Annotated in this window: 95 protein-coding genes, 1 tRNA gene and 5 pseudogenes (1 of these 101 cut by a window edge); 47 read left to right on the top strand and 54 right to left on the bottom strand. The window is 63.7% G+C overall.

What is annotated here, in order from left to right; genetic code table 11:
- Positions 1 to 26: 26 nt before the first annotated feature.
- Together MB84_RS20225 and MB84_RS20220 are read left to right on the top strand one after the other, a co-directional pair.
- On the top strand, positions 27 to 476 hold the full coding sequence (locus MB84_RS20225; RefSeq protein ID WP_211279322.1) for a hypothetical protein: 450 nt from the start codon (positions 27 to 29) through the stop codon (positions 474 to 476).
- Positions 477 to 813: 337 nt separating this feature from the next.
- On the top strand, positions 814 to 8,577 hold the full coding sequence (locus MB84_RS20220; RefSeq protein ID WP_052652610.1) for a type I polyketide synthase: 7,764 nt from the start codon (positions 814 to 816) through the stop codon (positions 8,575 to 8,577).
- Positions 8,578 to 8,709: 132 nt separating this feature from the next.
- Here MB84_RS20220 and MB84_RS20215 read toward each other — a convergent pair whose 3' ends face one another.
- Entirely contained in the window at positions 8,710 to 9,198 is a 489-nt protein-coding gene (locus MB84_RS20215) for a lipocalin-like domain-containing protein (protein ID WP_157122920.1), read from the bottom strand.
- 196 nt (positions 9,199 to 9,394) lie between these two features.
- Between MB84_RS20215 and MB84_RS20210 the strand changes: the two genes are divergently transcribed.
- A complete protein-coding gene (locus tag MB84_RS20210) occupies positions 9,395 to 10,270 on the top strand; it encodes a LysR substrate-binding domain-containing protein (protein WP_046293059.1) in 876 nt (291 codons plus the stop codon).
- Positions 10,271 to 10,500: 230 nt separating this feature from the next.
- On the opposite strand, the gene MB84_RS20205 is transcribed toward MB84_RS20210, so the two are convergent.
- Together MB84_RS20205 and MB84_RS20200 are read right to left on the bottom strand one after the other, a co-directional pair.
- Positions 10,501 to 11,190 carry a GNAT family N-acetyltransferase gene (locus MB84_RS20205; RefSeq protein ID WP_046293058.1) on the bottom strand — a complete coding sequence of 230 codons (690 nt, stop codon included), beginning with the start codon at positions 11,188 to 11,190 and terminating at the stop codon, positions 10,501 to 10,503.
- Positions 11,191 to 11,223: 33 nt separating this feature from the next.
- Complete coding sequence (locus MB84_RS20200; RefSeq protein ID WP_084009894.1) at positions 11,224 to 11,649, bottom strand: MAPEG family protein; 426 nt, start codon at positions 11,647 to 11,649, stop codon at positions 11,224 to 11,226.
- Positions 11,650 to 11,749: 100 nt separating this feature from the next.
- Here MB84_RS20200 and MB84_RS20195 point away from each other — a divergent pair, with 100 nt between their 5' ends.
- Together MB84_RS20195 and MB84_RS20190 are read left to right on the top strand one after the other, a co-directional pair.
- Positions 11,750 to 12,718 (top strand): GlxA family transcriptional regulator, encoded by a 969-nt coding sequence (locus MB84_RS20195; RefSeq protein WP_046293057.1) that lies wholly within the window; start codon positions 11,750 to 11,752, stop codon positions 12,716 to 12,718.
- A 129-nt stretch (positions 12,719 to 12,847) separates the two neighbouring features.
- A complete protein-coding gene (locus MB84_RS20190; RefSeq protein WP_046293056.1) occupies positions 12,848 to 13,180 on the top strand; it encodes an antibiotic biosynthesis monooxygenase family protein in 333 nt (110 codons plus the stop codon).
- 22 nt (positions 13,181 to 13,202) lie between these two features.
- Here the strand turns inward: MB84_RS20190 and MB84_RS20185 are convergent, their stop codons facing one another.
- On the bottom strand, positions 13,203 to 14,159 hold the full coding sequence (locus MB84_RS20185; protein ID WP_245725420.1) for an alpha/beta hydrolase family protein: 957 nt from the start codon (positions 14,157 to 14,159) through the stop codon (positions 13,203 to 13,205).
- Positions 14,160 to 14,238: 79 nt separating this feature from the next.
- Between MB84_RS20185 and MB84_RS30565 the strand changes: the two genes are divergently transcribed.
- Positions 14,239 to 14,382, top strand: a complete 144-nt coding sequence (locus tag MB84_RS30565; protein ID WP_169835031.1) for a hypothetical protein — start codon at positions 14,239 to 14,241, stop codon at positions 14,380 to 14,382.
- 31 nt (positions 14,383 to 14,413) lie between these two features.
- On the opposite strand, the gene MB84_RS20180 is transcribed toward MB84_RS30565, so the two are convergent.
- From MB84_RS20180 to MB84_RS20170, 3 genes and pseudogenes are all read right to left on the bottom strand, one after another.
- Positions 14,414 to 15,160, bottom strand: coding sequence for a FadR/GntR family transcriptional regulator (locus MB84_RS20180; protein WP_039404139.1), 747 nt, complete (start codon positions 15,158 to 15,160; stop codon positions 14,414 to 14,416).
- Positions 15,161 to 15,415: 255 nt separating this feature from the next.
- Entirely contained in the window at positions 15,416 to 16,588 is a 1,173-nt protein-coding gene (locus MB84_RS20175; protein ID WP_046293055.1) for a porin, read from the bottom strand.
- 122 nt (positions 16,589 to 16,710) lie between these two features.
- Positions 16,711 to 17,984 (bottom strand): annotated as a pseudogene (locus MB84_RS20170) (glucarate dehydratase family protein).
- Between the two features lie 307 nt (positions 17,985 to 18,291).
- Between MB84_RS20170 and MB84_RS20165 the strand changes: the two are divergent.
- The 7 genes from MB84_RS20165 (at position 18,292) to MB84_RS20135 (ending at position 24,987) form a co-directional block, all read left to right on the top strand.
- On the top strand, positions 18,292 to 19,467 hold the full coding sequence (locus MB84_RS20165) for an extracellular solute-binding protein (protein WP_046293054.1): 1,176 nt from the start codon (positions 18,292 to 18,294) through the stop codon (positions 19,465 to 19,467).
- Between the two features lie 10 nt (positions 19,468 to 19,477).
- The gene (locus MB84_RS20160; protein WP_046293053.1) at positions 19,478 to 20,572 is read left to right on the top strand and encodes an ABC transporter ATP-binding protein; all 1,095 of its coding nucleotides are present in this window, start codon (positions 19,478 to 19,480) and stop codon (positions 20,570 to 20,572) included.
- Positions 20,569 to 21,453 carry an ABC transporter permease gene (locus tag MB84_RS20155; protein ID WP_157122795.1) on the top strand — a complete coding sequence of 295 codons (885 nt, stop codon included), beginning with the start codon at positions 20,569 to 20,571 and terminating at the stop codon, positions 21,451 to 21,453. The genes MB84_RS20160 and MB84_RS20155 overlap by 4 nt, the downstream gene beginning before the upstream one ends.
- Before the next feature lie 53 nt (positions 21,454 to 21,506).
- Positions 21,507 to 22,406 (top strand): ABC transporter permease, encoded by a 900-nt coding sequence (locus MB84_RS20150; protein ID WP_425415920.1) that lies wholly within the window; start codon positions 21,507 to 21,509, stop codon positions 22,404 to 22,406.
- Between the two features lie 428 nt (positions 22,407 to 22,834).
- Complete coding sequence (locus MB84_RS20145) at positions 22,835 to 23,227, top strand: COG4315 family predicted lipoprotein (RefSeq protein WP_084009893.1); 393 nt, start codon at positions 22,835 to 22,837, stop codon at positions 23,225 to 23,227.
- Between the two features lie 186 nt (positions 23,228 to 23,413).
- On the top strand, positions 23,414 to 23,986 hold the full coding sequence (locus MB84_RS20140; RefSeq protein ID WP_046293050.1) for an RNA polymerase sigma factor: 573 nt from the start codon (positions 23,414 to 23,416) through the stop codon (positions 23,984 to 23,986).
- On the top strand, positions 23,986 to 24,987 hold the full coding sequence (locus MB84_RS20135) for an anti-sigma factor family protein (protein ID WP_046293049.1): 1,002 nt from the start codon (positions 23,986 to 23,988) through the stop codon (positions 24,985 to 24,987). Before MB84_RS20140 ends, MB84_RS20135 begins: the two co-directional genes overlap by 1 nt.
- A gap of 83 nt (positions 24,988 to 25,070) precedes the next feature.
- On the opposite strand, the gene MB84_RS20130 is transcribed toward MB84_RS20135, so the two are convergent.
- Entirely contained in the window at positions 25,071 to 26,645 is a 1,575-nt protein-coding gene (locus MB84_RS20130) for an aldehyde dehydrogenase (NADP(+)) (RefSeq protein ID WP_046293048.1), read from the bottom strand.
- A gap of 10 nt (positions 26,646 to 26,655) precedes the next feature.
- Positions 26,656 to 27,567 (bottom strand): 5-dehydro-4-deoxyglucarate dehydratase, encoded by a 912-nt coding sequence (gene kdgD / locus MB84_RS20125; RefSeq protein ID WP_046293047.1) that lies wholly within the window; start codon positions 27,565 to 27,567, stop codon positions 26,656 to 26,658.
- 380 nt (positions 27,568 to 27,947) lie between these two features.
- Between kdgD and garD the strand changes: the two genes are divergently transcribed.
- Positions 27,948 to 29,534 (top strand): galactarate dehydratase, encoded by a 1,587-nt coding sequence (gene garD / locus MB84_RS20120; protein ID WP_046294043.1) that lies wholly within the window; start codon positions 27,948 to 27,950, stop codon positions 29,532 to 29,534.
- 38 nt (positions 29,535 to 29,572) lie between these two features.
- On the opposite strand, the gene MB84_RS20115 is transcribed toward garD, so the two are convergent.
- Positions 29,573 to 30,049, bottom strand: a complete 477-nt coding sequence (locus MB84_RS20115; protein ID WP_046293046.1) for a nitrate reductase associated protein — start codon at positions 30,047 to 30,049, stop codon at positions 29,573 to 29,575.
- Positions 30,050 to 30,862: 813 nt separating this feature from the next.
- On the opposite strand from MB84_RS20115, the gene MB84_RS20105 reads away from it, so the two are divergent.
- Both MB84_RS20105 and MB84_RS20100 read left to right on the top strand, forming a co-directional pair.
- Positions 30,863 to 31,765: a hypothetical protein gene (locus MB84_RS20105; protein ID WP_046293044.1), complete on the top strand. Its 903-nt coding sequence runs from the start codon at positions 30,863 to 30,865 to the stop codon at positions 31,763 to 31,765.
- 126 nt (positions 31,766 to 31,891) lie between these two features.
- Positions 31,892 to 32,785, top strand: a complete 894-nt coding sequence (locus MB84_RS20100) for a DMT family transporter (protein WP_046294042.1) — start codon at positions 31,892 to 31,894, stop codon at positions 32,783 to 32,785.
- Between the two features lie 36 nt (positions 32,786 to 32,821).
- Here MB84_RS20100 and MB84_RS20095 read toward each other — a convergent pair whose 3' ends face one another.
- The 5 genes from MB84_RS20095 to MB84_RS20075 form a co-directional block, all read right to left on the bottom strand.
- Positions 32,822 to 33,649, bottom strand: coding sequence for a DUF4088 family protein (locus MB84_RS20095; protein WP_046293043.1), 828 nt, complete (start codon positions 33,647 to 33,649; stop codon positions 32,822 to 32,824).
- A gap of 349 nt (positions 33,650 to 33,998) precedes the next feature.
- A complete protein-coding gene (gene egtD / locus MB84_RS20090; RefSeq protein ID WP_046293042.1) occupies positions 33,999 to 34,991 on the bottom strand; it encodes an L-histidine N(alpha)-methyltransferase in 993 nt (330 codons plus the stop codon).
- A complete protein-coding gene (gene egtB, locus MB84_RS20085) occupies positions 34,991 to 36,250 on the bottom strand; it encodes an ergothioneine biosynthesis protein EgtB (RefSeq protein WP_046293041.1) in 1,260 nt (419 codons plus the stop codon). Before egtB ends, egtD begins: the two co-directional genes overlap by 1 nt.
- A 286-nt stretch (positions 36,251 to 36,536) precedes the next feature.
- A complete protein-coding gene (locus MB84_RS20080; RefSeq protein WP_084009892.1) occupies positions 36,537 to 37,028 on the bottom strand; it encodes a chromate transporter in 492 nt (163 codons plus the stop codon).
- Complete coding sequence (locus MB84_RS20075) at positions 37,025 to 37,249, bottom strand: hypothetical protein (protein ID WP_046293040.1); 225 nt, start codon at positions 37,247 to 37,249, stop codon at positions 37,025 to 37,027. The genes MB84_RS20080 and MB84_RS20075 overlap by 4 nt, the downstream gene beginning before the upstream one ends.
- Positions 37,250 to 37,341: 92 nt before the next feature.
- Between MB84_RS20075 and MB84_RS20070 the strand changes: the two genes are divergently transcribed.
- Positions 37,342 to 37,426, top strand: a tRNA-Leu gene (locus tag MB84_RS20070).
- A gap of 529 nt (positions 37,427 to 37,955) precedes the next feature.
- Here MB84_RS20070 and MB84_RS20065 read toward each other — a convergent pair.
- Positions 37,956 to 39,323 (bottom strand): DUF1214 domain-containing protein, encoded by a 1,368-nt coding sequence (locus MB84_RS20065; RefSeq protein ID WP_065225810.1) that lies wholly within the window; start codon positions 39,321 to 39,323, stop codon positions 37,956 to 37,958.
- 588 nt (positions 39,324 to 39,911) lie between these two features.
- Between MB84_RS20065 and MB84_RS20060 the strand changes: the two genes are divergently transcribed.
- Positions 39,912 to 40,883, top strand: coding sequence for a phosphatase PAP2 family protein (locus MB84_RS20060; protein ID WP_169835030.1), 972 nt, complete (start codon positions 39,912 to 39,914; stop codon positions 40,881 to 40,883).
- Between the two features lie 267 nt (positions 40,884 to 41,150).
- On the opposite strand, the gene MB84_RS20055 is transcribed toward MB84_RS20060, so the two are convergent.
- Positions 41,151 to 41,804, bottom strand: a complete 654-nt coding sequence (locus MB84_RS20055) for an HAD family hydrolase (protein ID WP_211279321.1) — start codon at positions 41,802 to 41,804, stop codon at positions 41,151 to 41,153.
- Positions 41,805 to 41,952: 148 nt separating this feature from the next.
- A pseudogene (locus MB84_RS20050) lies at positions 41,953 to 42,312 on the bottom strand (SDR family NAD(P)-dependent oxidoreductase); the annotation flags it as partial.
- 60 nt (positions 42,313 to 42,372) lie between these two features.
- Between MB84_RS20050 and MB84_RS20040 the strand changes: the two are divergent.
- Positions 42,373 to 43,460, top strand: a protein-coding gene (locus MB84_RS20040; protein ID WP_157122635.1) for an IS3 family transposase whose coding sequence is annotated in 2 segments (ribosomal slippage) — positions 42,373 to 42,622 and positions 42,622 to 43,460 — 1,089 coding nt in all. Because the reading frame shifts where the segments join, the coding sequence is not laid out codon by codon here.
- A gap of 40 nt (positions 43,461 to 43,500) precedes the next feature.
- Here MB84_RS20040 and MB84_RS20035 read toward each other — a convergent pair.
- Positions 43,501 to 43,914: pseudogene (locus tag MB84_RS20035) on the bottom strand (SDR family NAD(P)-dependent oxidoreductase); the annotation flags it as partial.
- 159 nt (positions 43,915 to 44,073) lie between these two features.
- Between MB84_RS20035 and MB84_RS20030 the strand changes: the two are divergent.
- The 4 genes from MB84_RS20030 to MB84_RS20015 all read left to right on the top strand — a co-directional run bounded on the left by MB84_RS20030 (position 44,074) and on the right by MB84_RS20015 (position 47,195).
- Entirely contained in the window at positions 44,074 to 44,994 is a 921-nt protein-coding gene (locus MB84_RS20030; RefSeq protein WP_046293037.1) for a LysR family transcriptional regulator, read from the top strand.
- Between the two features lie 70 nt (positions 44,995 to 45,064).
- Positions 45,065 to 45,442 carry a cytochrome c gene (locus tag MB84_RS20025; RefSeq protein WP_046293036.1) on the top strand — a complete coding sequence of 126 codons (378 nt, stop codon included), beginning with the start codon at positions 45,065 to 45,067 and terminating at the stop codon, positions 45,440 to 45,442.
- Positions 45,443 to 45,658: 216 nt separating this feature from the next.
- Positions 45,659 to 46,345, top strand: coding sequence for a cation diffusion facilitator family transporter (locus MB84_RS20020; RefSeq protein ID WP_084009890.1), 687 nt, complete (start codon positions 45,659 to 45,661; stop codon positions 46,343 to 46,345).
- Between the two features lie 151 nt (positions 46,346 to 46,496).
- Positions 46,497 to 47,195 (top strand): Lrp/AsnC family transcriptional regulator, encoded by a 699-nt coding sequence (locus MB84_RS20015; protein ID WP_211279320.1) that lies wholly within the window; start codon positions 46,497 to 46,499, stop codon positions 47,193 to 47,195.
- A gap of 16 nt (positions 47,196 to 47,211) precedes the next feature.
- On the opposite strand, the gene MB84_RS20010 is transcribed toward MB84_RS20015, so the two are convergent.
- Positions 47,212 to 48,066 carry an EamA family transporter gene (locus MB84_RS20010; protein ID WP_046293034.1) on the bottom strand — a complete coding sequence of 285 codons (855 nt, stop codon included), beginning with the start codon at positions 48,064 to 48,066 and terminating at the stop codon, positions 47,212 to 47,214.
- Positions 48,067 to 48,754: 688 nt separating this feature from the next.
- Between MB84_RS20010 and MB84_RS20005 the strand changes: the two genes are divergently transcribed.
- Both MB84_RS20005 and MB84_RS20000 read left to right on the top strand, forming a co-directional pair.
- Positions 48,755 to 49,375 (top strand): superoxide dismutase, encoded by a 621-nt coding sequence (locus tag MB84_RS20005; RefSeq protein ID WP_425415919.1) that lies wholly within the window; start codon positions 48,755 to 48,757, stop codon positions 49,373 to 49,375.
- Positions 49,376 to 49,563: 188 nt separating this feature from the next.
- Positions 49,564 to 51,072, top strand: coding sequence for a SulP family inorganic anion transporter (locus tag MB84_RS20000; protein WP_046293032.1), 1,509 nt, complete (start codon positions 49,564 to 49,566; stop codon positions 51,070 to 51,072).
- 20 nt (positions 51,073 to 51,092) lie between these two features.
- Here MB84_RS20000 and MB84_RS19995 read toward each other — a convergent pair whose 3' ends face one another.
- The 5 genes from MB84_RS19995 to MB84_RS19975 form a co-directional block, all read right to left on the bottom strand.
- Positions 51,093 to 51,512: a c-type cytochrome gene (locus MB84_RS19995; RefSeq protein WP_084009889.1), complete on the bottom strand. Its 420-nt coding sequence runs from the start codon at positions 51,510 to 51,512 to the stop codon at positions 51,093 to 51,095.
- A gap of 272 nt (positions 51,513 to 51,784) precedes the next feature.
- Complete coding sequence (locus MB84_RS19990; RefSeq protein WP_046293031.1) at positions 51,785 to 52,582, bottom strand: transporter substrate-binding domain-containing protein; 798 nt, start codon at positions 52,580 to 52,582, stop codon at positions 51,785 to 51,787.
- Between the two features lie 64 nt (positions 52,583 to 52,646).
- On the bottom strand, positions 52,647 to 53,375 hold the full coding sequence (locus MB84_RS19985; RefSeq protein ID WP_046293030.1) for an amino acid ABC transporter ATP-binding protein: 729 nt from the start codon (positions 53,373 to 53,375) through the stop codon (positions 52,647 to 52,649).
- A complete protein-coding gene (locus tag MB84_RS19980; RefSeq protein WP_046293029.1) occupies positions 53,359 to 54,012 on the bottom strand; it encodes an amino acid ABC transporter permease in 654 nt (217 codons plus the stop codon). Before MB84_RS19980 ends, MB84_RS19985 begins: the two co-directional genes overlap by 17 nt.
- Positions 54,009 to 54,812 carry an amino acid ABC transporter permease gene (locus MB84_RS19975; RefSeq protein ID WP_046294036.1) on the bottom strand — a complete coding sequence of 268 codons (804 nt, stop codon included), beginning with the start codon at positions 54,810 to 54,812 and terminating at the stop codon, positions 54,009 to 54,011. Before MB84_RS19975 ends, MB84_RS19980 begins: the two co-directional genes overlap by 4 nt.
- A 546-nt stretch (positions 54,813 to 55,358) precedes the next feature.
- Here MB84_RS19975 and MB84_RS19970 point away from each other — a divergent pair.
- The 6 genes from MB84_RS19970 (at position 55,359) to ubiA (ending at position 60,643) form a co-directional block, all read left to right on the top strand.
- Complete coding sequence (locus tag MB84_RS19970; RefSeq protein ID WP_039401071.1) at positions 55,359 to 55,820, top strand: Lrp/AsnC family transcriptional regulator; 462 nt, start codon at positions 55,359 to 55,361, stop codon at positions 55,818 to 55,820.
- A 309-nt stretch (positions 55,821 to 56,129) separates the two neighbouring features.
- Complete coding sequence (locus MB84_RS19965) at positions 56,130 to 56,753, top strand: iron transporter (protein ID WP_046293028.1); 624 nt, start codon at positions 56,130 to 56,132, stop codon at positions 56,751 to 56,753.
- Between the two features lie 63 nt (positions 56,754 to 56,816).
- Entirely contained in the window at positions 56,817 to 57,173 is a 357-nt protein-coding gene (locus tag MB84_RS19960) for a cupredoxin domain-containing protein (protein ID WP_084009888.1), read from the top strand.
- 66 nt (positions 57,174 to 57,239) lie between these two features.
- Positions 57,240 to 58,079, top strand: a complete 840-nt coding sequence (locus MB84_RS19955) for an FTR1 family iron permease (RefSeq protein WP_046293027.1) — start codon at positions 57,240 to 57,242, stop codon at positions 58,077 to 58,079.
- Positions 58,080 to 58,238: 159 nt separating this feature from the next.
- Complete coding sequence (locus MB84_RS19950; RefSeq protein ID WP_211279319.1) at positions 58,239 to 59,633, top strand: 4Fe-4S binding protein; 1,395 nt, start codon at positions 58,239 to 58,241, stop codon at positions 59,631 to 59,633.
- A gap of 143 nt (positions 59,634 to 59,776) precedes the next feature.
- On the top strand, positions 59,777 to 60,643 hold the full coding sequence (gene ubiA / locus MB84_RS19945) for a 4-hydroxybenzoate octaprenyltransferase (protein WP_046293026.1): 867 nt from the start codon (positions 59,777 to 59,779) through the stop codon (positions 60,641 to 60,643).
- 69 nt (positions 60,644 to 60,712) lie between these two features.
- On the opposite strand, the gene MB84_RS19940 is transcribed toward ubiA, so the two are convergent.
- From MB84_RS19940 to MB84_RS19930, 3 genes are all read right to left on the bottom strand, one after another.
- Entirely contained in the window at positions 60,713 to 61,684 is a 972-nt protein-coding gene (locus tag MB84_RS19940; RefSeq protein ID WP_084009887.1) for an N-acetylmuramoyl-L-alanine amidase, read from the bottom strand.
- A gap of 194 nt (positions 61,685 to 61,878) precedes the next feature.
- Positions 61,879 to 62,691 (bottom strand): pyrroline-5-carboxylate reductase, encoded by an 813-nt coding sequence (gene proC / locus MB84_RS19935; protein WP_046293025.1) that lies wholly within the window; start codon positions 62,689 to 62,691, stop codon positions 61,879 to 61,881.
- Between the two features lie 75 nt (positions 62,692 to 62,766).
- On the bottom strand, positions 62,767 to 63,480 hold the full coding sequence (locus tag MB84_RS19930; RefSeq protein ID WP_046293024.1) for a YggS family pyridoxal phosphate-dependent enzyme: 714 nt from the start codon (positions 63,478 to 63,480) through the stop codon (positions 62,767 to 62,769).
- A 221-nt stretch (positions 63,481 to 63,701) separates the two neighbouring features.
- Between MB84_RS19930 and MB84_RS19925 the strand changes: the two genes are divergently transcribed.
- A complete protein-coding gene (locus MB84_RS19925) occupies positions 63,702 to 64,199 on the top strand; it encodes a glutathione peroxidase (protein ID WP_046293023.1) in 498 nt (165 codons plus the stop codon).
- Positions 64,200 to 64,274: 75 nt separating this feature from the next.
- Here the strand turns inward: MB84_RS19925 and MB84_RS19920 are convergent, their stop codons facing one another.
- Positions 64,275 to 64,637, bottom strand: coding sequence for a hypothetical protein (locus MB84_RS19920; protein WP_046293022.1), 363 nt, complete (start codon positions 64,635 to 64,637; stop codon positions 64,275 to 64,277).
- A gap of 233 nt (positions 64,638 to 64,870) precedes the next feature.
- Between MB84_RS19920 and MB84_RS19915 the strand changes: the two genes are divergently transcribed.
- Positions 64,871 to 66,397: an aminotransferase-like domain-containing protein gene (locus tag MB84_RS19915; protein ID WP_084010069.1), complete on the top strand. Its 1,527-nt coding sequence runs from the start codon at positions 64,871 to 64,873 to the stop codon at positions 66,395 to 66,397.
- Positions 66,398 to 66,419: 22 nt separating this feature from the next.
- On the opposite strand, the gene glcE is transcribed toward MB84_RS19915, so the two are convergent.
- From glcE to MB84_RS19895, 4 genes are read right to left on the bottom strand one after another with little or no spacing between them, the layout of a single operon-like run.
- The gene (glcE, locus tag MB84_RS19910; protein WP_046293021.1) at positions 66,420 to 67,502 is read right to left on the bottom strand and encodes a glycolate oxidase subunit GlcE; all 1,083 of its coding nucleotides are present in this window, start codon (positions 67,500 to 67,502) and stop codon (positions 66,420 to 66,422) included.
- Positions 67,502 to 68,371, bottom strand: coding sequence for an ion transporter (locus tag MB84_RS19905; RefSeq protein WP_046293020.1), 870 nt, complete (start codon positions 68,369 to 68,371; stop codon positions 67,502 to 67,504). The genes glcE and MB84_RS19905 overlap by 1 nt, the downstream gene beginning before the upstream one ends.
- 1 nt (position 68,372) lies before the next feature.
- Positions 68,373 to 69,917 carry an FAD-linked oxidase C-terminal domain-containing protein gene (locus MB84_RS19900; protein WP_046293019.1) on the bottom strand — a complete coding sequence of 515 codons (1,545 nt, stop codon included), beginning with the start codon at positions 69,915 to 69,917 and terminating at the stop codon, positions 68,373 to 68,375.
- Positions 69,918 to 69,924: 7 nt separating this feature from the next.
- The gene (locus tag MB84_RS19895) at positions 69,925 to 71,346 is read right to left on the bottom strand and encodes an FAD-binding oxidoreductase (RefSeq protein ID WP_046293018.1); all 1,422 of its coding nucleotides are present in this window, start codon (positions 71,344 to 71,346) and stop codon (positions 69,925 to 69,927) included.
- 307 nt (positions 71,347 to 71,653) lie between these two features.
- Between MB84_RS19895 and MB84_RS19890 the strand changes: the two genes are divergently transcribed.
- Positions 71,654 to 72,217 carry a cob(I)yrinic acid a,c-diamide adenosyltransferase gene (locus MB84_RS19890; protein WP_046293017.1) on the top strand — a complete coding sequence of 188 codons (564 nt, stop codon included), beginning with the start codon at positions 71,654 to 71,656 and terminating at the stop codon, positions 72,215 to 72,217.
- 104 nt (positions 72,218 to 72,321) lie between these two features.
- On the opposite strand, the gene aroG is transcribed toward MB84_RS19890, so the two are convergent.
- The 4 genes from aroG to MB84_RS19870 form a co-directional block, all read right to left on the bottom strand.
- Positions 72,322 to 73,395 carry a 3-deoxy-7-phosphoheptulonate synthase AroG gene (gene aroG / locus MB84_RS19885; protein ID WP_046293016.1) on the bottom strand — a complete coding sequence of 358 codons (1,074 nt, stop codon included), beginning with the start codon at positions 73,393 to 73,395 and terminating at the stop codon, positions 72,322 to 72,324.
- 432 nt (positions 73,396 to 73,827) lie between these two features.
- Positions 73,828 to 75,288 carry a metalloprotease TldD gene (gene tldD / locus MB84_RS19880; RefSeq protein ID WP_046293015.1) on the bottom strand — a complete coding sequence of 487 codons (1,461 nt, stop codon included), beginning with the start codon at positions 75,286 to 75,288 and terminating at the stop codon, positions 73,828 to 73,830.
- A 99-nt stretch (positions 75,289 to 75,387) separates the two neighbouring features.
- Positions 75,388 to 76,245 (bottom strand): carbon-nitrogen hydrolase family protein, encoded by an 858-nt coding sequence (locus tag MB84_RS19875; protein ID WP_046293014.1) that lies wholly within the window; start codon positions 76,243 to 76,245, stop codon positions 75,388 to 75,390.
- A gap of 74 nt (positions 76,246 to 76,319) precedes the next feature.
- A complete protein-coding gene (locus MB84_RS19870; protein WP_046293013.1) occupies positions 76,320 to 80,816 on the bottom strand; it encodes a YhdP family phospholipid transporter in 4,497 nt (1,498 codons plus the stop codon).
- 219 nt (positions 80,817 to 81,035) lie between these two features.
- Between MB84_RS19870 and glnE the strand changes: the two genes are divergently transcribed.
- Positions 81,036 to 83,843 (top strand): bifunctional [glutamate--ammonia ligase]-adenylyl-L-tyrosine phosphorylase/[glutamate--ammonia-ligase] adenylyltransferase, encoded by a 2,808-nt coding sequence (gene glnE, locus MB84_RS19865; RefSeq protein WP_046293012.1) that lies wholly within the window; start codon positions 81,036 to 81,038, stop codon positions 83,841 to 83,843.
- Positions 83,844 to 83,951: 108 nt separating this feature from the next.
- Here glnE and recN read toward each other — a convergent pair whose 3' ends face one another.
- The gene (recN, locus tag MB84_RS19860) at positions 83,952 to 85,616 is read right to left on the bottom strand and encodes a DNA repair protein RecN (protein WP_046293011.1); all 1,665 of its coding nucleotides are present in this window, start codon (positions 85,614 to 85,616) and stop codon (positions 83,952 to 83,954) included.
- A 23-nt stretch (positions 85,617 to 85,639) separates the two neighbouring features.
- Positions 85,640 to 86,584, bottom strand: a complete 945-nt coding sequence (locus MB84_RS19855; protein WP_052652600.1) for an NAD kinase — start codon at positions 86,582 to 86,584, stop codon at positions 85,640 to 85,642.
- Positions 86,585 to 86,666: 82 nt separating this feature from the next.
- Between MB84_RS19855 and hrcA the strand changes: the two genes are divergently transcribed.
- The 4 genes and pseudogenes from hrcA (at position 86,667) to MB84_RS19835 (ending at position 92,090) form a co-directional block, all read left to right on the top strand.
- Positions 86,667 to 87,695, top strand: a complete 1,029-nt coding sequence (gene hrcA, locus MB84_RS19850; RefSeq protein ID WP_039401029.1) for a heat-inducible transcriptional repressor HrcA — start codon at positions 86,667 to 86,669, stop codon at positions 87,693 to 87,695.
- Positions 87,696 to 87,948: 253 nt separating this feature from the next.
- Entirely contained in the window at positions 87,949 to 90,315 is a 2,367-nt protein-coding gene (locus MB84_RS30555; protein WP_046293010.1) for a DUF6600 domain-containing protein, read from the top strand.
- A gap of 132 nt (positions 90,316 to 90,447) precedes the next feature.
- A pseudogene (gene hemH, locus MB84_RS19840) lies at positions 90,448 to 91,497 on the top strand (ferrochelatase); the annotation flags it as partial.
- A gap of 191 nt (positions 91,498 to 91,688) precedes the next feature.
- Entirely contained in the window at positions 91,689 to 92,090 is a 402-nt protein-coding gene (locus MB84_RS19835; protein ID WP_084009885.1) for an RNA-binding S4 domain-containing protein, read from the top strand.
- Positions 92,091 to 92,282: 192 nt separating this feature from the next.
- Here the strand turns inward: MB84_RS19835 and MB84_RS19830 are convergent, their stop codons facing one another.
- Positions 92,283 to 92,477, bottom strand: coding sequence for a hypothetical protein (locus MB84_RS19830; RefSeq protein WP_425415872.1), 195 nt, complete (start codon positions 92,475 to 92,477; stop codon positions 92,283 to 92,285).
- Positions 92,478 to 92,789: 312 nt separating this feature from the next.
- Between MB84_RS19830 and grpE the strand changes: the two genes are divergently transcribed.
- The 5 genes from grpE (at position 92,790) to MB84_RS19805 (ending at position 99,158) form a co-directional block, all read left to right on the top strand.
- Positions 92,790 to 93,335: a nucleotide exchange factor GrpE gene (grpE, locus tag MB84_RS19825; RefSeq protein WP_046294029.1), complete on the top strand. Its 546-nt coding sequence runs from the start codon at positions 92,790 to 92,792 to the stop codon at positions 93,333 to 93,335.
- 151 nt (positions 93,336 to 93,486) lie between these two features.
- Positions 93,487 to 93,915: a thioredoxin family protein gene (locus MB84_RS19820; protein ID WP_425415871.1), complete on the top strand. Its 429-nt coding sequence runs from the start codon at positions 93,487 to 93,489 to the stop codon at positions 93,913 to 93,915.
- A 96-nt stretch (positions 93,916 to 94,011) separates the two neighbouring features.
- On the top strand, positions 94,012 to 95,937 hold the full coding sequence (gene dnaK, locus MB84_RS19815; protein ID WP_046293008.1) for a molecular chaperone DnaK: 1,926 nt from the start codon (positions 94,012 to 94,014) through the stop codon (positions 95,935 to 95,937).
- A gap of 127 nt (positions 95,938 to 96,064) precedes the next feature.
- Positions 96,065 to 97,207 carry a molecular chaperone DnaJ gene (gene dnaJ, locus MB84_RS19810; RefSeq protein WP_046293007.1) on the top strand — a complete coding sequence of 381 codons (1,143 nt, stop codon included), beginning with the start codon at positions 96,065 to 96,067 and terminating at the stop codon, positions 97,205 to 97,207.
- Between the two features lie 4 nt (positions 97,208 to 97,211).
- On the top strand, positions 97,212 to 99,158 hold the full coding sequence (locus MB84_RS19805) for a chorismate-binding protein (protein ID WP_046293006.1): 1,947 nt from the start codon (positions 97,212 to 97,214) through the stop codon (positions 99,156 to 99,158).
- 11 nt (positions 99,159 to 99,169) lie between these two features.
- On the opposite strand, the pseudogene MB84_RS19800 reads toward MB84_RS19805, so the two are convergent.
- From MB84_RS19800 to MB84_RS19790, 3 genes and pseudogenes are all read right to left on the bottom strand, one after another.
- A pseudogene (locus MB84_RS19800) lies at positions 99,170 to 100,198 on the bottom strand (ABC transporter substrate-binding protein).
- 88 nt (positions 100,199 to 100,286) lie between these two features.
- Positions 100,287 to 101,195: an ABC transporter permease gene (locus MB84_RS19795; RefSeq protein ID WP_046294027.1), complete on the bottom strand. Its 909-nt coding sequence runs from the start codon at positions 101,193 to 101,195 to the stop codon at positions 100,287 to 100,289.
- An 11-nt stretch (positions 101,196 to 101,206) separates the two neighbouring features.
- Positions 101,207 to 102,007: an ABC transporter ATP-binding protein gene (locus MB84_RS19790; RefSeq protein WP_046293005.1), complete on the bottom strand. Its 801-nt coding sequence runs from the start codon at positions 102,005 to 102,007 to the stop codon at positions 101,207 to 101,209.
- A gap of 195 nt (positions 102,008 to 102,202) precedes the next feature.
- Between MB84_RS19790 and MB84_RS19785 the strand changes: the two genes are divergently transcribed.
- Positions 102,203 to 102,865 (top strand): response regulator transcription factor, encoded by a 663-nt coding sequence (locus MB84_RS19785; RefSeq protein WP_046293004.1) that lies wholly within the window; start codon positions 102,203 to 102,205, stop codon positions 102,863 to 102,865.
- On the top strand, positions 102,862 to 104,229 hold the full coding sequence (locus MB84_RS19780) for a sensor histidine kinase (protein ID WP_046293003.1): 1,368 nt from the start codon (positions 102,862 to 102,864) through the stop codon (positions 104,227 to 104,229). Before MB84_RS19785 ends, MB84_RS19780 begins: the two co-directional genes overlap by 4 nt.
- Before the next feature lie 62 nt (positions 104,230 to 104,291).
- Here the strand turns inward: MB84_RS19780 and panB are convergent, their stop codons facing one another.
- The 6 genes from panB to hda all read right to left on the bottom strand — a co-directional run bounded on the left by panB (position 104,292) and on the right by hda (position 109,423).
- Positions 104,292 to 105,110 carry a 3-methyl-2-oxobutanoate hydroxymethyltransferase gene (gene panB, locus MB84_RS19775; protein WP_046293002.1) on the bottom strand — a complete coding sequence of 273 codons (819 nt, stop codon included), beginning with the start codon at positions 105,108 to 105,110 and terminating at the stop codon, positions 104,292 to 104,294.
- Between the two features lie 91 nt (positions 105,111 to 105,201).
- Positions 105,202 to 105,858 carry a deoxynucleoside kinase gene (locus tag MB84_RS19770; RefSeq protein WP_046293001.1) on the bottom strand — a complete coding sequence of 219 codons (657 nt, stop codon included), beginning with the start codon at positions 105,856 to 105,858 and terminating at the stop codon, positions 105,202 to 105,204.
- Positions 105,855 to 106,367 carry a 2-amino-4-hydroxy-6-hydroxymethyldihydropteridine diphosphokinase gene (gene folK, locus MB84_RS19765; protein ID WP_046293000.1) on the bottom strand — a complete coding sequence of 171 codons (513 nt, stop codon included), beginning with the start codon at positions 106,365 to 106,367 and terminating at the stop codon, positions 105,855 to 105,857. The genes MB84_RS19770 and folK overlap by 4 nt, the downstream gene beginning before the upstream one ends.
- Complete coding sequence (pcnB, locus tag MB84_RS19760; protein WP_046292999.1) at positions 106,367 to 107,902, bottom strand: polynucleotide adenylyltransferase PcnB; 1,536 nt, start codon at positions 107,900 to 107,902, stop codon at positions 106,367 to 106,369. The genes folK and pcnB overlap by 1 nt, the downstream gene beginning before the upstream one ends.
- Positions 107,899 to 108,579, bottom strand: a complete 681-nt coding sequence (locus tag MB84_RS19755; protein WP_039400993.1) for a histidinol-phosphatase — start codon at positions 108,577 to 108,579, stop codon at positions 107,899 to 107,901. Before MB84_RS19755 ends, pcnB begins: the two co-directional genes overlap by 4 nt.
- A 133-nt stretch (positions 108,580 to 108,712) precedes the next feature.
- Entirely contained in the window at positions 108,713 to 109,423 is a 711-nt protein-coding gene (gene hda / locus MB84_RS19750) for a DnaA regulatory inactivator Hda (protein WP_046292998.1), read from the bottom strand.
- Between the two features lie 146 nt (positions 109,424 to 109,569).
- On the opposite strand from hda, the gene purM reads away from it, so the two are divergent.
- Positions 109,570 to 110,616 carry a phosphoribosylformylglycinamidine cyclo-ligase gene (gene purM, locus MB84_RS19745; RefSeq protein ID WP_046292997.1) on the top strand — a complete coding sequence of 349 codons (1,047 nt, stop codon included), beginning with the start codon at positions 109,570 to 109,572 and terminating at the stop codon, positions 110,614 to 110,616.
- A 90-nt stretch (positions 110,617 to 110,706) separates the two neighbouring features.
- Here the strand turns inward: purM and MB84_RS19740 are convergent, their stop codons facing one another.
- From MB84_RS19740 to MB84_RS19720, 5 genes are all read right to left on the bottom strand, one after another.
- Entirely contained in the window at positions 110,707 to 111,621 is a 915-nt protein-coding gene (locus MB84_RS19740; protein WP_046292996.1) for a LysR substrate-binding domain-containing protein, read from the bottom strand.
- Positions 111,622 to 111,738: 117 nt separating this feature from the next.
- Positions 111,739 to 112,980 carry a metal-dependent hydrolase family protein gene (locus MB84_RS19735; RefSeq protein WP_046292995.1) on the bottom strand — a complete coding sequence of 414 codons (1,242 nt, stop codon included), beginning with the start codon at positions 112,978 to 112,980 and terminating at the stop codon, positions 111,739 to 111,741.
- A gap of 62 nt (positions 112,981 to 113,042) precedes the next feature.
- On the bottom strand, positions 113,043 to 114,239 hold the full coding sequence (locus MB84_RS19730) for a M24 family metallopeptidase (RefSeq protein WP_046292994.1): 1,197 nt from the start codon (positions 114,237 to 114,239) through the stop codon (positions 113,043 to 113,045).
- 94 nt (positions 114,240 to 114,333) lie between these two features.
- Positions 114,334 to 115,245: an ABC transporter permease gene (locus MB84_RS19725; RefSeq protein ID WP_245725419.1), complete on the bottom strand. Its 912-nt coding sequence runs from the start codon at positions 115,243 to 115,245 to the stop codon at positions 114,334 to 114,336.
- Positions 115,246 to 115,280: 35 nt separating this feature from the next.
- On the bottom strand, positions 115,281 to 115,343 hold the 3' portion of the coding sequence (locus tag MB84_RS19720; protein WP_046292993.1) for an extracellular solute-binding protein. Its footprint extends 1,002 nt past the window's final position; 63 of the gene's 1,065 nt are visible here — the last part of the coding sequence; its start codon lies beyond the right edge, outside the window; the stop codon is at positions 115,281 to 115,283.

Here is a 115,343-nt window from a genome sequence, read left to right as displayed (position 1 = left end):
TCCGACTCACTCCAGTGGAGGTCATCATGATGTCATCCGGTCAGTCCTCGCTTGAGGCTTCTAGCCACCATTCGCTTCATTCGTCCTCCCGCGCTTCGATGCTCGTGCGCGTCCTGCTCGCCGACGCGCTGGTGAGCGGTGCCGTCGGGGTGTTACAGGTACTCGCCGCCGCACCGCTGGCGGGGCTGCTGGACCTGCCCGCCGCAGGACTGCGCATCACGGGCCTTATCCTGCTTGCCTACGCGGCCGCACTCGTCTGGCTGGTGCGGCGCACTGCGCTACCCACGGGGGCCGCATGGACGGTCATCGTCATCAACGTGATCTGGGCACTCGATTGCGCCTTGTTGCTGGCATCGGACTGGATCGCGCCCAACGGGCTGGGCGCGGCCTTCATCGGTATTCAGATCGTCACGGTGCTGGTGTTCGCCGAACTGACGTTCATCGGACTTCGCCGCCGTCGGCAGGTGTCTGTCTGATGGGCGGAGTGCCCCCGCGACGTCACGAATTTACGGTTATAACAGCGGGGGGCGTCAGCCCCGGTTTCCCAAAATTCAAAGCCCTGACCCGTCAGGGCTTTTCCTTATCTCGTCCGAGATTCTTCCTTTGATTTCCGACCCTCGTGCCTCGGCAGGGTGGGTGTGTCGCGTCCTCTTCGACAGACAGCCTCCCGCCGTATCGATTGGGCAATTGCGTGGCCGTTGCGCGATCAAATCTTGCCTAGTATTGCCTATCAGGTAACTTCGAAATAAGCGCTATGCCGAATTTTGTTCCGACAACCTGAAGGGAGTTTATAAATGCTTAGGAGTACAGTTTATGAAGAGGGATCAGTATTCGGATAATCGTTCATCATCGGGGGATCGGATCGCCGTCATTGGTATTTCGTGTCGCTATCCGGGGGCGAACGGCCCCAATGAGCTGTGGGAAAACGTACTCGCCAAACGCCAGCAATTCCGATCCATTCCGCAGTGTCGTGCCCGGCGAGAGGACTATTACAACGAAGACCGCGCCGTGCCGGACCAGACGTATGCGTGGCAAGCCGCCGTCATCGATGGTTACGCGTTCGACTGGCAGGCGCGCCGAATCCCGAAAAGCGCATTCGAGGCGACGGACATCGCGCACTGGCTGGCGCTCGACATGGCCATCGAGATGCTTGTCGATGCAGGCTACATCGGCGAACGGCGTTTGCCGAGACAAACAACGCGGGTGATTGTCGGAAACACGCTCACCGGTGACATGAAGCGGGCGAACGACCTGCGTCTGCGCTGGCCTTACGTACGGTCGTGCCTGCGTGCCGCCGCCGCGTCGGCGCAATGGACGGGCGATGCCACGATGGCGCTTGAGCGTCATATGGAGTCCTTCTACAAGGCCCCCTTCCCGCAGACCAACGAAGATTCGCTGGCCGGCGGTCTGTCGAACACGATCCCGGGACGCATTGCCAATTATCTGGACCTGAACGGCGGCTGCTTTACGATCGACGGCGCTTGCAGTTCGTCCCTCCTGGCGATTCACGCGGGCGCATCGAGTCTTGTCGCCCGTCAATGCGATTTCGTGATCGCGGGCGCGGTCGATATCAGTATCGATCCCTTCGAACTGGTTGGTTTCGCCAAAGTCGGCGCATTGACGCCGACACAAATGCGCGTCTACGACGTGCGTGGCGATGGTTTCATCCCGGGCGAGGGATGTGGCTTTGTCGGTCTGAAGCGTATGGACGACGCGCTTCGGGATCACGACAAGATCTATGCCGTTCTGGATGGCTGGGGCATGTCGTCCGATGGTGCGGGGGGGATCACCGCGCCCAAGGCACAGGGACAGCACCTTTCGCACATGGCGGCCTACCGGTGCGCGGGCGTATCCCCAAAGCGCCTCGACTTCGTAGAGGGACACGGTACCGGAACCGTCGCCGGTGATCGGGCCGAGTTGCGCGCGCTGGGTATGACGCTGTCGGAATCCGAGCGCGATCACAGTTGCGGCGTCACGTCGTTCAAGTCAATCGTCGGCCATACCAAGGCCGCCTCGGGGATGGGGGCCTTCATCAAGAGCGTGATTGCCGTGAATCAGCGCGTGCTGCCCCCTACGGCAGGATGTGAACAACCGCACGAAGCATTTTCGGGTGAAGCGCGCAGCTTGTACCCGTTGATACGTGGTGCGGTACGAAGCGCCGACGAGACGCTGAGATGCGGCGTGTCCGCCATGGGGTTCGGCGGCATCAATGTCCACGTCACGCTGACCTCCCCCGATACCGCACCGCAGGCCACGCTACAGAACAACCGCGACGACAGAAGCGCGATGGCGAGTTGGCAGGACAGTGAGATATTCCCCCTGAGCGCTTGCTCGTTGGACGAACTCAGACGCGTCGTCGGGCTTCTGCGACGCGACGTGACCGGCATCAGTCACGCGGAGCTCTCGGATCTCGCAGCGCGGTGCGCCCACGATCTGGATAACGCAAGGTCGTGGCGAGCGGCGATTACGGCGGATTCTCCGGAGCAGCTCGCAGAGCGACTCGCTTCGCTGGATCGGGCGCTGGCCAATACGCGTTCGGGCGAAACCCTCGTGGACCGTTCGCAAGGTTACGCGTTCGGGAATCCTGCCGAGCCGCCCGAGGTCGGCATGCTATTTCCCGGGCAGGGCGCTCAACAACTGGGGATGGCGCGCGCACTGATCGAGCGTTATCCGTGGGCCCGCGATTTTTCGGAACAGGCGCAACGATGGGTCGCGAAGCACGGCCCCCATGAGTTGCTGAGCGTCGTTTCCCCGGCGCTTGACCGGTTTCCTCACCGTCGCCATCGGGGCGAACTCATTCAGACGTTGCAGAAGACGGAGTGGGCACAGCCGTCGATCGTTTTCGCGTCGTTGCTTTGGTTGCAGATGCTCTCGCGTCTGGGCATTCGACCGACGTGTGTCGCCGGACATAGTCTGGGCGAATTGGTCGCCTTCCATGCGGCAGGGGCGTACGACATGCAATCCGCGGTGGAACTGGCGGCGGTGAGAGGGCAGGCGATGTCAGCCCATCGAGATCGACCCGGTGCCATGCTGGGGCTCGCATGCGGGCATTCCCAGGCGAAGCGCTTCACCGAAGTGACGCAATCCAGCGGCTACGCGATTGTTGCGAACGTCAACAGCGACAGTCAGGTCGTGGTCTCCGGGGAAGCGAATGCCATCGACGCCGTCCAAAGCGCGGCGTCGCAGGCGGGCGTTGCGACGGCCCGTTTGCCCGTGAGTAACGCCTTTCACTCTCGACTTGTGGCATCGGCAGCGGATGCACTGCGTGATCGTTCGCCCGTCGCGCACGAGTGCGGCGTGCTCAACTGTGTGCTGATTTCCAGCACCGACGGACTGGAGGTGCCGCAAGGGGTTGGACTGCGAGATCACTTTGCCGATCAGGTGCTCCGCCCGGTCGATTTCGTCACGACGCTCAAATCCATGGCGAGGCACGTCGACGTCATGCTCGAAGTGGGGCCGGGCAATGTGCTCACGAATCTCGCGGGCGGCACTGCGGCAACTCAGGCGTTGCGATGCCTGCCCGTGGAGTCCAAGGCCGAAACCTGGTCCGATATCAATTGGGCGCTGGCGAACCTGCATGCGTCAGGCACAAGTATCAAGTGGCACGAGTTGCACGCCAGACGTCTCGTTCGTCCGTTTGTCGGCGTCAACGACAGGGCGTTCATCGTCAGCCCGTGTGAGCGCTTGGCACCGCGTATCGGTGACGCGCACACGCGAGACCTGCCTCACCCGCGCAGCGAAATGGCCTCGCAACCCGCAACGCTTTCGCCCGTTGTCGATACTCATGCGGCAGTGGAAGAGGATGCGTTCGGTCGGGCGATGACAACGACCGGAGCAAGCCCACATCCGGCGCCAGTGCCGATGCTCGCGACGGCGCACGAGCCGCAGACGACGACTGCATGGTCCGTGCTCAAACGCTTGTCTTCGACGATCACTGGCTTTTCGGCGTCGGCCATTGAGTCAGGCACCCGTCCGCTGGACGACCTCAATCTCGACTCGATCAAAACGGCCGACATGATTGCGCGCGCGAGTGAAGCGCTCGGTATTGCACCGGGTACGCTCGACGTGACCGCGCTGTCGGTCATGACGTTGGGCGGCATTGCGCAAGCGATGGATGCCGTGACGGGCACAGGTGGCGGATCCGAAGCCGTGCACGACGTCACACGTGACATCCCACCCGACGTCGCACCCGAGGTCACAGCCGACGTCACCGAAGTGCTGTTCGACGAAGTGTCGCGTGTCACCGGTTTTGACAAGGCGCACCTGACACCGACATTACGCCTGCTGGACGACCTCAATCTGGATTCCATCAAGGCGGCCGCGGTACTCGGCGAAGTCATGCGCAGGACCGGAGCGGAGGGAAAGCTCGAGGCCACCGCGCTGGCTTATGCCGCGCTTGGCGATATTGCCGATGCAATCGGCAAAGCGTTGGGAGGGGGCACGGAAGTGCCTCGCGCAGCAGCGTCCGATCTGGTCGCTGGGGCCGATGTCAACCCGACTGATCTCGCCAACGTGATCGCCACGCCGACCCCGGCAGCATGGGTGCGGGCATTCGAGCTGGTCGCCGTGCCGACGGCACCGCAGTCGAATTCGGATGAGGTGTCGGGCAAGCGCTTTCGTATCTGGCCCGTTGAGAAGACGGATACGACTTACCGTGAAATCGCGGAAGTCCTCTCGTCGGCTGGCGCAGACGTCGGCGTCGATTTAGGGGCGCAGGGCGATCATGCGGCGCACTGCGTTGTGGTGTTGCCCCGGCGACCGAGCCTCACGCCAGCGTCGGGGAGGGCGTACATCGCATCGCTCGTCGAGCCGTTGCACAGTGCGGTCGCCGTCGCCACCCGACTCGGTTGCACCAGCATCACATTCGTTCAGTTCGGATTAGGCGAGCTATTTGGCCTACCGTCACGTTCTGCGTCGAGTTCTCCCGAGACGTCTTGTGCGCAGGCATTTGCGGCGAGCTTGCGGATGGAGCGCCCCGACTGGCGCGTTCGGATTCTGGATTTTCCCTCGTCCATCCCGGACGAACTCGTGGCGCGTCGGCTGCTGGAGAGCGTGTCGGACCCTGCGAAATACTTGCAGCGCTTTCATAACGATGTGGGCAAACCGCACTCGCTGGTGCCCCGCGTCGTCGACATCGATGTGCTGCCCGCGCGTCCGATCGAATGGTCCGACGCCGATGTGATCCTGGCGACGGGCGGTGCAAAGGGGATTACGGCGGCGCTGACGCAGGCGTTTGCGAAGCGCACGCGTGCCCGTGTGGCGCTCGTCGGAAGGGCGAGCGCGGACGCCCCCGAAGTTCGCGCCACGCTCGCCGGGTATGCGCGAGAGAACCTCCGCGCCGAGTATTTTTCCTGCGACTTGTGTCGTCCCGGGGCCGTGGCGGAACTGATCAGGGACATCGGCCAACGACTCGGCCCCGTTTCGGGACTCATTCACGGTGCAGGCCACAACGTGCCGAGGCGCATCGAGCAAGTCAGCGTCGAGCAAGCCATCGACGAAGTTGCGCCGAAGCTGCAATCGCTGCTCGCACTCGATCGGGCATTGGGGGCGCATCCGCTAAAACTCGTGGTGGGTTTGGGATCGATCATCGGCGTCACGGGAATGCCGGGTAACGCATGGTATGCGTTTGCGAATCAGGCGATGGACGTTGCGTTGGCTACGCTGGGAGCAAGACGCCGCGATGTTTCGACTTTGACGCTGAAGTACAGCGTCTGGTCCGATATCGGTATGGGGGTCCGTTTGGGGAGCGTCGCGCGATTGTCGGCGCTTGGGATCGCCGCGATTTCGCCGCGTGAGGGCATCGAGCATTTTCTCGGCCTTATGCTGGGGATGCCACCATCGAAGCGAATTGTCGTTGCGGCTAGCCTCGACGGTCTTGAGACGTGGCAGTCGATGATTGCGCCTCCTTCACGGGCGAGCGGCTTCGTGGACAATGTCGTCCGGTATCAGCCCGGCGTCGAAATCGCGTCCCGGACGCAGTTGTTGCCAAGCCGCGACCCGTATCTGACCGATCACGAATACCACGGGGTGCTGCTGTTTCCGACGGTCTTCGGACTCGAGGCGATGGCGGCCTGTGCGCAAGCGGCGGTGGGAAAAGCGTTGCCGATTCGGTTCCGGTTCGAAAATGTCCGCCTCGACCGCCCGGTGATCGTGACGAACAACGGCGCGAATATCGAAGTGCGTGCGTTGGTACGCCCTAGAAAGTCGAGCGCAGAACCGGTTCGGGTCGATACCTCGATCAGTGCCGAACAGTCGGCCTATCGTTCCCCCCACTTCGCGTGTACGGTGGTTTTCGAAGCCGAGGAGCACGTGCATACAGCACTGGCCTGGCCCGCAAGTCCAATCGCGCATCTGGCCCCGGGCGATCTCTACGGGCGACGCTTGTTTCAAGGCCCGCTGTTCCAGAGAATCAGGGAGATCTATGCCCTCGATTCGTCCGGCTCGCTGACCACTGTCGACGCGTCGGATCAAAGTGACGAACCGCGATCCTTTGTTGCCGGAGATCCGTATTTCAGGGATGGTTTATTGCAAACGTCGCTGCTCAGCGCGCGGGGCGAGTTTCTGCCCGCGAACATCGAACGCATCGAATGCTACGCGTCAAGCGCGGGCAAGCATGGGCCGCATCTGGTCAGAAGTCAGGTGATATCGCGCACGGAAGATGCCATCGTATCGGACATCACAGCGATATCGGCCGACCGAAGTATCGTCGAGCGGATTGTCGGGTTTCGAATTCAGCGCGTATCGGTCGATGATCAGGCCCCCGGCCCCGAGGACTGGGTGGACCCCGGTCAACGAGACGAAGCGCTCCTCAGGCGCACCCTTCAGTCGGCGTGCGAAGCGCTTTCCTGTGAGACGCCGCACGTCTCGCTGCGCTATGCCCCCGAACTGTCGGACATGGAGCGTTCTCTTCGACGCGCTCGCGAGACGCCGCAACTGGTGGCGCTCGTCGAATCTACCGTGGCATTCCTTGCGCCGAAACTCGGCGAGACACACATCGATATTGTGTGGGAGGACAGCGGAAAGCCACGTCTTTCCGGAGGGCTTGGCGAGCGAATCGGTGTGTCGCTGGCGCATGACGGGTCGCACTGCACTTACGTGTGCGGCGCGGGGGATCAGGGCTGCGATGTTGAGCCGATTGTCAGTCGGGACGCGCCGGAGTGGCGTCGCTTGTTGTCGAACGAATCGGCGAGCCGACTCGTTGATCTCATGCGCGAAGGCGACACGCTCGACGAAGCGGGCACGCGCTTGTGGTGTGCTTTCGAGGCGGGCGTCAAATCGCTCGGCGAGCGCAGCATCAAGCTGACACCGACGCAGCGTTCGGATGGTGCTGTGCTGATCGTCGCGCGGGCGGAATGCAACCGTCGGGCGGTGACGGTCCTGACGCTGCCATGCGACATGACGCGGCATGCGAGAAAGATGTTCGCGGTGGTCGTGCGAACGGCGGATAGCACGGGGAGCGCGGGGACCGGGGATAAGCCTGTGAGCGCCGGGTCTGCCGACGCGCTGGGCGGCCCTGGCGGATCTTCCTCGCCCGAACCGTCACGATTGCATATGCCGGTAGCACCGTACGTCACAACGACACGATTTCGCGTCGCGTACAAGGACGCGAGCCCACCGGTGCTCACGCTGACGGCGGCCACGCTTGCCCAGTGGATGGGACGGCTGAGAGAGGAGCACACCGTAGATTTCGGCCGCCAGATGCTCGACGAATTCGATACGGGGATTTATGGCATGGCGACCAATCACGCCCGCATCGAATCGCTGGCGAGACCGGATACGACGGATCTCATCGAGGGACGATTCTGGTTCACTCGCCAATATGGCCGAGGTGATTCCTCAATGGATCAGTTGCTTGAATGGCACAGGATCGACGCTGCCGGTCGCCATCAGTTGATTGCGCGGGCGCGCATGGCAACGACATGGACGCGCATCGTGAGTCATGGGGTGATCGCCCCGTCTCCGTTGCCCGCCTTCTATGGCGATTGGTTGAGACCTCGTCTCGACGCGTTTAATCGTGCGAAGGCAGCGGGCGAGTTCGTCGAGTCCGGAGACGAAACATCGCCACTGACGTCACCCGCGCTCTTTACGGCGCCAGCGACGCCCAGGATGACGTCGATACTCTGGCGAAAGACGTTCGAGACCTCGTTGAGCAATGCCAATCTCGTCGGCAACGTCTATTTCGCGAACTACTACCAGTGGCAGGAGGCGACGCTGGAGCACTACATTCAACGTATCTCGCGCGATCTGCCGCATCCTTCTGCGGCAAGAGAAGGGCTGCATTGTCTCTCGGCTTGCGTGAACCATCTTCGCGAGGCCATGCCCTTCGATTCGATCGAAGTCGTGATGGCGCTTCAGTGCCTGCACGCCGAGGGCTTCGAACTTCGTTTCGAGCACTATCGACTCGAACGCAACGACGTGCGAGTCAAGCTCGCGGTCGGATCGACGTGTCACGTCTGGACGGGACGCGGACCCGCCGGGCAGCCCATCCAACCCCGGGCGATGCCCGAGGTCTTGCGAGCTGCGTTGCTCGATGCTTGCCATGCGTTCGAGTCCGCGCCCGCCGAAGAGGCCGGATAAGCGACGGTTCGTCGGGGGGCACGTGTCGGCCCCCTTCGACATCTGTGGCGCCCGCACGCTCCGGAGGGGCGATTCTTCGGTCGACCGCGCAATGTCGGGCGAAGCACTCGGCATGCGCCGAGGGGCGGTCCGTTAGTCCACGCGCCGCCAGACTGAGATCGGCACATCGCCGTTCGGACGCGGCGTTACGCGGTAGCTCAGCTCGCCACCCTTGAGTTCGTAATTGCGCTTCTGCTGTTCCCCCTCCCAGTTGGGGAAAGAGGCGTTCTGAATGTGGAACGTCAGCGTGGCGTCGGCCGGATCGATGCTGATCGTGCCCGTGTGCGTACTGGAGCCCATGACCGCCGCCTTGTACTCTGCGGGCGTCCCCGCGCTCTTGTCGCCCGATGCGAATTTGGGTCGTTCCGCCTTGAAGATCTGCAGGGAGTAGTTTCCCTTCGCGTCGATGACCAGCAGGCCCTTGGGCGCTGCGCCATAGTCGCGCGCGAGAGAGCCGTCCGGATGCCGGACATCGGCCGCGACCAATGTCCATGTGCCAGCGAGTGACGGCGCAACCGATGGCGTCGCGGCGCGTGAGCCCGTCGTCAACAGTGTGCACAACGAGAAGGCCGCGCTGAGCATGCCGCGCTTAAGCATCGTCTGAGCGTTCATAAGGTGATATCTCCGTTGCCGGAAGGAGGTGAGAGGGATGGCCGGGGAGGGCACGCGCAGATCGTGCGAGACACGCGGGCCGACCCGGTACCGTCGTCGATGATAGCCAGATGAACGATGCAGTAAATGCGATAATTCGGCATTGATTCTTCAGAAAAACTGGACGATGACGATCCCGAATCTCGACATGGATGCCCTGCGGACGTTCCTCGCGACCCGGCAACTGGGCAGTCTGAACCGTGCGGCAGATCGCGTTGGACGTTCGCAATCGGCCGTCAGTCAACAGATGCGCAAGCTCGAAGCGCAGGTCGGAGAGCCGCTGTTTCGGCGACAAGGGCGAGGCCTGATGCTCACCGACGCGGGCGAACTGATCCTCTCCTATGCGCACCGCATCCTCGATCTCAACGACGAAGCCGTTCGCGCGGTTCGCGGGGCGTCGGTCGAAGGCGTGGTGCGCTTCGGTCTGCCGGGCGACTTCGCCGAAACGTGGTTACCGGCGGCGCTCGGGCAATTCAAGAAGACGCATCCGGGCGTGCGCGTGGAAGTTGGCGTCGAACGCAACGGCGTGTTGCTCGAAGGGTTGGACCGGGGGGAGTTAGACCTCGTCCTCGTGATGGGAAACGAAAGCCGGTCCGATGCCGAGCCCCTCGCCCTGTTGCCGATGACGTGGATCGGACCTGTCGGTGTCGACGTAGTGCTGACGCCAGGCATTGCGTTGGACCTCGCGCTGTACAACCCGCCGTGCTTCTTTCGTCGCGCAGGCATCGAGGCGCTCGATGCCGCAGGCATTTCGTGGCGGCTGGCCTACACGACGGCGAGTCTGCAGAGTCTTTGGTCGGGGGTGGCCGCAGGACTTGGCATCACATTGAGAACGGCGGCCGGTCTGCCGCCGTCGTTACGACGACTCGGGGCAAAAGAGGGACTGCCGCCGCTGCCGTCGGTAGCCCTCTGCCTGCACGCGGGCCATCGGGACACGTCTCCCGCATTGGCGCAGCTCAAGCGCGTGGTGACGGAATGTGCGGGCGCGAACCTCCCCGCGTGAGTGGACACCATCGCGACGTTCGCACTGCGCACCGCAGTTCGATTTCTGCGTGGTCGCGCCAGTCGTGGAATCGTAGAATGCGCAATTGACCCGAAAGAGCCGTCTGAGCTGTCTGAGCCGTATTGCCGCTTCGCGATGTCCGCAAGCGAATCGACGACGCCACGCGAGAACGCATTTCAAAAGCCGGACAAATGGGCGAATAAGCGAATCGGCCACCGAACGCCTGACGCTCAGGCCAGCGCCACCCGATTCATCATAAACGTCTGACGCGTTTCGAATCCCATACGCTTGTAAAGCGCGATAGCGGTTTCGTTGTCGTCTTTTACGTGAAGGAATGGGGTATCGCCGCGCGCGCGGATTTGCTTGCGCAGGATGTTCATCAGGCGTCCCGCGAGCCATTGGCCGCGATGGCGCTCATCCACACAGACCGCGCTGATTTCCACGTAGCCGTCCAGACGCATGCGCTCGCCCGCCATCGCAATCAACTCGCCGTCGGCACGAATCCCAATGTAGTTGCCCATCTCGATCGTGCGCTTGCCGAACGGCCCGGGACGCGTGCGCTGCGTGAGCGCGATCATCTCCGGGACATCGCTCGCACCGAGTTGCACGACCCCTTCTTCGTTAAGCGCGTCGACATTGCCTGCATCCACCATCTGAATCACGGAAAACACGTGATCGTGATGAATGCCGTCCATCGGCGGCAACGCTTCCAGCGACGGCAGAAACACAAAGCCACCTTGCGCAATGAGCGATGCCAGCGCATGAAACGCCGCCTGGGTCGTATTCGCCACGCCAGCAAACGGCGCCACGTCGGCTTCGTATCGCCGTGCCAATTCAGTCCCTTGCGCGAGAGGGGATTGCTTCGTCACCAGTGCATTCCACGTCGGATTGTCGAGACGGTGATGATTCGGATGTTCCATGAGCGTTTCCCTTGCCGATGCCGTAAGGCTGATTTAAACCGCGTGCCCGAGAATCGCCGTTGCGATCGATACCGTCGCACCGAATCCAACAAGAAAGGCGAGCGTGCGCACGACCGGAATACCGGCGACATAAACGACGTAATGCACGATGCGTGCGATCAGATACAGCTTGGCGGCGAAAACCGTGGCGGGCGTCGAAATTCCGGCCAGTGCGGCAATTAATACGAGCGGCGCAAAGACAGCGAGGTTTTCCACTGCGTTGGCGTGCGCTCGTTTGGCGCGTTGCATCCATGCGGGCGGCGCTGCCTCGGACGTCTGTCCGGCAACTTCCGGCACCGGATTGGCCATCGCGCGCATCGGTTCGCGCAGTACGATCCCGGCCAGAATGTAGGGAATCCACATGGCCGCCGTCAGCAATGCCACGAGGGTGAGGTAATACAGTTCCGCTGTGAGCTTCACGGTGTCCCCTTATTGGAAGTCATTGAATATGAGGCAATTCTAGACATCCGGGGACGACAGGAATATAGTCGCAAATGACAATATTAAAGTCATTTGCGACATGAGGATTTGCGTTTTTGCGCTGGATGGTGCGTTCGATACCGGCCTCACGGCCATCCTCGACACACTCTGCACGGCCAACGAACTCGCCATGCTGCGCGGGGCCGATGTGGCGCCGTTTGACGTGACTGTCGTCGGCACGAAGTCGCGCATCAAGACTGCACAGGGGATGACGATGGCCGTCGAACCGGCGCGCGACGTCGAGCACTCGACGCAATTGCCCGACTGGGTGGTCGTGCCGGCGCTGAACGCCAAGCTGCCGGACGTCCTCGTACCGGCGCTAGCGAGGCGCGACGTGGAAGATGCCAAGTCCTATCTGCGCACTTGGCACGAGCGGGGCATCGGCATCGCGGCAGCCTGTATCGGCACGTTCGTGGTGGCCGACAGCGGCTTGCTCGACGGCGAGGAAGCGACGACGACATGGTCGCTCGCACCGCTGTTTCGCGAGCGATATCCGACGGTGAAGCTGAGCGATTCGCGAATGGTCGTGGAGTCGAACGGGCGGGTGACGGCCGGTGCGGCGATGGGGCACCTCGACCTCGCGCTCTGGTTCGTACGGCAGGCCAGCCCCGAGCTGGCGTCGCACGTCGCGCGATTCCTGCTGATCGACAACCGCTCGTCGCAGGCGCAGTACATCATCCCGGACTTTCTCGCGCACGCCGATCCACTCGTCGAACGCTTCGAGCGATGGGCGCGCGAACATATGTCGCAGGGCTTCTCGCTGGAGAGTGCCGCGCAGGCATTGCATGTGCATGTGCGAACGTTGCAACGTCGTATGGAGCAGGTGCTCGGCAAGTCGCCGCTGGCGTTCTTCCAGGATCTGCGCATTCAGCGAGCGAGACAACTGGTGTCGAACGGTTGCGATCTCGACACCGTCGCGACAGAGGTCGGCTATGCGGATGCCTCCACGCTGCGCAACCTGCTCAGACGCAAGCTCGGTCGCACCGTGAAGGAGCTTCGCAGCGATTGATGTGAGTGCACCTTCGCATGGGGGACTCGGTGCGTTATGGACACTGCGCCGGGAATGCTTGAGAATCACGTCGCCTGAACAACTGCGGCCGCCCCGCCTGCCGGGTACCGCCTCTTACCGCCGCACGCTATGACCTACGCCTCCACGTTTATCTTCGCCGCGAAGTCGTTCGACGACGCGTTTCACCGTCTCGACCAGACCATCGCGCAAGCAGCACGCAGCATTCCGGGCTATCTCGGCGAGGAGGCGTGGGAGAACCCGACCACGGGGCAGGTCTCGAACGTGTACTACTGGGCGTCGCTCGAAGCGCTCGATCAATTGATTCGGCATCCTGCGCATCTGGAAGCCAAGGCGGCGCAGGCGAACTGGCTCAACGGCTATCAGGTCGTCATCTCGCAAGTGCTGCGCACTTATGGCGACGGGAAACTGCCGCACGTGCTTGCCGCACCGGCAACGACGTAACGAAAACCCGTCTGCGCGAAGCTCAGAACCCGATCTGTTTGAGGAATTCGTTCACCGGCTCCGACCACATCTTGCCGCCGTAAGTGAGCAGCATGTGACCGTCGTGCCCGACGACATCCTCCGTGTGGACGAACTTCGCCGGACTGCCCGACGCGGCGAAGGCGTCGAACCATTGTTTCGGCGCGTCCGGTCCCCAGTACTGGTCGTTGTGCGCGTACAGCCAGAGCCCCGGGATTTTCGTCGTCTTGCCGAAGTCGCCGTAGACCGTTTCCATCTGCTCGGGATCGCAGCTGTGTTGCGGTGACAACTCCGGTGAGCCGCCTGCGCCGCCGGAGAAGTTGATGTAACCGACGACGCCCGGCGGATTCGTCGCTGCCGTGGAGACGGTCGTGAAGCCGCCGACCGAGCGGCCCTCCAGCACCACACGATTCGTGTCCGCCCAGGGCTGCGCCTGCACCCACTTCAACGCCGCGAGGTTCGCTTCGGCCGTGACCTTCGCGAGCTTCCCGAAGTCGGGACGTCGCACGCATTGCCCGTTCTTGAACGACGAACCGGAGTTCTCGCGATCCGGCCCGCCCGTCAGACCATACCCGACGCGAATCGGTGCGACGATGGCGAATCCCCGCGCCAGCCAGAACCGCACGTGACCCTTGAGAATCGGCGCATCGAGCTTCGCGCGAACCAGCGGATCCCCCGAACGTCCGTGCTCGAAGATCAGCACGGGGAACGGGCCGTTGCCCGCCGGTTTGTAGACTTCCGTATGCATGGCGATGTCGCCACCGAAGGTACTCGCCCCGGGCACGACGATGCCCACGATTTCGGGCTTGACGTCCGTCTGCGACGCAGTGGCGCTCGTAGGCGATGCGGGGGAGTCGCCCATCGCCGCGAACGACGTCGGCATCGAGACGAGCAGAGCAGTCAGCGCCGTGGCGCAGAGCGAACCGGTGCGCTTGAGCGCGCATGCAGCGAAGCGTGTCATGTGAGGGACGATCGTGAGGACGGTTACGTGGGATGCGCCAGGTGGACTGACAAGCCGACGCTATCGTACTTCGCGCCGTGTGACAGCGACACTCATTCGAACGGCTGAGGATGTCGTACCGTCGATGGGAGATATGAAGGCGGCGCTCACCGGGATGGACCCTGCCCGCGCCAGCGAGATCGATGCGGGGTACTACCGCGCGGTGCGCGGCGACCTCTATTGACGACCGGTGTGCCGGTCCTGCGCAATAGCGCTTAGTTCTGCGTGCCCGCCGACTCTTGCGCGCGGCGCAGACGCTCGCGGCTGTTCGTGAGGTGCGTGCGCATGGCGGCGCGTGCGGCTTCCGGGTCGCGTCGCGAAATCGCGTTGTAGATGTCCTCGTGTTCGCGATTCACGCGATTGAGATACGACACCTGATCGTCGTCGGCAAGCGCTGCCGAGTTCACGCGCGTACGCGGAATGATCGTGTTGCCGAGTTGTTCGAGGATGTCGTGGAAATAGCGGTTGCCGGTCGCGCTCGCCACTTGCAGGTGGAAGGCGACGTCGGCCGTCACGGCGTTGCCGGTGCGCTGGCGCACGTGCATCTCGAAGTCGTCCAGCGCCTGACGCATGGCCTTGAGTTGCGCGTCCGTGCGACGGTTCGCCGCCAGACCTGCCGCTTCCGTCTCGAGCGAGATGCGCAGCTCCAGAATCGCCATCACGTCGAGCATCGTCAGAATGCTGTTCGTGTCGACCTGCAACGCATTCTCACGCGGGGCTTCGAGCACGAAGGTGCCGATGCCGTGACGCGTCTCCACCAGTTGTGCCGCCTGCAGCCGCGAAATCGCTTCGCGCACCACCGTGCGGCTCACCCCCAGACTTTCCATGATCGCCGACTCGGTCGGCAGCTTGTCGCCCGGACGGAACGTACCGGCGCGAATCTGCTCGGACAAGGCACTCACCACCTCCTCCGTGAGGCTGCGAGACTTGCGGCGAGGACGTGCGGGCAACGGGCTGGTCATGGACATGGCGTCGGTTGGAATTGTGGGTGACGATGAATGGCAAAAACGCCCCCAGTTTACCTTATCGACCGTCGCATACATACGACAACCGATAAGAATCGACCGCCAATGCCACAGCCCAGACGCTACCGGGCACTGACGGCCGAAAAGACTGCGTTGTGCGACTTCTCGCGACCACTCTCCAGCACTTGCTGCCCTCCGGACCGGCACGCGCACAGCGTCGGCCCGAACGGCGTTACACCTTAGGAACGCGCATCAGAAATCGACGCGGATGCCGAGCATGCCGACGAACTGCGAACTCGTCGCCGACGGCGTGCTGTTCTGCGAGTCGCCCACGACCGGACCTGCGTTGATGATGCTCACGCCGTTCGCCGAGATCGACTTGCCGTTGGCGTGTTGCCACGCTTCGAGCGCATACAGCGACGTGCGCTTCGAGAGCGAGTACACCTGCGCGAGCGACACCTGATGGTAGGTCGCGGCGTCGGTGATGCCGTTCGCCTTCGACGCGGCGGTGTAGCTGTACGCCGCCGCCAGACGCCACTGCGGTGCGACGATCCACGACGCATGCACGCCCGCCGTGTTGAAGATCGCGCTGTCGTGGAAGAGCGATGCTGCGCCCGGCTTGTACTGCACGTTACTGTAGCTCGCACCCAGCGTCAGGCTGCCGAGCGTGTAAATACCCGCCACTGCAATGTGTTGCAGCGAGTCGGCGGTGACATAGCCCTGATTGACGGCCGACGTGCCCGGCACACCGGTGGACGCGCCGTTCCACGTCGTGCCCCCGCCGATGTTGTTTAGACGCAAGTAGCCCGCCGCCAACGACAGCGGACCGCCGTCGTAACGCAACGCACCGGAGAACGTGTTGCCCTTGCCCATCGCACCGGCCTGACCGCCGAAGCCGTACTGAACGCTGGCCGTCACGCCCCACAGAACCGGCGACGTGTACGTCACCGAGTTGTTGATGCGGATGGTCGTGTCGAGGCCGTCGATATCGCCCGGGTGCGCGCCGGTCGCGCCCGTGACGTACGCGACGGGACCGATCGTGCCGACCATCAGGTAGTACGGTGAGTACTGACGGCCGATGGTGAGCGTGCCGGCCTGCGCGTTCTTCACACCGACGAAGGCCTGACGGTTGAACATCACGCCCGACGAACTGAATGCGCCGTTGTTCACGTCAAAGCCGTTTTCCAGCTGGAAGAGTGCGCTGGTGCCCCCGCCCAGATCTTCCGTGCCGCGCAAGCCCCAGCGGCTACCCGCGAGGTTGCCGTTGCGCAGATAGGTGTTCGACTTGCCGTTCTGGTTGCTGCTGTAGGTCAGTGCATCGTCGACGATCCCGTACAGCGTCACGTTCGACTGTGCGAACGCCGGGATTGCGCTGGCGGCGAGACCGGCCAATACGAGCCCGGCAAACAGTTTCGAATGTCTCACGACTTCTCCTCTTGTGATGTGTTTTCTTGGACTTCGCGTACTTCGTTTTTGTGTGTTGCGGGTGCTGCTTTTGTGGTGCTGCCGTGGTGTTCTGTCGGGTGGACGTGGGCGTGCACAAACGCTTAAAAACGCGGTGCCTTGCCGCTCCAGTCGGGGCGGTATTTGCGCATCTGCACCGCGTCGTTGCGCGTGCGCAGGCCGCAGCGCAGGTATTGCTCGTGGAGCTTCGCCAGTTGGTCCTGATCGATGTCGAGTCCGAGTCCGGGAGCCTTCGTGACGGCGACCGCACCATTACGAATCGCGATCTTGCCGCCGCGCACGACTTCCTCGTCGGCTTCCTGCCACGGGTAGTGCGTATCGCAGGCGTAGGACAGACGCGGCACGCTCGCCGCCAGATGCGTCATCGCCATGAGGCTGATGCCGAGGTGCGAGTTCGAGTGCATCGACAGACCGATGTCGAACGTCTCGCACATGCGCGCGAGCAATTGCGTGTCGCGCAGTCCGCCCCAGTAGTGGTGATCGGAGAGGATGATCTGCGCGCCGTTCAGGCGCACGTTCTCGCGGAACTGCCGCAGGTCGGTGACGACCATGTTCGTGGCGAGCGGCATGCCCGTCGCACGATGCAGTTCCGCCATGCCCTCGAGCGTGGGCGTGGGATCTTCGTAGTATTCGAGATCGCCCGCCAGTTCGCGTCCCATCGCAATGGCGGTCGGGAGCGACCAGTTGCCGTTCGGATCGATGCGCAGCGGCTTGTCCGGGAAGGCGCGCTTGAGGGCCTTCAGGCATTTCACTTCTTCGGCCGGTTCCAGCACCCCGGCCTTGAGCTTTATGCTGCCGAACCCGTACGTGTCGATCATGAAGCGCGCTTGAGCGACGAGTTGCTCGGCGTTCAACGTCTCGCCCCAGCTATCCGGCGCGTACGGCGAATCGATGTGTTGCGCGTACTTGAAGAACAGGTACGCGCTGTACTGCACTTCCTGACGCACCGCACCGCCGAGCAGTTCGACGAGCGGTATCCCCAGATGCCGCGCCTGCAAATCCAGAAACGGGACTTCGAACGCGGAGTAGAGCTTCTCAGTGTCCTTGCGCGGGTCGGTGCCCGGTGCGAGTTCGTATTCCACGCGCTCGCCACGAACGCCCTGACGCACCACAGCCGCGACTCGCTCGCGCAGCCCGTTCGTGTCGAACGGATCCATGCCGATCAGCAGCGGGCGTGCATTTTCGAGCAAGGCGAGGACCGGTGCGTCGCCATAGGTTTCGCCCAGTCCGACATGCCCGTTATCCGTCTCGATTTCGATGATCGAGCGCAGGGCATACGGTTCGTGAATACCGCCGCGTTGAGCAGCGGCGGGTCGCGAAAGGCAATCGGGGTGATCGTGATGCGCTGGATTTTCACGGCAACTTTTCCTTGGTCTCCACGAGGAACGGGGTGTCTTTGGTGACGCTTATCTCGCGGTTTGTGAAACTTTTACGTCATCGTATGACTGGCCGTAATTTAGGTGACGCAATGGCCGTGTCTCCATCGGTGAAACCCCTGACGAAATGCTCGGCATCCTGATGAAATCGACGTTTAAAGCCTGTGAGGACAAGGGTTTCTCGATTTATAAGGGAAACCTCTGAGGTATTTGGGCATGTCTCCCAATTGCAAATTGGATATTCAAGTCATATGATGACTTACGAGAAATTTAACCAAAGGAGACAGCATGAGCTTCAGTCGCAGGGGATTCTGGCAACGCACGCTCGGTGCGGTGGCATGTGCCGCCGTTCTGGGAAGCATCGCAAGCACGGCAGCCGCTGCACCGGTGGCGCTGAACATCGTCGACGTGGCCGGCAATCTCGCGCTCACACAAAAGGGTTTCGAGGCTTTCCGTGACAAGTACCCGGATCTCGTCTCCAGGATCACCTTCACGAATGCGCCCGCGCCGCAACTGCCGGGCAAGATCAAGGCCATGCAGGCCGCCGGTCGCTCGGACATCGATATCGTGCTGACGGGGACCGACGCTCTCGCCGCTGGCATCCAGCAAAATCTCTGGCAACGTCTGCTGCCCGACTACAGCGCGAAGCTGCCGGGCGTGCTCGACAAGTACGCTCCGAACGTGCGCGCGATGCAGGAGCTGTCAAAGGGCTACGGCCTGACCGTCACGTTCATGCCGGCTGGGCCGCTCGTCGAATACAACCCGGCCAAGGTCACGAACCCGCCCAAGACGCCTGCCGAACTGCTCTCCTGGTGCAAAGCAAATCCGGGCAAGTTGATTTACGCGCGTCCGGCCAACTCGGGCCCGGGCCGCACCTTCCTGATGGGCCTGCCGTATCTGCTCGGCGACAAGGATCCGCACGACCCGATCAAGGGATGGGACAAGACGTGGGCATTCCTGAAGGAACTCGATTCGTGCATTCCGTACTACCCGGGCGGCACGTCGGCGGTGATGAAGGAGTTGGGCGAAGGCAGCCGCGACATGACGCTCACCGTCACCGGCTGGGACATCAATCCGCGCGCGCTGGGCATCGTGCCCGCGACGTTCAGGATTCAGTCGTTCGACAAGTTCACGTGGGTCAACGACGCGCATTACATGGTCGTGCCCAAGGGCGTGGCGAAAGAGAAGATGGAGGTGATCCTCAAGCTGATCAACTTCATGCTCGAACCTGCCCAGCAGGCGCTCACGTATGACGACGGCTACTTCTATCCGGGCCCGGCGGTGAAGGACGTACCGCTGTCCGCCGCCCCGGCGAAGAGCCAGGAAACGATCGCGAAGTACGGCCGTCCGGAATACGCGAAGCTCATCGCCGATTTCCCGCACGCCGTGCCGCTCGATGCGACGGCGATGGTGGCCGCATTCCAGAAGTGGGATGCCGAAATCGGTTCGCTGAAGTCGAAATAAGGGTTGCGTCATGAAGCACAACTTTCAGCAATTGCGCCTCGACCACGTGGCGCGCAGCTTCACCAACGCCGAGGGGCAGTCGGTGGCCGCGTTGAACGGCCTCGATCTGACCATCGAGCGCGGGGAGTTCATCGCGCTGCTGGGGCCTTCGGGCTGCGGCAAGTCGACGGCGCTCAACTGCATTGCCGGACTCACGCCGCTCACGGGCGGCGCGATCTGGCTGGACGACGAGCGCATCGACGTGCTGCCCAGCGAGAAGCGTGGCTTCGGCATGGTGTTCCAGAACTACGCGCTGTTCCCGCACATGAGCGTGCTCGATAACGTGGGCTTCGGACTTCGGATGCGCGGCGTGCCGCGCGCCGAGATCGAGAAGCGCGCCCGCGAGGCGTTGCAGCTCGTGCAACTCGTCGGGCATGAGCGCAAGTTGCCAGGGCAGTTGTCGGGCGGTCAGCAGCAACGTGTTGCGATTGCGCGCGCCATCGTGATCGAGCCGCCGGTGGTGCTCATGGACGAACCGCTGTCGAACCTCGATGCGAAGCTGCGTATCGAGATGCGCGCCGAAATCCGCCGCATTCACGGCAAGCTCGGCCGCGCGACGATTTACGTCACGCACGATCAGGACGAAGCGCTCTCGATGGCCGACCGCATCGTCGTGATGAAAGAGGGCGTGGTGCAGCAGATCGGTGCCCCGCGCGACGTATATGGTCGCCCGCGCAATCTGCACGTGGCGCGCTTCATGGGCTATCGCAATGTGCTCGACGTGTCGATCACGTCGGCACAGGGCGAGCATGCTCGCGTGTCGTGCGGCGGGGCGTCGTTCGACGGCGTGCTCATGGAGCCGCCGGCCAGCGGTGGCAAGGTCGAGGGGCGGGTTTCCGTGGCGATTCGTCCCGACGATTTCGAACGCGCACCGGCCGCCAACGACAACGCCTTCGAAGTCGTGGTCGAGACGGTGGAGTACGGCGGTCGCGATTCGCTGCTGCGCGTGGCGTCGCCGTTCGGTCAGCTGTACGCGCGTTTGCCGGGCGACTACGCCGTCGGCGAGCGCGTGCCGCTGCGCGTACCGGCCGAGCGCACACTCGTCTACGCCGGGGAACGCGCATGAGTGCCGCCGCTTCCGTATCGATGACACCGGCAGCGCGCGCCGACGGGCGCGGCTGGCTCGTCGCGCCTGCACTCGTGTGCCTGATCGCGATGTTCGTGTATCCGTTCGCGTACGGTTTGTTCCTCTCGTTTCAACCGATGGAGGGCGGGGGCGTATTCGCGAACTATCTGAAGTTCTTCACCGAGCCGACGCTGTGGCCGACGGTGCTCATCACGCTCAAGCTCGCCGTGCCTGCCACGCTGATCAACGTGGGGGCATCGATCCCGGCGGCGTTCGCGTTGCGCAAGAGCACGCGGGCGTCGAAGTTCGTGACGATGCTGCTCGTCGTCCCCGTGACGCTTGGCACCGTGCTGATCGCGGATGGCATGCTGACCTACTACGGGCCGAACGGCTGGTTTCCGCAGGCGCTGCACGCATTGGGGCTGTATCACGACGAAGTGCGGCTCACGCACAACTTCTGGGGCGTGCTGATCTCGCTGGTGATCTCGGGCTTCCCGTTCGCGTTTCTGCTGATTCTCTCGTACGTGACCGGTATCGATCCGACGCTCGCTCGCGCGGCCAGTACGCTGGGTGCCGGGCCGTGGCAGCAATTCCGTCTGATCTATCTGCCGCTGCTGGTGCCGGGGCTGACGATGGCGGCGTGCCTGTCGTTCGTGCAGGCGTTCTCGGTGTTCCCGTCGGCGGTGCTGCTCGGCGTGCCCGCAGGGGCGACGCGCGTGGTGTCGATTGCCGCGTACGAAGCCGCGTTCGAGAGCTACGACTACTCGCTCGCATCGTGCGTGGCGATCGTGATGGGGTTCGTGCAGTTGGTGATCGTGGCGGGCATGCTCGGCGTGCGCCGGGCGTTCTATAGCGGTCCGACCACGGGAGGCAAGGGATGAGTGCCGCAGACAAGAATCCGGCCGGTACGCTGGCCGCGCAGAACGGAGATTTCATGACAACGCAGGCGCCCGTCGGTCAGTCGGCAGCCGCACCCATTACCCGGCGCAAGATGCGCCGCGAAGGGCCCGGTTCGCGTCTGTGGCGCGCGCTGGTCTGGGGCACGATGATCTTCTTCCTCGTGAACGTGGCGCTGATGATCGCCACCGTCACGATGAACTCGTTCGCCACGCGCTGGTTCGGCACACCGCTGCCCGAAGGTTTCACGTTGCACTGGTACGCGCAGGCCTGGCGCGACTTTCAACTCGCCGATGTGCTGTGGGTGACGGTCGAAGTCGTGGGCGCGGTCGTGCTGTTGTCGATTGCGCTGGGGGTGCCTGCAGCGTATGCGTTGGCCCGGGCGCAGTTCCCCGGCAAGAAGCTCGCGATGCTGGTGTTTCTGCTGCCGCTGATGGTGCCGCCGGTGACGTACGGCATTCCGATGGCGACCGTGCTTTACAAGGTCGGGCTGGGCGGCACGCTCACGGGCGTGATTCTCGCGAATCTCGTGCCGTCGCTGCCGTTCGTGATTCTGGTGATGACGCCGTTCATCGAGCAGATCGATCCGAACCTCGAAGCCGCCGCGCGTATCTTCGGTGCGAACACGCTGAAGTACTTCCGTCACGTGTTGTTGCCGTTGCTGGTGCCGGGCATTCTCGCGGCGGGGCTGCTCGTGCTCGTGCGCACCATCGGCATGTTCGAGCTGACGTTCTTCACCGCTGGCCCGGACACGCAGACGCTGGTCGTCGCGCTCTACTACGCGGTGTTCTCGACCGGCGTGCGAGCCCCGCAGTCGATCGACGCGATGGCGATGATCTACATGGCCATCACGCTGCTGTGGGTGCTCATCGCGCTGCAATTTGTGAGTCCCACGCAACTGGTCAGCCGCGTGAAGGAAGCGCCGAAAGGCGAGTGACCGCGGCGTTTGCCTTGTTGGTTCCGTTGTTACCGTCGGCATAGGCCGCTTCCTGCCGGAAGCGGTCGACCGACAGCGGGAGCGCCTGCGCCCGTTGCTGCAATATCTGCGCGGGCGCGCCCGCATCCTTCCCCCAGCATCCCCCCCCGCGCCGCGTTGTGCGACGTTCCCCCCGATCCATCGGCGCAATCGCCTGGCAGACGGCGATGATTCCGCTCGGCCGCGATCGATAGCGGTCAACGGTACGTTGAGGCGACGCGCTTGAGCATGCGTTGTGCCACACGGACTTCGCGGCGGATCGGACGCAGCGACGACTATTCGCGTGCTGCGACGCAGCAATAAATATCTTGAGAAAGGTGTGGAATAAGCGGTCGGCGCAAAGCGTTCAGAGAGTGTCGACAACGACATTTCACTCAGGAGCCAAAGTCATGAACCAACGTCAATCGATGTCCGCTGTTCTGACCAGCCTCGTGGCTGCCGCCGGTCTGTTTGCGGCTGCTGCGGCTCACGCGGAAGTCCCGCTCAAGACGGCCGACGGCGTGCTCGTCGACGCGCAGAACCGCACCGTCTATACGTTTGACAACGATGTGGCAGGCAGCGGCAAGAGCGCTTGCAACGGCGGATGTGCGACGGCCTGGCCGCCGGTCATGGCCGATGGCGGTGCCAAGGCCGAAGGCAACTATTCCATCGTCACGCGCGACGACGGTATGAAGCAGTGGGCCTACAAGGGCAAGCCGCTGTACCTGTTCGCGAAGGACGCGGCCGCAGGCGACAAGAAGGGCGACGGCTTCAAGGACGTCTGGCACGTTGTCAAGCCCTGAGCGGGCGCTGACGGCGTTCTGGCGGCATTCCGACGGGGAGCGGGCGTGTTGGCATATCGGCGGGCTGGGAACGCGCATGCAAAGTCGCGGCGGCTCAGTATAATTTCGCGGCAGGTGCCAGCGGTACTCGCTGGCGATGCTTCGGACCGGGTGGCCGACAGGCACCCTCCGCCAGGAAATTCGCCGATGACCGGTCAGGATTTGCCCAGCTTGCTTCCGGGCTTGCTGCCACGCCTCTGGGCGTTCGCCTTGCGCGTTACGGGCGATCGCCATGATGCCGAGGATCTTGTGCAACGCGCTTGCGTGCACGCGCTCGAGCGCGTGCACCAGTGGCAGCCGGGATCCTCGGCGTTGAGCTGGATGTTCAGCATCGTGCATACGACGTGGATCAACGAGATCCGCGCGCGGCGCGTTCGTTCGCGCGGCAGTCTGGCGTGGGATGAAGCCGACGTCGATGCGATTCCCGATTTTCAGGCGTCTACGCCCGAAGAACTGGCCAGTTGTCATCAGGTCTTCGGTGCGGTCGATCGTCTGCCCGAAGCGCAGCGTCTCGTGCTGCTGCTCGTGGCGGTGGAGGGTATGAGTTATCAGGAGGCGGCCGACGTGCTCGACGTGCCCATCGGCACGGTCATGAGCCGTCTGTCACGCGCGCGCCGTACGATCGGCGACCAGTTTCGTAACCCCGAGGGGCAACCCCGCACGGCAGAGCGCACCCTTCGTGGTGGCGCGGCCGCTGGCGCACGTGAGGAGGACGCGTGATGAACGAAGACGATATCCGCCTGCTCGCTTACGTCGACGACGCGCTGCCTCCGACAGAGCGCGCGGAAGTGGAAGCGGCCATTGCCGCGTCGCCCGAACTGGCCGACGCGGTCGCGTCGTTGCGGGCCTCGCGTCTGCCGTATCGCGAGACGTTCGCAGCGCAAATGATTCCGCCGGTGCCGCAGCGGCTGAGCGCGGGTCTCGACGCACTCCTGCGCGAACACGCGCAACGTCAGGTCTCGCCGCCCGTTCAGGATGTTCAACCGGACGCTCACGCGCCCGACGCCGTTAATTCGACGGCACCGGTGCCGTTGCAGCCCGCGCGCGTCGACACCTCGCACAACGTGCCCGCTGCCAACGATGCGCCTGCCGGACGACGCGTGCGTCCGTGGTGGCTCGCAGCGGCCTTTGCGGCGGGTGTCGCGGCGACGGCGATTACGCTGCCGTTGATGTCGGGCGTGCTGAATCGCTCGGGAGCCGGGGGCTTCATGACCGCCTCTGTCGCCCCTGCGCCCGCACAGGGCCGGACGTGGGTGCGCGCCGCCGCGGAGTATCAGCAGTTGTATGCGCGTGACACGGTGGCGTCGATCCACGTCGACGACAGCGACACCGAGCGCACCGTCGGCGAGATTCGTCAGAACGACAAGCTCGACATCAGCGTGCCCGACCTGCGCTCGCAGGGCCTGACGTTCAAGCGCGTGCAGCGTCTGCGCTGGCAGGACCGTGCGCTGGTGCAGATGGTGTATCTCCCGGCGACGGGCGATCCCGTGGCGCTGTGTGTGGTGCGCGATACGCGTCCCGATCAGAGCGTGGCGGAACAGCAGATCGACAAGATGGGCGTGGTGACGTGGCGCAAGGGACAGATCGGCTACGCGCTCATCGGTGCGCCGGGGTCGACCGATCTCGAGGCGGTGGCGAAAGCACTGGCCGACGGTCCCGTCGCGCCGCTGTACGGCATGTTGATGCTGCCGGACGTACCGTCGCCGCATAAGGCCTCATAACGACAGTCGTGTTATTCGCACGTCGCACCAAAGCAAACGCCCTCGATCCGAGGGCGTTTGCCATTGCGGGACAGCGATTGCGATTACGCTTGCGCGAGCGCGCCATCGCGAAGTCGCCACAAACCGAGCGGATTCGCTTCCTGCAACGCTTCGGGCAGCAGGGCGTCCGGCAGATCCTGATAGCAGACGGGACGCAGGAAACGATCGATCGCCGATGCGCCGACGGACGTGAACATCGCGTTCGACGTTGCCGGGAACGGGCCGCCGTGCACCATCGCGTGACACACTTCGACGCCCGTCGGGAAGCCGTTGGCGAGAATGCGTCCGGCGCGACGCTCCAGACTCGGCAGCAGGCGGCGCGCGTTCGTGGTGTCGTCAGCGTCGAGTTGCAGCGTGGCCGTCAACTGACCTTCCAGACGTTCCGTGATGGCGATCATTTCGTCGACGGTGTTGCAAGCGATCACGACCGACGCAGGCCCGAACATTTCGTCGTGCAGTGCAGGCGTGGCGAGAAACTCGGCGGCCGTCGTACGGAACAGGGCCGCCTGCGCCTGACATGCGCCGCCCGCCTGACCGCGTGCGACGAGCGTCACGTTCGGCTCGTTGGTCAGACGCGCGACACCCTTGTCGTAGGCCTGATGAATGCCTGGCGTGAGCATGGTGCCTGCGGCCTTGGCCGTCAGCGCATCGGAGGCGGTCTGGCAGAAACGTTCGAGCGCGTCGCCTGCGAGGCCCAGTACCAGCCCCGGGTTCGTGCAGAACTGACCGACGCCCATCGTCAGCGAATCGACGAATCCCTTTGCGATGGCATCGCCGCGTGCAGCCAGCGCTTCGGGCAACAGGTACACCGGGTTGATGCTGCTCATCTCGGCGTATACGGGAATCGGCACCGCGCGCGACTGTGCGATGCGTTGCAGTGCGAGACCGCCATTACGCGAACCGGTGAAGCCGACGGCCGCGATCGCGGGATGCGCCACCAGCGCCTCGCCCACGGCACGTTCGCCAACGAGCAGCGAGAACACGCCTTCCGGCAGATCGAGCTTCTGCACGGCCGAGCGAACGGCGCGTGCCACGAGTTCCGACGTCCCCAAATGTGCGGAGTGCGCCTTTACGATCACCGGGCAGCCCGCCGCGAATGCCGACGCCGTATCGCCGCCCGCGACGGAGAACGCCAGCGGGAAGTTGCTCGCGCCGAACACCGCCACCGGACCGAGGCCGATCTTCGCCAGACGCAGGTCGCTGCGCGGCAGCGGTTCGCGAGCCGGTTGTGCGGGGTCGATGGTGGCGTCGAGGAAATGTCCGTCGCGCACCACGCGGGCGAACATCCGTAACTGACCGACGGTGCGTCCGCGCTCGCCTTGCAGACGCGCGACGGGCAGGCCGGTCTCGGCGTGTGCGCGTTCGATCAGGGCGTCGCCCAGATCCAGGATGGCCTGTGCGACCGCTTCCAGAAATTCGGCGCGCTTCGCCAGCGGCAACGCGCGAAACGGATCGAACGCTGCGCGCGCCAGTTCGCAAGCCCGCTCGACGTCCTGCACGGTGCCCGCGCCGAACGACGGCGTCAGGCGTTCGCCACGCGACGGGTCGAACGCTTCGAGCGTTCCCGCACTGCCGCGCACGTCGGCGCGGCCGATCAACATCTCACCGGTGATGTGCATGCGGCGCCCCTTAGCCTTCGACCTTCTTGATGAGCGCGTCGAGCGCGGCGAGTTCGTCCGGCAGCAGGTCGGTCAGCGGTGCGCGCACCGGACCGGCGTCGCGGCCGACCAGCCTGGCACCCGCCTTGACGATGCTCACGGCGTATCCCGCGCGACGGTTGCGAATCTCCAGATACGGCAGGAAGAACGTGTCGAGCAGGTGGCCGATGGTCTCCTGATCGTTGTTGCACACGGCGCGATAGAACTTCATGGCCGTCTTCGGAATGAAGTTGAACACGGCCGACGAATACACCGGCACGCCCAGCGCGCGGTAGGCCGCTGCATAGACTTCGGCCGTCGGCAGGCCGCCCAGATAGGAGAAGCGATCGCCCATGCGACGACGGATCTGCACCATGCGCTCGATGTCGCCCACGCCGTCCTTGAAACCGATCAGGTTCGGGCAGTTTTCGGCCAGACGCTCAAGTTGGTCCGCACCGAGCTTCGAGTTCGCTCGGTTGTAGACGATCACGCCGATGTTCACGGCCTTGCAGACCTGTTCGACGTGCGCGGCAATGCCGTCGAGACTGGCTTCCGTCAGGTAGTGCGGCATGAGCAGCACACCCTTTGCGCCCAGACGCTCGGCTTCCTTCGCGTATTCGATGGCCAGACGGGTCGGCCCGCCTGCGCCCGCGAGAATTGGCACCTTGCCAGCACACGTGTCGACGGCCGTCTTGATGACGGCGCTGTAATCCTGCGGCGTGAGCGAGAAGAATTCGCCCGTGCCGCCCGCCGCGAAGAGCGCCGTCGCGCCGAACGGCGCGAGCCACTCCAGACGCTCGGCGTAGCCGCGTGCATTGAAGTCGCCGATTGCGTCGAAGTCGGTCACGGGGAAAGACAACAAGCCGTCCGAGACGATTTGCTTGAGTTCTTGAGGTGCAGTCATTTCAAGAGTTCCTGTCGGCTGATGGGCCGGATTCGATGAATAAAGGAGGCGCTCAACCAGCGCTCGGCGCTGAGTTATATGTCATCGTATAACATGTGTTGAAGTCGAACAAGAGGGTGGTCTGTCGAATGGCAGTGGGATAAACCCGCAAAAGGCGTGGGAAGGGTTTTTCCCGATTCGTGCAGAGGCCCGTAAAGCCACGCATTGCTCGATATCTAGATGTATGATGACGCATAAGTGACGGGTGGTTGAGCGAACATCAACGACTGCCCGTGGTTTTTGTGCCATGGCCCGGGGGAAGCGACAGATCGCAGGCAGGGAAAAAGGCGAACGTCGTGAAACGCGGGGGCTGGCAGGATGAGAGGGAAGAGGTGAAGGACATGGCAGCAACGCAGGAGACGGCTGGCGGGAAAAACGCGCCGCGCTACATTCGGATGCAGGCGGAGGATAACGTCGCCATTGTGGTGAACGACGGCGGCCTGCCCGCCGGCAGTCGGTTCGCGGACGGACTCACGCTGCTCGATGCCGTGCCGCAGGGCCACAAGGTGGCGCTGACCGATCTGGCCGCAGGGGCTGCGGTGGTGCGTTACGGTGTGGTCATCGGCTACGCGGCGCGCGATCTGAGTGCAGGCAGCTGGGTCAACGAGCGGAACCTCGCGATGCCCGAAGCGCCGTCGCTAGACCGTCTGCCGATCAGCACGCGTGTGCCTGCCGAACTGCCGCCGCTCGACGGCTTCACGTTCAGGGGCTATCGCAGCGCAGACGGCTCGGTCGGCACGCGCAACATCCTCGCCATCACGACCACGGTGCAGTGCGTGGCGGGCGTGGTGGAGTTCGCCGTCAAACGCATCAAGGAGACGTTGCTGCCGCAGTATCCGAACGTCGACGACGTCGTCGCGCTCGAGCATACGTATGGCTGCGGCGTGGCCATCGACGCACCGGATGCCATCGTCCCGATCCGCACGCTGCGCAACATCTCCACCAATCCCAACTTCGGCGGCGAAGTGATGGTCGTGAGTCTCGGCTGCGAGAAGTTGCAGCCGGAGCGTCTGCTCCCGGCGGGCAGCATTCCGATCGGGAGCGCCGATGCCGACGGGAAACCCGACACTGTCTGTCTTCAGGACGATGCGCACGTCGGCTTTCTGTCGATGATCGACTCGATCCTGACCATGGCGCGCACGCATCTTGAGCGGCTCAATGCGCGTCAGCGCGAGACGGTGCCCGCCTCGGAGCTGATCGTCGGCGTGCAGTGCGGAGGCAGCGACGCGTTCTCCGGCGTGACGGCCAATCCGGCCGTGGGCTTCGCCACCGATCTGCTCGTGCGCGCGGGCGCGACGGTCATGTTCTCCGAAGTCACCGAAGTGCGCGACGGCATCGACCAACTGACCTCACGCGCGGCCACGCCGGAAGTGGCCGAGGCGATGATTCGCGAGATGGCCTGGTACGACGCGTATCTGGAGCGTGGGCGCGTCGACCGAAGCGCCAACACCACGCCGGGCAACAAGCGCGGCGGGTTGTCCAATATCGTCGAGAAGGCGATGGGGTCGATTGTGAAGTCGGGCAGCGGGCCGATTCACGGCGTGATTTCACCCGGCGCGAAGCTCGACCGCGAACGCCAGCGCGGGCTGATCTACGCGGCGACGCCCGCGAGCGATTTCATCTGCGGCACGCTGCAACTGGCCGCGGGCATCAACTTGCATGTGTTCACGACCGGACGCGGGACGCCTTACGGACTCGCCGAAGTGCCCGTCATCAAGGTGGCGACGCGCTCGGATCTGGCGCGTCGCTGGCACGATCTGATGGATGTGGACGCCGGACGTATCGCCACGGGCGAGGCCACCATCGAAGACGTGGGCTGGCAGTTGTTCCACCTGATGCTGGCCGTCGCAAGCGGTGAAAAAACGTGGGCCGAGCGATGGGGGCTGCATAACGCGCTCACGTTGTTCAACCCCGCGCCGGTGACCTGAGACCGGCGCGTCGATGTGTCGGTGCGCGGGCGTGAGACTCAGAGGTCGGCTTGCGTTTGCGCGAGTCCGAACTCAAGCATGGCGGGCACGAAGCAGTGGTTGAGCGTGTCACGCCGCGACAGCTTCGCGAGGACATAGCGGCGAAACGGCGTGAGCGTGCCCCAGTCGCCGACGTCCGGCGCAAGCAGGTCGGCCATCTCGCACTGCTTGAGCAAGCCCGGCGGCAGGGCGTTCATGTCCTGCCAGGCCGTGGAGGCGGCGTCGACACTGCGCGCGACGGCCTGCCCGAGATGATCGCGCGCGATCTCGTCCAGACGCGCCCCAAAATCTTCGTCACCCGGCACGCACGACGCGAGCGTCTCGCGCGCTTCCTGAGGCAGGCGCTGCCAGTCCGCCAGCGACAGATGCTGGCCGTTACGATCCAGATTGAAGCGAATCGCCATCGTGATGTATTTGAGGTTTTCGCAAGCTTCAATTTCGAAAACAAACATCGGCAGACGCTGGTAAAGGTGCATGACTGTCACTCCTTGTGTGGCGACGTATCGCATGCGAACCGATTGTACTCGCGCCCCGAGGGCGATTGCGGACGCGGCGGGCGCGTGACGATGCGGCATGGCGACGCATCGACGCGGAGATCTGGCCGATGTGGCTCCGCTTTCGACGTCCCCCTGGCAGGTGTTGTCTTTCCAAAATTGCCGATTGTTCTTGGGAAAACTCTCAAAAGCGCTCGGGCGAACACTGAAAAATTCCATCGTTTTGCCAGACGTCTCGTAGCACGGAAAGGCTGTCGTTGAGCGGCAGCCCAGCGTTTTCGGACAGTTCACATCCCCTGCGATGTGAAGCGTCCTAGAGATTCGGTTCTTTCCCAAGGCCGTCCGGATTTCCTAAGGTAGGCGTTCTGCCGATCCATTCCGGTCCATTCCCGATCCACCGCCGACAGGAGCCGACATGCCACCCCGTACGTCTGATGCGTTGCCCATGCCTTTCCCATTTCTTCCCGTAGTTCTGGAGTCGCCCAAGGCGTCAACGTCGCACGGCTTAGCCGCGTCGCCCGAGGTGTCGGAGCCTGCGAGCCGTGCCAGCGCGGTACGCAATAAGCCGCGAACGAGCCGTCGCCCGGCGGTGGTCGAGGCCGCACAGCCGCCGGGCATGGGCGGCGATGGCGGCTGCCCGCTGAGGGTGGAGGTGGTGCGCAGCGTCGCGCCCGAATGTCTGACGCTGCTCGGAGCCATCGTCCGATGAGCGCCATTGCAACTCACCCTGTGTCACACGCGCCAGACGATGCGGGCGGAGAGACATCGGTGTCTGCGGGGGGAGCGGTGTGGGTGATGGCTTCGCCGCACGCGCAATGGACATGCGCGCCGGACGCCGTGACTGTGTCGTCCTATGAAGTGTCGTGCACGCTGCACGAGACCCCCGTCGACACGGCGTCGTGGCTCGAACGCATGAGGCATGGTGTGTTGCTGGCGCGCGCGCCGGTGCCCGGGACTTGGCTGGCAACGCTTGTCGACGAAGCACTGGTGCAGGTGTTGCCTGCAACACCTCGTGGCAGTCAGGACATCGTGCCCGCGTTCGGGCGGATCTGCGACGCATGGGTGCGCGGCATTTTCGCGGCCCCGTTCTGGACGCGTTTCCTCGCGGGCGAGTCGAGCGACATTCAGGTCCTGGCGTTTATCGCACAGCTCTACCATCGCGCGGCAGGTGCCGACGTCCACAATCGCATTGCCGTGGAGCGCTGCACCGACGCGGCGCTGCGGCCGCTGCTGCTGCGTCAGTACCGGGAGCAGCGCGGTCAGGCGACGATGCTGGCCGCAGGGCTGTTGCGATGCGGTCCGGCGGCGCGCACGTTTCTGGACAGCGGCGCCTTCGACGCGACGCACGCGTTGATCGACTTCATCATCGGCGCGGCGGGCGACATGCCCGCTTACGTCGGATGTTGTGCGCTGTGTCAGGCGCCCGCAACGGTGCGCGCAGCCAGCGAGATCGAAGCGCAGTTCGAGGCGCTCGCGCAGCGCTATCCGTCGGCGGCCGACGGCTTCGCGGCCGTCTGCGCACATGCCCGTCATGACGCGAGCGTGTGCGGCGGCACGGCGTTGCTCGCGCAATGGGTGGAAGACGCGGGCGAGCCGGACGTGACGTCGCGGTTGCGCATGTTGCGCGGCGCGTACGGTGTTGCGGCGGCGTATCGGGCGATGTTCGACGCGTTGCATCGGCTCGACGAAGAACTCTGACGAGCGAAGGGTTGTGTAGTCCTGAGGTCGACGAGCAACGCATGCCCCCGATTGGGGCATGTCACTCGTATAATGGCGTCCCAACGGCGGGGGCGGTTGCGGCTCGGCGCCGTCCGCCCCCTGACCATGACAACCCAACTCGCCTACCTCGCCGCGCTCGGTGCCGCCCTTTGCTGGGCTTGCAGCGGCATGATCGCCATCACGCCTGTCCGTCAGGCCGGTTCGTTCCCCTTCAACTACGCCCGCATGCTGCTGGTTTTCGCGATGCTGCTGTTCGCACTCGCGGTGCTGCGCGGCTGGCCATCGCTGTCGCTTGAGCAGTGGTTGCGGCTAACCGCGTCGGGGCTGATCGGCATTCTCGTGGGCGACACGATTCTCTACACGTCGCTCGGACGCCTGGGGCCGCGCCGCAACTCCATCGTCTTCGCCACCAATGCGCCGATGACGGCCGTACTCGGTTACTTCTGGCTGGGCGAAGCGCTGGGCTGGCAGGCGGTCGCGGGCGTTGCGCTGGTGACGGCGGGCGTGGCGCTCGCCATCGCCTTCGGCGGCCGTCGTGAGGATGCACACCACTGGGAGTCGGTACGCGGCGACGTGCGCGTCGGGGTCGCCATCGGGCTGACGGCGGCGCTGTGCCACTCGATCGGCACGCTCATCGCCAAGCCCGTGATGGCGGCTGGTATGGACCCGGTGGGCGCGTCGGCGGTGCGCGTGGGCGTGTCGGCGCTCGGGCTGACGATCCTTGCGGCACGACGCGGGCGAGGCATCTTCTCGGACTTTACGCCGGGCACGCTGGCGCTCACGGCGGCTTCCGGTTTTGTCGGCGTGGCCGTCGGCATGACGTTGCTGCTGTATGGCATGGGGCACGGCAACACGGGCGTCATCGCGACGCTCTCGGCGACCACGCCGGTGATGGTGTTGCCGTTGCTGTGGATTCGCACCCGGCAGCGTCCGGCGGCGGGCGCCTGGTGGGGCGCGCTGATCGCCAGCGCCGGGGTGGCGCTGATCTTTAACCGCTGACGTTGAGGATTGTGCGCCCGTCGCGCCTGAAACGGCTTAGCGTGGGACGGGCGTTTGCAGGGCGTCGGCGCTCGGGTGCGATGCTTCGGTGCCAAGCGTCGGCACCTGAACGTCCTGCGTGGGCGCGGGGCGCGGCACGCTCGGCGTGAGCAGGCGTCGCAGCCACGCGGCGATGCGCTCGAGGACGCCCGGATCGTCGTTGAACAATTCGGGGCGCAGCACGCCCAGATACTCCAGAATCTGATCCGCTTCCTGAGCGCCGACCGAGCCGTAAATGACGGCGAGATCGAGCAGCGCTCGCAGCTCGCCAAGCTTTTCGCGGGCTTGCAGCGAGCGGGCGGTCTCCACTGCACGCTTGGCTTCGAACACGCGTTCGCGCAGCACCGACGCGGTGCGCCATGCGGGCGTTTGCAACGTGGCCTCCAGCGTTCGCAGGTCCTGCGCCGACGTCACGATCTGACCGGCGAGCGATTCCACGATGCGCTCCTCGCCTTTTGCTTCCCTCACGATGCCTTCGGCCCAGCGGCTAGCCTGACGCGCCATGTCTTCGCGCGACCATTCCGGGCGTGAGACGAAATAGAACCCGTGCTGGCGCGCCTGATTGAGGATGATCGAGACGACGTCCGGAAACTGCTTGTCGAATGTGCGCTTGGCCCACGCGTAGTGGCCGCCCGCGAGCAGTTGGGCGACGGCGGCTTCCGTGAGCGGCACGGTGCTGTCGAGCAGGCGTGCGCGCAGGAAGTCGTCGAAGGGCGGCGGCGTGAAATGGCGGTCGACGGCAGAGGAGATGCGCACGAAGGCGTCGAAATCCTTTTGCAGGTCGGCCAGCGCGCTGTCGGAGAGCGTAAGGGCGATGCGACTCATCGTGACCGACTCCCGGGCGCGGCGATGGCGTGTGCGTCCCACGCGAGCGAAGTCGCGTTGGCCGGTCGAATGTCGGTGCGAGTGCCCGTGTAAGTGAGGCGGGCCACAGGCGCAGACGCCGGAGCCCGTGCCACGTGCATCCCCATTGCGCGTGAAGTCATGTGCAGCGATACGTATCAACGGTGCGCTGCGGTCATGGCCGTGCGCTGTGAGATGGGCTGTCCCGCCGGACGTTCGTCACGTCCGGGGCGGGCAGCATGAGTCTGCATGCATCAACGGCACAACGGCGTAAAAACTTTAGCCTTCGGGGCGCATTTTCTTTGAACGCCTTGTGGAGACGGCCGCCGGGTCACTCGCCGTTGGCGGGGCGCAGCAGATAGACGGCGAAGCGCGAACGGGTGTCGAGCCAGACGCGCTCGATGTCCCAGCCAGCGGAGTTCGCGAGGGCGCGGAACTCCGTCTGCCCATACTTGTAGGAGTTCTCAGTATGGATGGACTCGCCTGCCGAGAAATCGAAGCGATGGCCGAGAACGGTGGCTGAGAACGCGCGCTGTGCGACCAGATGCATCTCGATGCGGCTGGCCTTCGCGTTGAAGCGGGCTTCGTGACGGAACGCGTCCAGCGGCAGGTCGCCGTCGAGTTCGCGGTTGATGCGCACGAGCACGTTCAGATCGAACTGCGCCGTCACCCCGCGCGCATCGTCGTACGCGGGCAACAGCACGGCAGGATCCTTGCACGCGTCCACGCCGACGACCATGCGCCGGTGCGCGCCGAGCATCTTGCCGACATGCGCGAGGAAAGCCGCCGCCTGTCCGGGGGCGAAGTTGCCGATTGTCGAGCCGGGGAAAAAGCCGAGGCGCCGGCCTTGCGTGTCGTGCAACTGCGGCGGCAGGCGGAACGGGCGGGTGAAGTCGGCGCGCACCGGCAGCATCGGAATGCCGGGGCAGCGGCGCGCGAGCGTGGCGACGGCGTCGTCCAGAAAGTCGTCGGCAATGTCGACGGGGACATACGCGCGTGGGGTCACGAGGGCGTCGAGCAGCAAGGGCGTCTTGCGGCTCGACCCGCTGCCGAACTCAACGACGACGGCGTTCGGTCCCACAACATCTGCAATCGCGGCGGCGCACTCGCCGAGCAGAGCGGTTTCGGTGCGGGTCTGGTAATACTCGTCGAGGCCTGTGATCTCTTCGAAGAGTTCGCTGCCGCGCTGGTCGTAGAGCCAGGCGCTGGGCAGGGTTTTCGGCGTATGGCCGAGACCGGCGAGCACGTCGGTGGCAAAGGCGTTTTCCGGCAGTGACGGGCAAACGAACGCCGTGGCTTGTTGGGATTGCGTAGCTTGCAACATCAGCGGTCCTCCGCGAGCCTCAGGCCGCAGAACTGCCAGCGCTGATGCGGGTAGAAGAAGTTACGGTACGTGGCGCGTGCGTGTCCCGGCGGCGTGGCGAGCGATCCGCCGCGCAGCACGAACTGTCCGCACATGAACTTGCCGTTGTACTCGCCGACGGCGCCCGAGGCCGTCCGGAATCCCGGGTATGCGACGTATGGACTGGCCGTCCATTGCCATACCGGGCCAAAGCGCTGCTCCATCGTGGGTTGCATAGGGGACGACGCGCTGCCTGCGCCGCGCGCCGCCACCTCCCATTCTTGTTCTGTCGGCAGACGCTTGCCCGCCCAGCGCGCGAAGGCGTCCGCTTCGAAATAGCTCACGTGTTGCACCGGGGCGTCGTCGTCGACGGGCTGCATGCCCGCGAGCGTCATCGACTGCCATTCGCCGTCGTGCAGCTCCCAGTAAAGCGGATGCCCCCAGCCTTCGCGTTGCACCGTCGCCCAGCCATCGGAGAGCCAGAGTCCGGCCATGCGGTAGCCGCCGTCTTCGATGAAGTCGCGCCATTCGCCGTTCGTCACCACGCGCGACGCGATGGCGAAGGGCCGGACCAGCACGTCGTGGGCGGGCGTCTCGCAATCGAAGGCGAAGTGGCCGCCCGAACGGCTCTCGTCACCCGGATGCCCGATGCTATGTCGTCCGCCGCCGTGCTCGATCCATTGCAGCGGTGCACTCGCGTGAAGCGCTGCCGACGGCGGACGATGGGCGGGACGCAACGGATTCTGTGCGAAGAGATGCAGCAGGTCGGTGTGCATCAACTCCTGATGCTGCTCTTCGTGATGCAGGCCGAGCGTGATGAGCGCGACGGTGTCGGGCGCGAGATCCGGGTGTTGCAAGAGTCCATGCATGGCAGCGTCGACGTGGCGGCGATAGGCGAGCACTTCGTCGAGCGTGGGGCGCGTGAGCAGCCCGCGCTGCGGACGCGGATGACGCGGACCGGCAGCTTCGTAATACGAGTTGAAGAGGTAGGCGAAGCGGGGATCGTAAGGACGGTAACGGGGTCCAGATCGCCCGGACGCGGCGTTCGATTCGCTCAGCAAAAACGTCTCGAAAAACCAGGTGGTGTGGGCCAGATGCCACTTGATGGGGCTCGCGTCGGGCATCGACTGCACGGTGGCGTCGGCGTCCGAGAGGCCCTGTGCGAAAGCGACGGAGGCGGCACGCACGGCGTCGAATCGCGCATGCAGGGACGTGACGGGCGACGTGATCGACGAGGCCATCGCTGCATTGTTGGACGGCCCATCGCGAGCGGTCCGCGAGGGGGAAACGTTGGAGGAGGTGCCTGAGGGCGCCTCGGCTTGCGACGTACAACAGGGGACGGTCATAGGAAATATCCGGGGACACACCGTGTTGTGAAACGTGCTGCCTATTGTAGACCTGTTGCCGGGGCGTCATGTACCCCCAGTTTGGGGCCAGTATGTGACGGTTCGTAACGTCGGTTGACGCTCGCGGTCGTCTACCTGCATCGCCGCGCGCCACAAGCCTGAGCGCCGTGTCGGAGGATGCCTACATCAACCAGCCGGTGAGGCCGACAAGGCGTACCGACGTTGCGATGACGAGGCCTGTTGCCGCAGGCATCAGGCCGGAAAGCAGATGCTGGACGAGCGGCGTCTGTCCCCACTTGGCGTAGGCGAAGCCGATCGGGATGATGACGATGGTGGGGCAGAAGTAAAGACCCGCGACGGCAGCGGCGGCCCCTCGCGGACCGCGGAAGCGACGACCGAGGACGGTGGCGATATTGGCGACATTGGGACCGGGCAGGAGTTGCGCGAGCGGGAGCAGTTCAGCGAATTCCCGGTCGGTGAGCCAGCGGCGTTGGTCGACGACCATCCGGCGCGCCCAGGGCAGGACACCGCCGAAGCCTGTCGCACCGACGGTGCCGAAGGCGAGCGCAAGGTCCCAGCAGGAGGGGTGTTCGGTGGGATTGGGAGAGGTGGAGTCGGGGACTGACGACGCGGGGTGTGAGGCGTCGGACGGCGGGGAAACGTGGGATGTCACGATTGTCCGTTGCCGGAGGCGTGGGGGTGGCCTTGAAGGGGGCCGTGGAGTTCGTGTTCGAGGCGCACGACTTCCTGAGCGACGAGTGCGATGGCGTTACGGATTTCCATGAGCGCGGTGTATAGGGCTTGCGCGTTCTGGGGGGAATGCATGGCGACGTCGCGGGCGGCGGTTTCGATGGCGTCGAGCGACAGGGCGATGCGGTCGAGATTCTCCAGCATGGGGCGATCTCCGTTGACGCGCACAGTGCGTGCATACCCCCATGATACCCAACTGACGTATCTCGGTGGGGGATGTTAGAATGCGTGCCCTTGCCGGGGTGATGAAATTGGTAAACATAGCGGACTTAAAATCCGCCGCCTTCGGGCTTGCCGGTTCAAGTCCGGTCCCCGGCACCACTAAGGCTTCGAGCCGCATCACGCCAGACACAGGCATTCCTGTAATTTCGGGGGCTTGTATTGGATGTCCCGTCCCAGCAGCCGTGCAATAGCGTGGTCAAAAGTAGCCCAAGAAGGCTATTTTCGCAGCTCATTGCACCAGATTTGCATCGAAATCTGCACCAAAAATCGAAATCTGCACCAAAAAGTTCACGCGGAGTTTGCCGCGAGCTTCTTTCGCGCGGAGCGTCTATATGTTCGCTCTGGAATTTTTAAGCGCAGATCTGAAATAGTTTTTTCTTGTCGTTAACCACCGTGTCGCCGGGACGTACTAGTGGCTGAAGTCGGCCAAGAGCAGACATTTCAGTGGGTGCACCGGGTGTCCGCTGAGCCGCCGGATGTGGGCTTCAAGCGTTCACTTGGCGGGCTCAGCTACCGGAAACTTCCAACAACTACCATTGAGCATTTCTGCGCGAGGACGATAGAGGCGCACCATGTAATTCCAGCCGTCCAAGATCGGTATGCAGTTCGGCCCCGGGCTCACGGAGACTCAACGCACCCTTACCAGCGGCGGCGGATAGTAGGTGCCATTCGCCACCCCGTCGATCGGGCCATAGTATCTGAACGTCAGCCTGTATCGTGTGCCGCGTGGTGTAGGAAGCCAGTTCCCTTCAGGGGCATCGGCCGGCTTTTCCGCTGCAAAATAGAGCGTCAGGGATCCATCTGCGCCATAGGTGAGACCTGCCGCTTCATTGAGAAGATACTTCTTCTTATCGTTCGGCAAGACACGGTAGCGGGCTGCGTCCACGGCGATCACGGACCAGAACCAAGTGGCGAATCGGGAGGGCAGTGCCGCTTTCGGAAAGGTCAGCGTATATACGTTCTCGCCGCTCAATTCAATGCCATTGGCATCCTTCGCCGCCCGATAGTAGAGCACCTCCGGTTTGACATTTGCCCAGATGCCACCACGATTCACCAATGTGCGCGTCAGGTAATCGGTGCTGTATTCGCCGACGACAGACGGTCGCGCCCAACTGTTACGTATGCTGCCGTGTCCAATGATGTCGCCAGCACTGGCCAATTCCCTGAACGCCTGTGTGCGAATCACGCGATCAATTCGAGTGCGCTCTTCCGGCATTTGTGCCGCGCTGGCGATGCGGCGAACGAGAGCCTGCATCTCGCGAAATCCGGGATTCCGGTCAGCCTCGCTGTCCAATGCCGCATTTGCAGAATCAAATGCTTCGACACCCGGAAACGTTGTGTCATCGAAGATGAGCGTTTTCGGAATGTCAGGTGGCCGTACGGGCCCTGTCGAGGAGAGGGTGAATCTGTGCTGGAGGGCAATCGCGCCTTCGCGGTCAGTGCCGAGCGCGACACGTGTGAGCATGCGTGCTTGCTTTACGGGAATGTCAATTCGACGGACGCCCTCGGGAAGACGGACGTCTGCGTCGACATGGCAGAACGCAAACTCCCCTGAAGACTTGCTGGGATACAAACGTTCGTTGATATTGGCGAGCGTTTCCCCCCAGCCGTCCAGCAGCTGCACGGTAAAGTATCGGCCCTCGATTTTCGGCACCGAGATGACAGCGCAGTGGGTGTCATCGACAGCAATCCACGCTTCTGAATAGGCGACGTCGAGATTCGGATTCGGCCAGTCGACCGCGCCGGGCGCGCGATGCAGCAGTTCATTCCAGCGAAAACCGCTCTTGAAATCCAACTGTTCCTGGCGGGCGACCAGCAGGCGCCCGAGCAGGTAAATGTAAGCCTTGCTGATCTGCTCGTCCGCGATTGCTGGCGTCAATGAAGGCGCAGTTGCCTGAGGGTGTCTGGCCTTGCCTTCGGCTGGACTTTGTGCGGAGGCCGATGCGATCAAAACTAAGTAAATCGCGAACGCAAGAATCGTATGACGAACCTTCATGACATCGCCCTCCGAGTGAGGAAGCCCAGGGCCGTTTAGCAAGCGGTCGACATCATTCTATTCAGGAGTGCTTCGTCTGCAAGCGTTTTACTATAAGAAGTAATTTCTATTCTTTGCACAGGGAATGCTTGAGTTTGATCGGGTACGTATGCGGACAGACGACGGCCAAATCCGGCCCACACCGAAAGTGCCCGCTTAGACGTTGAACGGCTAAGCGGGTCGGAAACGGACGCCCGAGAAGACCAATTTCCCCCGGTGAAAACTCTCGCAGCGGTGCACCGAACGTGCGCCGATTGACGTTATTTTGTTGATCTAATTGGTTATAGGGTTCTGATCCCTGGCAGGCCTAATCCTTCTCCGACGCGCGCGGTGAGATTCTTTCGAGAGCCTGAACCCGTTCGGAGGGAGCGAATCACATCGATTTGGAATTTCTGACCAGACGGGTATAGCGACGCCGCAATCTATATTCGACGAGCGTCCGTATCGGTCGTCATCTGGATATTACCCCTTATATCGATCTCGACTAATATTCGTCCACGGGTTCGTGTTTGAAAAATTACTGCGTATTCCAAAAAAAGGGGGATGTCGATGCCGTGGAAAACTTGGGCGGTTTTCAAGGCAACGTGGATATTAAATTGTGTTCTGGTTGTGGTGGACTTTGCTTGGGGGAGACAAATAGGCTTGTCTCTCAGGTTAAGCGAAATATGGTGGGTTGCCTCGCGCGGCTGCTTTGGCTTGCTGGTTGCCTGGGGCTTAGTCCTTGTGTCAGTAAATTTAAAGTTAAGCGGTACAGCGCGCGGTCGTTTCTACCATGACTCAGCGTTAGGTATCCTGTGGATAACGAGCCTGGCTGCGTTCACGTGCGGTGCGACAGTGCTTCAGTATTTGTCAGTATCCCTGGGCGCTCCGGATATTTCAGATGTACTGATTTCAGTCGATGAAACCTTTGGAATTCATTGGCCGCTCATTTATTCGGCGATCCATAGTAACGGGGCGCTCGAAATGGCGCTCGGAGCGGCTTACGATTCATTGTTCCTTCAAATGGTTTTGCTGCCATTCGTGCTCATCATTGCGGGGAAGGTCGAACATTACGCAGAGTTCGTTGTTCAGTTCATGATTGCGGCTTTGATCGTTGTGATCATAGCGACGCCGTTTCCTGCCGAGAGCGCCTTTACTCACTACCATGTCTCGGATGTTGGGGCCACGGCCTCCGTCTCTGATTTCAGCGACTTCCGTTCCGGCAGGATGCGTGAACTGTCATTTGGAACGATGCAAGGTCTCGTCTCGTTTCCCTCTTTTCACGCGGTTTTAGCTGTCCTGATTCCGTACGCGGCGCGTCGATTGAAGCTTCTTTTCCTTCTATTTTTACCCTTGAACGCGTTAATGCTGGCGTCTACTCCGGCGCGTGGTGGGCACTATTTGACTGACGTCGTCGGCGGCCTCGCGGTGGCTCTCGTTTCAATTTGCATGGCAGCAAGGTTTGTTGCCCGTCAATCACGGAACGACCTCGGACTGGCCATAGCCGCTGGCAATGGATCTCAAGCTGCAAGCGACGTTTAGGCCATCACGCTTTCTCCCTCCGGAGTCTCGTCCCAGCCACTGTGCAACAGCGTAGTTAAAAGTAGCTTAAGAAGGCTATTTTTGCGTCTCCGTGCACCGGATGTGCATCGAAATTTGCAGTCGGGGAGTCCATTCCCGTGCAAATCGATTGGGCGCGGCGATACCGACTGATGCGCCTGCATTTTTGCGGCGGAAATGGTCTTGCAAGTGGTGTATCGACCCAAACACGCACGGTCTGGCGGGATGTTGTCGATCAGATCTCCGACATCACGACCCTTCCGGAAGCGAGAAACCCATCGCCCGCAATTGGGCACGCAATTCATCAGGACCCCGGAAATGTACGCCGCGCATTTCTGCGCGCTCGGCAGCTTCGACGTTGCGGACACTGTCATCGATGAAGGCCGTTGCTTCCGGGCGCAGGTGATAGCGCTCGATGATCAGATTGAAGATGGCCGGATCGGGTTGTATGAGACGCTCACGACCGGAGACGACAATTCCCTCGAACCACTTCAGGAACGGGAACCGAGCTTCAGCAATGTGGAACGTCTCAGCAGACCAGTTAGTCAGCGCCAGAAGTCGGACATTCAGGTCACGCAACTGCTCCAGAATCTTGACTGTACCTTCGATCTCGCCAGGAATCATTTCTTCCCAGCGATCAAAATAGGCCCGGATATTGGATTCGTGAGCGGGATGCCGTGCAACTGCGTCAGCAATGGCTTCCTTCCATGGGCGACCGCGATCCTGTTGCTCGTTCCACTCGGCGTTGCAGACCTCGGACAAGAAGTGCTCCATCGCAGCTTCATCGTCGCCGAAGATCTTCGTGAAAAGATGACGAGGGTTCCATTGAATAAGAACGTTGCCGAGATCGAAAATCACCGTATCGACAACGCATGGCGACTGCATTGGATCAAGTTGGTTCATGCTTCCTTCCGATTTCCCATGCGTTACCTGCGAAGGTAACGATGATTTAGAGCCATAAATTGTAACGGACCGGAAGACGTCGCCGACTTCGAAGCCCGGACGTCGCACAACGTGTGCCGTCCACCCGGGCTTCGTTATGTCGTTACGCTCAAATCTGCTGCTGACCGCCATCGACGAACAACTCCGCACCGTTCACGAAGCTGGCATCGTCCGAAGCGAGGAACAGGGCGGCGCTGGCAATTTCCTCCGGTTCGCCAAGGCGCGCCAGCGGGATTTGCGCTGCAAGGTAGTCGGCCAGCCCTTGACGTTGCGCGGCGTCGTCGCCCGCCAGATCGAGCAGGCCGGGGGTGCGGGTCGCCCCAGGGCTGATCGTGTTCACGCGGATGCGGCGCGGCTTCAGGTCAAGAATCCAACTGCGGGCAAACGCGCGCACCGCCGCCTTCGAGGCCGAGTACACACTGAACGCCGCAGTCCCCGAGCTGCCAGCCGTCGAACCGGTCAGGGTAATGCCCCCTGAAATCCACCGCTAGGAGAAGTAGAATTTTCTCGTTAAGAGGGAGTTCTGCAGATGAAGAAGTCGAGATTCACGGACAGCCAGATACTGGAGGCGCTCAAGCGCGCGGAGGCTGGGCTGGCGGTGCCGGAGCTGTGCCGAGAACTGGGCATCAGTTCGGCAACGTTTTATAAGTGGCGCTCGAAGTACGGCGGCATGGACGCGTCGATGATGTCGCGCATGAAGGAGCTGGAGGCGGAGAATACCCGGCTTCGCAAGATGTACATCGAGGAGAAGCTCAAGGCTGAGATTGCCTCGGAGGCCCTGCAAAAAAAGTTCTGAAGCCATCTCGTCGGCGCGAGATGGCAAAGCAAGTTGTGCAACAGCGGCGCGTGTCAATTCGTGTGGCGTGCGCGGTGCTCGGCATCAGCGAGTCGTGCTACCGGTACGCGGCGAAGTTGAACACGGAGAACGAAGAGATTGCCGACTGGCTACTGCGTATTACGGGCTGCCATCGCAACTGGGGTTTTCTGCTGTGCTACTTCTACCTGCGTAATGTGAAGGGATTCGGCTGGAACCACAAGCGCATTTACCGAATTTACCGGGAGCTGGAGCTGAACCTGCGCATCAAGCCGAAAAAGCGGCTGGTGCGCGAAACGCCGCAGCCGCTATCGGTACCGGAGGCCATCAATGAAGTGTGGTCGATGGACTTCATGCATGACCAACTGGTTGACGGGCGCAGTATCCGGACGCTGAACGTGATTGATGATTTCAACCGCGAGGCGCTGGGCATCGAGGTGGATTTCTCGTTGCCATCCGAGCGGGTGATTCGCACGCTGAAGCAGCATATGGAATGGCGAGGCAAGCCGAAGGTCATCCGGTGCGACAACGGCCCGGAATATTTGAGTGCGGCCATCGTGACATGGACGCAGAAGCAAGGCATCCGGCTGGAATACATCGAGCCGGGCAAGCCGCAGCAGAATGCGTATATCGAACGGTTCAACCGGACTGCGCGATACGAATGGCTGTCGCAGTACCTGTGGGAGGACCTGGAGCAGGTTCGCGAAGCGGCGGCCGACTGGATGTGGATTTACAATCACGAGCGCCCGAATATGGCATTGGGCGGTTTTACCCCGAAGCAGCGGCTTGCCATGGTCGCTTAGTTTCTACTTCTGCTGACCGTGGAAAACGGGGGCATTACCTCAGGATCACCGAGGCACCGTCTGCCAGCAGCGGCAACGCCTTCTGCACCGTGAACAGCACGGCCTTCACGTTGCGGTCGAACGTCTCGTCGTAATGCGCCTCGGTGATGTCGCCGAGGGCAAGCATCGAGCCGCCGCCAGCATTGGCAAACAACACGTCGAGACGGCCGTGTGCTTCGCCGATTTGCTTATACAGCGAATCGAGTTCGTCCGGCTTCGTCGAGTCGACGCGGAGACCGGTAGCCGTGCCGCCGACCTCACGGATCGATGCGACGGCGGCATCGAGTTCAGCCAGACGGCGGCCCGTCAGATAAACGTGTGCGCCTTCGGCAGCAAAGCGTTGTGCCGTAGCCAGGCCGATACCGCTGGTTGCGCCGGTGACGAGTGCGATCTTGTTGTCGAGCTTGCGTGCCATGGTGTTGCTCCTTCGTTCAATTCGATGTGTTGGTTGGGCCGGTGTCCGGCGGTCGCAGCGCGTTGTCGGTTGCGATGAGTTAAGAATATCGACGCGCCCTTGTTTTCGAAATAGAATCAATTGCAAATCAACGTTGCAAATTTGAAATGATGGGTAATCGTGTCGAAACTGCCTGATTTCGAAGGACTCGCGATGTTTGCCAAAGTCGCGGAGGAAGGCTCCTTTGCGGCGGCGGCGCGCGAGATGGGGGTGTCGGTCGCCACCGTGTCGCGCGGCGTCGCTCGTCTGGAGGACCGGCTGGGCGCGCGGCTGCTCAATCGCACGTCGCGTCAACTTGCGCTGACCGAGTTCGGCCGCACGTTGTGTGAGAAGGCTGGCGAGATTTACCGACAAGCCGAGGCGGCGGAGGGCGCTGCCCGCGAGATGTCCGTGCAGCCTCGCGGGCTGGTGCGACTGGCCGTGCCGATGTCGTTCGGGGTGCGTTGGGTCGCGCCGTTGATGCCGGAGTTTTTCCGGCGGTATCCGGACGTTCAGGTCGACCTGCATCTCGCCGATTCGACCGTCGATCTCGTGGCGGATGGATTCGATGCGGCGCTGCACATTGCCGCGCTGCCGGATTCGTCGCTAGTCGCGCGACGTTTGTGCGCGGTGACGCAATTCGTCGTCGCATCACCGACGTATCTGAAGCGCGAAGGTCGACCGGCGCATCCGCGCGAGTTGGTGGATCGGCCCTGCATGTCATATGCCTATCGCGCGCGCAGCGACGTATGGCGCTTTACCAACGATGCCGGAGATGAGGAACTGGTGACGCCAGCCGGGCCGCTTCGCGTGACCAATTCCGATGCGCTGCTGCCGATGCTGCTCGAAGGACTCGCTATCGCCGAGTTGCCGGAGTTCATCGCCGCCGAATATCTGAGCGATGGGCGGCTCGAAGCGATTCTCACCGGATGGTCGTTGACGAAAGGGGGACTGTACTTCGTTACCCCGTCCGCTCGCGCAAGGCCAGCGAAAGTAAGCGCACTGTCGGACTACTTTGCCGAACATCTGAGTGAACCGACGTGGCGCTGGCCACGCGAATGACTGCATTTCGGCGGGCGCGCTATGTCCCCGATATCCACTGCGCTATAAGCGATTAAATTCTCTTCAAGAAATGAAAAAAACCATTGTCGCTCTGTTTGCGCTTCCGACGCTGCTGCAAACGACTCCGACGTTCGCCGATATTGCGAACGGAAAGAACCTGTACACCCAGAGATGTGCCATGTGCCACGGCGTCGATCTCAAAGGATCCGGGCCGCTGGCCACGAAGAGCACCCCGCCCACGCCGGACCTGACAACGTCCGCATTCAAGAAGCGGCTCAACGACTATCCCGGCGTGATCGTCTCATCCGTCATTCTTCGCCCGAACGGCGACCTGATTCCAAAAACGTTGCGCGAAAACGGGGTGAAGCTTGCACCGTATGCGTGGCGCGTTCAGGATTTTCGCGATCTGCACCAATACATGACGGGCGTGATCTTGAAAGGTCGTTGACGACGAAGTCTTCGCCTCAGGATTAGAATCCTCTCATCTCGACGCGAGGTCTGCCATGTCGCACTCACCGAACGACGCTCATGAGCACGGGCATCACCACGGGCATGCTCACGGTCACGCAGGGCACAGTCATGCCGGTCATAGCCACACCAGTGGCGTTACCGATCAGAAGCGGATCGGGATCGCGTCAAACGTCTCGAAGTCGTCGCCGCATTCGTGAATGGCTGCGCGCTTTTCGTCATCGCGGCATGGATCGTGATCGAAGCGATTCGACGGTTCGCCGCGCCGGTGCCGGTCGTCGGCATGACGATGCTCGTCGTCGCGTTCGCCGGACTGCTCGCCAATATTGCCGCCTTCATGGTCCTGCACCGCGGCAATCGCGAAAACCTCAACATGCGCGGCGCGTGGCTGCACGTGATGGGCGACATGCTTGGGTCGGCGGCGGCCATCGTCGCGGCTGGCGTGATTCTCTTCACGGGATGGACACCCATCGACCCGCTGCTTTCGATATTCGTCGCGCTGACCATCCTGAAAAGCGCGTGGGGTAGCGTGAAGTCCTCCGCGCATATCCTGCTCGAAGGCACACCGCATTCGCTCAGTCCGACGCAGATCAAAGCCGATCTGGAGACGACCGTGACGGAGGTGCAGGGCGTACATCACATCCACGCGTGGTCCGTCACCGGCGGGCGCCACATGATCACACTGCACGCTGTGCCCGCGCCCGGCGTGAGTGCGCGTGACGCCATGATTGCCGTGCAGCAGCGTCTCGCAACACGATTCAACGTCGAACACGCCACGATTCAGATCGAAGACGCGGAATGTGCCGACGGTCACAGCGGCACGGATTGCGACGGAGCGTCGTCACCCCGACATTCACGATCGGGTAGAACTTCAGCTTGTTAGCCTTGTCCTGAAGCTGCTGACGCTCATCGTCGACGGTGACCTGTCCCACGATAGCCGTGATGAGGGGCGGCACGTCGAGTTCGACGGTCGGCTCGCCGTAGGCGACACCGGCGTCGAACGACATCGACCAGCCGGGCGTGGCCAGCGGGCTATGACCGAAGCCGACGCCGACGTACGGGGGGATACAACATGGCCATCGCGGACCGCGTCAGACGTCGAAGACGGGCGGTTTCCCCGGTCCCCGATCCGGGTCGATGCGCGTCGTAGAATGGCGAACCGGTCGCCCGTGAGCGCCGACCCCCTCGAAACACATTCCCGGTCCATGAAAAATAAAACGGAAAAAGGCGCCGACAAAAGCGCCCACAATAGCGCCAGCAAAGCCGATCTGGACCGGTTCGATCTGAACATCCTCGACCTGCTTCAGACGAACAACCGGCAATCGCACGCGGCCATTGCCGAGCAGGTGGGGCTTTCCACGGCGTCGGTGCAGCGGCGCATCAGTCGGCTGGAGGCGCGGGGCGTCATCCGGGACAACGTCGCCGTGCTCGACCCCGCCATGGTCGGCAATCCCGTGACGGCTGTCATCGAATCGCGACTGGTCGAGGATCGAAGCGTTGTGATGGATCGTGCGAAGCGCTATTTTCGGGGCGTCGACGAAATTCAACAGTGCTATTTCGTCAACGGCGGCGTCTCGTTCATCATCATCATGATTTCACGCGACATTCCGCATTTCGAGCAACTCGTCCGTCAGCACTTCGCCGACAATCCGGACATCCTCACCTATCGGACGCTCATCGTGCTCGATCAGGTGAAGACCGGCCTGAAGCTCCCGCTCTTCGAGCTGATCTGACGACAGCACCAGGACGTCACGCGTCGGCACGCGGCCGCGAAAACAATGCACACCCCGCGCATGCTGCGACGACGCACGCGATCCCGGCGCACTGCGTCGGCGTCAGCGTCTCATTCAGAACCACCCACCCGGCGATGGCGCTGACGGCTGGCGACCCGCTCAGCAGCACGCCGAACACGCGCGCGGGCAAACGGCGCATCGCGTAGATATCCAGCAGAAACGGCAGCATGCTGGACAGCACGGCCACGCTGAAGCCAACCAGCAGCACGTGTATGGACATCAGCGCCGTGCCCGCCTGCGCGATCCCCAGGGGCACGGCAATCATCGCAGCAATCGTCATACCGACCGCCACCGATTGCCCGCCACCGGCCGACGCTCTGCGCCCCACGAGCACGTAGATCCCCCAGAACAAAGCGGCTGCCAGCGAGAACGCGACGCCGCGAATATCGATTTCGCCTTTGACGTCGCCAATCGCGAGCCCCACCATGCCGAGCGCGGCCAGCGCAATCCAGACAAGATCGGACGCGCGTCGAGACGTCAGCAAGGCCGCGCTCAACGGCCCCATGACTTCGATGGAGATGGCGACGCTGACCGGGATATACGCGAACGCGCGATAGATGAGCAGATTCATCAGCGCCAGCGTGACGCCGTAGGTGAGCATCGTGAGCCACGAAACGCCCGCGTCGCGGAAATTCAATCGCGAGGGCTTAAGCGCGGCGACAAGGACGAGAGACGACAGGCCAAGGCGCAGCGCGGCAACGCCTTCACTGCCGACGAGGGGAAACAGCGTTTTGGCGAAGGCCGCGCCGGTCTGGACGGAGACCATGCCCGCGAATGCGGCGGCGAATGGCACGTTCCGGTGGTTGAACATCGGAGTCTGTTGCAATGACGAAGGAGAGGAAATTTTAATTTCCTCCCCTGATTTATCGCCTCGCAAGTGTCGCGTATCCGAGTGATTTAACCGAATTTCGACGTCGGACGATGCAAAAACTCATGCGCGTTGCGCGTTGCCTGTCATGCAAGCATCGATGATGCAGTGCAAAGGCGCTTACTGAAGAAATTCGGTAATCGCCGTCATCGTGGCATCCGGTTGTTCTTCCATGGGCCAGTGCCCTGCGTTCGGGACCAGGTCCGCAATTTTCGCATTTCTGACGCCCGTGGACTGATCGGATCGATCTGCTTTTGGTGCGGGTCATGCCAGTGATGCTGCGGGTGAGGATGATGCGGATGGCGCGGATGTTCTCACACTTTATTCGGATTGTGCGAAGTCCGCGCCGACAGTCGCTTGCCACGGGTTTTTTTTTCCAACGGATGGAATAAGTCCAGGGTCGCGGGCGTTATGTGAGTGAGACGGCGCTCGCAACCGCGCGCTTTATCCTCCCCAAAACGAACTGGAAATGACTATGTCCAACACGCTCCTGTCACGCCGTCAAATGCTCGCCAGCGGTTCGCTCGGCGGCGCTGCACTCGTCATGTCGAATCTCGGTTTTGCTGCAACGTCTTCGCAGACGAGCGCCAAGCCGCAAGGCAAGACGCTCGAGACGCGTGATGAGGCGGCGCTGCTTGCCTATCTGGGCGCGTCGCCGCAGTCGCTGCCGAACCTGCCCTACGCGCAGGACGCGCTGGAGCCCGTGATCTCGGCACGCACCGTCGGCATTCACTACGGCAAGCATCATCAGGCGTACTTCACGAATCTGCACAAGCTGCTCGCCGACACGCCGCTCGCCACCGCAACGCTCGAACAACTCATTCTGAAGTCGCACGGCCGCGAGGAGATGGAGGACATCTTCAACAACGCCGCGCAAGCCTGGAATCACAACTTTTACTGGAAGTCGCTCAGCCCCGTGCAAACCTCGCCTGACGAACGCCTGAGCCGCGCCATCGTCGGCAAGTTCGGTTCGTTGGAGGCGTTGTCGAAGCAATTGCTGTCGGTCAGCGCCTCGCAGTTCGGCAGCGGCTGGGGATGGCTCGTCGTCGACAAGGGCGAACTGGCGGTCGTGAAGACGGGGAATGCCGAGACGCCGTTCACGCGCAGCGGACAGCTACCGCTGCTGACCGTCGACGTCTGGGAGCACGCGTACTACCTCGACTACCAGAATCGCCGTCCCGACTATCTGGCGGAGACGATTGCGAAGAAGCTTAACTGGACGTTCGCGTCGGCCAACTACGCGCGGATTTGATATCGGTTTTCAACCCTGCGCGATTCATCTGTCGCAAATAAGGGGAGCCCTGACGTGTCAGGGCTTTCCTCATTGATACAAGCGCGCTTCATGGGCGTCGTCCGACATGCCCATCGGGGCGAAAATCTTCCGGCTGGTAAAATGCGCCTCCGCTGCAAATTCGCTGCATCTGCGCCTCAACGTCATTCATGAAGTCTCAAACGCTTCGGGAGCAGTGGCTCCCGAACCTCCCCGGTAACGTGCTTGCCGGGCTTACCACCGCCTTTGCGCTGGTGCCCGAGTGCATCGCCTTCGCGCTGGTGGCGCAAGTCAACCCGCTGATGGGCCTTTACGGTGCTTTCATCATCTGTGCGCTCACAGCCATCTTTGGTGGACGTCCCGGCATGATCTCCGGTGCGGCCGGTTCGATGGCCGTGGTGATCGTCGCGCTCGTCGTCGAGCATGGCGTGCAGTATCTGCTTGCAACCGTGGTACTCGGTGGTGTGCTGATGATGCTGTTCGGCCTGCTACGGCTCGGCAAGCTGATTCGCATGGTGCCGCATCCGGTCATGATCGGTTTCGTGAACGGACTCGCGATCATCATCGCCTTGGCGCAGCTCGAACACTTCAAGCAGGCGACGCCGCAGGGCAGCGTGTGGCTGCACGGCATGCCGCTCGCGGTCATGTGTGCGCTGGTTGCGCTCACTATGCTCATTGTCTACGTGCTGCCGCGCCTTACCAAGGCGGTGCCGCCGGCGCTCGTGGCCATCGTCGGCGTCGGGGTGCTTAGCCAGTTGCTGAACCTGCCGACGCGCACGCTCGGCGACATGGCCCACATCGCGGGCGCATTTCCGACGCTGCATCTGCCGCAAGTGCCGCTCACGCTGGAGACGCTTCGCATCGTCTTCCCGTACGCATTGCTGATGGCCATCGTGGGCTTGCTGGAGACGCTGCTGACGTTCAACCTCACCGACGAGATCACGCAAACGCGTGGCCGCCCCGATCGCGAATGCCTCGCGCTGGGCGTGTCGAATGTCGTCTCGGGAGTGTTCGGCGGCATGGGGGGCTGCGCGATGATCGGACAGACGATGATCAACCTGAGCTCAGGCGGACGCAGCCGTGTCTCGGGGGCGACGGCGGGCATCATGATCCTGCTGTTCGTGTTGTTCCTGTCGCCGCTTATCGAGCGCATCCCGCTTGCGGCGCTCGTCGGCGTGATGTTCGTCGTCGCGCAGCAGACCTTCGCGTGGGGGTCGCTGCGCGTGCTGGGCAAGGTGCCGCGCAACGACGCTTTGGTGATCGTCGCCGTGACGGTCATCACCGTCTTCACCGATCTGGCAGTGGCGGTGATGTGCGGCATCGTGATTGCGGCGCTGAACTTCGCCTGGCAGCATGCACGCGAAATTCGCGCCGAAGTGGTAGATGCTGCTAAAGGTGCCGACGGAAAAGCGGTCGATGCACGCACGTATGTCCTGCACGGTACGCTGTTCTTCGCGTCGACGGCCAACTTTCAGGACCTGTTCCGGCCGCTGTCGGATGTGCATGACGTCGTGGTCGATTGCCGCCATCTGCACGTGGCCGACCACTCGGCCATCGTGGCATTCGAGACGCTGCGCGAGCGCTATGGGAAGGCTGGCAAGAACCTGCATTTCGTCAACCTTTCTTCACGTAATCAGCACATGCTTGAGCGGGCAGGCGTGCGTCTCGCCGAGGTCTGATGCGACGCCCCGCTTCTGCGTCATTTGAACGTGTGGAGGTACGCGATCAGGTCGGCGACCTTGCGTTCGTTCCCGATGCCCCAGAAGCGCATCTTGGTGCCCGGCACGGTTTTGCCGGGATTGGCGATGAAGGTGGCGAGCGTTTTGTCGTCCCACACGAGGCCTGATTGCTTCATCTCCTTCGAGTAATCGAAGTCCCCGAGACTGCCTGCGCGACGCGTTGCCAGCCCGTTGAGTTGCGGGCCGAAGCCTGAGGCCGCCATCGGCCCGACCGAATGACACGACGCACAACGCGAAGCGAACAGCGCCTTGCCTGCTTCGATATCTCCCGCCGCGATGGCGGGCGCCGTGACGGCGGCCAGCGTCAGCGCGAAGAGACTGCCGCGCAGGCGTGCGGTGAGCGAAAGCGATAGGGCGGGGCGACAGGCGTGCGCGGTCATGGGATCGAGTCGGGCAAAAAAGACGAAAGCGAGGACGAAAGCAAGCCGCTAACTTACCCCTTTCCGTGAACCACTGCCAGTGATTCAAAAGGGCGGCGCTGCGACATCGTGTCGCGAGGTCGCGGCGACCCCCGTCGCTCCGTCGCCCCTTCGGCCGCCTTCAATGAGCCAGACGTCAAAAGGCCGTCCCTGCCGATGCCGGGACGGCCTTTCACTACGCTATCGGCCTTTACTCTCTACGCTTGCACGCTGAGCGTGCTTATACGTCGTCTTTATGCGCCGCCCTTGGTCACGCTGTCCGGCAGATCGCGGCCATGGTACTTCTTGTAGATCTCGTTGAGCTTGCCGTTCTTCAGATTGGTCTTGACCCAGTTGTTGACCCAGTCCTTGAGCGCCGGTTGGTTCTTGTTCAGCGCGATGCCCAGATCGAATTCTTTCTGCGCAAACTTCAGTTCGAGGTTCTTCGCCGGTGCGCGCTTCTGCATTTCGCCGAGATTCGACGGCGTGCTCGAGAAGATGTCGACCTGACCCGTCACCATCGACGTGATCAGCGTGGCGTCGTCTTCATAGCGCACGATCTGCGCGCCCTTGGCGTTCGCCGTGGTCAGCGTGTCGTTGACGGTCGCACGCGTAAGTCCGATGCGCTTGCCGTCCAGATCGGCGTAGCTCTTGATGTTCATGCTCTTCGGTCCACCCACGATGATCGAGATCACGGCGTACGGTGCCGAGAAGTCCACGACTTGCGCACGTTCCGGCGTGATCGACAGGTCGGCCACCACGAGGTCGGCGCGGTTCGCTTGCAGCGTTGGCACGCGTGCGGCGTTCGTCACGGACACGATATCGAGCTTCACGCCCAGGTCCTTCGCGAGCAGTTCGGCCGTCTCGACGTCCGAGCCGACCGGCTTCAGGTTGGCGTCGGCGTACGAGTAAAGCGGCGTTCCCATGGCGATGGCCACGCGAATCTTGCCCGCTTTCTTGATGTCGTCGAGCTGATCGGCAAGCGCTGCGTGGGCCACCGCGCCAAGCGCAACGGCGGCGCAGACCTGGGTGAAGAACGTCTTGAGTTTCATGCAATGGTCTCCTTCGGGTGATTGTTGTCTTGCAATGTGGACTGACGGGGCACCGGCCGGTCGCTTACAGACCGTTTGCGAGAAACGCGCGCAGTTCGGCGGTCTTCGGGTTGTCGAGCATCTCGCCCGGGCCGACTTCCCAGACCTTGCCCTGATGCATGTAGATGATCTGGTCGGCCACGCGCTTGGCAAACGCCATTTCGTGCGTGACGAGCAACATCATCATGCCGTCTGCCGCGAGGTCTTCCATCACGCGCAGCACTTCGCCCGTGAGTTGCGGATCGAGTGCGGACGTTACTTCGTCGAACAGCATGACCTTCGGCGACATGGCGAGCGAGCGCGCAATCGCTACGCGTTGCTGCTGCCCGCCCGAGAGTTGCTCGGGATAGCTGTCGGCCTTGTCCGAAAGACCGACCTGCGCGAGCACACGCTTGGCGACTTCTTCGGCTTCGCTGCGCGCCATGCGCTTTACGTGACGCAGCGCCAGCATGATGTTCTCGCGCACGCTCAGGTGCGGAAACAGGTTGTAGCTCTGGAAGACGATGCCGACTTCGCGACGCAACCGATGCAGGTCGATGGACGGATCCTCCACGCGAATGCCGCACACTTCAATGGAGCCTTCGTCGATGGTTTCCAGACGGTCGATACAACGCAAGGCCGTACTTTTGCCCGAGCCGCTGGCGCCGATGATGGCGACCATCTGACCGCGCTCCACTTCGAACGACACGCCCTTGAGCACCGGGTTGTCGCCGAAGCGCTTGTGAATTTCATTGACCTTAACGATTGCCGACATTGAGCCTGTCCTCCAGTGATGCGCTCCAGCGCGAGAGTGGGTAGCACAGCACGAAATAAAACACCCCCACCAGCGAGAACACGAGGAAGGGCTGGAAAATCGAGTTGTTGATGATCTGTCCTGCGCGGGTCAGTTCGACGAAGCCTATGACCGAGGCGAGCGACGTCATCTTGATGATCTGCACCAGAAAACCGATGGTCGGCGGCAGCGACAGACGCACTGCTTGCGGAATGATCACGAGACGCAGCGTCTGCCAGCGGGTGAACGACAGGCACTCCGCCGCTTCCCATTGCGCACGCGGCATCGCTTCGACGCAACCGCGCCAGATGTCGCCCAGATAGGCGCTCGTGTAGACCATCAGCGCGAGGGCGGCGGCCACGATCGAGGGCAGCTCGAAGCCGTACACCGACAGACCGAAGTAGACGATGAACAGCAGAATCAGCAGGGGGATGCCCTGAATCGCTTCGATGAACACTTGTGTGGGCAAACGCAGCCAGCGGCGCGGCGAAATGCGCCCGAGCATCACCAGAAAGCCACCGGCCATGCCGAGCACGAAGGCCAGGGCAGAGAGCACCAGCGTCCAGCCGATGGACTGCACCATGTACCCGAGATAGGTGAGCGAGAAATTGCCGATCATGAAGCGCTCCGTTGCGCGGTGTTGCCAGCCGAGGTGCCGGAGGTGTTCTGCGCTATGTTGGCAGCCCCTGCTGCGCGCGAGGCGGCCGCGCGGCGACGTGCGGCCTGAGCAGTTTGCGCGGCAGCGCGTCGCACGGTGCGGCGGCGCTTGAAGAAGTACTCGCCCGCCGCCCACGCCACGAGCTTCACGAGCAGCGACAGCGCCAGATAAAGTGCGGCCACGACGATGTACGTCTCAAGCGAGCGGAACGTGTCCGATTGCACCGTGTTGGCCACGGCAGTGAGTTCTTCGGCGGAGATCTGCGACGCGATGGCCGACGCCTGCATCATCAGAATGAACTGGGTCGTGAGCGACGGGTACACCTTCTCGATGGACGGCTGAAGCATCACGTGCCACGCAATGCGCCACTTCGACAGCCCCAGACACTCGGCCGCTTCGATCTGACCGCGCGGCACCGATTCGAGACCGGCGCGAATGATCTCGGCCGCATAGGCACCGATATTGATCACCATGGCAAGGACCGACGCCGTGAATGTCGGCAAATGAACACCGATGCTGGCGAGGCCGAAGTACAGCAGGAAGATCTGCACGAGGAACGGCGTGTTGCGGACCGACTCGATGTAGATCCCGCACACACGCGAGAGCAGACGGTTGGGACTGCGTTTGGCGAAAGCGACCAGTGTGCCCAGCACGGTGCCGATCACGACCGAGAAGACGGTCATCTTCAGCGTGAGCCATGCGCCTTCAAGGAAAACCGGCCAGTAAGGAGCCAGCGGGGCGAAATTCAACGAAAAATGCATGGCAAACGCCTGTCTCCGGTGACGTTCGGGGCCGACGCGCCAGGCAGCAATCGTTGCGGTCATGACATCCGCAGTCGCCGTGGTGGTCTTTCTTGTACGTCGTCATATAAGTGATGTGATTTTGCGCATCGCCCATCGGCGTTGTCAATAGTCATCCCTTGGGGGGATACCCTTGGCTATTGCCTTGATAGGACAAGGGTTAAGGGCGGTTTGCGATGGTGTGGCGGGGCGTCGCAGGTTGCGTGAAGTGCCCTCAACGTCGGGTTGACGGCGGGCGCACCGATACCCTTGTCATCGTATCTCTTGGGTGGGCATGAAGGGCGACGTTGCGGGGCATGAGGGCTGGCTCGCCGCATTGCGCAGCGGCACCGCTTTATAATCTCGCATCGCCACAAACGCAGATCGATCGTCCTTGATGGCCCATCGACGCGCGTTCGCCAATCGTCGTTTGACAGATCGCTGCCCGCACATCCCGTCCGAAATCACGACCATGACCGAGAGACAACCGCTCGTGCCGCCCGCTGGCTCCCGTTCCAGAGAAGTTCGATGACACTTTCCGCGACGGCCCTCGACGAACTCGACCGCAATCTGCTCGCGCTGCTGCGGGTGAATGCCCGTGAGAGCACGGCAAATCTGGCGCGACGTCTCGGCGTGGCGCGCACCACCGTGGTCGCGCGGCTCGGGCGGCTGGAGCAGGCGGGCGTCATCGCCGGTTACACGGTCCGGCTGGGGCAGGACGCGATCGGCGGCGGGCTGCAAGCCTGCGTGAGCATCAGCGTCCAGCCGCGCTCGGGACGCGATGTGCTGCGACGTCTGAACAAGATGCCCGAGATCCATCTGTTGTGCTCCGTGAGCGGCGAGTTCGACTATGTGGCGTGGCTGCATGCCGCATCGGCCGATCAGCTCGACGCCTTGCTCGACATCATTGGCGAGATCGACGGTGTGACCCGGACCACCACGTCGGTGGTACTCGCGCGCAAGATCGACCGGGGCGGGGTGCTGCCCTGAACGGCTTGTACCCCTAATTCGTCCCGAATTCGCCCCTAATTCTTTACTAACAATTGACGGTTATGGTGTCGGCCGCGTGACAGATCGACGGGGTCATGGTGCGTCACCGGGCATTCGGTAATTTTCCGTAACCGGATGCTAAGAATCCCGGGCAAGCCCGCCGGGGCTCGTGCAACCCTCAACATTCCCGCACTTTCCCCGTTTCCCCCCAAGTTTCCATGGTGTCGCCGGTTTGTCTGCCTGTGGCGATAGTGCTAAACTTATTGAGAATTGTTTGCATTAACTTCTCGACAAAACATTGGAGTGTGTATGCGCGTGAAATCCCTCGTGGCAGCGGTGCTGCTTGCCGGTGCGGCCACCATGGCTCAGGCCGCCGAATTCCCGATCGGCAAACCGCTCAATACGGCGGGCATGGAAATTAACACCGTGTACCTCCAGCCGATCACGATGGAACCGGCCGGCATGATGCGCGACGCCGCGAAGTCGGACATCCACCTCGAAGCCGATATTCACGCGATCAAGAACAACCCGAACGGTTACGCCGAAGGCGACTGGATCCCGGGTCTGGAAATCACGTACAAGCTTCAGAAGATGAAGGCGGACGGCAAGACGCCGGACGGCGCAGCAGTCGAAGGTCTGATGATGCCGATGGTCGCAAGCGACGGTCCGCACTATGGCGACAACGTGAAGCTCACGGGCATCGGCAAGTACCAACTGACGATGGTCGTGAATGCACCGGGCACGCTGCAAGAGTTCGGTTGCAAGATGGGCGGCACCCCGGCAGCCGGTGCGCACGCCGCGCATGGCGGCATGGGCCCGTGGTGCTTCGGCCGTCACGTCGACAAGGAAACCGGCGTGGGTCCGTGGTTCAAGCCGATCACGAAGACGGTCGATTTCACGTTCTCGGGCATTGGCAAGAAGGGCGGCTACTAAGCCGGGATAACCTGATGCAGCGTTGGTCAGACGACCAGCGCTGTTTTCATTTGGAGCACAAGGATGAATCAGCGCATCGCGCGCCTGTTGGCCACGATGGCGGCCGTGGTGGTGACCTTGTTCGGATTGGGTGCAGCGCAGACCGCGCGTGCCGACGACCTGCCCACCTTCAAGCTGGAAATGAACAACGGCAAACTCAATCCGACACGTATCGAAGTGCCGGCCGGCAAGCGCATCAAGATCGAGGTGCACAACACCGGAACGAATGCCGTCGAGTTTGAAAGTCTGCAACTGCGCAAGGAAAAGGTGCTTGCACCCGGCGCGCAGTCGTTCGTTGTGATCGCCCCGTTGCAACCGGGCGAGTACAAGTTTTTCGATGACTTCCACCAGCAGGCGCAAGGCGTGATCGTCGCCAAGTAAGTCGGCAAGCCGAACGTTGTCGTTTCAGTCACACGGTAGTACACGCATTACAAAAGGAATCACACGATGGGTCAGGTCATGTTCATCGTCTGGCGCGAAAGCGTCGAGGCATTGTTGGTGGTCGGCATTCTGCACGCCTGGCTGGCCAACCCGGATCACGGTGCGAAGCGCGGCCTGCCTTATCTGTGGGCGGGTGTTGTGCTCGGCATCGCCGCAGCGGTCGGTCTGGGCGCCGCGCTCGTCGGCTTCACCGAAGTGCTCTCGGGCGACGCGCAGGATTACTTCCAGACGGCCATGGTGCTCGTGGCCTGCGTGCTGATCGTGCAGATGGTTTTCTGGATGAAGCGCAACGGGCGAACGCTCAAGCGCGACATGGAATCGTCGCTACAGAAAAATCACGATCAGGGCACATGGTGGGGCGTGCTGGTGCTGGTCGCGCTGGCCATTGCCCGCGAAGGCAGCGAAACCGCCATCTTCCTGTACGGTCTGGGCTTCGGTCAGGGCGGCAGCGTACCGATGTCGATGTGGCTCGCCGTCGCGATCGGCTTCGCGCTGGCGCTCGTCACGTTCTGGCTACTGCAACTGGGCGGCAAGATCTTTTCGTGGCGTCTGTTCTTCCGCGTGACCGAAATCATGCTGCTGTTCCTCGCGGCCGGTTTGCTGGAGTCGGGGCTCGACCGCCTGATCTCGCTGGAGCTTGTACCGACGTTGGTCGACCAACTGTGGGATACTTCCGCGATTCTGGATGACGCCAGCCCCTTCGGTAGCCTCGTGGCTACACTGACCGGCTACCGCGCGCATCCGTCCGGCATGAATCTGTTGGTGTACGCCGTGTATTGGCTGTTCATGTGGGTGCTGCTCAAGCGGGCAGGCGCGCCGTCGGCCAAGCAGGTGAAGCCCGCGTAAGCGGGTAGTGCGCACCGGGTGGCGATCCCGCCCGGCGACGCACGTTAGTGCGCAATCAGCGCACATTCAGGCAGCACCGGACTGCACGGACACGCCGCACATGAGATCCGTCATTCCACAAGGTAATCCCCCGACGCAAGACCCGAGCAAGAGCTACGCATGAGCATCGCCATCACTGTCCCGAACCGACTGGCCCGCCTGGGCCTCTTGATGCAACGCCACGGCAAGTTGATACGTGGCGTGCAGTGGGTCATCGTGCTGGTGTATGCGTTCCTGATCTGCGTACCTGTCCTGATGCCGTTGCCGGACGAGACGGCACACATCCTCAACAACCTCACCGTTTTCGCACAGTTCACCTTCTGGGGCATCTGGTGGCCGTTCGTGCTGCTGAGCATGGTGCTGATGGGGCGCGTGTGGTGCGGTGTCCTTTGCCCGGAAGGCACGCTCTCCGAATTCGCAAGCCGACATGGCCGGGGGCGCGCGATCCCGCGCTGGATGCGCTGGGGCGGCTGGCCGTTCGTCGCCTTCGCCGGGACCACGCTGTATGGCCAGATGGTGAGCGTCTACCAGTATCCGAAGGCGGTGTTGCTGGTGCTGGGCGGCTCGACCATCGGCGCGATGGTGATCGGTTATTTCTACGGACGCGACAAGCGTGTGTGGTGCAAGTACCTGTGCCCCGTCAACGGCGTGTTCGCACTGCTGGCGCGTCTCGCACCGTTTCACTTCAAGGTCAATGAAGACGCCTGGCGTCAGTCGTACAACACCAAGGGCCACAAGATCATCCCGATCAATTGCGCGCCGCTCGTGCCGCTGCGCAATATGAAGGGCGGTGCGCAGTGCCATATGTGCGGCCGCTGCGCCGGGCATCGCGACGCTATCGAACTCACGGGCCGCTCGCCCAGCGAAGAGATCGTGAAGTACGGCGCGACGGAGAACAACAGCGTCTGGGACAGCGTGCTCGTCAATTTCGGTCTGCTCGGTGTGGCCATCGGCGCGTTCCACTGGACGGTGAACCCGTGGTTCGTCGCAACGAAGACGGAACTGGCGACGTGGCTGATCGACCGCGGCATCATGTGGCCGTTCGAGACGAATGCGCCGTGGTTCGTCTTTACCAATTACCCTGAACAGAGCGACGTTTTCAGCTGGCTCGACGGCGGCATGGTCGTGACCTACATTCTCGGCAACGGTCTCGTGCTGGGGCTGGCGTTCACGCTCATCTTCGCGATTGCGAACCGGGCAATGGGGGCGTGGCAGACGTCGCGCTTCAATCATCTGGTGCAGTCGCTGATTCCGATTGCCGGTGCGGGCGTGTTCATCGGCTTGTCGGCGACGACGGTCAGCCTGCTGCGTGCGGAACATCTGCCGATCTACTGGGCGAACGACGTGCGCGCCACCATCCTCGCCGTGACCACGTTGTGGAGCCTGTGGCTGGGCTGGCGCGTGACAGGCCGTCACGCGACGTCGATGGTGCGGCGTCTGGCGGGTATGGCCGGTATCGTGGCGGCGCTCGCGCTCGTCAACTGGCTCTGGCTGCTGATGTTCTGGATCTGGTAACGATCCGGCGCGACGGGCGCAACCGGAACAATCCGAACAATCCGAGCAATCCGAGCGAATGGCAGGGGCCGGAACGCCAATTGGCGAGCCTCCGGCCCGTGGCCTACAATAGCGCCACAAGTCTTTCTGTGTGACGCCCGCCCATGTTGCTCGCTCAACGTCTTCCGCTGTATTTCCGACTCGTTCGTCTCGACAAGCCGATCGGCACCGTGCTGCTGTTGTGGCCGACGCTCTGTGCGCTGTGGATCGCGTCGAACGGACATCCCGACCCGCTGCTGATCGTGATCTTCACGCTCGGCACCTTTCTGATGCGCTCTGCGGGTTGCGCCATCAACGATTACGCCGACCGCGACTTCGACAAGTTCGTCAAACGCACGAAAGAGCGTCCCATCACGTCGGGACGCATTCGCGCATGGGAAGCGGTGGCCGTGGCCGCTACGCTCGCCCTCGTGAGCTTCCTGTTGATCCTGCCGCTCAACGCCCTGACCAAGTGGATGTCGATTCCGGCATTGTTCGTGGCGGGCACGTATCCGTACACCAAACGCTTTTTCGCGTTGCCGCAGGCCTATCTCGGCGTCGCGTTCGGCTTTGGTATTCCGATGGCATTCGCGGCCGTGCAGGATCAGGTGCCGGTGCTCGCGTGGGTGCTGCTGCTCTCGAACGTGTTCTGGTCGCTCGCCTACGACACGGAATATGCGATGGTCGATCGCGACGACGACCTGAAGATCGGCATCAAGACGTCGGCCATCACGTTTGGACGCTTCGACGTGGTCGCCGTCATGCTCTGCTACGTGGGTGCGCTGGGCATTCAGGCGGGCGTGGGCGTGTACCTCGGCTTTGGCTGGCCGTTCTGGCTGGGCATGGCGGTTGCCGTCAGCTTCGCCATCTATCACTACTTCCTCATCCGTGGCCGCGAGCGCATGCCTTGCTTCGCCGCGTTTCGCCACAACAACTGGCTCGGTGCGGCGGTCTTTGCCGGGATCGCCGGACACTATCTGCTCACGGCGTAATGCGTCCCTAAGACATCGATGAACACGGCGCGTGAAGCGCCGTTTTCGTATGTCCCGCGTCCCGCCCTCTTATGCGGCGCCTGTGCCGGGCGCTGACGGTCGTGGCCAGCCCAGGTATTTCTCGAGCAGGGCGTCGAGTATGGCGACGGTCTGCGCATCCGGCACCCCGTCGTATCGATGCCCGGCGCAGAAGTGCATCTGGAAAGACTCGATGACGTTCTTCGTCGCCTGATCGATCTGGCCCGTTTGCGGGGTGTCGTAACCGTAGGCCAGCAATTTGGCCTGCAGCGCGCCGACATCGTCGGCATAGGGCGCACGATTTTCGTACCACTTCACGGTGTCGGCATCCGGCCATGCGCCCAGGTTGTGCTGGGTGGCCAGCGCTTCCCACGGAAACTTCGGACCGGGGTCGGTTTTCCGTCCCGGAGCGATGTCGGCGTGTCCGACGATCCGGTTCGGTGCGATCTGATGGCGAGCGGCGATGTCCGCGATCAATTCAGCGACGACGGCGACCTGAGCCGCCGGATATTCGTACCACTGGCGATTCTCCAGCGGCAATCGGTTGTCGGTGGCGGGGAATCCGAGATTGACGATTTCGATGCCGATCGACGTTCCGTTCAGCAGCCGTTCTCCGAGCCACCAACTGCGCCCTGCGTGATGCGCGAGACGGGATTCGGGAACGAGTTCGTAGATGGTGAAGCGATCGTTGTCGCCAGCGGCCTCCGGTACAAGGTAATGGGCACTGACGGCTGGCTTTCGGTTGGGCGCGGTGAGTATTTCCTTCGCTCGCTCGAATGGCAGTGCGGTGTAGTGCAAGACGAGCGTACGGATACGAGATTCGTGGTTCGGCGAAGCGTCGGTCTTTACGTCATAGGATGATTGGCGGGGCGCAGACGAACCTGAGTCTGCGGCGGGCGCACTGGCGTGAAGCGAAAGTGGGGCGCCGCTCAGTGCGGCAGAAACCGCCGTCACCTGGGTGAAAAACTTGCGGCGTGACGGCGTCGTCGACACATCGTCGGGGGTGTGTCGGGCGTGGGGCATCGTGCTTCCGGCATGTAGTGAGGGGCTGGGCAAGCGTAGCCCTCGTCGTCGGCCGGAGACTTCCGAAAAAAGCTCACGCCGATATCGCACGAGGCGATATCGGCGTGTCGGGTGATGCTCAGATGGCTCTGTTCAGGGCCGGGAATGCGTCGGCGTTGGACCGTGCGGGCGGTCGCGCGCGATCTCAGGCGATCTTACGCATCGCCCAGTTCGTCGCCGAGTTCCTTGGCGCGCGCGTTGGCGGCCTTCACACCGCGCACGATGGCGGCCTTGATCGCGTCGTTCTCGAACGAGGTGAGCGCGGCGAAGGTGGTGCCGCCCTTGGACGTCACGCGCTCACGCAGTACGCTGGCCGGTTCGGTGGAGTCGGCCGCGAGTTGCGACGCGCCCGTAAACGTTGCGATGGCGAGCTGACGCCCCTGCTCGGGCGTGAAGCCCAATTCGTGCGCCGCCTGCTCCAGTGCTTCGATGAAATAGAACACGTAGGCCGGGCCGCTGCCGGAGATGGCAGTGACGGCGTCGAGCTGGCTCTCCTTGTCGACCCACACGATCTCGCCGGCTGCGCTCAACACGCTTTCCGCGCGTTTGCGCTGATCCGAATCCACGCCGGAGAGCGCGATCAGACCGGTGATGCCCTTGCCGATCAGCGCGGGCGTGTTCGGCATGCAGCGCACGATCTGGTTGTGGCCACCGAGCCAGCGGGCCAGATCGGATGCGCGGATACCCGCCGCGATGCTGATCACCAACTGGCCGTTCAGATGCGGCTGAAGGGCTTGTGCAACATCCTTGAGCACCTGCGGTTTGACGGCCAGCACGAGCGTGTCGAAGTCGCGCAGACGATCATTCGGCGCGCTGGCGGTGTCGATGCCGTGTTGCTTGACCAGACCCTCACGGGTCGATTCGTTGACGTCGATCGCGAGAATGTCGCGCGGTGCCGTGCCGCGCTTGACGAGTCCGCCGATCAGGGCATTGGCCATGTTGCCGCCGCCGATGAATGCAATTCTCATAACCATCCTTTGCGTTGCGTACTACGTTGCGTGTTGCGTTGTGTATGACGTTGCTGCTGTGTTCGCGCCTCGCGATCAGGCCCGTGAGCCGTAATCGCGTGCGCCGAAAATCGCGGTGCCGATGCGCACCATTGTCGCACCCTCGGCCACCGCCGCTTCGAGGTCGCCGGACATGCCCATCGAGAGCGTGTCGAGCGCCAGACCGTCCGCGCGCAGGGTGTCGAAGAGTTCGCGCACCGCCCTGAACGGCTCGCGCTGACGCGACGGATCGTCTTCCGGTTCCGGAATCGCCATCAGGCCGCGCAATGTCAGATTCGGCAGCGCCGCGATGGCGCGCGCGACAGCGGGTACCTCTTCCGGCGTCACGCCGCTCTTGCTCGCTTCGCCGCTGATGTTGACCTGAAGACAGACCTGCAACGGCGGCAGATCCACCGGGCGCTGCGCACTCAGGCGTTCTGCAATCTTAAGCCGGTCGACGGAATGGACCCAGTCGAAATGCTCTGCCACCGGACGCGTCTTGTTGCTCTGCAGCGGCCCGATGAAATGCCATTCCAGCGGTTCGCCGTCGACGCGCACGTCGGCAAGCGCGACGATCTTATCGAGCGCTTCCTGGACGTAGTTCTCACCGAACGCTCGCTGACCGACGATGACCGCTTCGCGCACGGCGTCCGACCCGAAAGTCTTGGACACAGCGAGCAGGCGCACGCTGCCTGCCGGTCGTCCGGCATCGGCGGTCGCGCGGGAAATCCGGGAGAGGACGTCGTCGAGATGTGCAGCGATGGTCGACATAAGACAGATTCGGCGGGTTCGGCAGATTCTTCGGCAGGATCGGCGGGATCGGGGTTGAGCGAACGATTATAGCCGTGCACGCACCCGAGGTGCTACCCGGCAAATAACTAGGTGCTACCCGTGGCGGGCGTCCGACAAAAGTGCGGGGGAGGCGGGCCGTACGCCCGTCGGACCGGCGTTGTGGCAGACTGCGCGGTGCCAACATCCAAAGGGAGACGCCGATGAGCGCCCAACCGCAGCGCGTGCACGATTTTTCTGTCCAGACGCTCGCCGGCGAGTCCGTGAGCCTGTCGCAATATCGCGGCAAGGTCCTGCTGATCGTGAATACGGCCAGCGAATGCGGCTTTACGCCGCAGTACGCCGGTCTTCAGACGCTCTATGAGCAACTCGGCCCGCGCGGCTTCGAGGTGCTGGCGTTCCCGTGCAACCAGTTCGGCAAACAGGAACCGGGCGACGCGCAGGCGATTCGCAGCTTCTGCGATCTGCGCTTTCACGTAAGTTTTCCGATGTTCGCCAAGATCGACGTCAAAGGCCCCGAAGCCGCGCCGCTCTACGACTTTCTGACGCGGGAAAAGCGCGGCGTGCTCGGGACGAAGGCGATCAAGTGGAATTTCACCAAGTTTCTCGTCGACGCGTCGGGCAATGTGATCGCGCGCTATGCGCCGACCGCCAAGCCCGAAGCGATTCGCGCCGACATCGAGAAGCTGCTGCCCGCTTGAGCCGTCGTTCAGCAGCTTTTAGCTGGTTTTGGATGATTTTTGCGGACGTATGTGGACGTATCGCCTGCCGCAGATTTACCGGAAGCGGAGTCCGAATCGCCAGAACAGGCGTTCGAGACGTCCCGCCACCGGGCGTTGCGGCGCAACGCCGGACGGTGACGCCGCTACTTCCTCCCGGCACGCGATGCGCGCGCCGACGTCGCTCGCAAGCGTGATCCAGCCGCCAGTCTCCGTGACATAGACGTGACCTGCTGTCAGCGCGACATCGGTGTGCCAGGCACTGTCGGCCAGCCAGCGCGTCGCGGGCGTGAGCACGACTCGCCCTTGCCCGACGTGAAGCACCGTGCCCTGGCTTACGTACCCGTGGAACGACTGGCCTGGCGCGAGCGAGACGTCGGCGGGCCGGGTGGGCTGATGGGTGACAGAAGGCTTGGCCATGATGAACTCCGGTGCAGTGAACAGACGACTACAGCGTATCGGCCGCAGCGCAGCCCCGGTAGGCACACAGTCACGCTGTTTCGCCCGTAACAGATGGGCGTGACGCAATCTGTTACGATCCCGAATCGGCAAATCTGTATCTGTTCTGGTGGTTTTCGATGCCGGATCATCTGCGCATGGACGTCGCCCTCTCAAACCTCCCCGACCACTCTGTCTCCGACGAGACTCCCGCCATGTCTTTGACGTCAGCCGCCGCGCCGCGTGGCCTAGCGCCCGCGTCGATACATGAATCGACGACGCAGTCTGCCGCCGCCGAAGAGCGCACGCCGCTCTATCGCCAACTGGGCGATCACTACCGTCACGCCATCGAAGCGGGCACGCTCGCCCCGGGTGCGCGCATGCCCAGCGTGCGAGCGCTGATGGAACGCCATCAGGTCAGTCTGTCGACGGCGTTGCAGACGTGTCGTCATCTCGAAGCGCAGGGCCTGCTCGAAGCGCGTCCGCGTTCCGGCTACTTCGTGCGCACGCCCGCACGGGCGAGTGTCGTGCCGGTGGCCGAGCCGCGTCCGTGGGTGCCCGACCTGATGCAGTACGTCGGGATCAATCAGCGCGTGTCGTCGATCCTCGCGCGCGGGCTGCAGGCGGACGTCAAAGTGAATCTCGCCGTTGCGCACGGCTCGCCGTCTCTGTATCCGGTCAATGAACTGCGGCAGGCGACCATGCGCGCGCTGCGCGATCACCCGCTGCTCTACGGCACCCCGCCCCCCGGCGGCGGCGAAGCGCGTTTCCGTTCGGCGATTGCCCGTCGTGCGCTCGAAGCGCGCATGAACATCAATCCGGACGAAATCGTCGTCACGCACGGATGTATCGAGGCGATCAATCTCGCGCTGCGCGCCGTGGCAAGTGCCGGTGACGTGGTCGCAGTCGAGTCGCCCACGTACTACGCGCTGCTGCAAACGCTGGAGAGCATGGGCATCCGCGTGCTGGAAATTCCGACGAGTCCGCAAACCGGGATTTCGCTCGATGCACTGGAGCTGGCCAGCCAGACCTACGACAACATCAAGGCCGTGATCGTCGTGCCGCATTTCCAGAACCCGCTCGGTTCCGTCATGCCGGACGCGCACAAGCTGCAACTGGTGAAGTGGGCGGAGTCGCGCGGCATCGCCATCGTCGAAGACGATACCTACTCCGCGCTCGGCGACGACGGCAACATTCCTGCCGCGATTCGCTCATGGGACACGACGGGCAACGTGATTCACTGTGCGTCGCTGCACAAGACGCTCGCGCCCGGCATGCGTCTGGGCTGGATCGCCGGTGGCAAATGGCAGTGGCGGGTGGAGATGCTGAAGTACGCACAGACGCGTCCGAACGAGGCGCTGGCGCAGATCGCGATGGGCGAGTTCATGGATTCGCCGCGTTTCGACCGTCATTTGCGACGTCTGCGTGTGCAGTTACGCGAACACCGTGGGGCGATGGCAGAGGCGATCGCGACGTATTTCCCGGCGGGCACACGTCTGACGCAACCCGCCGGTGGCCTGAGTCTGTGGGTGGAAATGCCGGGGAGCGTGAGTTCCGAAAAGTTGTTCGACGCGGCGCTGGCGAAAGGCATCCGGGTCGCGCCAGGCAGCCTCTTTTCCAACTCGTCGCGCTACGACAACTTCCTGCGCATCAACGGGGGACAACCGTTCACGCGCGACGTCGACCGCGCCGTACGCACGCTGGCATCCGAAGTCGTACGACTGCTGGACGCCACCGGCTGACGCGACCGAACGACCGCGCCTGTCAGAACTCGGGGTACATCCGTCCCGGATTGAAGATGCCAGCGGGATCGAACACGGCTTTCAGATTCCGATGGATGCGCATGACCGGTGCAGGCAGCGGCGTGAAGACACTCACCCCCGGCTCGCCGTAGCGGAACAGCGTGGCGTGTCCGCCATCCTGACGCGCGGCCGAGCGCACGATCTGCGCGTCGGCGTCTGTAATCCACCAGCGCTGCGCGCCGCCCCATTCGATGAGCTGCTTGCCCGGCAGACGGTGCGGTTCCGCTGTCGACGGCACCGCGAGACGCCACAACGCCTGTCCCGGCCCCGCATCGGCAAAGAAGTTGTCGGTCTGCTCGCGAATGGCGTGCCAGAACTTGGCTGCGTGAATGGCGTCGACCAGTTCTCCGCCCATCTTTACGCGCGCCGCCTTGATGGCCGCCGACGCCCCCGCCAGTCGAATCACCAGCAGGTCGCTGCGCCACGCGCTGCCCGTAATCGGCAGCGGCTGGCCGCCCCATTCGTTGAGCTTGCGCACCGCGTCGATGGCGTTCATCTCGAATTGCAGCGTGAGTTCCGCGAACGGCTGCGGCAGTACCTTCAGCGACACTTCCAGAATCAGGCCCAGCGTGCCGAGCGAGCCGGCGAGCATGCGTGAGACGTCGTAACCGGCGACGTTCTTCATGACCTGTCCGCCGAAATTCAGCACATGTCCACGGCCGTCCATCAGCTTCGCGCCGAGCACGAAATCGCGCACCGATCCGACCGCGCTGCGACGCGGACCTGCAAGTCCGGCGGCGACGGCCCCGCCAACGGTCGCGCCCGGGCCGAAGTAGGGCGGCTCGAACGGTAACAACTGGTTGCGCTCGGCAAGCGCGGCTTCAATCTCGGCCAGCGAAGTACCGCAACGCGCGGTGATGACCAGCTCGGCCGGGTCGTACGCAACGATGCCGCTGTAAGCACGCGTATCGAGGACTTCCCCCACACGCTGCTGGCCGTACCAGGCTTTGGTGCCGCCGCCGCGAAGCTGGAGCGGCGCGCGGCGCGCGGTGGCTTGTTCGATGACGGCGCGGAATTGCTCGATGGTGTCGGTCGTGTCGGTCATCAGCTCGGTTCGGGCGGCGGTGTGGAGTCGGTCTGGTAAGGCCCGAGTTCGCTGCCGCAATGCTTGCAGAAGCGTGCGTCGGGGTCGTGTCCTTCGGTCTGACACTGGGGGCAGGTGCGCGTGGTCACGGTCGTGCGACGCATGGCCGAGTGAATCTCCGCGCCCATGATGCCCGTGGGAATTGCAATCACGCTATAGCCCAGCAGCATCACGAACCCGGTGATCGCCTTGCCCAGCCCGGTGACGGGCACGACGTCGCCGTAGCCGGTCGTCGTCAGCGTCACAATGGCCCAGTAGATGCCGACCGGAATGCTGGTAAAGCCGTGTTCGGGGCCTTCGATGATGTGCATGAGCGTGCCGAAGATCACCACGATGATCGAGATGAACCCAAGAAACACGAGGATCTTGCGACGCGCGTTGTACAGCGCAATGCTCAGCACACCCGCCTCGTTCACGTAGGCCGTGAGCTTCAGAATCCGGAAGGCGCGCATCAGTCGCAGCAGACGCACGTCGATCAGCCCATGCAACTCCGGTACGAGAATCGCCAGATAGGTCGGCAGGATAGCGAGCAGATCGATGAGACCGTAGAACGACAGCGCGTAGCGCATCGGTCGATGCGCGCTGATCAGTCGCGCAATGTACTCGGCCGTGAAGAGCAGCGTGAAGAACCATTCGAGAATGGCCATCGGCAGCGGCATCGTGGACTGCACCGCCGGTACGCTCGACACCACCACCGTGAACACCGACAGCACGATGGCGATCAGCAGGGCGATGTCGAACAGCCGACCTTCGCGCGTGTCGGCTTCGAAAATGATGATGTAAAGACGCTGCCGCCAATCGTGCGGCAGCCACTCCGACAGCGCACGCATGTCAGAACCTCGGCAGATCGGGGTGCGGCAACAGTCCCCCGCGCACGTGCTGCTTGCCGTATTCGGCACAGCGCGCGCGCGTGGGAATGCCTTTGTCCGGATTGAGCAGTCCGACCGGATCGAACGCGCGCTTCACGCCGAAGAACGCATCGCGTTCCTGCGCCGAGAACTGCACGCACATCGAGTTGATCTTCTCGATGCCCACGCCGTGTTCGCCCGTGATCGTGCCGCCGAGTTCGACGCAGGCCTCGAGAATGTCGCAACCGAACGCCTCGGCGCGATGCCATTCGTCCAGATCGTTGCCGTTGAAAAGAATGAGCGGATGCATATTGCCGTCTCCGGCGTGAAAGACGTTAATACAGCGCAACCCATATTGTTGTTCCAAACCTTCGATGCGTTTGAGTAATGTCCCAATCGCACGGCGTGGAATCGTGCCGTCCATGCAGTAATAATCCGGCGAGATGCGCCCGGCGGCGGGAAAGGCGTTCTTGCGCCCCGACCAGAAGCGCAGGCGCTCTTCTTCGCTACGCGAAATCTGCAACCGCGTCGCGCCCGAGGTGCGCAGCACGTGTGAGATGCGCAGGATCTCTTCGGTGACTTCTTCCGGCGTGCCGTCCGATTCGCAAAGCAGAATGGCGGCGGCATCCAGGTCGTACCCCGCGTGGACGAACTCCTCGACGGCCTGTGTGGCGGGCTTGTCCATCATCTCCAGCCCGGCAGGGATGATGCCTGCGGCGATGATCGCGGCGACCGCGTTGCCGCCGGTCTCCACGTCGTCGAAGCTCGCCATGATGACCTGCGCCGTCTGCGCTTTCGGTATCAACTTGACGGTGATTTCGGTCACGACGCCGAACATGCCCTCGCTGCCGATGAAGACCGACAGCAGATCGAGTCCGGGCGCGTCGGGGCCGAGCGAGCCGAATTCGATGGCTTCTCCCGACATGGTGATGGCACGCACTCGCAGCACGTTATGCACGGTCAGGCCGTACTTCAGGCAATGCACGCCGCCGGAGTTCTCCGCAATATTGCCGCCGATGGTGCAGGCGATCTGCGACGACGGATCGGGCGCGTAATACAGCCCGTAGGGCGCAGCGGCTTCCGAGATCGCGAGATTGCGAACACCCGGCTGCACCGTCGCCGTGCGGGCATAGGGGTCGACCTCGACGATTTTCTTGAACTTCGCGAGCGAGAGCACCAGACCGTCCGAGATCGGCATCGCACCGCCGGACAGACTCGTGCCCGCACCGCGCGGCACCACCGGAACGCCGAGCTGGTGGCACGCCTGCAAAATGCGCTGCACCTGCGATTCGGACTCTGGCAACACGACCGCGAGCGGCACGCGGCGATATGCGGCGAGGCCGTCGCACTCGTAAGGCGTGGTGTCCTCGCGGCGATGGAGGATGCAATGCGGCGGCAGGATTCTGGCGAGCGCGTCGAGCAACTGGCCCTGGCGTGCCGCCAGCGCTTCGGCATCGATGGGTGCGATGCCCGTCGGCGTTTCACCGGACGGGTTGGGCTGGCCTTGCCGGGTCACGGGCGCGTTCATGCGGCGCTCAGCCCGCAGCACGCAACCGGAAAATCTTGCCCGGATTGAGCAGATTGTGCGGATCGAGCGATGTCTTGATCGCGCGCATGACGTCGATGGCGTCTTCGCCATGTTCTGTTGCGAGGAAGCCCATCTTGTGCAGGCCGACGCCATGTTCGCCGGTGCAGGTGCCGCCCATGCGAATGGCACGCTCGACAATGCGCTGATTCAGGCGCTCGGCTTCTTCGATGTCGGTCGGTTTGTCCGGATCGATGAGAATCGCGACGTGGAAATTGCCATCGCCCACGTGGCCCACGATCGGGCACGTCAGATAGGAGCCTTTCAGGTCCTCTTCCGTCTCGCCGACACACTCGGCCAGACGCGAGATCGGCACGCACACGTCCGTCGTCACCGCGCGGCTGCCCGGCTGAAGCTGGAGCATCGCGAAGTAGGCGCTGTGGCGCGCACTCCACAAACGGTTGCGGTCTTCGGTGCGGGTGGCCCACTCGAAACCGGTGCCGCCATTGTCCTTGGCCAGTTCCTCGACCGTCTGCGCCTGTTCCTGCACGCCCGCTTCGCTGCCGTGGAATTCGAAGAACAACGTCTGCGTTTCCGGCAGATCCAGCTTGGAGTGCTTGTTGATGGCCCGCACGGCCAGCGCGTCGACGAATTCGACGCGAGCAACCGGCACGCCCAACTGGATCGTTTGGATGGTGCAGTTCACGGCGTCCGTCATGCTTGGGAACGAGCAGATCGCCGCGGAGACCGCTTCGGGCTGCGGATAGAGTCGCACCGTCGCTTCGGTGATGATGCCCAGCGTGCCTTCGCTGCCCACGAACAGGCGCGTGAGGTCGTAGCCGGCCGACGACTTGCGTGCGCGCGTGCCGGTGTGGATGACGCGGCCGTCGGCGAGCACCACGGTCAGGGCCAGCACGTTCTCGCGCATCGTGCCGTAACGCACGGCATTGGTGCCCGAGGCACGCGTGGCGCACATGCCGCCAATGCTGGCGTCCGCGCCCGGATCGATCGGGAAGAAGAGGCCCGTGTCGCGCAGCGCTTCGTTCAGCGCCTTGCGCGAAATGCCGGGCTGAGTGGTGACCGTCAGGTCCTCGGCGTTGATCGAAACGATCTGGTTCATCTCCGACAGATCGAGCGACAAACCGCCTTCGACCGCGAGCAGATGACCTTCGAGCGACGAACCCGCGCCGTAGGGGATGATCGGGACGTTGTATTTCGCACAGAGTTTGACGATCTGCGAGACCTCTTCCGTGCTGTGCGCGAAGGCGACCGCGTCGGGCAACATCGGGTCGAACGGAGACTCGTCCCGGCCGTGATGTTCGCGTAGCGCTTCCTTGGTGCTCACGCGCTCGCCCAGCAGGGCTTGCAACTCGGTGAGCAAGGCGTCGGGGAACGGACGCTTGGCGGCGAACGGCAGATGGGGATGATTCACGGCTTTCTCCTTCGGGTCTCCGGGCCGCCATCGCCGGTGGGCGCAGGCGGACACCATATCGGGCGGGGTCTCGGGCGCGCGGTGCACGCCCTGACACCTCATGAGCGGGGATTTTACGCTGGGACGGCGTTTTTCCCCACACTTTGCGTCATATCATACGGACTTGCCGTGTATCAGCGCCATCGGAATTGCCTGAAAAACAGGCAGGCGATGGCAGTGCGGTCAATTTCAATCAAAAAGGCAGGTCGTCCGGTGCCCGAACAGGGGCCAGCGGGCAAGATGTGCCGCAAGGGGTAGGTGCCAGAAGATGGGGAATCGTTTGAGCAAGATCGTCACGCGTACCGGTGACGGTGGCAAGACCGGCCTGGGCGACGGCGCACGCATCGACAAGTTCAGCCTGCGCATCGTCGCCATTGGCGAGATCGATGAGACCAATTCGCACATCGGCGTGCTGCTGTGCGAGGACCTGCCGCAGGACGTGCGGGCCATGCTGCTCGATATTCAGCACGACCTGTTCGATCTCGGCGGCGAACTGAGCATGCCCCGTCACACATTGCTGACGGACGCTCAGGTGGCCAGGCTCGACGAGTGGCTGGCGCACTACAACGCCGAGCTGCCGCCGCTGAAGGAATTCATTCTGCCGGGCGGCACGCGCGCCGCAGCACTCGCGCACGTGGTGCGCACGGTGGCGCGCCGCGCCGAGCGGGCGATGGTGGCGCTGGGGGCCGATGAGACCGTCGCGCCCGCCCCGCGTCAATACGTCAATCGCTTGTCCGACCTGATGTTCGTGCTGGCCCGTGTGCTCAACCGCGCAGGCGGTGGGAGCGACGTGCTCTGGCAGCGTGAGCGCACGTCTGGCGGAGCCGGGTAAGCGCGTCGGGCACTCACGCCGCTGACGACAATCGCAGGATGCAAAAAGGGCGACCGATGGTTCATCGGCCGCCCTTTGCTTGCGTCGTCGCTAACTGATATCGATCAGTTGCCAGCGCCACGTGCCACGCGGCGGGCGCGCACGGCGTCGGCCAGCGTGTCGAGCACCTTCAGGCTGTCTTCCCAGTTGATGCAGGCGTCGGTAATGCTCTGACCGTAGGTCAGTTCCTTGCCCGGCACATGGTCCTGACGGCCGGCCACGAGGTGCGATTCGACCATTACGCCGATGATGCGGTCGTCGCCACCGGCGATCTGGCGGGCGATGTCGTCGCACACCGGGATCTGGTTCTCATGCTTCTTCTGGCTGTTGGCGTGCGATGCGTCGATCATCACGCGCGCGGCCAGTCCCTGCCTGGCGATGTCGTCGCAGGCGGTCTGCACGCTGGCGGCGTCGTAGTTCGGTGCTTTGCCGCCGCGCAGAATCAGGTGGCAGTCTTCATTGCCTGCGGTCGACACGATGGCCGAGTGACCGCCCTTCGTCACCGACAGGAAATGGTGCGGCTGCGATGCGGCTTTGATGGCGTCCACGGCGATCTTCACGTTACCGTCGGTGCCGTTCTTGAAGCCGACCGGGCACGACAGGCCCGACGCAAGTTCGCGGTGCACCTGCGATTCCGTGGTGCGTGCGCCGATGGCGCCCCACGACACGAGATCGGCGATGTACTGCGGGCTGATCATGTCGAGGTATTCCGTGCCGGCGGGCAAGCCCATCTCGTTGATCTGGGCGAGCAGTTCGCGCGCCAGACGCAGGCCGTCGTTGATCTTGAAGCTGTTGTCCATGTGGGGGTCGTTGATCAGACCCTTCCAGCCCACCGTCGTGCGCGGCTTCTCGAAGTACACGCGCATCACGATTTCCAGCTCGCCCTTCAGACGTTCGCGTTGCTCGACCAGACGCGCCGCGTATTCCAGCGCAGCCTTCGGGTCGTGAATCGAGCACGGGCCGATGATGACGACCAGACGGTCTTCCATGCCGTGCAGCACGCGGTGAATGGCGCCACGCGAGCGATGGATGAGATCCGCGCTCTTTTCCGAGCACGGGTATTCGCGAATCAAGTGCGCCGGGGGCGTCAGTTCCTTGAGTTCGCGAATACGGACATCATCGGTGTTGTGGGGAGGCATGGTTTTTCTCCTGGGCAGTTCTGACTGCGGTTCGTTTCTCGGGATTCGGGTCAAAAAAAAACCGCCAGACTCGCTGGCGGTTTTTCAGGATTCGTTCGGTGCTTACTGCTGCAACTGTCCCTCTCCATCCGCCAGCGGTGTGAGATACGCAAAAAAGTAAAAGTAAAACTTATTGGCGGTCATGAAGGATGTCTTGGACATTGCTTTGCAGGCGGTTTGCCGTGCACAGAAACAACTTTATACGCCTAATCGAATGACGCTGCAACCGCGTGGGGCCGCTAATCGGTGGGAAAACGCGCGGAATCACCGTATTTTTGCGCGTTGTTTTGCGTCAAAAAATCACGTTTTTTGAAATACATGCGAAAACACCCGGTTTGACCCGGGCGCTTTGCTAAGCTTTACGCATTTTTTGCGGTGCGCAAACTGTGTCGATCAGGCCGTACCGCCGACCGTCATGTTTTCGATGCGCAGTGTCGGCTGGCCCACGCCCACCGGCACGCTCTGGCCTTCCTTGCCGCATACGCCCACGCCCGAGTCCAGCGCCATGTCGTTGCCGATCATGGTGACGTCCTTGAGCGATTCCGGGCCGTTGCCGATGAGCGTCGCGCCCTTGACCGGGTACGTGATCTTGCCGTCCTCGATCATGTACGCCTCGGACATCGAGAACACGAACTTGCCGTTGGTGATGTCGACCTGACCGCCGCCGAAGTTCACTGCGTACAGCCCGTGCTTGACCGACTTGATGATTTCCTCGGGGTCTTTGTCACCGCCGAGCATGTAAGTGTTGGTCATGCGCGGCATCGGCAGGGCGGCGTACGACTCGCGACGGCCGTTGCCCGTGACCGGCATCTTCATCAGGCGGGCATTCAGGCTGTCCTGCATGTAGCCCTTCAGAATGCCGTCTTCGATGAGCGTGGTGCACTGCGTCGGGTTGCCCTCGTCGTCGATGTTCAGCGAGCCACGGCGGTTCGACAGCGTGCCGTCGTCCACCACCGTGACGCCCTTGGCCGCTACGCGTTCGCCCAGACGGCCTGAAAACGCCGACGAGCCCTTGCGGTTGAAGTCGCCTTCCAGCCCGTGGCCGATGGCTTCGTGCAGCAGCACGCCAGGCCAGCCCGGGCCAAGCACGACGGTCATCGCACCGGCCGGTGCCGGGCGGGCGTCGAGCTTGACGATAGCGCCGTCCACCGCTTCCTTGACGTACTTTTCGAGCAATTCGTCGGTGAAGTAGGCGTAGTCGAGACGGGCACCGCCGCCGCTGTTGCCGATTTCGCGACGGCCGTTCGATTCGACGATGACAGTGACGGACACGCGCACGAGCGGGCGCACGTCGGCGGCGATCACGCCGTCGCTGCGGGCCACGAGCACGACGTCGTATTCACCGGCCAGCCCGGCCATGACCTGCGACACACGCGGATCTCGCGCACGGGCGAGCTTCTCGATGCGTTCGAGCAGCGCGACCTTGCCGTTGGCGTCGAGCGAGGCGAGCGGATCGGAGGGCAGATACAGTCCGTGGCCGGTCGCGCTGGCCAGTTTGCTGCCGACCTTCACGCGACCGCGTCCGGCCGTGGCGATGCTGCGCGTGGCCGCTGCGGCGTCCTTGAGTGCGATCTCGGAGATGTCGTCCGAGTAGGCGAACGCGGTGCGGTCGCCCACGATGGCGCGCACGCCCACGCCCTGATCGATCGAGAACGAACCCGATTTGACGATGCCTTCCTCCAGGCTCCACGCTTCGCTGCGGGTGTACTGGAAGTACAGATCGGCGTAATCCACACGGTGCGTGAAGATGTCGCCGAGCGCGCGTTGCAGATGGCTTTCGTCGAGGCCGTAAGGCGTGAGCAGCAGCTCGCGGGCCGTGGCCAGGTTCTGGATGCCGGTGTCGATGATTTTCATGCGGTGTCAGGCCAAGGAAATGTATACGGTAGATGAGGGCGAATTCGTCGAAGTCAACATGGCGAAATCAACGCGGCGCGCGGGTGCGAGGCATATCGGTCAGCCCTGCAGCACGCGGTGACGCCAGGCGGGCAGACTCTGGCGAACGCCGGCCAGCCGGGCCGGATCGACCTCGCCCACGACCACGCCAGCGCCTTCGGCTTCGCGCTGGGCGACGATTTCGCCCCACGGGTCGATCAGCATGGAATGCCCCCACGTGCGCCGCCCGTTCTCGTGGTGCCCGCCCTGCGCGGACGCCAGCACGTAGCATTGGTTCTCGACGGCCCGCGCGCGCAGTAGTAATTCCCAGTGCGCGCGGCCAGTGGTGTAGGTAAAGGCGGCGGGTACGACCATGAGCGTACAGTCGCCCATCGCCCGGTACAACTCGGGAAAACGCAGGTCGTAGCACACCGACAGGCCTACGCGCCCGAACGGCGCTTCAAACGTACGGACGGCGTCGCCGGGACGAATGGTGCGCGCTTCGTCGTAGGCTTCCTCGCCTTTGACGAAGTTGAACAGGTGGATCTTGTCGTACCGCGCGGCGGGGGCGCCGTCCGGTGCGAAGACCAGCGTCGTGTTGAGCACGCGTTCGGGCTCCGGCGCGGCCAGCGGCAGCGTGCCGCCGATCAGCCAGACACCGTAGCGGCGTGCCGTTTCCGCCAGAAAGTCCTGAATCGGGCCACTGCCCGGCGTTTCGCGCAGTGCCAGCTTGTCGGTGTCGCGCTGGCCCATGTAGCAGAAATACTCCGGCAGCAACACCAGTTCGGCCCCGGCGTGCGCTGCTTCGGCCACCAGACGGGCGGCTTCACGCAGGTTCCGGTCGACGTCGGGCGCGCTCACCATTTGCGCGGCAGCCACGCGAACGGGCGCGCCGGTCGGGGCGGGCTGGGCGGTTGACTTCGTATCGGGGCTCGTCATGGATCGCTGATGTTGGGGGCGGTAATGGTTGTCGCCGGGTCGTCGCAGGGTGGCTGTCGGTCTTCCGGCGGGGCTCAGTTGCCGCGCATACCGGCTTGGGACGCGATGCCCGAGGCGCTATTGCGTGCTTCCGGCCGGGTTTCCGGGGATGCATCGATCTTACTCTTATTGCCGGTGGCCTGTCCGATGACCGGATTGTCCCAGGAGCCGGTGACGTGATACGTCGTCGAGAGTGTGCGCGAGAGCTGATCGCCCAGCGCCAGTTGCGCGAAGAACGAGCCGATGCCCAGCGCCGGGTTGATGATCGCCCACGCCAGCGACGCCGACGCCGCGTTGATCTTCGGCAGCACCAGCACGTTCAGATCCTGTGTCTCGCGCGCGAGGTCGGTGTGGCCATCGATCTTGATGGTCGCTGCGTTGGCGTTGATCGTCAGATCGCTGGTGTTCGCCACGCCGCCCTGCATCGCGACGTTGCCGTTGATGCTGTCGAACGGCAGACCGCTGCCGATCACGCTGTTGAAGTCGAAGGTCAGGATCTTGGCGAGCGTCTGAACCGACAGAATGCCCAGCAGCTTCGCCAGCCCCGGATCGGCCTTCAGGATCTGCCCGCGCTTGAGTTCGATGGCCACGCGCCCGCCGAGCGTCGGGTAGTCGATGGCGTCGGGGCCGCCGCGCCAGCCGAAGCGACCGGAGACGGTGCCGGAGCCGTCCTTGAGCGTCTTGGGCAGGCCCAGACGGTCGAGCAGACCACCGCCGTCCTTCACGTCGAGATTGAAGTCGAGCACCGTGCGGCGCGGCACGTCGTCGTCGTCCTTGCCTGCTGCGGCTGCCGCGGCGGCGCGACGGCGCGACGTGCGCCAGTTGCCCTTCACATCCAGCGTGGCGGCGCTGTTGCTCAGCGACAGCTTGGTGAGTTGCCAGACGGGCATACCGTCCTCGGTGTCGTTGTGCGCGTTGAGTTGCAGACGGCCGAGCGGCTTGTCGCGCAGCACGAAATCGTTGGCGACGACGTCGATGGCGGGGAATTCGTCGCTCGGTTCATCGAGCACTTGCGTGAGGACGTCGCTGCCGTGGTCTTCGCGCGGAATCACGAGTTTAGCGAGACGCGCACGGATCGCGCCCGACGGGTTCTTCTCGTCCGGTGCGTGCCACTCGGCAAATCCGGAGACGAGTTCCGACGCGAGGCTCACCTGCCAGTCGCGGTCGTTACGCTGCGCGCCTACCACCAGTTCGGGCCACTGACGCGACAACAGGCGAACCTGCTTCGCATGCAGGGCGAGACGCGTTGGCAGATACGGCGTGATGGCACCGAATTCGTCGCGCGCGGCAGCAGCCGTCGTGGCAGGGGCGGGGGGCGTAGCCTGTGTGCCGGGCTTGACGGGTGTGGTGGCGGTGCTGCTGAGCGACGCGATCACGCTGCGCCACGCATCCACGTCGAGCGTATCGAACTGGGCGCTTGCCTGCACGCCTTCGCGCGGGGCGGGCACGGGCTGGTTGATGCCGATGCCGCCGCGCAGCACTTCCACACGTCCGCCATTCGTGCCATTCGTGCCGCTACGTTGCTGAACGTAGTTGCCTTGCACGCTGCCCACGGCAAAGTCGAGCGTGTCGGTGCGGCGTCCTCCCGGATTCATCTGCGGACGCATGGTGAAGCGCGCGGGCAGCGACGTCTCGGCGCTCTTGCCCAGCGGCGCGGGCAGGTTCACGGCGAGACCGGCCAGCGTGGACTGCACCGCCAGATCCGTCATGCCCTGACGCACCGTCACCGTCGCCGTATAGGGCGTGCTGCCCGTCATGCGCTTGGCCAGTTGCGCCAGCGTGGCGTTCTCGCGATTCTCGCGCAGGCCTTGCGCGCTCATCTGACCGTTGACGTTCAGGACGATGGTGCCGTCGTCGCGACTGCCGCCCGACGCGCGCACGTCGCCGCCCAGGAACGTGCCGCGCAAGTTGTCGAGCGAGATGCCGCGCTCGGTGAACGCCAGTTCGCCATCGACCGCGCCGAACGTCGGCAGTCCGTTGATGAGCGTCACGTCGTTGCGCAGGAAGCGCGCGCGCCCGGTGACTTTCGAGCGGTCGGTGTGATCGAGCGGCATCGACAATTGCATGGCGAGCTGCGTGTTGCCGTTCGCGCGCGTCTCGTCGGTGAAGTCGCCGATCCAGTGCCCCACGGGGCTGGTATTCAGATATTTGACGAAGTCCGCCGCCGGTCCGCGCGCATCGCCCTTGAGCGTGAGCGTGGAGTCGTCCTGCCCGATGTCGTTGATGTCGCCCTGTACCTGCGTGAGCGTCACGCCGTACACCGAGCCGCTATCGATGGCGATGTGCAACTTGTCGGCGTCAAAGCGAAGATTGCCGCGCACCTTCTCGAACGCGGGCCAGACTTCGGTATGACCCGGGCGCAGCGGCGACGGATTGAACGTCACGTCCACGAGCGGGATGTCGATACGGAACTTGCCGCCGCCGCGACCGTACGGGAAGTCTTCGAGATCGCCCTGCACTGCGAACGGCGCGTTCTGCACGGTCCCGGCCAGCAGCGCACGTTGCAGATAGTCGCGCACGCCCGCGCCGATATCGGTGGGCAGGTAGCGCGGCACGGCGTTGGCGTTCGCGCGCACGATATTGCCCTTCAGATCGACGATGCCGTTGCCCTTGCCGCCGTTCTGCCACGTACCGCTCACGTCGCCCGTCAATTCGGCGTTTTGCAGATGCGCGGCATCGACACGCACCTGCACGTTCGCCGGGGCGTCGCGCTTCGCGGCCGGGTGCGACACGCGCCACGACGTGCGTGCCGTGAGCGTATCGAGGTCGAGGCGCGGCTGGTCGAAGCGACCGGGGAAGTCCAGCGTGGCGTTCTTCGAATTGAGCGTGAGGCTGCCGCGCGATTGATCCGCGTCGATATGACCGCTCAGGTTCGCGAAGCCGGGACGTCCTGCATTCGGCGAGTTCGGCCGCGCAGGCGGATGCTGGCTCGGCGCACTGTCGATGCCCAGGCTCTCGAAATCGGCGACGACACGGTAACGGTCGCGCTCGGGCGGGAGTTGCTTGATGCCTGGCAGATCGCGCCAGTTGCCCGGCCCGTGGGGCTTGGGCGCCTGATAGCTGACGTCGAAGCGGGCGAGTCGTCCGCGCGGACGGAAGCTGGCGAGCGTGTCGCGGGTCGGGGCGTCGATGGGCAGCGACGGCACGAGCGCCATCGCGGCACCGATGTCGAAGCGCTGACCGGTGATCGCGACTTGCAAGCCCTGATCGTCGCTGGCAGGTAGGTATTTGGCGCTCAGGTCCGGGACGTCGAGCGTCGGTCGTCCGGCCGCCTGCAAGGTGAGTTCCCGTACGCGCAGGTTCCAGCCCGCGTCGGGCTGCGCACCGATACGGGTGACGTCGATACGGCCTTGCGTGGCGTCGAAGGTCAGCGGCGGGAGGTTGTCCGCCAGTTGCGCCGACGTATTGGTCCCCGCTGCGCGTAGCGTCGCGCCGGTGATCACGCCATTGTCGAAGTCGACCCAGGCCCGTGCCGCCACATTGCCACGCGAGTCCTTGCCCGGCAGGTCGACGTAACGCGCCAGCTCGGACAGGTCGAGTGTGCCGACTTCGCTGTAGATCTGGCCGCGCCAGCGTTTGATTTCGCCGGGGCGGGCAAACAGCGGATTGGTGAAGCGCGCGCGAATATCGAGCGGCGCGACGATCCCTTGCGGCGGGTTCGCCTGCATGCCGAAGCGGTGTTCGAAGCCGCGATTGCGCAGCATGGCGTTGACCTGCGTGACGACCGCCTCGGGCACGTCGCGCGTGGCGTCGCGCCAGCGCACGGTGCCGTTGCGGACCACGACGCGCGCCTGACGCATGATCCAGTCTGCCCCCTGCGTGTCGCTCGTCTTGCCGCTGCCCGTCACTGGCATCCCGGCGACGAGGATGGCGCCGTCGGCGCGGCGCTCGATGGTGACATCCGGCTCGTGCAGCGTGAGATTCGACAAACGCAAGTCGAAGTGGATCAGGCTGCTCCAGGAGAGCACGGCCTCGAGCCGGTGCAGCGTGAGGCTCGGTTCCACGGGCGGCGGCGCGCCGGGCGGGGCGTAGCTCACCGGCGGACTGTCCGTGGAAGCGGCGGGAGCGGCGGAAGCAGCGGAAGCAGCGGAAGCGGGCACGGCACTGGCAGATGCGGCTGAAGCCGCCGAAGCTGCCGAAGCTGCCGAAGCGCTGGCGGTCCTGTTCCAATGCAACGGTGCGACCACGCGGGCAATCGTCGACGCCTTGGGCGGGGTGCCTTGCGCCGGGGGCGTGATGCGCACGTCTTCCAGCGTCAGGTAGGGGTGCCAGCCGCGCCAGTCCGCGTCGATGCGCCCGATCGTGACCGGCAAGCCGATGGCGCGCGTGGCGGCCGCCTCGATTTGGGGGCGATAGTCGGACACACGGGGAAGGATGACGTACCGGGTCGCGAGGATGACTGCGCCAAGACCGAAATAGACGATGACGACGAGCGCCAGCAGCCATTCCAGACCCAGTCGCAAGCCACGCGGCAGTGACGAGAACCAGGACCGGGTCGCGGTGGGCGAGGCGGGCGGCTTACGGTCGGTCATGCTGCGCGTCTACGAGGGAATGTGGTAGTTTCTGTGGCAAAGACTGTAACACAAGCCCAAGGCCCTCCGATGGCCGGCCGTAGCGTGTGATCCGGCGTTTCATCACGCCCGGGTAAGCATGCGAAAGTCTCTTCATTCTCATTGCAGACCGGAACCCCGCCAGTGAGTTCATCCGAAATCCCGATCGATATTCAGTCCTACTCGCGATATGCCGCGCGCATGCTGGCGTCGCGCCCTGCGCTGGCCAAGGCGTTGCCGACGCTCGCCGAGCACCCCGTCGACGCGCGCTGGCTCGCCCGCCGCTTCGAAGCCATCACCGGCACGCTGCTGACGCCGCCGGACCAGCCGTCCGGCGTTGTCGGTGTGGACGAGGCGGCGCTGGCACGTGCCTTGCGCATCCTGCGGGTCGAAGCGCTGTGCGCCGTCATGCAACGCGATCTCGACGGTCGTGCGGAGTTGTCCGAAGTCACGCAAGCCATGTCGGCACTCGCCGAGTTCGCTGTGCAGGCGGGCATTGCGGTGTTGTCGCGCGACCTCGAAGCCATTCACGGTGTGCCGCGTAATGCGGAAGGGGAGCGCCAGACGCTCGGCGTCGTGGGCATGGGCAAGCTCGGCGGCCGCGAACTGAACGTCTCGTCCGACATCGACCTCATCTTCCTTTATGAAGACGACGGCGACACGACCGCGCCTGACGGTGCCGATGCGGCCGCCGGCGCTCGCCTGCGTCTGTTGTCCAATCACGAGTTCTTCACGAAGCTCGGCCGCAAGCTGATCGGGCTCATCTCGGAACTCACACCGGACGGCTACGTGTTCCGGGTGGACATGCGCCTGCGCCCCAATGGCGATTCGGGTCCGCTGGTGTGCAGTCTGCCGATGCTCGAAGAGTATTTCTATGTGCAGGGCCGGGAGTGGGAGCGTTATGCGTGGATCAAGGGACGCCTCGTGTCCGAAGTCGCGAGCGAGCCCGGTCGCCGGATCGAGCGGCTGCTGACGTCGCTGGTGCAGCCGTTCGTGTTCCGTCGCTATCTCGATTACGGCGTGATCGGCGCGATTCGCGCGTTGCACGAGCAGATTCGCCATGAGGCGGAGCGTCGCGCGCGGGCTAAACCGGCGCGCATCAACGACATCAAGCTCGGACGCGGCGGCATCCGTGAAGTGGAATTCTCGGCGCAGGTCTTTCAGTTGATTCGCGGCGGACAGGAGCCGGAACTGCGCGTACGGCCGACGCTCGCGGTGCTGGGCGTGGCGGCGCGGCGCGGGTGGCTGGCGCAGAACGTGGCGGAAGCACTGTCGAATGCCTACGTCTTCCTGCGCAAGCTCGAACACCGCATTCAGTATCTGGACGACGCGCAGACCCATATCCTGCCGTCTCCCGGCGAAGACCGCCTCGCGGTGGCGCGCGCCATGGGCTTCCCGGACGAAGCGACCTTCATGACAGTGCTCGATGAGCACCGCGAATTCGTCGCCGGTCAGTTCGACGAGATCTTCGCGGACAAGGCTAACAGTGGCGCACAGAAGGGCACGGGGTCGGGCACGGGCGAGTGCGAATGTCCGCCGGAACTGTGGAGCGAATGTCTGGCCGACGAAGCGCAGACGGGCGACCTCGGCAATCAGCTCACGCGTCTGGGCTTCGGCGACGCCGAAGGCGCGCTCGACCGGTTGCGCGCCGTGTGGACGTCCTCGCGCTACAAGGCGCTGGGCGAGATCAGCCGGCGGCGCTTCGACCAGCTCGTGCAGCGTGCCGTGGAAGGCGCGGCGGGCACGGGCGAGCCGGACGCCGTCCTCGGCCGCATGCTCGATCTGCTCTCGACCATCAGCCGTCGCAGTTCGTATCTCGCGCTGCTCACGGAGTACCCGCGCGCGCTGGAGCGCGTGGTCAATGTGCTCGCCGGGTCCCGCTGGGCGGCAGGGTATCTGATCAGCCATCCGCAACTGCTCGACGAACTGCTTGACGACGAAGCGCTCGCCGCGCCGTTCGACTGGCCGTCGTTCAAGACACAACTGCTGCTGAGCCTGAACGCGGCGGGCGCTGCGGGCAACGTCGAAGTGCAGATGGACATTCTGCGTCGCGCGCACCACGCCGAAGTCTTCCGCATTCTGCTGCTCGATTTGCAGGGCACGCTGTCGGTGGAGGCTATCGGCGACCGTCTCTCGGAACTGGCGGACATCATCGTCGACGTGACGATCTCGACGGTCTGGCCGCACGTGGCGACGCGTCATCGCGAGGTGCCGCGCTTCTCGGTCATTGCCTATGGCAAGCTCGGCGGCAAGGAACTGGGCTACGCGTCGGACCTCGATCTCATCTTCCTTTACGACGATGACGACGACCGCGCGCCAGACGCTTACGCTGCGCTCGCCCGTCGTTTCGTGACGTGGCTGACCACGCATACGGGGGCTGGCATGCTGTTCGATGTCGATCTGCGACTGCGCCCGAACGGCTTGTCGGGCTTGCTGGTCACGAACATCGAGAGCTTCCGTCAGTACCAGTTCCGCGAAGGCAATGCCAACACGGCGTGGGTCTGGGAGCATCAGGCGCTCACGCGTGCGCGTTTCTGTGCGGGCGACGAGACCATCGGCGCGACGTTCGAGAACATTCGCGCACAGGTGCTGGCCACGCCGCGTGAGGCGTCGGCGCTGGCGCAGGAGATCGTGGCGATGCGTCGCAAGGTGCTCGAAGGGCATCCGAACGCAACGAAACTGTTCGATCTGAAGCACGATCGCGGTGGCATGGTGGACATCGAATTCACCGTGCAGTACCTGGTGCTGCTGCACTCGGGCGCGCATCCCGCGCTGCTGCGTAATGCGGGCAATATCGCCTTGCTGCGCGAGGCGGCGCAATTGGGGCTGATCGATACCAGGCTCGCAGATGACGCAGCGGCGGCGTATCGGTTGTATCGCAAGCGTCAGCACAAGTTGCGGCTGGACGGTGTGGAAGCGGCCCGCGTGCCGGTCGCAGACGTCGAGGGGGAGCGGCAGGCCGTAATCGCGCTGTGGGATTCGGTGTTCGCAGACGCGGGGCCGGTTTGACGGTCTGGCGCGTGGACGGCGCTTGAACACAAACGCTTGAAAAACAACGGGCGGCCGATGATAGGCCGCCCGTTGTTTATCGAGGCATGTCTTTGTTGTCGACGACGCTCAGAGCGCCAACATCTCCCGCGCGTGCTTGCGCGTCGTCGCCGTAATCTCCACACCGCCCAGCATCCGCGCGATTTCCTCGACGCGTTCGGTGCGTCCCAGTGGCTCGATCTCGCTCATGGTCGTGTCGCCGTCGCTGCGTTTGCTCACTCGCAGATGCTGATGGCCGAGGGCGGCGACTTGCGGCAGGTGGGTGACGCACAGCACCTGACGTCCCTGACCCAATTCACGAAGCAGGCGACCGACCACTTCGGCCACCGCGCCACCGATCCCGGAATCAACTTCGTCGAAGATCAGCGTCGGCGTAAGACTCGCGCTGCTGGCGATCACCTGTAACGCGAGGCTGATGCGCGCGAGTTCGCCGCCTGATGCGACTTTGGCAAGCGGACGCGTCGGCACGCCCGGGTGTCCGGCGACGAGAAATTCGACCGTCTCCAGCCCGAACGACTGCGGCTCGGGGGTTGCCGTGAGTGCGACTTCGAAGCGTCCGCCGGGCATCGAGAGGTCCTGCATCGCCCGGGTGACTTCGCGCGAGAGCGAGGCCGCTGCTTTGGCGCGCGCCTTCGACAAGTCCTTCGCCAGCTTGAGAAATTCGGCCTGTGCGGCGTCGGCTGCGGCCTGCATGGCGGCCGTGTCGGCAGACGCCGTCAACTCTTCCAGTTGCGCGCGACGCGCCGCCAGTTCGGCGGGCAATTGCTCGGGCGTCACACGGAACTTGCGTGCGGCCGAATGCAGGGCGTCGAGTCGTTGCTCGACGACCGCCAGTCGTTCCGGATCGAGATCGACGCGTTGCGCGTAATGCGTGAGCGAATGGACCGCTTCGCGAAGCTGAATCTCGGCAGGTTCCAGCGCGGCGAGCGTGTCGGCCAGCCCGGCGTCGATCTCCGCAAGTTCGCGGATCTGATGCACGACATGGCCGAGCGACGGGACGATCGCGCCGTCGGCTTCGGCGAGTGCGTCGAGCGCGCCTTGCACGCCGTTGATGAGACTCGCCGCGTGAGAGAGCCGCCGATGCTCGGCGCTCACGTCGTCCCATTCGCCTTCCTGCGGTCCCAGCTTGTCGAGTTCGGACGTCTGCCATTCGAGACGTTCGCGCTCCAGTTGTAGTTCGCGGTCGCGCCCGCGCGCCTCCTCGCAGCGCTTAACGAGACGCCGCCACTCCTTGTGAGCGGTGGCAGTATCGGCGGCAAGGGTGGTCGCCCCCGCGTGCGAGTCGAGCAGGCGGCGTTGCGCGTCGGGGCGCAGCAACTGCTGGTGCGCGTGCTGGCCGTGAATGTCGACGAGCATTTCGCCGAGTTCGCGCATTTGCGTGAGCGTGGCGGGTGTGCCGTTGATGAAGGCGCGTGAGCGACCGCCGGCGTCGAGCACACGCCGCAGCAACACGCCGCCATGTTCTTCGAGCGTGAGCGCTTGCGCTTGCAGCCAGGCTTCGAGATCGGGGCGCGCTTCGGCATCGGCGGCGAATTCAGCGGTGATGTCGGCGCGCGTTTGCCCATTGCGCACCATGCTGGTATCGCCGCGCTCGCCCATCGCGAGCGCCAGCGCATCGATCAGAATCGATTTGCCCGCGCCGGTCTCCCCCGAAAACACGGTGAAGCCGGCGGAGAATTCCAGATCGAGACGATCGACGATCACGAAATCGCGAATCGAGAGACTGCGTAGCATGGGATGTCGGGTGAGGCGTGGAGTCAGTTCTGCGGCGTATCTTCGTCGGAGATATGCTCGTTCCAGTGCAGCTTGCGGCGCAGCGTCGCGTAGTAGTTGTAGCCGACCGGGTGCAGAAACGTCACCTGATGCTGGGAGCGGCCGACCAGAATCTGGTCACCCTGACGCAGTTCGGCAAACGACTGCATATCGAAATTGGCGCCGACTTCGCGACCGCCGGTAATCGTGATGACGATGTCGCTCGAATCCGGCAGCACGATCGGACGGTTCGACAGTGCGTGCGGTGCGATCGGCACGAGCACTACACCGCCGAGGCGCGGATGCAGGATCGGCCCGCTGGCCGACAAGGCGTAGGCCGTCGAACCGGTGGGTGTAGCGACGATCAGGCCGTCGGAGCGCTGCTTGTACATGAAGCGTCCGTCGACGTCGACGCGCAGCTCCACCATCCCCGAGATCCCCGAGCGGTTCACGACCACGTCGTTGAACGCCAGCGTCTCGAAGAGCGTCTGGCCGTCGCGTTCGATGCGTGCGGCCAGCAGGGTGCGTTGTTCGGCTTCGAAGTGTCCTTCTAGCATGGCCGGCACGACCTGACGCATCTCGTCGAGCGGAATGTCGGTGATGAACCCGACGCGGCCGTGGTTGACGCCAATGAGCGGCACCTTCGAGGCGGCGAGCTGACGGCCGACGCCGAGCATCGTGCCGTCGCCGCCGACCACGACGGCCACGTCGGCCTGTGTGCCGATTTCCTGGATGTCGAGGGTGCGGTACGGATCGGCACCTGCGCCGATGTTATGCGCGGTGTCGCGCTCGAAGACGACATGATGCCCACGCTGGGCGATGCATGCCGCGAGCGTGAGCAATGGTTCGGCGACGCCGTCGGCATGGTACTTCCCGACGAGCGCCACGGTCTTGAAGGGGCTCCCAGTTTTCATGCCGCCATTACACCATAAGTCGATGACAGCAACCATCGCCAACGCAGAGCCCGCAACGGTTCTCGTGTCGGGGTTTGCCGTACGCCGCGTACCGACGTTTCGCGTTACAATTTTTGCCATGCTAGATCAACGTGCGCAAACGCTTCTCAAAACCCTGATCGAACGGTACATCGCAGATGGCCAGCCGGTCGGCTCGCGCACGCTCTCGCGGTTCTCGGGTCTCGACCTGTCGCCCGCGACGATCCGCAACGTGATGTCCGATCTCGAGGCGATGGGTTTCGTGGCCAGCCCGCATACGTCGGCCGGACGCGTGCCGACGCCGCGCGCGTACCGTCTGTTCGTCGACACGATGCTCGCCGTGCGCCCGCTCGAAGAGGCCGTGCATCAGTTGGCGACGCAGGTGCAGACCAGTCTGCAACCGGCCGGCCCGCAACAACTGATCGCCTCCGCCGCACAGGTGCTCTCGCATCTGTCGCAGTTCGCGGGTGTGGTGCTGACCCCGCGCCGCAGCCAGACCTTCCGTCATATCGAATTCCTGCGCCTGTCCGACAAGCGCGTGCTGCTTATCATCGTCACGCCCGACGGCGACGTGCAGAACCGCATCATCCTGACGGAAAAGGACTACTCCCCGGCGCAACTGGTCGAGGCGGCGAACTACCTGAACGCCAACTTCGGCGGTCACAGCTTCGACGACGTGCGCACTTACTTGCGTGGCGAACTCGATGCGCTGCGCTCGGACATGAGCGCACTGATGCAGGCCGCCGTGCAGGCGGGCAGCGACGCCATGGCCGACACCACGCGCGAGAGCGTGCTGATCTCGGGCGAGCGCAACCTGCTGGGTGTGGAGGACCTGTCGTCGAACATGGAGCGTCTGCGCAAGCTATTCGACGTGTTCGAGTCCAAGACCGGCCTGCTGCAACTGCTCGACGTGTCGAGCCGCGCGCAAGGGGTGCAGATTTTTATCGGCGGCGAGTCGAGCCTCGTGCCGATCGAGGAGATGACCGTCGTCACGGCACCGTACGAAGTCGACGGCGAAGTCGTCGGTACGCTCGGGGTCATCGGGCCGACGCGTATGGCGTACGAGCGCGTCATCCCCATCGTCGACATCACGGCCAAGCTCCTCTCCAACGCGCTCAGTCATCACTGAGCGGCGCGCTGGCGCGTTCGCGCATCGGCCGATCCGCCGATTCGCCGATTCGCCCATTCCCGGTTACAACCCCGTAGCATTCCTTTACACGCTGTCACACGCGGCAGGGTTAGGCTTCAAGCGTCACTTGCGGCGAGGTCGTTTGCGTTCGTCATCGGGCTCACCGGAGGATTCGGACAGAACTACAAGGTGGCTGATCGCCAGCGCCTGCAAGCTGCGCACGGCATGCCCACCGAAAGGGCCCGGAGTGTTTATGAAATCTCTGATTTCCTGGCGGACGACGGTCCGCTCCCTTGGCGTCGGGCTGGCGCTGGGTCTGCTGGGCGCTGTAGGTGCGCCGGGGCTGGCGCAGGCGCAGAGCGCCGATCCGCCGGGGCGCGTGGCACGTCTGTCCGAGTTCGACGGCACCGTCACCTACGCCCCGGCAGGCACGAGCGACTGGCGCTATGCGGACCGCAACCGTCCGCTCACGACGGGCGATGCCATTTGGGTCGACCGCAACAGCCGGGCAGAGATGCACGTGGGCGGCACGGCCGTGCGCATGGGCGCATCGACAAGCCTGACGCTGTCCGCCGTCACCGACCAGAATGTGCAACTGAACGTAACGCAGGGCACCGTCGGTGTGAGCCTGCGCAGCGTCGATCCGAACCAGCCGTACGAAGTCGATACGCCGAATCTGGCGTTCGTGCCGCAACAGGCCGGTGAATATCGTGTGGACGTCGATCCGAACGGCGTCACGACGGTGAGCGTCTCGCGCGGTGCTGGCACGGCATATGGACAAGGGGCGTCGGTCCCGCTTCAGCAAGGGCAACGGGTCGCGTTCGTCGGTCAGAACCTGACGCAGCAGCAGACCGGCCCGCTCACGGCCGACGCTTTCGATCGGTGGATGCGCGATCGCGACGCGCGTGAAGACGCTTCCGTCTCCGCACGCTACGTGCCGCGCGACATGACCGGCTTTGAGAGTCTGGACGACTATGGCGCGTGGCAGGAAACGCCGAGCTATGGTGCGGTGTGGGTGCCGTCCAACGTGCCGTCGGGCTGGGCACCTTACCGCACGGGCCACTGGGCCTGGGTCGATCCGTGGGGCTGGACGTGGGTGGACGATGCGCCGTGGGGCTTCGCGCCGTATCACTATGGGCGCTGGGCTTACGTGGATGCCCGCTGGTGCTGGGTGCCGGGGCCGGTGGCGGTGCGCCCGGTGTATGCCCCGGCGCTGGTCGGTTGGGTCAGCGGCAGCAGTGGTGGAAATCAGTGGGGTGTGTCATTTGCCGCCGGGGGCGTCGGGCTCGCGTGGTTCGCGCTTGGCCCCCATGACCCGTACCGTCCGGCGTATCACGCCAGTTCGTCGTACATCACGAACATCAATCGCTCGACGATCGTTCGGACGACCAATATCACTAACAACATCAACGTCAACAATGTGTATGTGAACCGCAATGTGCGGGGCGCTGTGTCGACGATGCCCGCGCAGGCTTTCGTGCAGGGACGCCCCGTGGGCGCTCCGACTGCGCTGGCTGCACCGCGCGGCGCGCAGACGTGGCGCGTCGGCAATACGCCGGGTGTAGCCCCGGTGCAGCAGAGCGTGTTCGGCAACAGCCGTCCGGCAGCAGGTGCGCCGCCCGCAGGTGTGTTCAACCGGCAGGTGCTGGCCACGCGTGCCCCGGTCGCCCGTGGCATGCCGTCGCGTGAGCTGACGAGCAATCTGCACCCGGTGCCGAACGCTGGCGGCGCGCCGCTGGTGTTCGGTCAGAACGGGCAGCAGGTGCGCAATCTCGGCGCGGGCGGGCCGAATGGGACGAAGGGTCCGAATGGGCCGAATGGCCAGCCACGCATCGCCCCCCGGGTGACGGTCGTCAGCACGCATGGGCCGGTCGGTGCGCCGATTGGGGCGAACGGTGCGATGCCTGCGCAGCCCGCGCTGGGTGCGACCGGTGCCACCGGTGCCACCGGTGCGACGGCAGGCCATGGCGGCTTGCCCGCGACCGGCGCTGTGCCGCCGATGCATGGCGCGCCGGGGGTGCCCGGACAGCCGGGCGTCCCGGGGGCACCGGGCCATGCAGGCGTACCGGGTCAGCCCGGTGTGCCGGGAACGCCGGGGGTTCCAGGTGAGCCTGGCTATCCCGGCTATCCGGGACGCGGCGTTTATCAGAATCGTCCGGGTCCATCGGCGGTGCAATCCCAACCGGGCGAGCGTCAGCCCGCGCCCTCCGGCGTTCCGCATCCGCCCGGTGTGAACGGGGCCGCTCCGGGGCAAGGACAGCCGTCGGCACGCGGCGAAGCGCCGCAAGCCGTCCCGCAGCCGGGGCATGACGCCGCGCAGCGGGAGATGCAAATGCGTCGCCAATCACCGCAACCGCCGCAATCACCGCAAGCGCCCGCCGCACAGCCGGAAGCGCGGGGCGCACAAGCGACGCCCGCGCCGCGTCCGCAGCCGCCGGTGGAGCATGCGCAGCCCGCGCCGCGTCCGCAGCCTCAACAGGAACGTCCTCAGGCGCAGCCGCACCCGCAACCCACGCAGCGTGAGGGCAAACCGGAAGGAGGGGCGCGCGCCCCCGCGCATGAGGAACATCCGAGGGCCGACCATCGGTCATCTCACGACGACGAGCATCGGCACGGCTGAGGGCCCGCCTGCGCAAATAACCGTCATCCCCTCCGTCCGGTCGTGGACTGACCGACGGAGGGCGCATTCCGGCAGTATCGACTGTCACGACTGACGCCGGACGAGCCCCGTGTTTGCGGTAAAGTACGTTCCATGCGCTTCGATCCCGAACCTATTTCGCATGGCCAGTCCGGCAAGACCGCCGTACTGCTGATCAACCTCGGTACGCCCGACGAGCCGCGTCCTGCGGCCGTACGCCGATATCTGCGCGAGTTCCTGTCGGACCCGCGCGTCGTGGAAATCCCGTCGCTGGTGTGGCAACCGTTACTGCGGCTGGTGATTTTGCCCTTCCGCTCACGTCAGTCGGCGCAAAAATATGCGACGGTCTGGACTCGTGACGGCTCGCCGCTCAAGGTCAATACCGAGCAGCAGACGAACGCCCTGCGCGCGCTGCTGCACGCGAACGACTATGACGTCGTGGTCGATTACGCGATGCGTTACGGCAATCCGTCGATTCCGGAGCGCATTCGTGCGTTGCGCCAGAACGGCGTCGAGCGGATTCTCGTCCTGCCGCTCTATCCGCAGTATTCGAGCAGCACCACCGCCACCGCGAGCGACGCGGTGTTCCGCGTGCTCGGCCGTCTGCGCAATCAGCCCGACGTGCGTACGGTGCGCGACTATCACGACCATCCCGCCTACATTGAAGCGTTGCGTCAGCAGGTCGAAGGCTATTGGCTGCAAAACGGTCGGCCGGACTTTGCCGCCGGCGAACGTCTGCTGCTGAGCTTCCACGGTGTGCCGCGCCGCACGCTCGACCTCGGCGATCCGTATCACGACCAGTGCGTGAAAACGGCGCGCCTGCTCGCGGCTGCCCTCGGTCTGGACGAGACGACGTGCCGTCTCACTTTCCAGTCGCGCTTCGGCAAGGCCGAATGGCTCCAGCCGTACACGGCGCCGACGCTCGAAGAACTCGGCCGTGGCGGCACGCCGCGCGTCGACGTGTTCTGCCCGGGTTTCACGTCCGACTGTCTCGAGACGCTCGAAGAAATCAATATGGAAGGACGTCACGCTTACCTGTCGGCGGGCGGCAAGTCGTTCCACTTCATTCCCTGCCTGAACGGCGCGAGCGCGTGGATTACGGCGCTGGGCGAGATCGCGGCGCGTCATCTGCAAGGCTGGCCGGTACTCTCGCCGCAGGGCGAGGCCGATGCCTCGGCGGCGGCGGTGGCGTCGACGCGTCAGCGTCAGGTGGCGGCTGTGGCCGCGTTCGAGGAAGCCAGTGCGGCCGCCGCTGCCGCCGCGCAGGCGCAGGCGCAGATGCAGACCCAGACCCAGACCCGGGTTCAAACACCCTTGCCGTCCGAAGGCGTGCACGGAGAAGCGGGAGCGCGGTCGTGACGGTCAAGGTGGACGATTCTCCGCACGCCGCTACGCGGATCGACAAATGGTTGTGGGCGGCGCGATTTTTCAAGACGCGCTCGCTCGCCACGCAGGCCGTCGACCGTGGCCGCGTGCTTTGCAACGAAGCCCGCGTGAAACCGGCGCGCGACGTGCGTCCCGGCGATGTCGTGTCGGTCGACAACGGCAGCACGCGCTGGGAAGTCAGAGTCAAGGCGATTGCCGATGTGCGCGGCTCTGCGCCGGTCGCGCAGTCGCTGTACGAAGAGACCGAGGCGAGCGTTCAGGCGCGTGCCGACGAGAGTGAGCGCCGACGTCTGTTCCAGGAGCCGGCGGCACAGATGCACGGACGGCCGACCAAGCGCGACCGCCGCCGTCTCGGTGGCGTTGGCGAGTAAAGGCACGCGCGCCCCGTCCCTCCATCGTTTCAATGCCTGAATGAACACCGCCGCTGGCGAATTGCGCAGCGGCGGGCAAGGGGATGGAGCGTGAATCAGGTGTCCCGTCTCAGTCCATTCAGGCGACTCAGTCGGAACCGTCCGGGGAACGGCATCGCGCACAACCGCAAAGGATCATGCACCCCGGGGCGATCAGCGTGTTGGGATTCCGGTATTCGAAGTCGACGAATGCCCCGTCAGGCCCGGCACTTCCACATAGTGATGCAGCACCGCCCGCACGCTACCGTACTCGGTATCGCGCCGGGTGACTGCGCCGGACAGGCAGATCGTGATCGTTACCGTCGTCACCAACGCAAGGATGAAGACAACAGCCAGTGGCAGCTTCATGATGCGCTCCTTGAAAACACTTCACCGGACGGGGGATGTCCGGTGAGCGGCCGGGCCCGTCGAATGGTCAATCGGATAGGTACATCCATTCGCCGGACCGTAATTCATGTTAGGTCGCAGCAACGGCCGATACAATAGAGGACTCGTAACGCGTGTAACCGGATATTTTCCGGTATGCCGCGCGCACCGATCTGGCGCACAGAATGTCCGCCCGCTCTTGAAATCGGTGTGGACGCCCCTACTATCCAAAGGGATTTGAACCGGCGGCGCATCGTCGTGGTGCGCTGCAAGAACCTTTTGACGACTCAACTCATGACTGAACAGCAAAACACCCCCGACCAGCCGATTCCGTCCCAGGCCGAAGCGGCCCCGACCGACGCTGCGGGCGCGAACGACGCGCTGCCCTCGGTCGAGGCGCAACTTCAGGCGGCTCAGGCAGAAGCGGCAACGCTTCGCGACGAGGCGCTGCGCGCCCGCGCCGAGATGGAAAACATCCGCCGCCGTGCGGAAGAGGAAGTGTCGAAGGCGCGTAAGTTCGCCGTCGAAAGCTTTGCCGAGAACCTCCTGCCGGTCATCGACAGCCTCGAAGCGGCGGCCGCCGACAAGAGCGGCGACGTGGCCAAGCTGCAAGAGGGTGTGGCCCTGACGCTGCGTCAACTCGTCTCGGCGCTGGAGCGCAGCAAGGTGTCGGTCATCGACCCGGCTGGCGCAAAGTTCGATCCGCATCAGCATCAGGCTATCTCGATGGTACCGGCCGAACAGGAGCCGAACACGGTCGTGGCCGTGCTGCAAAAGGGTTACCTGATTGCCGACCGCGTGCTGCGTCCGGCATTGGTGACGGTCGCCGCAGGCAAGTAATTCAAGGTCATCCCGCCACGGCGGGCGGCACGACGCTTCCATCATGGGAATGTTTGTGGTGTCGCGCCGGGCGGTTTGACCGGGCGCAGGCGACGACGCCGAGTCTGGCGGCGCTGTCTGAGCCAAGGCATCGATTCAGAGGCTTACCATCATGGCAAGCGATCTTCCGGACATGAAAGGGGTGGATGGCACGGCGTTCGAGGTGTTCTCGATGCACGCGCTGAGCGCCGCGACGTTCGACGAAGCACTGCGCACGGCGGGGGACGACCTCGCCGTGGTGTTCTTCTGGGGCGTCGATTGCTTCAACTGTGAAGTCGCCAAGAAGGCCATGCTCGCACAGCGCGAGGCCATCGAAGCCCTCGGACTACGCTGGTTTCACGCCAATGTGTATGCCGATATGGCGCTGGGCCGCCGTTTCGCGCTGCATGGGGTGCCGACGTTTTTTTTCTTCCATGCAGGGAAGAAGCTGGGCCGGGCGACCGGCTGGCAGGGCCTGCCCCAGTTCCGGCTGGCGGTGGCCGCCGCACGCGAGAAAATCGCGGCGGCGGGGGGCAAGACCGGGCTGCAAGAAGGGTCTTGAAATGTTCCCGGCTGCACCCATATCCCGTGCAGATCAATGAATTGAGTGGGCGACACGCCCGACGGAAAGACGCAAAGGACGCTAGGAGAAATTTAAATGGGCAAAATCATCGGTATCGACTTGGGCACCACGAACTCGTGCGTGGCCGTCATGGAAGGAAATCAGGTCAAGATCATCGAAAACGCGGAAGGTGCTCGCACCACGCCGTCGATCATCGCCTACATGGACGATGGCGAGATCCTGGTCGGTGCGCCGGCTAAGCGCCAGGCCGTGACCAACCCGAAGAACACGCTGTACGCCGTCAAGCGCCTGATCGGCCGCCGCTTCGAAGAAAAGGAAGTGCAGAAGGACATCGCGCTGATGCCCTACAAGATCGTCAAGGCCGACAACGGCGACGCCTGGGTTGAGGCGCGCAACGAAAAGCTGGCCCCGCCGCAGATTTCCGCCGAAGTGCTGCGCAAGATGAAGAAGACCGCCGAGGACTACCTGGGCGAGCCGGTCACGGAAGCCGTGATTACGGTGCCGGCTTACTTCAACGACAGCCAGCGCCAGGCCACGAAGGACGCAGGCCGCATCGCCGGTCTGGAAGTCAAGCGCATCATCAACGAGCCGACCGCTGCCGCACTGGCCTTCGGTCTGGACAAGAAGGAAGGCGGCGACCGCAAGATCGCGGTGTATGACCTGGGTGGCGGCACGTTCGACATCTCGATCATCGAAATCGCGGATGTGGACGGCGAACACCAGTTCGAAGTGCTGTCGACCAACGGCGATACGTTCCTGGGCGGTGAAGACTTCGACCAGCGCATCATCGACTACATCATTGCCGAGTTCAAGAAGGAACAAGGCGTGGATCTGTCGAAGGACGTGCTCGCGCTGCAACGCCTGAAGGAAGCCGCTGAAAAGGCCAAGATCGAACTGTCGTCGAGCCAGCAGACCGAAATCAACCTGCCGTACATCACGGCCGACGCCTCGGGTCCGAAGCACTTGAACCTGAAGATCACGCGCGCCAAGCTCGAAGCACTGGTCGAAGAGCTGATCACCCGCACGATCGAACCGTGCCGCACGGCCATCAAGGATGCCGGCGTCAAGGTCAGCGACATCGACGACGTGATTCTGGTTGGCGGTATGACGCGTATGCCGAAGGTGCAGGAAAAGGTGAAGGAGTTCTTCGGCAAGGAACCGCGCAAGGACGTGAACCCGGACGAAGCCGTGGCCGCAGGTGCCTCGATTCAGGGCTCGGTGCTCTCGGGCGACCGTAAGGACGTGCTGCTGCTCGACGTCACCCCGCTCTCGCTCGGTATTGAAACGCTCGGTGGCGTGATGACGAAGATGATCACGAAGAACACCACGATCCCGACGAAGCACTCGCAAGTGTTCTCGACGGCGGACGACAACCAGCCGGCCGTGACGATCAAGGTGTATCAAGGTGAGCGCGAGATGGCCGCCGGCAACAAGTCGCTGGGCGAGTTCAACCTCGAAGGCATTCCGCCGGCAGCACGCGGCACGCCGCAGATCGAAGTGACCTTCGACATCGACGCCAACGGCATTCTGCACGTCGGCGCGAAGGACAAGGCCACCGGCAAGGAAAACAAGATCGTCATCAAGGCAAACTCGGGCCTGTCGGACGCTGAGATCGAGAAAATGGTGAAGGACGCCGAGCTCAACGCCGAAGAAGACAAGAAGGCCCGCGAGATGGCCGACTCCCGTAACCAGGGCGACGCGCTGGTGCACAGCACCCGCAAGGCGCTGACCGAGTACGGCGACAAGATCGAAGCTTCGGAGAAGGAAGCCATCGAATCGGCGATCACGGCACTGGAAGAGTCGCTGCGCGGTTCGGACAAGGCCGACATCGATGCCAAGGTCGAAGCGCTCGGTACGGCAAGCCAGAAGCTCGGCGAGAAGATGTATGCCGACATGCAGGCGCAAGCCGGTGCTGCGGGTGCCGCAGGTGCCGAGCAGGGCAAGCCGCATGACGACAACGTCGTCGACGCCGAAGTGAAGGAAGTCAACGACAAGAAGTAAAGCGTGCGTGGCGCGCGGCGCATCGGAAGGTGCGCCGCGTGTGGGCCGGGTATCGAGGTTCTCCACAAGGGGAATGTCGACCCGGCTTTTTGCCTGATGGCGACATGCGCCAACATTGGAAAGAGTTATGGCCAAACGTGATTACTACGAAGTTCTTGGCGTCGCCAAGAACGCCTCGGACGAAGAGATCAAGAAGGCGTATCGCAAGCTGGCGATGAAGTACCACCCGGACCGTAATCCGGACAGCAAGGACGCCGAAGACACGTTCAAAGAGGTCAAAGAGGCCTACGAGATGCTCTCCGAGCCGGAGAAGCGTGCGGCGTACGACCAGTACGGTCACGCGGGTGTCGACCCGAGCATGGGCGGCTTCGGCGGTGCGGGCGGTCAGGGCTTCGGCGGCTTCGCCGACGCGTTCGGCGACATCTTCGGCGACATCTTCGGTCAGGGCGGCCCCGGTGGCCGTGGCGGCCGAGGTGGTCCGCAGGTGTATCGCGGCGCGGATCTGCGCTACAACATGGAGATCACGCTGGAGCAGGCCGCGAACGGCTTCGACACGCAGATTCGCGTGCCGAGCTGGGAAGAATGCGAGGTCTGCCACGGCAACGGCGCGAAGCCGGGCACGAAGCCCGAGACCTGCCCGACCTGTAACGGGGCGGGTTCGGTGCGCATGTCGCAGGGTTTCTTCAGCGTTCAGCAGACCTGCCCGAAGTGCCACGGCACGGGCTCGTACATTCCTGAACCCTGCACAAACTGCCACGGCTCGGGCAAGATCAAGAAGACCAAGACGCTGGAGATCAAGATCCCGGCGGGTATCGAAGACGGCATGCGCATTCGTTCGTCCGGCAACGGCGAACCGGGTGTGAATGGCGGACCGGCGGGCGACCTGTATGTGGAAATCCACATCAAGGCGCACAACGTGTTCGAGCGCGACGGCGACGATTTGCACTGCCAGATGCCGATTTCGTTCGCGACGGCGGCGCTCGGCGGCGATATCGACGCGCCGACGCTGCACGGCAAAGCGACCTTCGAAGTGCCCGAAGGCACGCAGACGGGCAAGACGTTCCGACTGCGCGGCAAGGGTATCAAGGGCCTGCGCGCGAGCTATCCGGGCGATCTGTATGTGCACGTTCAGGTGGAAACGCCGGTCAAGCTCAGCGATGCGCAAAAGCAGATGCTACGCGACTTCGACGCTTCGCTGAAGGAAGGCGGTGCACGCCACAGCCCGCAGTCGAAGGGCTGGTTCGACCGCGTCAAGCAGTTCTTCGAGTAATTCCATGCAAAGTGAAGTGCCCCTGGCCGCATTCGCGCTGTTGGACGACAGTGCGGATCCGGCCAGTGGGGCGCGTCTGTATACCGGGCTCGTGCGCGAGGTAACTTGCGACGAGCCCGGTGTGCTTTCCGACGCGCTCCGCGAAGTGGAAGACGCCACGCGTTGCGGGCTGCACGCCGTGCTGCTGGTCGATTACGAATTCGGCGTGCGCCTCGGTGGCGTGCATACGGTCGCGACGCGCCGTGCGCCGGGCCAGTTCCGCGCGCTGTTGTTCTCCGGGATGGAGCGGCTCGACGCGGCGCAGACGCAGGCGTGGCTGGCGCGTCAGGAGTGGGTGGACGCCGGAGGCGACGCCGACGCCGGGCAGGACAACGGTGACAGCGATGTGCCCGCCAACCCTGGCGTTGCGGGCATCGGCGCATTGCAGAGCGACGTGAGCGACGCCGCCTTCGACGACGCCATCGCCCGCATCCACGAATGGCTCGCACAAGGCGAGTGCTATCAGATCAACTACACGTACCGTCTGAATTTCGACGCGTTCGGCTCGCCGGTCGCGTTGTATCGCCGCCTGCGCGCGCGTCAGCCGGTGCCGTATGGCGCACTCGTGATGCTGCCCGGCGCGCGAGGCATTGCCGGTCGTGCGATCCTTTCGCTATCGCCCGAGTTGTTCCTGCGCCATTCGCGGGGGCAGGTGGAGGCGCGTCCGATGAAGGGAACGGCGCCCGCGTGCGGCGATGCCGCCATCGACGCACAACGTAGCGCCGCGCTCGCCGCCGACGAGAAGAATCGCGCCGAGAATCTGATGATCGTGGACTTGCTGCGCAACGATCTCGGGCGTCTCGCGACCTCCGGCTCGGTTAAAGTCCCGAAGCTTTTCGAAGTGACGCGCTTCGCCAGTGTCCTGCAAATGACGTCGACGGTCACGGCAACGTTGCCGGACACGACCTCGATGGCTGAAGTGCTGCGCGCTTTGTTCCCCTGCGGTTCGATTACGGGCGCGCCGAAACATCGGACGATGCAGTTGATCGGTGCGCTGGAAACGTCGCCACGCGGTCTTTACACCGGCGCCATCGGCTGGCTCGACGCGCGCAGTGACGATCCGCAGGCGCTGGGCGACTTCTGCATGTCGGTCGCGATCCGCACGCTCGAACTCGATGCGCCGGGCGCGAGCGGCATGCGTCGCGGACGTCTGGGTGTCGGCGCGGGAATCGTGCTGGATAGCAAGGCGGACGAAGAGCGCGACGAGTGCCGACTGAAGGCGCGCTTCCTGAGCGCGCTCGATCCGGGCTTCGAACTCTTCGAGACGATGCAGGCGACGCGCGCCTGCGGTGTCGCCCATCTTGCACGGCATCTGTCGCGTTTGCGCAAGTCTGCGCAGTACTTCGGCTTCACGTTTGACGAAGCGGCATTGCGCGAACAGCTCGACGCGGTGGTCGCAGCGCTGAGCGAAGAGGACATCCATCGGGTACGCCTCGCGTTGTCTCATAACGGCACGGCGGCGATCACGCACGGTGTGCTTGCACCGTTGCACGGCGACGCGGTGAAAGTACTGTTGGCCGATGCCTCTCAAACCACCCGCGCAGACGATCTGTTTCTACGTCACAAGACCACGGTGCGCGCGCGTTACGACGCCGCCTGGAAAGCAGCCGAAGCGCAAGGAGCGTTCGACGTGCTGTTCTTCAACGACCGCGGCGAATTGACCGAAGGCGGGCGCAGCACGGTGTTCGTCAAACGTAACGGCATCTGGATGACGCCGCCGTTGTCCTCTGGCGTGCTGCCCGGCGTGATGCGCAGCGTGCTGCTGGACGACCCGTCGTGGGCCGCCGTCGAGGCGGTCGTTACGCGCGACGACTTACTCGGTGCGCAGGCCATCGTCGTATGCAATGCGCTGCGCGGTGCACTACCGGCGACGATTCTTGCGCCAACCCCATCGACGCGCCGCTATCCCTAACCCTAACCCCCTCAGCTTCCCTGACGCGTTGCCATCTGCGGCACGAACAGATCGCTCCACTTCGCCGGACGTGTCTTGATCGTGCCCGCGCGGCTCATGAACTCGACGTACTGCATCAGTCCGTTCGGCGTCGTCGTGAATTGCAGACCGGGGTCGGCCAGCATCTGCTCGATCTCCGCTTGCGGCAGGTTGATCCTGGATACACGAAGGAACGTCTGCGCCGCGCCCACGTGATCCTTGGCGATGTACGCCGCCGCCTCTTCCTGCGCCGCCAGAATGGCCTGTACCAGCTTCGGATTCTGGACGGTGAACTACTTCGGCGCGAACACCACGTCGATCGTGATGTTGCCCAGCACGTCCGTCGAATTCAGCACGCGCTTGATGCGTGGATCCTTCAGTTCCTGATACGAGAACGGCGGCGAAGTGAAGTGCGCCGTGATTTCCGTCTTGCCCGAGAGCAGCGCGCTCACGGCTTCGGGATGGCTCAGGCTGACCGTCTGCGGGTCGAGCTTCGCGTAGTTCTCGATGCCGAACGTCTTGGCCACGGCCATTTGCAGCAGCACGGCAGAGAGCGACGTCTTAATGCCCGGAATCGCGATCTTGTCCTTCGACGTGAAGTCCTTGAGCGACTTGACGTTCGGATTGTTCGTATTGAGCCAGAGCGGACCGGTCGACAGCGCCGACAGGCCGATCACCTCCGAGCGCGGAATGCCGTGCGCTTTCGACCAGAGCGTGACGAAACCCGGTGCGCCCGTGCCTGCGACATCAAGGTTGCCCGCAAGCATCGCGTCGTTGATGACGTTGCCGCCGTCGAGAATGGTCCAGGTCGTCTTCACGTCGCCCAGCCCCAGCGCCTTCGCGTGTTTCTCCACGAGGTGCTGATCGCGCATGACCATCAGCGGCAGATACAGAATGCCGTAGCCATGCGACAGGCGCACGGTGCTCGCTTCGGCGTGGGCCACGTTGCCGAGCGTGGACAGGGCGGTCGTCGCAGCGAGCGTGAGTGCGCTCGCCCAGCGGGCAAGATTGCGTCGGTTCATGATGTTGTCTCCGTGTTGTTCGAATTATTCATGCCCATGAAAAAGGGCGTCAATCGGAGCAGGCCGAAAATCCGGCCCGCTCCGAGTGTCAGTGCTGCATACCCCAGCGGTGCAACGTACGTTTCTCGATGCGGGCGAACAGCAGGTTCTCGACGGCCAGCCCGATCAGGATCACGAAGAACAGCCCGGCGAAGACGTTCGCCGTCTCCAGCGAGTTGCGGTTTTCGAAGATGTACCAGCCGAGGCCGCCCGAGCCCGACGACACGCCGAACACGAGTTCGGCAGCGATCAGCGTGCGCCATGCGAACGCCCAACCCACCTTCAGGCCTGTGAGAATGCTCGGGAACGCCGCCGGGATCAGTACGTGCTGCACCAGCGCGAAGCGCTTCAGCCCGTAGTTCTGGCCCACCATGCGCAGCGTTTTCGACACGCCCCGGAACCCGCTGTGCGTGTTGAGCGCCACGGCCCACAGCACCGAGTGCACGAGCACGAAGATCACGCTGCCGTTGCCCAGTCCGAACCAGATCAGCGCCAGCGGCAGCAAGGCGATGGCGGGCAGCGGGTTGAACATCGCGGTGAGCGTTTCCAGCAGATCGTTGCCGATCTTCGAACTGATGGCGACGGTGGTGAGCACCGCAGCGAGCGCGATCCCGATGCCGTAGCCGATGAGCAGCGTCTTGAGCGAGACCGCCGCGCGCAGCAGCAACACGCCGCTCGTCAGACCGCTCGCAAACGCGGCGACCGTGTCGGTGAAGCTCGGGAACAGCAGGGCGTTGTCGAGCCAGCGTCCGTAGATTTCCCAGATGATGGCGAGCACGCACAGGATCACGGTCTTGCGCAGCCAGCTCAGGCGATAAAGGGTCTCGAAGGTGGAGAGCGGGCGCTGGATCGACGACAGTTCGGCCTGCACCGGTTCGAGCACGAACTCCGGGCGATAGACGGGTTCGATGGGCGCGGAAGACGCCGACGTGGCGGATTGCGAAGGAATAGCATTCATGGCCGTCATCCTCAGTGGGTCGCGAACAGCAGTTGATCGATGCGGCTCTCAAGCGCGCTCTGATGCGCCGTGCCGAGGTGTTCGGGGGCAATGCTGTTGAGCTCCGCCTTGACCTGACCCGGATGCGGCGAGAGCAGCAGAATGCGCGTGCCGATGCGGATGGCTTCGTCGATGCCGTGCGTGACGAACAGCACCGTGAAGCGCGTGTCGTCCCACAGACGCAGCAATTCGTCCTGCATCTTGCGACGGGTGAGGGCGTCGAGCGCGGCGAACGGTTCGTCCATGAGCAGGACGTCCGGCTCCATGGCCATGCCGCGTGCAATGGACACGCGCTGCTTCATGCCGCCGGAGAGCGTGTGCGGATAGCTGTCGATAAACTTTGCCAGACCGACTTTCTCGATGTAGTGGGCGGCGCGCTCGGCGGCTTCACGTCCTTTGAGACGGCCGCTGGCCGTGAGCGCGAACTCCACGTTCTGTCGCACGGTTTTCCACGGCAGGAGTTGGTCGAACTCCTGGAACACCGTCATGCGGTCCGGGCCGGGTTCGGTGATCGTGCGGCCTTTGAGGCGGATTTCGCCATTCACCGGTGGCAGATAACCGCCGATGGCCTTGAGCAACGTCGATTTACCGCAACCGGACGGGCCGAGCAGCACAAAGCGGTCGCCCGGGTAGACGTTGAAGCTCACCTGCTGGGCGGCGGTGACGAGATAATCGTCGGTCTTGTATTGCAGCGTGACGGCGTCGATTTCGAGCAATGGCGGCACTGCGGGCGAAGTCGTCCCCGCAGCGCCCGCATGGGGGGCGTTGTGCATTGCGTGTCTCCTGAAGAATGCGATAGTGCTTTTTTGTAGTCGGCTCGATACTAAGTAGCGAAGCTGTAGCGAACCTGACATTGCGCCGCGTCACGGCCCGAATTCAGGGGAAACACTGAGGTGGACCACCGGGATTTCCGAGACAATCGCGCTCAGAAGAAGAAAGCTTCAGGACGATCAGGAGACGAGAAGACCATGCGCATCATGCTGGTGGAGGACACCGCCGATGTCGCCGAAGCGATCGCCACGCAATTGCGTCGGCTTGGCCACGCGCTCGATTGCGAGACGGACGGGGCGGTTGCCGCCAGCCGCATCGGCGACGATTACGACCTGCTGATCCTTGACGTCATGCTGCCGCACGTCGACGGATTCGAGTTGCTCAGGCGCGTGCGCGAGCGCGGCCTGTCCACGCGCGTGCTGATGCTCACCGCGTGTGCCGAGATCGAAGAGCGCGTGCGTGCGCTCGATCTCGGCGCGGACGATTACCTCACCAAGCCCTTCGATTTCCGCGAGCTGGAAGCGCGTGTGCGCGCGTTGATGCGCCGCACGGGGCAGGACGCGACCAATCGTCTGACCTGCGCCAATCTCACGCTCGATCGCAAGAGTCGCGGCGTCGAAGTGGACGGCCAGCCTATCGAACTAACGCGCCGTGAAGTCACGCTGCTCGAAATTCTCGCCGCACGCCCGGGGCGCATCTTCGGCAAAGACGAATTGATGGATCGTCTGTACGGCGACGAGCCCGCACCGAACGCGAACGCTATCGAGCAATACGTCGCCCGTCTGCGCAAGAAACTGGCCAGCGCGCAATTCCAGATTCGCACGCTGCGCGGGCTGGGCTACCAACTCGTGCTGTCATGATCGTCCCCGGCCGCTCGCTTTACCTGCGTCTGGTCATCCGCATGGGCGCGGTGCTGGCGTTCGCCGTCGTTGCGGTGCTGCTGGGCATCTGGTTCTCGACGCGCTCCGCCGTCGACCGGGCCTACGACCGCTGGTTGCTCGGCAGTGCCTTGCAGGTGGCGGAGAACACCTGGTACCAGAACGGCGAAGTGAACGTCGATGTTCCGCTTGCGGCCTTTTCTGCGCTCGCCCCCGGCGATCAGATCTTCTACACCGTGCTCGATCCGAACGGCCGCTCCGTGGCGGGCGATTCCGAATTTCGTCCCCCGATTCCGTGGGACAAGCTCGCCGACGGCCCCATCGTGGTCGACGGCACATATCAGGAGATGCCGATCCGCATTGCCATCGTGGGACGGCGCATGCCCGTGACGTCACCGCATCCGTGGGCGGTGGTCGCGCTGGCACACACGCAGAATGCGCGCGAACGCTTCACGCGCGGGCTGGCCGACAACACGTTGCTCATCACGATTGCGACCGGTGTGCTGACGATGCTCGCCGCGTTGTGGACGTTGCGTCAGGCGCTCGCGCCGCTCAAGCAAATCGAAGGGGCGATACGCGCGCGCGATCCGAACGACCTGGCGCCGCTTGCGGTGACAGTGCCTGCGGAAACGCTGGCGCTTGTCGGCGCGATCAACGACTTCATGCAGCGGCTGGCGACGTCGCGCGCGTTGATGCGTCGCGTGATCGGCGACGCTGCGCACCAACTGCGAACGCCGGTGACTGCGCTCACGGCGCAGGCGGAAATGCTGACGCAGACGCAGGACGAGGCGGCGCGTCAGACGCACATCGCTCGCATTCAGAAGCAGGCGCGCGGACTGGGCGGACTCATTCATCAGTTGATCAATCACGCGATGGTGCAGCATCGGGCGGAGAGCGTCGCGCCAACCCCCGTCGATCTGAACGAGCTGTTGCCAACGGCGATGCGCGAGACGCTGTCGTACGCCACGCGCGATATCGACGTCGCGCTCCACGCGCCCGACGAGCCGTGCATGATCGTCGGAGACGAATTGAGTTTGCGTGAGGCGATCAAGAACGTGCTGGTCAACGCGCTCGCCTATGGCGCGCCGCATCGTCTGCACGTGGACGTGATGCGTGTCGGCGATCAGTGGCGCTTGCGATTTTTCGACGACGGACCGGGCATCCCCGAGCAGGAGTGGCAACGCGTGCGTTCCCCCTTCTCATCGCGCGCGGACGGACGCGAAGGCGCAAGCCTGGGGCTGGCGATGGTCGCGGAGGTCGTGCATGCCCACGGCGGGCATATGAGCTTCGAGCATGTCGAAGGTGAGGGGTTTGCCGTCGTTCTGACGTTGCCCGTCGCGGCATAAAAAAACGGCTCATCGCTGAGCCGCTTTTTTCTCGTCCTGAAGGACGTTGCCTGCATCCGATCTCAGAAGCTATGTTCCAACGTCGGGAACGTGCTGTGCTTCACGGCTTGTACGAAAGCTTCGATCGCCGCTGCGATGCTCGGCTGGCCGTCCATGAAGTTCTTCGAAAACTTCGGCGACTTGCCGGGGAACACGCCGAGCATGTCCTGAAGCACGAGTACCTGACCGTCGCAATCGACACCGGCGCCAATGCCGATGGTCGGCATCGTCGGCAGTTCCGGCGTCACGCGCGTGGCAAGCGCTGCGGGAATTGCTTCGAGCACCACGAGTTGAGCACCGGCCGCTTGCAACGCGCGTGCGTCTTCAAGCAATTGCACCTGCGCCGCGTCTTCACGACCCTGCACCTTGAAGCCACCGAACGCGTGCACCGATTGCGGCGTCAGGCCCAGATGGGCGCACACCGGAATGCTGCGCTCGACCAGAAAGCGCACCGTCTCCGCAAGCCACGCGCCGCCTTCGATCTTGACCATCTGCGCACCCGCCTGCATGACGGCTACGGCGCTTTGATACGCCTGCTCCTTCGTACCGAACGTGCCGAAGGGCAGATCGGCCAGCACGAGCGCCTTCTCGACGCTGCGCGCCACACATTCCGTGTGATAGCAGATGTCGCGCAGCGTGACGGGCAGCGTGGTGCGCTGACCCTGAATCACGTTGCCCAGCGAGTCGCCGATCAAAATGGCGTCGACGCCCACGCGGTCCAGCAGCGCGGCGAAGCTTGCGTCATAAGCGGTGAGCATGGCGATCTTCTCGCCACGTGCGCGCATCTGGGCAAGTCCGGGGACGGTCACGGCCTTGCGGTTGGATTCTTGCAGATAACTCATGTCAGCCTCGGTTCAGGAGGGTTCGCGGGCAGCACAGATGCGACGGATGCGCCAGGGGCGCAGCGGCAGGCGGAGCGTGAGAGGTCAGCGGTCAGAGGCGAGCGCCCTTGACGAAGACTTCCTTGCGCCCGCGCATCTGATCGATGCGTTCGACCAGCAGGGCGAAGTCGCTGTCGTCGTGCGCCGGGTCGAATTGTTCTGTGTCGACTGTCAACACCGGCGCAGCGGCGTAATGATAGAAGAATTCGCCGTAGATGTCGCACAGCGCGCGCAGATAGGTGTCCGGAATCTGCTGTTCCATCGGAATCGCACGCTTCTGGATGCGAGAGAACAGCGTTTCGGGACTCGCTTGCAGTCGAATCACCAGGTCCGGCGCACGGTGCGGACGCTCGATGTGCGCCACGAGCTTGCGATACAACTCCAACTCGTCGGCAGACAGTGTGAGGCGCGCGAACAGGCCGTCCTTCTCGGGCAGGAAGTCGGTAAAGATCGGCTTGCCGTCGATCTCGCGACGCGCAATCTCCGTCGCCTCATCCACACGCTGCAAGCAGAACGACAATTGCGCGGGCAACGCATAACGCGCGCTGTCGCGATAGAAACGTTCGAGAAAGGGATTGAGCGCCGGTTGTTCGAGCATCAGGTCGGCACCCGCGGCATCGGCGAGCCGCTGCGCGAGCGACGTCTTGCCAACGCCGATGGGACCCTCGACGGCGAGATAGCGAAATCGCCCGAGCACCGGCGATCTCATGAGGTGCACACCCGTTTGGTCGGGCAGCAGCCCTGAGCAACACGTTCGATGCGTTGATCGGCAACGTGGGGCAAGAGGGCGCTGACGCGTCCCACGCCGGGAATGTCGAGTTCGGGGGCGATATCCGCGAGCGGATGCAGCACAAAGGCACGCAACGCGAGACGCGGATGCGGCACGATCAGATCGGGTTCGGCAATGCGTTCGTCGCCGTACACCAGCAGATCGAGATCGAGCGTGCGCGGCGCGTTCTTGTAAGGCCGCTCACGTCCGAAATGCAACTCGATCTTCAGGCACAGGGTGAGTAGCTGGCGGGCACTCAGACTCGTCTCGACGGCGACAGCGCAGTTGAGATAGTCGTCACCGCTCGACTCGATGGGGGCGGTGCGATACAGGTCGGATTTGCCGATGATCGTGACGCCGATCTGCTGCGCCAGGCAGACGATGGCGTCCTTAATCGCTTGGCGGGCGTCGCCGAGATTTGCGCCGAGCCCGATATAGGCAACAGTCATTAAGCACCTTCGGAACCATGCTGTCGCGATGATACCCGCTTGCCATGATTCTCGCTGGTAGCGTTCTCACCACCGCCGCCCTCGCTACTGCTGCCACTGCCACCGCCTTCGCCACCTTCACCGCCCCGTCCGCCCGAGGGCTTGCGACGACGACGGCGACGCTTCGCAGCAGGCGTCGACCCCGACGATCCGCTACCTTGCGACAGCAGTTCGTCGCGCTTGACCGAGTCGCCTTCCAGGAAGTCCGTCCACCATTGTCCGGCTTCGGCCGGGACTTCACCCGACTCGCAACGCAGTAACAGGAAGTCGTAACCGGCACGCAGGCGCGGATGTTCGAGCAGACGCAGCGGCGTGCGGCCCACGCGTTTGTCCAGACGCACCTGCAAGCCCCAGATCTCCTTCATGTCGGCGACGAAACGGCGCTGGATGGCCAGCTTGCCGGTTTGTGCGTCGAGCACGTCGTCCATGGCGAGATGCAGCGCCGGAATCGGATATTCGCCAGCACTCTGATACGCCTGCCACTTCTCGAGCACCAGATGCCACAACAGCGCCGCGAACAGGAAGCCTGGCGACACCGGCTTGCCTGCACGAATGCGTGCGTCGGTATTGGCGAGCGCGAGCGTGACGAATTTCTCGCCGAGCGGCTGCTCGAGCACCACGTCGAGCAACGGCAGCAGACCGTGATGCAGGCCCTGCGAGCGCAGTTGCTGCACGCAAGCCCATGCGTGACCCGAGAGCAGCAGCTTGAGCATTTCGTCGAACAGACGCGCCGCAGGCACGTTGTCGATCAGCGGCGCGAGTTGCGGAATCGGCTCGGCCGTCGCTGCGTCGATCTTGAAGCCGAGCTTGGCCGCGAAGCGCACCACGCGCAGCATGCGCACCGGGTCTTCGCGATAGCGCGTGGCCGGATCGCCGATCATGCGCAGCACGCGCTTCTGAATGTCTTCGAAGCCGCGGTGATAGTCGTGCACCGTCTGCGTCGCCGGATCGTAATACATGGCGTTGACGGTGAAATCGCGCCGGGCGGCGTCTTCGTCCTGCTCGCCCCACACGTTGTCGCGCAGCACGCGGCCCGATTCGTCGGTGACGTGCGTCTTGCGATCGAGTTCACCCTTTTTCGGACGACGCGCACCGATTTGCTCGCTATCGACCGCCTCGACCAACGCCCGGAACGTAGAGGTCTCGATGATCTCCTGTCCGAATTGCACGTGAACGATCTGGAAGCGGCGGCCGATGATGCGGGCGCGGCGGAACAGGCGCTGGACCTGTTCGGGCGTGGCGCTCGTGGCGACGTCGAAGTCCTTGGGGGCGATGCCGAGCAGCAGATCGCGCACCGCGCCGCCGACGACGAAGGCCTTGAACCCGGCTTGCTGCAACGTGTCGGTCACGCGCACGGCGTTCTTCGACTGTAGCGTCGGATCGATGCCGTGCACGGATACGGGGATGACGACCGGCGTGCCGGGCGGCAGACTACCTGCGCTGCCTTCGGTCTGGCCGTCTTTGCCGAGCAGCTTTTTGATGAATTTGCGGATCACTGGAACAACTCGAGAATGGGCCAGCGACGCGCCAGTGCGATTTCGCGCAGCGCCTCATCGGGGTTCGTTGCCACCGGATGGTTCACCTTCTCCATCAGGGGGACGTCGTTGGCGGAATCGCTGTAGAAAAAGGCGTGGTTGAAGTCGCCCCAGGTCTTGCCGAGGCTGGCGAGCCACGCTTCGGTGCGGGTGATCTTGCCTTCGCGGAAGCTCGGCGTGCCCACGTACTCGCCGGTGTAACGCGCATTCGGATCGTTGCCGACGGTTGCCGGTTCGGTACCGATCAGATGGTCGACGCCGAAGGCCTTGGCGATGGGGCGGGTGACGAACGTGTTCGTCGCCGTCACGATGGCGCACAGATCGCCCGCCTTGCGGTGCATGTCGAGCAGTTCGAGCGCTTCCGGACGCACGTGCGGCAGGATCGACTCTTCCATGTACTGCGCATGCCAGGCGTCGAGCTGGTCACGCGGATAGCGCGCGAGCGGGGCGAGGCAGAAACGCAGATAGGCCGGCATATCGAGCCGGCCTGCACGGTAGTCCTGATAGAAGGCCTCGTTGGCCTGCGCGTACGAGTCGCGCTCGACCGCGCCCTGGCGCACGAGGAAACGGCCCCATTCCTTGTCGCTGTCGGTCGGCAGCAGGGTGTGATCGAGATCGAAGAGAGCTAAATTGGTCATTGCGCGAATTTTACCTGAAGCGAAAGGCCGTCTAATGTCGTTCGGTGATTGAGAGGGCTGGCACCTGCGCGGAACGGGTATCGAACGTTACCGAGAGGTACCTCATGTGATGATGTGTCCGATCGGCCACCACTCAGGGTTTGCCGTCCGGCGGGGCCGGGTCGGTGTGGGTGAGCATCTGGCGCAGCAACGGCAGCGTCACCGCCCGCTTTTGCTCCATCGAAAACCGGTCGAGCCGGTCGAGCAAGGCCATCAGGCTCGACATATCGCGCTCGAAGTGCGTGAGCAGGTAGGCCGGCACGTCCGCCGCCAGTTGCAATCCACGCTCGCGTGCGGCGTTTTGCAACGCCTGCTTCTTGCCGTCATCGTCCAATCCCACAATGTGAAATACGAGACCCCAGCCGAGGCGGGTACGCAGATCTTCGCGCAAGGGCATGTCGACCGGCGGCTGTGAGCCGGCGGCCACGAACGCGCAGTGCGGACGGGCGCGGGTCTCGTTGAACAGATTGAAGGCGGCGATTTGTTGGGTGGGCGAGAGGTTGTCGCTGTCGTCCACGCAGTAGACCGTGCTGGCGTCGTCGAACGTGAAGGCGGCCAGCGGGCTGTTGGGACGCAAATAACGCGCGCTCGGCCCCATGGCGTGGCACAGGGCCTCCATCAGATGGGTGCGGCCGGACCCGACAGCTCCCCAGAGGTAGATGCCGCGGTCGCGTGCCGTGCCCGACGAGAGTTCGGCGGGAAGGTCGGCAAGCGTCTGCGCCGCCTCGCGGTTGGGCCCGACAATAAAATTGTCGAACGTCGCGGGCGGCGGGGTGCCGAGGTCGAGATACAGTTGCTGAATCACGAACGAAGAAAGCCGGCTAAAGGCCGGCAGAGTACGGTTTACAGGGCACGCCGGGTATTCCTGGCGTCCGATATCCGCTTTGCGTGCCGAAAGGACACGCGCATCGGGTAAAATCGCATTTTACCGAACCTTGATGCATTCCCGTCATGTCACACCCTAACGAAACTTCCGGCCTTTCCTATCGCGACGCTGGCGTCGACATCGAAGCGGGCGACGCATTGGTCGAAGCGATCAAGCCGTTTGCCAAGAAAACCCTGCGCGACGGCGTGCTGGGCGGCATTGGCGGCTTTGGCGCACTGTTCGAAGTGCCCAAGCGCTACAAGGAGCCGGTGCTCGTTTCGGGGACCGACGGCGTGGGCACCAAGCTCAAGCTGGCCTTCACGCTGAACAAGCACGACACGGTCGGCCAGGATCTGGTCGCCATGAGCGTGAACGACATTCTGGTGCAGGGCGCCGAGCCGCTGTTCTTCCTCGACTACTTCGCCTGCGGCAAGCTGGACGTGGCCACGGCCGCAACGGTCGTCAAGGGCATCGCTCAGGGTTGCGAGCTGTCCGGTTGCGCGCTGATCGGCGGCGAGACGGCGGAAATGCCGAGCATGTACCCGGACGGCGAGTACGATCTGGCCGGTTTCGCGGTCGGTGCCGTCGAGAAGAGCAAGATCATCGACGGCAAGTCGATCGTCCCGGGCGACGTGGTGCTGGGTCTGGCCTCGTCGGGTGCGCATTCGAACGGTTACTCGCTGGTTCGCAAGATCATCGAAGTCGCCAAGCCGGATCTGGACGCCGACTTCCACGGCCAGCCGCTGCGCGACGTGCTGATGGCCCCGACGCGAATCTACGTCAAGCCGCTGCTCGCACTGATGGAAACGCTGACGGTCAAGGGCATGGCCCACATTACGGGTGGCGGCATTGTCGAGAACATCCCGCGCGTGCTGCAGGATCATCTGACGGCCGACATCAAGCAGGACGCCTGGACGCTTCCGCCGCTGTTCCAGTGGCTGCAGGAGCACGGCAAGGTAGCCGACGCCGAAATGCACCGCGTGTTCAACTGCGGTATCGGCATGGCGGTGATCGTGTCGGCTGCCGACGCGGATGCTGCGGTCAAGCACCTCGAAGCCTCGGGCGAGACGGTCTACCGTCTGGGCGCGATCCGCGAGCGCAAGGAAGGCGAAGCGCAAACGATCGTGTCGTAAGACATTCGTCGTCAGGAATGCACAAAGCCCGCCGGAGATTCGGCGGGCTTTTGTTATTTGGGGACGGATTTTGCCGGGCGCAGCGAAGCATTACCGCTTCATCCGCGCTTGCACCGCCGCCATCACATCGTCCAGCGTCGTTTCCATCACTCGCACGAGATCGTCGAGTTGCGCGCTCGGGGCGGCGGCGCGCGGCGTAATGCGCAGGGTGTGAAAGGGCATCGACGGCTCGAAGCGTCGCAATACGAGATCCGAATCGAGAAAGTCGTAAGCCGACACCGGGTGCAGCAATCCGATCCCCACGTTCTCCTTGACCATCGTGCCGATGTTGATCGAGTAGCGCGCCGTGGCGACGACCTGCTCATGCAGATGCCCGTCGGCGAACAGCTGATCCATGCCCCAGCGAATCATGTCCGTCGGCTCGTACGAGAGAATCGGCTGCCCCTTGAGATCGGCCAGTCGAATCACCTTCTTGCGCGCGAGCGCGTGACCTGCCGGTAACGCGCAGATCGCATCGAGTTTGGCAAAGGAGACGGCGTCCGTCGCGGCCACGTCGATGGTGTCGGTCACCAACCCCAGCGCCAACTGATGCGTGACGACCTGATCGCGGATCAGATCCGACGCGCCCGTCGTCAACGCGAGCTGCACACTGGGATGCAGCGCACGATACCCGGCCATCACGCGCGCGAAGAAGCCGAGACCGAACGACACGACCGACCCGACACGAATCACGGCCCGGTCGGGGTTGCGCAGATTCAGCGCGAATTCGCGGATGTTGTCGAGACCCGCATAACGGCGCTCGACTTCCTCGAACAGGGCGAACGCTTCCGCCGTCGGTTCAAGACGGCCCCGTGCACGGTCGAACAGTGTCAGGCGTGTCGAGCGTTCGAGATCGGCGACGAGACGGCTCACCGCAGACTGCGACGTGCCGAGCACCTGTGCCGCTTTGGTGGTCGTGCGCGTGAGCATCAGCGCACGAAAGGCGTCGATGTGCCGGAAATCCATCGGTTCTCCACGGAAGATTGGCGTGTGGGCAGACGTGTCGGGCCGCCGACTCAGGCGTGAGCGACGACGCGCGAACTACCGACGCGCGTCCCCTTTCCACCCGGTGCAGCCGCAGCCTTACAGCGCGAAAGCGTGGATTTTACCGCCCTTCATCACCATCGGAATTCGCTCCCCTTGCCCGAGCAGGCAGTCGAGCGACGTGAGCGGATTGCCGTCGACGATCAGCACATCGGCATGTGCGCCGGGCACGATCTCACCCAGTTGCCCCGACTGTCCGAGCACTTCGGCGCCGACGACCGTCGCACTGCGCAGGATTTCCGCGGGCGTCAGCACTTCGGCGCGCAAACGGAATTCGTCGCTTTGCAGACGCTGCGACTCGCCGAGCAGGTCCGAGCCGTATCCCATCTTCACACCGGCGTCCCGGAAGATCTCCAGCGAGCGCAGACCGGCCGCATGAACGTCGGCAATCTTCGCGACGCTGTCGTCGGGCAGGCCGAGCGACTTGCCTTCGTTGGCGAGCGCGTCATAAGTGACCAGCGTGGGCACGGCATACGCGCCTTGCTCCGCCATGAAGCGGGCGGTCGGGGCATCGACAAGATTGCCGTGTTCGATGGTGCGCACACCGCACCGCACTGCACGTTCGATGGCCGCCGCCGTGTACGCGTGCGCGAGCACATAGGTGCCCCGTGCGCGCGCCTCGGCGACGATGGCGCGGATTTCGTCTTCCGAATAGCCCCATGCACCGACGGGATCGGTCGGTGACGCCACACCGCCCGAGGCCATGATTTTGATCTGGTCCGCGCCCATTTGCAGTTCTTCGCGTACGGCGCGGCGCACTTCGTCCACGCCGTCGGCGACACGCGAGAGTGCGCCCACGCGCACGCAGCATGGGCACGGGCCGTCGGTGCCGATGTAGTCGGTGCGCGGGCGTCCGTCACCGTGTCCGCCAGTCTGACTGATCGCGCGGCCCGACACGAACAGACGCGGGCCTTCGGCCAGCCCGCTCTCGACGGCATGCTTGATGGCGTGACCGGCGCCGCCCGCATCGCGAACTGTGGTGAAGCCGCGTCTGAGCATGCCCTGCAGAATCGGCACCGATTTGAGGGTGACGAGTACGTTCGGCAGATGCGCCTGCGCCGATAGATTGAGCTGCGTGGCGTGCACGTGCACGTGCAGATCGATCAGACCCGGCATGACGGTGCGGCCGTGTGCGTCGATCTCGCGTGCGGATGTCGCCCGAATCGGCTTGTCCGAGACTTCCTTGATGCGTCCGTTCTCGATCAGCACAGCGTGATCTTCGCGAAGCTCGCCCTTGACGGGGTCCAGCAGCGCGCAGTTCGACAGCAGAATCGACTCCATGACTTCTCCTCCGGGATGTTGTTTTGCGCAGACGCTCGTGGGGCGGCGTGCGCGTTGCGTTCTCAATCGATGGTCGCGTGCGCGAGCGTGCGTGGTGTGTTCGTGAGCATCACCGGGGTGTCGCCGGTCACGACCGAGTCGTCCAGACGGAAGCCGCCCAGCCCGTAGACATAGATGCCAGGCTCGGCCGAATACACTTCGTTCGCGAGCAGTGGGCGATGGTTGAACGCCATGTCGTCCGGATACTCGTGGCCGATGATGCCCATGCCGTGACCGGTGCGATGGCGGATGTACTCGCCGCAACCGGCCTTCTCGATGACGGCCTGCGCGGCGGCGTCGATGCCGGACACGGGTTTGCCGGTGATCGCGGCCCCGACTGCGGCTTCGTTCGCCGCGCGCGCGACTTCGTAAAAGCGTGCTTGCTCGCTCGATGGTTTGCCGCAGAACCACGTGCGTTCGTTTTCGATGACGAGACCGTTCAGGCGCGGGATCACGATATTCACCATGCCGTCGCCCTCGCTGATGCGCGCGCCGCACGACGCGCCATCGCCATGCGGCGAGGCAGAGGCGGGGCCGGAGAGCGTCCAGCAGCGCATCACTTCGAGGTTCTCGCCGGGAAAGCGCTTTGCGCCTTCCGTGACCATCAACGCGGCCATCGAGTAGTCGAGTTCCTGCACCAGACGCCCGGGACGAATGTTCTCGCGATATCGGTCCTGCACCCAGTCCGCCAACTCGGCGGCCGCTCGCATGATCGCAATCTCTTCGTCGTGCTTCACCCAGCGCAGGCCGCGCATGTCCGCGAGCATCGGCACGAACTTCACGTCGGGCAGCATGGCGCCTGCACGCGCGAGCGGACCGCCTGCGGCGTCGACCCCGATACGCGATGCGGCCAGCCCAGCGGCGCGCAGCGTGTCCGCGATGAGCGCGGGCACCTCGGCAAGCAGCGGCTGACGTTGCGTGACGCGCGGATGCTCGGCGTAGAGCGTGACGCGCGCCAGATCGAGCCACAGGTGATGACGCTCGCGCGCCATCATCAGATGATGCGTCGACAGTTCGTTCATCACGGCGAACGGCTCGCCGTTGCGCGGCACGCAAACGGCGATGGGGCGCTCCCACGTCTGCACGTCGACGTGAAAGTTGGTGGCCCACTGGAAGAAGTCGGCGGCGGTGAACACGAGCGGGTCGACACGCGTACGGTCCATCAGATCGTTCATCAGCGTGCGACGGTACTGACGTGTGGCATCGGAGAGAGTCGGCATGGGGAAATCCTTGTCTGCAATCGAGAGGCGAAGTGTCAGAGACATGCGCGCAGGGCGGGGCACGGTGGCGCTGGCCTGGCGCGCATGAGCGAAGTCAGGTCATCATCGTCTTCGCGTAACGGCGGTGAATGACCCAGTGAGAGGCGATGGCGAGTGCGAACGTCACGACCATCGACACGATGGACAGGACGGCGCCGAACGGCCAGTTGTTCGCCTTGGCGATCTGGTCGTAGATCGAAGGCGTCATCATCGTGATGCCGGTGCCGCCGAGCAGCACGGGGGTGGCATACGCGTTCATGCACAGAATGAAAACGAGCATCGTGCCTGCGGCGATACCCGGTGCGGCCATCGGGAGAATCACGCGCGTGAGCGTCTGCCGGAAGGTCGCGCCGAGATTGCGCGCGGCTTCTTCGACGGAGAAGTCCATGCCTTCGAGCACGCTCTGCAACGTCAGAATCATGTAGGGCAACACGACCGCCGTGGTGCCGATAACGACCGCGAACGGCGTGTACAGCAGACGAATCGGCTGCGGCACGATACCCAGCGACACGAGCAGCGAGTTGACGAAGCCAGCGTTGCCAAGCATCACCATCCAACCGGCCGCACGCACCACGTTGCCCACCAGCAACGGAAACACCAGCAGCATGACGAGCAGGCTCTTGAAACGGCTTTGCGTGCGTGCAAGCACATAGGCGACGGGGAAGCCGAAGACGAGCGCGAGCACCGTGCACAGCGACGCGACCTTGATCGTCGTCCACAACACCGACAGGTAGTAAGGATCGGTGAAGAACTTGATGTAGTTCGCGCCGGTGAGGGCCGCCTGCATCATGTCGACGGGGTCGAACCGGTTGAAGCTGTAACGCACCAGTTGCAGGCCCGGCAGCACGATGACCAGCAGCACGACGAGCGTGGCGGGTGCCGCGAGCGAGCCGCCGGTGAATGCGCCGCGCACCGCGCGTGCGGTGGCGGCCCGGGAGGCGTCGGTGGACGGGCGGGGCGACGTCATGGCTGTGTCTGGCGTATCTGGTGTATCGGCGACGTTCACAGCCCCACCTTGAATTCCTTGTTCCAGAAGTCGAGCAACGCGGGCTTGTCGGCGGTGAA

Source organism: Pandoraea oxalativorans (assembly GCF_000972785.3).
Lineage (GTDB): Bacteria > Pseudomonadota > Gammaproteobacteria > Burkholderiales > Burkholderiaceae > Pandoraea > Pandoraea oxalativorans.
This window is presented reverse-complemented; position numbering and strand designations above follow the sequence as displayed.

What these genes read in the sequence shown, in the direction of transcription:
- MB84_RS20225 (WP_211279322.1), top strand. Translation starts at nt 27, where the DNA reads ATGATGTCATCCGGTCAGTCCTCGCTTGAGGCTTCTAGCCACCATTCG.
- MB84_RS20220 (WP_052652610.1), top strand. Translation starts at nt 814, where the DNA reads ATGAAGAGGGATCAGTATTCGGATAATCGTTCATCATCGGGGGATCGG.
- MB84_RS20215 (WP_157122920.1), bottom strand. Translation starts at nt 9,198, where the DNA reads ATGCTCAGCGCGGCCTTCTCGTTGTGCACACTGTTGACGACGGGCTCA.
- MB84_RS20210 (WP_046293059.1), top strand. Translation starts at nt 9,395, where the DNA reads ATGACGATCCCGAATCTCGACATGGATGCCCTGCGGACGTTCCTCGCG.
- MB84_RS20205 (WP_046293058.1), bottom strand. Translation starts at nt 11,190, where the DNA reads ATGGAACATCCGAATCATCACCGTCTCGACAATCCGACGTGGAATGCA.
- MB84_RS20195 (WP_046293057.1), top strand. Translation starts at nt 11,750, where the DNA reads ATGAGGATTTGCGTTTTTGCGCTGGATGGTGCGTTCGATACCGGCCTC.
- MB84_RS20190 (WP_046293056.1), top strand. Translation starts at nt 12,848, where the DNA reads ATGACCTACGCCTCCACGTTTATCTTCGCCGCGAAGTCGTTCGACGAC.
- MB84_RS20185 (WP_245725420.1), bottom strand. Translation starts at nt 14,159, where the DNA reads ATGACACGCTTCGCTGCATGCGCGCTCAAGCGCACCGGTTCGCTCTGC.
- MB84_RS20180 (WP_039404139.1), bottom strand. Translation starts at nt 15,160, where the DNA reads ATGACCAGCCCGTTGCCCGCACGTCCTCGCCGCAAGTCTCGCAGCCTC.
- MB84_RS20165 (WP_046293054.1), top strand. Translation starts at nt 18,292, where the DNA reads ATGAGCTTCAGTCGCAGGGGATTCTGGCAACGCACGCTCGGTGCGGTG.
- MB84_RS20160 (WP_046293053.1), top strand. Translation starts at nt 19,478, where the DNA reads ATGAAGCACAACTTTCAGCAATTGCGCCTCGACCACGTGGCGCGCAGC.
- MB84_RS20155 (WP_157122795.1), top strand. Translation starts at nt 20,569, where the DNA reads ATGAGTGCCGCCGCTTCCGTATCGATGACACCGGCAGCGCGCGCCGAC.
- MB84_RS20150 (WP_425415920.1), top strand. Translation starts at nt 21,507, where the DNA reads ATGACAACGCAGGCGCCCGTCGGTCAGTCGGCAGCCGCACCCATTACC.
- MB84_RS20145 (WP_084009893.1), top strand. Translation starts at nt 22,835, where the DNA reads ATGAACCAACGTCAATCGATGTCCGCTGTTCTGACCAGCCTCGTGGCT.
- MB84_RS20140 (WP_046293050.1), top strand. Translation starts at nt 23,414, where the DNA reads ATGACCGGTCAGGATTTGCCCAGCTTGCTTCCGGGCTTGCTGCCACGC.
- MB84_RS20135 (WP_046293049.1), top strand. Translation starts at nt 23,986, where the DNA reads ATGAACGAAGACGATATCCGCCTGCTCGCTTACGTCGACGACGCGCTG.
- MB84_RS20130 (WP_046293048.1), bottom strand. Translation starts at nt 26,645, where the DNA reads ATGCACATCACCGGTGAGATGTTGATCGGCCGCGCCGACGTGCGCGGC.
- kdgD (WP_046293047.1), bottom strand. Translation starts at nt 27,567, where the DNA reads ATGACTGCACCTCAAGAACTCAAGCAAATCGTCTCGGACGGCTTGTTG.
- garD (WP_046294043.1), top strand. Translation starts at nt 27,948, where the DNA reads ATGGCAGCAACGCAGGAGACGGCTGGCGGGAAAAACGCGCCGCGCTAC.
- MB84_RS20115 (WP_046293046.1), bottom strand. Translation starts at nt 30,049, where the DNA reads ATGCACCTTTACCAGCGTCTGCCGATGTTTGTTTTCGAAATTGAAGCT.
- MB84_RS20105 (WP_046293044.1), top strand. Translation starts at nt 30,863, where the DNA reads ATGGCTTCGCCGCACGCGCAATGGACATGCGCGCCGGACGCCGTGACT.
- MB84_RS20100 (WP_046294042.1), top strand. Translation starts at nt 31,892, where the DNA reads ATGACAACCCAACTCGCCTACCTCGCCGCGCTCGGTGCCGCCCTTTGC.
- MB84_RS20095 (WP_046293043.1), bottom strand. Translation starts at nt 33,649, where the DNA reads ATGAGTCGCATCGCCCTTACGCTCTCCGACAGCGCGCTGGCCGACCTG.
- egtD (WP_046293042.1), bottom strand. Translation starts at nt 34,991, where the DNA reads ATGTTGCAAGCTACGCAATCCCAACAAGCCACGGCGTTCGTTTGCCCG.
- egtB (WP_046293041.1), bottom strand. Translation starts at nt 36,250, where the DNA reads ATGGCCTCGTCGATCACGTCGCCCGTCACGTCCCTGCATGCGCGATTC.
- MB84_RS20075 (WP_046293040.1), bottom strand. Translation starts at nt 37,249, where the DNA reads ATGCTGGAGAATCTCGACCGCATCGCCCTGTCGCTCGACGCCATCGAA.
- MB84_RS20065 (WP_065225810.1), bottom strand. Translation starts at nt 39,323, where the DNA reads ATGAAGGTTCGTCATACGATTCTTGCGTTCGCGATTTACTTAGTTTTG.
- MB84_RS20060 (WP_169835030.1), top strand. Translation starts at nt 39,912, where the DNA reads ATGCCGTGGAAAACTTGGGCGGTTTTCAAGGCAACGTGGATATTAAAT.
- MB84_RS20055 (WP_211279321.1), bottom strand. Translation starts at nt 41,804, where the DNA reads ATGAACCAACTTGATCCAATGCAGTCGCCATGCGTTGTCGATACGGTG.
- MB84_RS20025 (WP_046293036.1), top strand. Translation starts at nt 45,065, where the DNA reads ATGAAAAAAACCATTGTCGCTCTGTTTGCGCTTCCGACGCTGCTGCAA.
- MB84_RS20015 (WP_211279320.1), top strand. Translation starts at nt 46,497, where the DNA reads ATGACCGAAGCCGACGCCGACGTACGGGGGGATACAACATGGCCATCG.
- MB84_RS20010 (WP_046293034.1), bottom strand. Translation starts at nt 48,066, where the DNA reads ATGTTCAACCACCGGAACGTGCCATTCGCCGCCGCATTCGCGGGCATG.
- MB84_RS20000 (WP_046293032.1), top strand. Translation starts at nt 49,564, where the DNA reads ATGAAGTCTCAAACGCTTCGGGAGCAGTGGCTCCCGAACCTCCCCGGT.
- MB84_RS19995 (WP_084009889.1), bottom strand. Translation starts at nt 51,512, where the DNA reads ATGACCGCGCACGCCTGTCGCCCCGCCCTATCGCTTTCGCTCACCGCA.
- MB84_RS19990 (WP_046293031.1), bottom strand. Translation starts at nt 52,582, where the DNA reads ATGAAACTCAAGACGTTCTTCACCCAGGTCTGCGCCGCCGTTGCGCTT.
- MB84_RS19985 (WP_046293030.1), bottom strand. Translation starts at nt 53,375, where the DNA reads ATGTCGGCAATCGTTAAGGTCAATGAAATTCACAAGCGCTTCGGCGAC.
- MB84_RS19980 (WP_046293029.1), bottom strand. Translation starts at nt 54,012, where the DNA reads ATGATCGGCAATTTCTCGCTCACCTATCTCGGGTACATGGTGCAGTCC.
- MB84_RS19975 (WP_046294036.1), bottom strand. Translation starts at nt 54,812, where the DNA reads ATGCATTTTTCGTTGAATTTCGCCCCGCTGGCTCCTTACTGGCCGGTT.
- MB84_RS19970 (WP_039401071.1), top strand. Translation starts at nt 55,359, where the DNA reads ATGACACTTTCCGCGACGGCCCTCGACGAACTCGACCGCAATCTGCTC.
- MB84_RS19965 (WP_046293028.1), top strand. Translation starts at nt 56,130, where the DNA reads ATGCGCGTGAAATCCCTCGTGGCAGCGGTGCTGCTTGCCGGTGCGGCC.
- MB84_RS19960 (WP_084009888.1), top strand. Translation starts at nt 56,817, where the DNA reads ATGAATCAGCGCATCGCGCGCCTGTTGGCCACGATGGCGGCCGTGGTG.
- MB84_RS19955 (WP_046293027.1), top strand. Translation starts at nt 57,240, where the DNA reads ATGGGTCAGGTCATGTTCATCGTCTGGCGCGAAAGCGTCGAGGCATTG.
- MB84_RS19950 (WP_211279319.1), top strand. Translation starts at nt 58,239, where the DNA reads ATGAGCATCGCCATCACTGTCCCGAACCGACTGGCCCGCCTGGGCCTC.
- ubiA (WP_046293026.1), top strand. Translation starts at nt 59,777, where the DNA reads ATGTTGCTCGCTCAACGTCTTCCGCTGTATTTCCGACTCGTTCGTCTC.
- MB84_RS19940 (WP_084009887.1), bottom strand. Translation starts at nt 61,684, where the DNA reads ATGCCCCACGCCCGACACACCCCCGACGATGTGTCGACGACGCCGTCA.
- proC (WP_046293025.1), bottom strand. Translation starts at nt 62,691, where the DNA reads ATGAGAATTGCATTCATCGGCGGCGGCAACATGGCCAATGCCCTGATC.
- MB84_RS19930 (WP_046293024.1), bottom strand. Translation starts at nt 63,480, where the DNA reads ATGTCGACCATCGCTGCACATCTCGACGACGTCCTCTCCCGGATTTCC.
- MB84_RS19925 (WP_046293023.1), top strand. Translation starts at nt 63,702, where the DNA reads ATGAGCGCCCAACCGCAGCGCGTGCACGATTTTTCTGTCCAGACGCTC.
- MB84_RS19920 (WP_046293022.1), bottom strand. Translation starts at nt 64,637, where the DNA reads ATGGCCAAGCCTTCTGTCACCCATCAGCCCACCCGGCCCGCCGACGTC.
- MB84_RS19915 (WP_084010069.1), top strand. Translation starts at nt 64,871, where the DNA reads ATGTCTTTGACGTCAGCCGCCGCGCCGCGTGGCCTAGCGCCCGCGTCG.
- glcE (WP_046293021.1), bottom strand. Translation starts at nt 67,502, where the DNA reads ATGACCGACACGACCGACACCATCGAGCAATTCCGCGCCGTCATCGAA.
- MB84_RS19905 (WP_046293020.1), bottom strand. Translation starts at nt 68,371, where the DNA reads ATGCGTGCGCTGTCGGAGTGGCTGCCGCACGATTGGCGGCAGCGTCTT.
- MB84_RS19900 (WP_046293019.1), bottom strand. Translation starts at nt 69,917, where the DNA reads ATGAACGCGCCCGTGACCCGGCAAGGCCAGCCCAACCCGTCCGGTGAA.
- MB84_RS19890 (WP_046293017.1), top strand. Translation starts at nt 71,654, where the DNA reads ATGGGGAATCGTTTGAGCAAGATCGTCACGCGTACCGGTGACGGTGGC.
- aroG (WP_046293016.1), bottom strand. Translation starts at nt 73,395, where the DNA reads ATGCCTCCCCACAACACCGATGATGTCCGTATTCGCGAACTCAAGGAA.
- tldD (WP_046293015.1), bottom strand. Translation starts at nt 75,288, where the DNA reads ATGAAAATCATCGACACCGGCATCCAGAACCTGGCCACGGCCCGCGAG.
- MB84_RS19875 (WP_046293014.1), bottom strand. Translation starts at nt 76,245, where the DNA reads ATGACGAGCCCCGATACGAAGTCAACCGCCCAGCCCGCCCCGACCGGC.
- MB84_RS19870 (WP_046293013.1), bottom strand. Translation starts at nt 80,816, where the DNA reads ATGACCGACCGTAAGCCGCCCGCCTCGCCCACCGCGACCCGGTCCTGG.
- glnE (WP_046293012.1), top strand. Translation starts at nt 81,036, where the DNA reads ATGCTGGCGTCGCGCCCTGCGCTGGCCAAGGCGTTGCCGACGCTCGCC.
- recN (WP_046293011.1), bottom strand. Translation starts at nt 85,616, where the DNA reads ATGCTACGCAGTCTCTCGATTCGCGATTTCGTGATCGTCGATCGTCTC.
- MB84_RS19855 (WP_052652600.1), bottom strand. Translation starts at nt 86,584, where the DNA reads ATGGTTGCTGTCATCGACTTATGGTGTAATGGCGGCATGAAAACTGGG.
- hrcA (WP_039401029.1), top strand. Translation starts at nt 86,667, where the DNA reads ATGCTAGATCAACGTGCGCAAACGCTTCTCAAAACCCTGATCGAACGG.
- MB84_RS30555 (WP_046293010.1), top strand. Translation starts at nt 87,949, where the DNA reads ATGAAATCTCTGATTTCCTGGCGGACGACGGTCCGCTCCCTTGGCGTC.
- MB84_RS19830 (WP_425415872.1), bottom strand. Translation starts at nt 92,477, where the DNA reads ATGAAGCTGCCACTGGCTGTTGTCTTCATCCTTGCGTTGGTGACGACG.
- grpE (WP_046294029.1), top strand. Translation starts at nt 92,790, where the DNA reads ATGACTGAACAGCAAAACACCCCCGACCAGCCGATTCCGTCCCAGGCC.
- MB84_RS19820 (WP_425415871.1), top strand. Translation starts at nt 93,487, where the DNA reads ATGGCAAGCGATCTTCCGGACATGAAAGGGGTGGATGGCACGGCGTTC.
- dnaK (WP_046293008.1), top strand. Translation starts at nt 94,012, where the DNA reads ATGGGCAAAATCATCGGTATCGACTTGGGCACCACGAACTCGTGCGTG.
- dnaJ (WP_046293007.1), top strand. Translation starts at nt 96,065, where the DNA reads ATGGCCAAACGTGATTACTACGAAGTTCTTGGCGTCGCCAAGAACGCC.
- MB84_RS19805 (WP_046293006.1), top strand. Translation starts at nt 97,212, where the DNA reads ATGCAAAGTGAAGTGCCCCTGGCCGCATTCGCGCTGTTGGACGACAGT.
- MB84_RS19795 (WP_046294027.1), bottom strand. Translation starts at nt 101,195, where the DNA reads ATGAATGCTATTCCTTCGCAATCCGCCACGTCGGCGTCTTCCGCGCCC.
- MB84_RS19790 (WP_046293005.1), bottom strand. Translation starts at nt 102,007, where the DNA reads ATGCACAACGCCCCCCATGCGGGCGCTGCGGGGACGACTTCGCCCGCA.
- MB84_RS19785 (WP_046293004.1), top strand. Translation starts at nt 102,203, where the DNA reads ATGCGCATCATGCTGGTGGAGGACACCGCCGATGTCGCCGAAGCGATC.
- MB84_RS19780 (WP_046293003.1), top strand. Translation starts at nt 102,862, where the DNA reads ATGATCGTCCCCGGCCGCTCGCTTTACCTGCGTCTGGTCATCCGCATG.
- panB (WP_046293002.1), bottom strand. Translation starts at nt 105,110, where the DNA reads ATGAGTTATCTGCAAGAATCCAACCGCAAGGCCGTGACCGTCCCCGGA.
- MB84_RS19770 (WP_046293001.1), bottom strand. Translation starts at nt 105,858, where the DNA reads ATGAGATCGCCGGTGCTCGGGCGATTTCGCTATCTCGCCGTCGAGGGT.
- folK (WP_046293000.1), bottom strand. Translation starts at nt 106,367, where the DNA reads ATGACTGTTGCCTATATCGGGCTCGGCGCAAATCTCGGCGACGCCCGC.
- MB84_RS19755 (WP_039400993.1), bottom strand. Translation starts at nt 108,579, where the DNA reads ATGACCAATTTAGCTCTCTTCGATCTCGATCACACCCTGCTGCCGACC.
- purM (WP_046292997.1), top strand. Translation starts at nt 109,570, where the DNA reads ATGTCACACCCTAACGAAACTTCCGGCCTTTCCTATCGCGACGCTGGC.
- MB84_RS19740 (WP_046292996.1), bottom strand. Translation starts at nt 111,621, where the DNA reads ATGGATTTCCGGCACATCGACGCCTTTCGTGCGCTGATGCTCACGCGC.
- MB84_RS19735 (WP_046292995.1), bottom strand. Translation starts at nt 112,980, where the DNA reads ATGGAGTCGATTCTGCTGTCGAACTGCGCGCTGCTGGACCCCGTCAAG.
- MB84_RS19730 (WP_046292994.1), bottom strand. Translation starts at nt 114,239, where the DNA reads ATGCCGACTCTCTCCGATGCCACACGTCAGTACCGTCGCACGCTGATG.
- MB84_RS19725 (WP_245725419.1), bottom strand. Translation starts at nt 115,245, where the DNA reads ATGACGTCGCCCCGCCCGTCCACCGACGCCTCCCGGGCCGCCACCGCA.